This window comes from Nitrospira sp., assembly GCA_030692565.1.
In the GTDB taxonomy this organism is placed as follows: Bacteria; Nitrospirota; Nitrospiria; order Nitrospirales; family Nitrospiraceae; genus Nitrospira_D.
Genome location: JAUYAO010000052.1, coordinates 1 through 91,880, shown reverse-complemented (window position 1 = coordinate 91,880; position 91,880 = coordinate 1). Strand labels below are relative to the sequence as shown.

At 57.3% G+C, this 91,880-nt stretch carries 106 protein-coding genes and 2 pseudogenes; 15 read left to right on the top strand and 93 right to left on the bottom strand.

Annotation, left to right across the window (positions count from 1 at the left end):
• Window positions 1-136: 136 nt before the first annotated feature.
• From Q8N04_14075 to Q8N04_13935, 29 genes are all read right to left on the bottom strand, one after another.
• Entirely contained in the window at window positions 137-1,171 is a 1,035-nt protein-coding gene (locus Q8N04_14075) for a sterol desaturase family protein (GenBank protein ID MDP3091804.1), read from the bottom strand.
• Window positions 1,172-1,355: 184 nt separating this feature from the next.
• Window positions 1,356-1,484, bottom strand: a complete 129-nt coding sequence (locus Q8N04_14070; protein MDP3091803.1) for a hypothetical protein — start codon at window positions 1,482-1,484, stop codon at window positions 1,356-1,358.
• A 122-nt stretch (window positions 1,485-1,606) separates the two neighbouring features.
• Window positions 1,607-2,641, bottom strand: coding sequence for a hypothetical protein (locus Q8N04_14065; GenBank protein ID MDP3091802.1), 1,035 nt, complete (start codon window positions 2,639-2,641; stop codon window positions 1,607-1,609).
• A gap of 96 nt (window positions 2,642-2,737) precedes the next feature.
• The gene (locus Q8N04_14060) at window positions 2,738-2,866 is read right to left on the bottom strand and encodes a hypothetical protein (protein MDP3091801.1); all 129 of its coding nucleotides are present in this window, start codon (window positions 2,864-2,866) and stop codon (window positions 2,738-2,740) included.
• A gap of 6 nt (window positions 2,867-2,872) precedes the next feature.
• Window positions 2,873-3,331: a PqqD family protein gene (locus Q8N04_14055; protein MDP3091800.1), complete on the bottom strand. Its 459-nt coding sequence runs from the start codon at window positions 3,329-3,331 to the stop codon at window positions 2,873-2,875.
• 41 nt (window positions 3,332-3,372) lie between these two features.
• Complete coding sequence (locus tag Q8N04_14050; GenBank protein MDP3091799.1) at window positions 3,373-4,272, bottom strand: hypothetical protein; 900 nt, start codon at window positions 4,270-4,272, stop codon at window positions 3,373-3,375.
• Window positions 4,196-5,188, bottom strand: a complete 993-nt coding sequence (locus Q8N04_14045) for a hypothetical protein (GenBank protein ID MDP3091798.1) — start codon at window positions 5,186-5,188, stop codon at window positions 4,196-4,198. The genes Q8N04_14050 and Q8N04_14045 overlap by 77 nt, the downstream gene beginning before the upstream one ends.
• A gap of 259 nt (window positions 5,189-5,447) precedes the next feature.
• Window positions 5,448-7,259: an ABC transporter ATP-binding protein gene (locus Q8N04_14040; GenBank protein MDP3091797.1), complete on the bottom strand. Its 1,812-nt coding sequence runs from the start codon at window positions 7,257-7,259 to the stop codon at window positions 5,448-5,450.
• A gap of 26 nt (window positions 7,260-7,285) precedes the next feature.
• The gene (locus Q8N04_14035) at window positions 7,286-7,759 is read right to left on the bottom strand and encodes a lasso peptide biosynthesis B2 protein (protein ID MDP3091796.1); all 474 of its coding nucleotides are present in this window, start codon (window positions 7,757-7,759) and stop codon (window positions 7,286-7,288) included.
• A 133-nt stretch (window positions 7,760-7,892) separates the two neighbouring features.
• Window positions 7,893-9,116, bottom strand: a complete 1,224-nt coding sequence (locus Q8N04_14030) for a nucleotidyltransferase family protein (GenBank protein ID MDP3091795.1) — start codon at window positions 9,114-9,116, stop codon at window positions 7,893-7,895.
• A complete protein-coding gene (locus Q8N04_14025; GenBank protein ID MDP3091794.1) occupies window positions 9,113-10,150 on the bottom strand; it encodes a hypothetical protein in 1,038 nt (345 codons plus the stop codon). Before Q8N04_14025 ends, Q8N04_14030 begins: the two co-directional genes overlap by 4 nt.
• Before the next feature lie 221 nt (window positions 10,151-10,371).
• Window positions 10,372-10,704, bottom strand: a complete 333-nt coding sequence (locus Q8N04_14020) for a PqqD family protein (protein ID MDP3091793.1) — start codon at window positions 10,702-10,704, stop codon at window positions 10,372-10,374.
• 461 nt (window positions 10,705-11,165) lie between these two features.
• Complete coding sequence (locus Q8N04_14015; protein ID MDP3091792.1) at window positions 11,166-11,459, bottom strand: PqqD family protein; 294 nt, start codon at window positions 11,457-11,459, stop codon at window positions 11,166-11,168.
• 505 nt (window positions 11,460-11,964) lie between these two features.
• Complete coding sequence (locus Q8N04_14010) at window positions 11,965-12,288, bottom strand: PilZ domain-containing protein (GenBank protein MDP3091791.1); 324 nt, start codon at window positions 12,286-12,288, stop codon at window positions 11,965-11,967.
• 43 nt (window positions 12,289-12,331) lie between these two features.
• Window positions 12,332-13,780 (bottom strand): amidophosphoribosyltransferase, encoded by a 1,449-nt coding sequence (purF, locus tag Q8N04_14005; protein ID MDP3091790.1) that lies wholly within the window; start codon window positions 13,778-13,780, stop codon window positions 12,332-12,334.
• Window positions 13,781-13,796: 16 nt separating this feature from the next.
• Complete coding sequence (gene purL / locus Q8N04_14000) at window positions 13,797-16,028, bottom strand: phosphoribosylformylglycinamidine synthase subunit PurL (GenBank protein ID MDP3091789.1); 2,232 nt, start codon at window positions 16,026-16,028, stop codon at window positions 13,797-13,799.
• 21 nt (window positions 16,029-16,049) lie between these two features.
• Window positions 16,050-16,403 (bottom strand): DUF86 domain-containing protein, encoded by a 354-nt coding sequence (locus tag Q8N04_13995; protein ID MDP3091788.1) that lies wholly within the window; start codon window positions 16,401-16,403, stop codon window positions 16,050-16,052.
• Entirely contained in the window at window positions 16,400-16,687 is a 288-nt protein-coding gene (locus Q8N04_13990; protein ID MDP3091787.1) for a nucleotidyltransferase family protein, read from the bottom strand. Before Q8N04_13990 ends, Q8N04_13995 begins: the two co-directional genes overlap by 4 nt.
• The gene (locus Q8N04_13985; protein ID MDP3091786.1) at window positions 16,684-16,806 is read right to left on the bottom strand and encodes a hypothetical protein; all 123 of its coding nucleotides are present in this window, start codon (window positions 16,804-16,806) and stop codon (window positions 16,684-16,686) included. The genes Q8N04_13990 and Q8N04_13985 overlap by 4 nt, the downstream gene beginning before the upstream one ends.
• A gap of 64 nt (window positions 16,807-16,870) precedes the next feature.
• Window positions 16,871-17,569, bottom strand: coding sequence for a phosphoribosylformylglycinamidine synthase subunit PurQ (purQ, locus tag Q8N04_13980; GenBank protein ID MDP3091785.1), 699 nt, complete (start codon window positions 17,567-17,569; stop codon window positions 16,871-16,873).
• A 120-nt stretch (window positions 17,570-17,689) separates the two neighbouring features.
• Window positions 17,690-17,929 (bottom strand): phosphoribosylformylglycinamidine synthase subunit PurS, encoded by a 240-nt coding sequence (gene purS / locus Q8N04_13975; protein MDP3091784.1) that lies wholly within the window; start codon window positions 17,927-17,929, stop codon window positions 17,690-17,692.
• 165 nt (window positions 17,930-18,094) lie between these two features.
• Window positions 18,095-18,301, bottom strand: coding sequence for a hypothetical protein (locus tag Q8N04_13970; protein MDP3091783.1), 207 nt, complete (start codon window positions 18,299-18,301; stop codon window positions 18,095-18,097).
• Window positions 18,302-18,466: 165 nt separating this feature from the next.
• Window positions 18,467-19,171 carry a phosphoribosylaminoimidazolesuccinocarboxamide synthase gene (locus tag Q8N04_13965; protein MDP3091782.1) on the bottom strand — a complete coding sequence of 235 codons (705 nt, stop codon included), beginning with the start codon at window positions 19,169-19,171 and terminating at the stop codon, window positions 18,467-18,469.
• 23 nt (window positions 19,172-19,194) lie between these two features.
• Window positions 19,195-19,989, bottom strand: coding sequence for a chlorite dismutase family protein (locus Q8N04_13960; GenBank protein MDP3091781.1), 795 nt, complete (start codon window positions 19,987-19,989; stop codon window positions 19,195-19,197).
• Window positions 19,986-21,326: an adenylosuccinate lyase gene (gene purB / locus Q8N04_13955; protein ID MDP3091780.1), complete on the bottom strand. Its 1,341-nt coding sequence runs from the start codon at window positions 21,324-21,326 to the stop codon at window positions 19,986-19,988. Before purB ends, Q8N04_13960 begins: the two co-directional genes overlap by 4 nt.
• Window positions 21,327-21,477: 151 nt before the next feature.
• Window positions 21,478-21,927: a transcription antitermination factor NusB gene (gene nusB / locus Q8N04_13950; GenBank protein ID MDP3091779.1), complete on the bottom strand. Its 450-nt coding sequence runs from the start codon at window positions 21,925-21,927 to the stop codon at window positions 21,478-21,480.
• Window positions 21,928-21,929: 2 nt separating this feature from the next.
• The gene (gene ribH / locus Q8N04_13945) at window positions 21,930-22,460 is read right to left on the bottom strand and encodes a 6,7-dimethyl-8-ribityllumazine synthase (GenBank protein ID MDP3091778.1); all 531 of its coding nucleotides are present in this window, start codon (window positions 22,458-22,460) and stop codon (window positions 21,930-21,932) included.
• Between the two features lie 131 nt (window positions 22,461-22,591).
• Complete coding sequence (locus tag Q8N04_13940) at window positions 22,592-23,800, bottom strand: bifunctional 3,4-dihydroxy-2-butanone-4-phosphate synthase/GTP cyclohydrolase II (GenBank protein MDP3091777.1); 1,209 nt, start codon at window positions 23,798-23,800, stop codon at window positions 22,592-22,594.
• Window positions 23,801-23,902: 102 nt separating this feature from the next.
• The gene (locus tag Q8N04_13935; protein MDP3091776.1) at window positions 23,903-25,108 is read right to left on the bottom strand and encodes an MFS transporter; all 1,206 of its coding nucleotides are present in this window, start codon (window positions 25,106-25,108) and stop codon (window positions 23,903-23,905) included.
• A 123-nt stretch (window positions 25,109-25,231) separates the two neighbouring features.
• On the opposite strand from Q8N04_13935, the gene Q8N04_13930 reads away from it, so the two are divergent.
• The 3 genes from Q8N04_13930 to groL all read left to right on the top strand — a co-directional run bounded on the left by Q8N04_13930 (window position 25,232) and on the right by groL (window position 28,499).
• On the top strand, window positions 25,232-26,236 hold the full coding sequence (locus Q8N04_13930) for an RNA polymerase factor sigma-32 (GenBank protein ID MDP3091775.1): 1,005 nt from the start codon (window positions 25,232-25,234) through the stop codon (window positions 26,234-26,236).
• A gap of 282 nt (window positions 26,237-26,518) precedes the next feature.
• Window positions 26,519-26,818, top strand: coding sequence for a co-chaperone GroES (locus Q8N04_13925; GenBank protein MDP3091774.1), 300 nt, complete (start codon window positions 26,519-26,521; stop codon window positions 26,816-26,818).
• Window positions 26,819-26,858: 40 nt separating this feature from the next.
• Window positions 26,859-28,499 carry a chaperonin GroEL gene (groL, locus tag Q8N04_13920; protein MDP3091773.1) on the top strand — a complete coding sequence of 547 codons (1,641 nt, stop codon included), beginning with the start codon at window positions 26,859-26,861 and terminating at the stop codon, window positions 28,497-28,499.
• An 84-nt stretch (window positions 28,500-28,583) separates the two neighbouring features.
• Here the strand turns inward: groL and Q8N04_13915 are convergent, their stop codons facing one another.
• Window positions 28,584-30,335, bottom strand: coding sequence for a hypothetical protein (locus tag Q8N04_13915; GenBank protein MDP3091772.1), 1,752 nt, complete (start codon window positions 30,333-30,335; stop codon window positions 28,584-28,586).
• Window positions 30,336-30,553: 218 nt separating this feature from the next.
• Between Q8N04_13915 and Q8N04_13910 the strand changes: the two genes are divergently transcribed.
• Together Q8N04_13910 and Q8N04_13905 are read left to right on the top strand one after the other, a co-directional pair.
• On the top strand, window positions 30,554-32,815 hold the full coding sequence (locus Q8N04_13910) for a hypothetical protein (GenBank protein ID MDP3091771.1): 2,262 nt from the start codon (window positions 30,554-30,556) through the stop codon (window positions 32,813-32,815).
• Window positions 32,816-32,912: 97 nt separating this feature from the next.
• The gene (locus Q8N04_13905) at window positions 32,913-34,034 is read left to right on the top strand and encodes a Fic family protein (protein ID MDP3091770.1); all 1,122 of its coding nucleotides are present in this window, start codon (window positions 32,913-32,915) and stop codon (window positions 34,032-34,034) included.
• A gap of 440 nt (window positions 34,035-34,474) precedes the next feature.
• Here Q8N04_13905 and Q8N04_13900 read toward each other — a convergent pair.
• From Q8N04_13900 to Q8N04_13890, 3 genes and pseudogenes are all read right to left on the bottom strand, one after another.
• A pseudogene (locus Q8N04_13900) lies at window positions 34,475-34,645 on the bottom strand (integrase core domain-containing protein).
• Window positions 34,646-34,707: 62 nt separating this feature from the next.
• Window positions 34,708-35,840, bottom strand: a protein-coding gene (locus Q8N04_13895; protein ID MDP3091769.1) for an IS3 family transposase whose coding sequence is annotated in 2 segments (ribosomal slippage) — window positions 34,708-35,579 and window positions 35,579-35,840 — 1,134 coding nt in all. Because the reading frame shifts where the segments join, the coding sequence is not laid out codon by codon here.
• Between the two features lie 93 nt (window positions 35,841-35,933).
• Window positions 35,934-36,194: pseudogene (locus Q8N04_13890) on the bottom strand (transposase).
• A gap of 46 nt (window positions 36,195-36,240) precedes the next feature.
• Here Q8N04_13890 and Q8N04_13885 point away from each other — a divergent pair.
• Together Q8N04_13885 and Q8N04_13880 are read left to right on the top strand one after the other, a co-directional pair.
• Window positions 36,241-36,714 carry a hypothetical protein gene (locus Q8N04_13885; GenBank protein MDP3091768.1) on the top strand — a complete coding sequence of 158 codons (474 nt, stop codon included), beginning with the start codon at window positions 36,241-36,243 and terminating at the stop codon, window positions 36,712-36,714.
• Window positions 36,715-37,273: 559 nt separating this feature from the next.
• The gene (locus tag Q8N04_13880; protein ID MDP3091767.1) at window positions 37,274-39,115 is read left to right on the top strand and encodes a glycosyltransferase; all 1,842 of its coding nucleotides are present in this window, start codon (window positions 37,274-37,276) and stop codon (window positions 39,113-39,115) included.
• Window positions 39,116-39,413: 298 nt separating this feature from the next.
• On the opposite strand, the gene Q8N04_13875 is transcribed toward Q8N04_13880, so the two are convergent.
• The gene (locus tag Q8N04_13875) at window positions 39,414-40,241 is read right to left on the bottom strand and encodes a hypothetical protein (GenBank protein MDP3091766.1); all 828 of its coding nucleotides are present in this window, start codon (window positions 40,239-40,241) and stop codon (window positions 39,414-39,416) included.
• Window positions 40,242-40,643: 402 nt separating this feature from the next.
• On the opposite strand from Q8N04_13875, the gene Q8N04_13870 reads away from it, so the two are divergent.
• The 5 genes from Q8N04_13870 (at window position 40,644) to Q8N04_13850 (ending at window position 45,040) form a co-directional block, all read left to right on the top strand.
• Window positions 40,644-41,750 carry an FAD-dependent oxidoreductase gene (locus Q8N04_13870; protein ID MDP3091765.1) on the top strand — a complete coding sequence of 369 codons (1,107 nt, stop codon included), beginning with the start codon at window positions 40,644-40,646 and terminating at the stop codon, window positions 41,748-41,750.
• A gap of 223 nt (window positions 41,751-41,973) precedes the next feature.
• A complete protein-coding gene (gene tmpT / locus Q8N04_13865; protein MDP3091764.1) occupies window positions 41,974-42,609 on the top strand; it encodes a thiopurine S-methyltransferase in 636 nt (211 codons plus the stop codon).
• 12 nt (window positions 42,610-42,621) lie between these two features.
• On the top strand, window positions 42,622-43,695 hold the full coding sequence (locus Q8N04_13860) for an alkene reductase (GenBank protein MDP3091763.1): 1,074 nt from the start codon (window positions 42,622-42,624) through the stop codon (window positions 43,693-43,695).
• A 67-nt stretch (window positions 43,696-43,762) separates the two neighbouring features.
• Window positions 43,763-44,419 carry a glycerophosphodiester phosphodiesterase gene (locus Q8N04_13855; GenBank protein ID MDP3091762.1) on the top strand — a complete coding sequence of 219 codons (657 nt, stop codon included), beginning with the start codon at window positions 43,763-43,765 and terminating at the stop codon, window positions 44,417-44,419.
• A 198-nt stretch (window positions 44,420-44,617) separates the two neighbouring features.
• Window positions 44,618-45,040 (top strand): hypothetical protein, encoded by a 423-nt coding sequence (locus Q8N04_13850; GenBank protein ID MDP3091761.1) that lies wholly within the window; start codon window positions 44,618-44,620, stop codon window positions 45,038-45,040.
• Window positions 45,041-45,056: 16 nt separating this feature from the next.
• On the opposite strand, the gene Q8N04_13845 is transcribed toward Q8N04_13850, so the two are convergent.
• Entirely contained in the window at window positions 45,057-45,464 is a 408-nt protein-coding gene (locus Q8N04_13845; GenBank protein ID MDP3091760.1) for a hypothetical protein, read from the bottom strand.
• A gap of 160 nt (window positions 45,465-45,624) precedes the next feature.
• On the opposite strand from Q8N04_13845, the gene Q8N04_13840 reads away from it, so the two are divergent.
• Window positions 45,625-46,683: a hypothetical protein gene (locus tag Q8N04_13840; protein ID MDP3091759.1), complete on the top strand. Its 1,059-nt coding sequence runs from the start codon at window positions 45,625-45,627 to the stop codon at window positions 46,681-46,683.
• 52 nt (window positions 46,684-46,735) lie between these two features.
• Here the strand turns inward: Q8N04_13840 and Q8N04_13835 are convergent, their stop codons facing one another.
• A complete protein-coding gene (locus tag Q8N04_13835) occupies window positions 46,736-47,368 on the bottom strand; it encodes a hypothetical protein (GenBank protein MDP3091758.1) in 633 nt (210 codons plus the stop codon).
• A 147-nt stretch (window positions 47,369-47,515) separates the two neighbouring features.
• On the opposite strand from Q8N04_13835, the gene Q8N04_13830 reads away from it, so the two are divergent.
• Complete coding sequence (locus tag Q8N04_13830; protein MDP3091757.1) at window positions 47,516-48,148, top strand: HTH domain-containing protein; 633 nt, start codon at window positions 47,516-47,518, stop codon at window positions 48,146-48,148.
• A 125-nt stretch (window positions 48,149-48,273) separates the two neighbouring features.
• Here Q8N04_13830 and Q8N04_13825 read toward each other — a convergent pair whose 3' ends face one another.
• The 11 genes from Q8N04_13825 to Q8N04_13775 form a co-directional block, all read right to left on the bottom strand.
• Window positions 48,274-49,047: a CBS domain-containing protein gene (locus tag Q8N04_13825; GenBank protein ID MDP3091756.1), complete on the bottom strand. Its 774-nt coding sequence runs from the start codon at window positions 49,045-49,047 to the stop codon at window positions 48,274-48,276.
• 66 nt (window positions 49,048-49,113) lie between these two features.
• Window positions 49,114-50,676 carry a ferredoxin--nitrite reductase gene (locus tag Q8N04_13820; protein ID MDP3091755.1) on the bottom strand — a complete coding sequence of 521 codons (1,563 nt, stop codon included), beginning with the start codon at window positions 50,674-50,676 and terminating at the stop codon, window positions 49,114-49,116.
• A gap of 17 nt (window positions 50,677-50,693) precedes the next feature.
• Window positions 50,694-50,915 carry a hypothetical protein gene (locus Q8N04_13815; GenBank protein ID MDP3091754.1) on the bottom strand — a complete coding sequence of 74 codons (222 nt, stop codon included), beginning with the start codon at window positions 50,913-50,915 and terminating at the stop codon, window positions 50,694-50,696.
• 135 nt (window positions 50,916-51,050) lie between these two features.
• Entirely contained in the window at window positions 51,051-51,491 is a 441-nt protein-coding gene (gene cynS / locus Q8N04_13810) for a cyanase (GenBank protein ID MDP3091753.1), read from the bottom strand.
• A gap of 48 nt (window positions 51,492-51,539) precedes the next feature.
• Window positions 51,540-52,370, bottom strand: coding sequence for a formate/nitrite transporter family protein (locus tag Q8N04_13805; GenBank protein MDP3091752.1), 831 nt, complete (start codon window positions 52,368-52,370; stop codon window positions 51,540-51,542).
• 327 nt (window positions 52,371-52,697) lie between these two features.
• Window positions 52,698-54,107, bottom strand: a complete 1,410-nt coding sequence (gene glnA, locus Q8N04_13800) for a type I glutamate--ammonia ligase (protein MDP3091751.1) — start codon at window positions 54,105-54,107, stop codon at window positions 52,698-52,700.
• A 53-nt stretch (window positions 54,108-54,160) separates the two neighbouring features.
• Window positions 54,161-56,845 (bottom strand): [protein-PII] uridylyltransferase, encoded by a 2,685-nt coding sequence (gene glnD, locus Q8N04_13795; protein ID MDP3091750.1) that lies wholly within the window; start codon window positions 56,843-56,845, stop codon window positions 54,161-54,163.
• Window positions 56,842-57,180: a P-II family nitrogen regulator gene (locus tag Q8N04_13790; protein MDP3091749.1), complete on the bottom strand. Its 339-nt coding sequence runs from the start codon at window positions 57,178-57,180 to the stop codon at window positions 56,842-56,844. The genes glnD and Q8N04_13790 overlap by 4 nt, the downstream gene beginning before the upstream one ends.
• A 10-nt stretch (window positions 57,181-57,190) precedes the next feature.
• Window positions 57,191-58,510 (bottom strand): ammonium transporter, encoded by a 1,320-nt coding sequence (locus Q8N04_13785; GenBank protein ID MDP3091748.1) that lies wholly within the window; start codon window positions 58,508-58,510, stop codon window positions 57,191-57,193.
• Between the two features lie 102 nt (window positions 58,511-58,612).
• On the bottom strand, window positions 58,613-59,413 hold the full coding sequence (locus Q8N04_13780) for a hypothetical protein (protein ID MDP3091747.1): 801 nt from the start codon (window positions 59,411-59,413) through the stop codon (window positions 58,613-58,615).
• Between the two features lie 278 nt (window positions 59,414-59,691).
• Window positions 59,692-61,458 carry an NAD+ synthase gene (locus Q8N04_13775; GenBank protein ID MDP3091746.1) on the bottom strand — a complete coding sequence of 589 codons (1,767 nt, stop codon included), beginning with the start codon at window positions 61,456-61,458 and terminating at the stop codon, window positions 59,692-59,694.
• Between the two features lie 432 nt (window positions 61,459-61,890).
• On the opposite strand from Q8N04_13775, the gene Q8N04_13770 reads away from it, so the two are divergent.
• Window positions 61,891-62,697 carry a hypothetical protein gene (locus Q8N04_13770; GenBank protein MDP3091745.1) on the top strand — a complete coding sequence of 269 codons (807 nt, stop codon included), beginning with the start codon at window positions 61,891-61,893 and terminating at the stop codon, window positions 62,695-62,697.
• Between the two features lie 200 nt (window positions 62,698-62,897).
• Here Q8N04_13770 and Q8N04_13765 read toward each other — a convergent pair whose 3' ends face one another.
• From Q8N04_13765 to tuf, 46 genes are all read right to left on the bottom strand, one after another.
• A complete protein-coding gene (locus Q8N04_13765; protein MDP3091744.1) occupies window positions 62,898-64,160 on the bottom strand; it encodes a GAF and ANTAR domain-containing protein in 1,263 nt (420 codons plus the stop codon).
• 49 nt (window positions 64,161-64,209) lie between these two features.
• A complete protein-coding gene (gene aroB, locus Q8N04_13760) occupies window positions 64,210-65,325 on the bottom strand; it encodes a 3-dehydroquinate synthase (GenBank protein ID MDP3091743.1) in 1,116 nt (371 codons plus the stop codon).
• 275 nt (window positions 65,326-65,600) lie between these two features.
• Window positions 65,601-67,601, bottom strand: coding sequence for a type IV pilus secretin PilQ (gene pilQ, locus Q8N04_13755; protein MDP3091742.1), 2,001 nt, complete (start codon window positions 67,599-67,601; stop codon window positions 65,601-65,603).
• Complete coding sequence (locus Q8N04_13750; GenBank protein ID MDP3091741.1) at window positions 67,598-68,227, bottom strand: pilus assembly protein PilP; 630 nt, start codon at window positions 68,225-68,227, stop codon at window positions 67,598-67,600. Before Q8N04_13750 ends, pilQ begins: the two co-directional genes overlap by 4 nt.
• Before the next feature lie 14 nt (window positions 68,228-68,241).
• Window positions 68,242-68,883: a type 4a pilus biogenesis protein PilO gene (gene pilO, locus Q8N04_13745; GenBank protein MDP3091740.1), complete on the bottom strand. Its 642-nt coding sequence runs from the start codon at window positions 68,881-68,883 to the stop codon at window positions 68,242-68,244.
• A 2-nt stretch (window positions 68,884-68,885) separates the two neighbouring features.
• Window positions 68,886-69,437, bottom strand: coding sequence for a PilN domain-containing protein (locus Q8N04_13740; GenBank protein ID MDP3091739.1), 552 nt, complete (start codon window positions 69,435-69,437; stop codon window positions 68,886-68,888).
• Window positions 69,434-70,519 (bottom strand): type IV pilus assembly protein PilM, encoded by a 1,086-nt coding sequence (gene pilM / locus Q8N04_13735; GenBank protein MDP3091738.1) that lies wholly within the window; start codon window positions 70,517-70,519, stop codon window positions 69,434-69,436. Before pilM ends, Q8N04_13740 begins: the two co-directional genes overlap by 4 nt.
• Before the next feature lie 38 nt (window positions 70,520-70,557).
• Window positions 70,558-70,770 (bottom strand): MerR family transcriptional regulator, encoded by a 213-nt coding sequence (locus Q8N04_13730; GenBank protein MDP3091737.1) that lies wholly within the window; start codon window positions 70,768-70,770, stop codon window positions 70,558-70,560.
• Between the two features lie 128 nt (window positions 70,771-70,898).
• Entirely contained in the window at window positions 70,899-71,765 is an 867-nt protein-coding gene (gene rapZ, locus Q8N04_13725; protein ID MDP3091736.1) for an RNase adapter RapZ, read from the bottom strand.
• 122 nt (window positions 71,766-71,887) lie between these two features.
• Window positions 71,888-72,451, bottom strand: coding sequence for a ribosome-associated translation inhibitor RaiA (raiA, locus tag Q8N04_13720; GenBank protein MDP3091735.1), 564 nt, complete (start codon window positions 72,449-72,451; stop codon window positions 71,888-71,890).
• 54 nt (window positions 72,452-72,505) lie between these two features.
• Window positions 72,506-74,014, bottom strand: a complete 1,509-nt coding sequence (gene rpoN / locus Q8N04_13715) for an RNA polymerase factor sigma-54 (GenBank protein MDP3091734.1) — start codon at window positions 74,012-74,014, stop codon at window positions 72,506-72,508.
• A gap of 18 nt (window positions 74,015-74,032) precedes the next feature.
• Complete coding sequence (gene lptB, locus Q8N04_13710; protein MDP3091733.1) at window positions 74,033-74,815, bottom strand: LPS export ABC transporter ATP-binding protein; 783 nt, start codon at window positions 74,813-74,815, stop codon at window positions 74,033-74,035.
• Entirely contained in the window at window positions 74,812-75,408 is a 597-nt protein-coding gene (locus Q8N04_13705; protein ID MDP3091732.1) for an LptA/OstA family protein, read from the bottom strand. Before Q8N04_13705 ends, lptB begins: the two co-directional genes overlap by 4 nt.
• A complete protein-coding gene (gene lptC, locus Q8N04_13700) occupies window positions 75,383-75,955 on the bottom strand; it encodes an LPS export ABC transporter periplasmic protein LptC (GenBank protein ID MDP3091731.1) in 573 nt (190 codons plus the stop codon). Before lptC ends, Q8N04_13705 begins: the two co-directional genes overlap by 26 nt.
• Before the next feature lie 160 nt (window positions 75,956-76,115).
• Window positions 76,116-76,547 carry a 50S ribosomal protein L17 gene (rplQ, locus tag Q8N04_13695; GenBank protein MDP3091730.1) on the bottom strand — a complete coding sequence of 144 codons (432 nt, stop codon included), beginning with the start codon at window positions 76,545-76,547 and terminating at the stop codon, window positions 76,116-76,118.
• Between the two features lie 21 nt (window positions 76,548-76,568).
• Complete coding sequence (locus Q8N04_13690) at window positions 76,569-77,558, bottom strand: DNA-directed RNA polymerase subunit alpha (GenBank protein MDP3091729.1); 990 nt, start codon at window positions 77,556-77,558, stop codon at window positions 76,569-76,571.
• 98 nt (window positions 77,559-77,656) lie between these two features.
• Window positions 77,657-78,328: a 30S ribosomal protein S4 gene (gene rpsD, locus Q8N04_13685; protein ID MDP3091728.1), complete on the bottom strand. Its 672-nt coding sequence runs from the start codon at window positions 78,326-78,328 to the stop codon at window positions 77,657-77,659.
• Window positions 78,329-78,361: 33 nt separating this feature from the next.
• Window positions 78,362-78,745, bottom strand: coding sequence for a 30S ribosomal protein S11 (gene rpsK / locus Q8N04_13680; protein MDP3091727.1), 384 nt, complete (start codon window positions 78,743-78,745; stop codon window positions 78,362-78,364).
• Window positions 78,746-78,784: 39 nt separating this feature from the next.
• The gene (gene rpsM, locus Q8N04_13675; GenBank protein ID MDP3091726.1) at window positions 78,785-79,165 is read right to left on the bottom strand and encodes a 30S ribosomal protein S13; all 381 of its coding nucleotides are present in this window, start codon (window positions 79,163-79,165) and stop codon (window positions 78,785-78,787) included.
• 53 nt (window positions 79,166-79,218) lie between these two features.
• Window positions 79,219-79,332 (bottom strand): 50S ribosomal protein L36, encoded by a 114-nt coding sequence (gene rpmJ, locus Q8N04_13670; GenBank protein ID MDP3091725.1) that lies wholly within the window; start codon window positions 79,330-79,332, stop codon window positions 79,219-79,221.
• An 18-nt stretch (window positions 79,333-79,350) separates the two neighbouring features.
• Entirely contained in the window at window positions 79,351-79,569 is a 219-nt protein-coding gene (gene infA, locus Q8N04_13665) for a translation initiation factor IF-1 (protein MDP3091724.1), read from the bottom strand.
• Between the two features lie 29 nt (window positions 79,570-79,598).
• Window positions 79,599-80,363, bottom strand: coding sequence for a type I methionyl aminopeptidase (gene map / locus Q8N04_13660; GenBank protein ID MDP3091723.1), 765 nt, complete (start codon window positions 80,361-80,363; stop codon window positions 79,599-79,601).
• Window positions 80,360-81,016, bottom strand: coding sequence for an adenylate kinase (locus Q8N04_13655; GenBank protein ID MDP3091722.1), 657 nt, complete (start codon window positions 81,014-81,016; stop codon window positions 80,360-80,362). The genes map and Q8N04_13655 overlap by 4 nt, the downstream gene beginning before the upstream one ends.
• Before the next feature lie 6 nt (window positions 81,017-81,022).
• Window positions 81,023-82,342: a preprotein translocase subunit SecY gene (gene secY / locus Q8N04_13650; protein ID MDP3091721.1), complete on the bottom strand. Its 1,320-nt coding sequence runs from the start codon at window positions 82,340-82,342 to the stop codon at window positions 81,023-81,025.
• Window positions 82,335-82,784 (bottom strand): 50S ribosomal protein L15, encoded by a 450-nt coding sequence (gene rplO, locus Q8N04_13645; GenBank protein MDP3091720.1) that lies wholly within the window; start codon window positions 82,782-82,784, stop codon window positions 82,335-82,337. Before rplO ends, secY begins: the two co-directional genes overlap by 8 nt.
• Entirely contained in the window at window positions 82,781-82,999 is a 219-nt protein-coding gene (rpmD, locus tag Q8N04_13640) for a 50S ribosomal protein L30 (GenBank protein ID MDP3091719.1), read from the bottom strand. The genes rplO and rpmD overlap by 4 nt, the downstream gene beginning before the upstream one ends.
• Complete coding sequence (rpsE, locus tag Q8N04_13635; protein ID MDP3091718.1) at window positions 82,999-83,508, bottom strand: 30S ribosomal protein S5; 510 nt, start codon at window positions 83,506-83,508, stop codon at window positions 82,999-83,001. Before rpsE ends, rpmD begins: the two co-directional genes overlap by 1 nt.
• Window positions 83,509-83,567: 59 nt before the next feature.
• Window positions 83,568-83,933 carry a 50S ribosomal protein L18 gene (rplR, locus tag Q8N04_13630; GenBank protein MDP3091717.1) on the bottom strand — a complete coding sequence of 122 codons (366 nt, stop codon included), beginning with the start codon at window positions 83,931-83,933 and terminating at the stop codon, window positions 83,568-83,570.
• An 8-nt stretch (window positions 83,934-83,941) separates the two neighbouring features.
• Window positions 83,942-84,541, bottom strand: a complete 600-nt coding sequence (gene rplF, locus Q8N04_13625) for a 50S ribosomal protein L6 (protein MDP3091716.1) — start codon at window positions 84,539-84,541, stop codon at window positions 83,942-83,944.
• Entirely contained in the window at window positions 84,504-84,899 is a 396-nt protein-coding gene (gene rpsH, locus Q8N04_13620) for a 30S ribosomal protein S8 (GenBank protein ID MDP3091715.1), read from the bottom strand. The genes rplF and rpsH overlap by 38 nt, the downstream gene beginning before the upstream one ends.
• A 46-nt stretch (window positions 84,900-84,945) precedes the next feature.
• Window positions 84,946-85,131: a type Z 30S ribosomal protein S14 gene (locus Q8N04_13615; protein ID MDP3091714.1), complete on the bottom strand. Its 186-nt coding sequence runs from the start codon at window positions 85,129-85,131 to the stop codon at window positions 84,946-84,948.
• Window positions 85,132-85,173: 42 nt separating this feature from the next.
• Window positions 85,174-85,827: a 50S ribosomal protein L5 gene (gene rplE / locus Q8N04_13610; GenBank protein MDP3091713.1), complete on the bottom strand. Its 654-nt coding sequence runs from the start codon at window positions 85,825-85,827 to the stop codon at window positions 85,174-85,176.
• A gap of 15 nt (window positions 85,828-85,842) precedes the next feature.
• Window positions 85,843-86,172: a 50S ribosomal protein L24 gene (gene rplX, locus Q8N04_13605; protein ID MDP3091712.1), complete on the bottom strand. Its 330-nt coding sequence runs from the start codon at window positions 86,170-86,172 to the stop codon at window positions 85,843-85,845.
• A 21-nt stretch (window positions 86,173-86,193) separates the two neighbouring features.
• Window positions 86,194-86,562, bottom strand: a complete 369-nt coding sequence (gene rplN, locus Q8N04_13600) for a 50S ribosomal protein L14 (GenBank protein MDP3091711.1) — start codon at window positions 86,560-86,562, stop codon at window positions 86,194-86,196.
• A 42-nt stretch (window positions 86,563-86,604) separates the two neighbouring features.
• Window positions 86,605-86,868, bottom strand: a complete 264-nt coding sequence (rpsQ, locus tag Q8N04_13595) for a 30S ribosomal protein S17 (protein ID MDP3091710.1) — start codon at window positions 86,866-86,868, stop codon at window positions 86,605-86,607.
• 12 nt (window positions 86,869-86,880) lie between these two features.
• On the bottom strand, window positions 86,881-87,090 hold the full coding sequence (gene rpmC, locus Q8N04_13590) for a 50S ribosomal protein L29 (GenBank protein MDP3091709.1): 210 nt from the start codon (window positions 87,088-87,090) through the stop codon (window positions 86,881-86,883).
• 33 nt (window positions 87,091-87,123) lie between these two features.
• Window positions 87,124-87,537 (bottom strand): 50S ribosomal protein L16, encoded by a 414-nt coding sequence (gene rplP, locus Q8N04_13585; protein ID MDP3091708.1) that lies wholly within the window; start codon window positions 87,535-87,537, stop codon window positions 87,124-87,126.
• A 12-nt stretch (window positions 87,538-87,549) separates the two neighbouring features.
• Window positions 87,550-88,221 carry a 30S ribosomal protein S3 gene (gene rpsC / locus Q8N04_13580; GenBank protein ID MDP3091707.1) on the bottom strand — a complete coding sequence of 224 codons (672 nt, stop codon included), beginning with the start codon at window positions 88,219-88,221 and terminating at the stop codon, window positions 87,550-87,552.
• A gap of 42 nt (window positions 88,222-88,263) precedes the next feature.
• Window positions 88,264-88,626, bottom strand: a complete 363-nt coding sequence (gene rplV / locus Q8N04_13575; GenBank protein MDP3091706.1) for a 50S ribosomal protein L22 — start codon at window positions 88,624-88,626, stop codon at window positions 88,264-88,266.
• 50 nt (window positions 88,627-88,676) lie between these two features.
• Window positions 88,677-88,964, bottom strand: coding sequence for a 30S ribosomal protein S19 (gene rpsS, locus Q8N04_13570; protein ID MDP3091705.1), 288 nt, complete (start codon window positions 88,962-88,964; stop codon window positions 88,677-88,679).
• Entirely contained in the window at window positions 88,957-89,799 is an 843-nt protein-coding gene (gene rplB / locus Q8N04_13565; GenBank protein MDP3091704.1) for a 50S ribosomal protein L2, read from the bottom strand. The genes rpsS and rplB overlap by 8 nt, the downstream gene beginning before the upstream one ends.
• A 24-nt stretch (window positions 89,800-89,823) precedes the next feature.
• Window positions 89,824-90,117: a 50S ribosomal protein L23 gene (locus Q8N04_13560; GenBank protein MDP3091703.1), complete on the bottom strand. Its 294-nt coding sequence runs from the start codon at window positions 90,115-90,117 to the stop codon at window positions 89,824-89,826.
• Window positions 90,114-90,737, bottom strand: coding sequence for a 50S ribosomal protein L4 (gene rplD / locus Q8N04_13555; GenBank protein ID MDP3091702.1), 624 nt, complete (start codon window positions 90,735-90,737; stop codon window positions 90,114-90,116). Before rplD ends, Q8N04_13560 begins: the two co-directional genes overlap by 4 nt.
• A 3-nt stretch (window positions 90,738-90,740) precedes the next feature.
• The gene (gene rplC / locus Q8N04_13550) at window positions 90,741-91,361 is read right to left on the bottom strand and encodes a 50S ribosomal protein L3 (GenBank protein MDP3091701.1); all 621 of its coding nucleotides are present in this window, start codon (window positions 91,359-91,361) and stop codon (window positions 90,741-90,743) included.
• Between the two features lie 29 nt (window positions 91,362-91,390).
• Entirely contained in the window at window positions 91,391-91,702 is a 312-nt protein-coding gene (gene rpsJ / locus Q8N04_13545) for a 30S ribosomal protein S10 (GenBank protein MDP3091700.1), read from the bottom strand.
• 36 nt (window positions 91,703-91,738) lie between these two features.
• Window positions 91,739-91,880, bottom strand: a 142-nt coding sequence (tuf, locus tag Q8N04_13540; protein ID MDP3091699.1) for an elongation factor Tu, incomplete at its 5' end; no start/stop codon positions are given.

Below are 91,880 nucleotides of genomic sequence, written 5' to 3'. Positions count from 1 at the left end.
TCCCCCCAAACCGATCACAATTCCACTCATTGGCACACGTATCGGCCACACCCTTCGGCGGCGGACCGAATCGCTGCTGGTCCTGCCGTGAATCTACGTCTTGTCACGCATGGTCAGCCATTACTCGGACAGGCTCCTAGGCCCTCCTCTCGAGCAAGCGAGTCAGAGTGTGAACGGATCTTGCGAACGGGCTCACATACAAGCTCCGAACAGTCTCAAACTCACGAGGCGCGGCATCGAGCAGCCCGACCTGCAGAACCTCAGGGTGCCCAGGATGATAGTGGGTGCCGAACAAGCCATCCCAGATCGACAGCTTGACACCGAAATTCTTATTCCAATGGCGAGGATCGACGCTGTGATGGATCTGATGGTGCGATGGACTCATGAAAAGCCGATTGAACACCGGACCATAGGAGAACCAGATATGCGAATGGCGCAAATGAGTACCCAACAGAGCCAGCACAAAACCAACGATACTCACACCGAAAACCATCGTGATCTGCTGATCACGACCAAGAATGTTCTCATAGAAGACCGCGGAAAGCCCGACTGCCGGGGCCTGCAACATTGCGAAACCGATGATCTCCACGGGATGAATCCGATACGCTGCCGCAGGGGTCAGCACCTCGACCGAATGATGTACCCGATGAAAAGCCCACAGCACCGGCACCTTATGGAACAGCACATGGGCACAATAGTTGATCAAGTCGTGCAGCAGGAGAAAACCAGCGGCCGCAATGACGATCGCAGTCGGAGAAAGCGAACTGGGTGGCTCCCATCCCAGATGCCCGACCAATACCCATGTGATCACTTTTGCTCCCAGCAGCCCGATCCCTGTCATGATGGGGACATAGATCAGAAACGTCAGCACGATATCGATGGCCGCGAACCGGAAATCCAGCAGAGTCGACCGATGACGATACAACCGAGCGGGAAAGGCAAACTCTCGAAATGACACGTCCGCCAAGCGGCCTGCTCGTTTCGCCAATACATAGATCGCCCAGGCGAGGGCCAGGCTGGAAAGCAGATACGGCCAAGCCAATCCGTTTGAGAGATTGATAAAGACCCGAGGGATCTGTCCGACGGCTGCCTGAAAACTCGACCAAGAAAGGAAAGACGCAAAAAGGTACTCCCCAACCCGTTCGACAAACCAGATGAACGTCTCAATCATGATGGCCCCCGACTTCCACACCTGTGACAGAGGGATGCCAGAATCGATCCACGGTGCTCCTCTGTCCGTCCCTCATCCTTTTCACCCTCACACATCGCCCGGTCGAGATGGGTTGGCTGGCTTGATTCAACCGGCCAACCCATCCACACTGCGCGTCTTCTGCCTATGGCACCATAGGGCAAGACTAGTCGGCGCAGGCGGCATCCGCCGCCTTCTGGCACTGCTCCTTGTACTTGACCCCCGTCACATCGCGCAGCAATTCATGCGCGACCAACACGGGTTCTGAGTACGATTCCTTCTTCCGTTGTTCCATGCTTCTTCACCCCCTTTCGTTCTTTAGAGTCCCTCATGACCAGGTGCGTCACGAGAGCGTATCCACAGTTTTCTTGCGCAGCACAATTCCCAGACTTACCGCTAAGCCCCCGCGCCGGCCGACTACGCCGCAGATCGGGCTTCAAGCAGCGGACGGATCAACGTGGGCAGATCAAGGATGTCCCGGCCAAAGTGGAGCCGATAGCAATCGACCTGCTGAACCAGCTTCGACAACGCCTGAAACTCACGGCGGGCCACGGCTTGGTCGTAGACCAGGAGGCCTTGCGGCATCAGGGCTTCTAGCGCGCGGCTCTTGGGCAGCGGTTCCAGACAACTATGCGGCATATCAACTACGTGCGGGAACATGATCATGGCCGGCGTGCAGGAGCGGCCGATGGACTCGGCATAGAGGTCTTCAGGCTGAAAGTGTTTCTTCTGAACCCCTTGTTTCAACAGGCCGGGGGGCGCATTGCGCAACTCAGGGAAAAACTCGATCGTCCGGTCCGTCACATCGATCTTCATGGGAAAGGCCAGCAGTTCCATCTGCGTGCCCCGATCGCGCAGCAAGGGATAGTCGTCCGACAGGTAGCGGAACCCCGAACGCAGGAGCGAGAGAAACGACGTGGTTTTCCCCTGGCCGCTATAGCCAGGAATCAAGATGCCTTGCCCCTCATACTCGAGCGCCGTCGCATGCACGGTATAGAGGCCGTTGCGCTTCAGCAGCTCAGCGAGCGCGAAATGGAGAAAGCTCGTCCGTACATCGGGATGCAGCGCATCGGGCCTGATGAAGTAGCCCTCCACCAGATTCCGGACGCCGTCGATCACCAGCACACCCTGATCATGAAAGTCGGCAATGAGCCGGTTCCCGTCCTGCACGATCTCGCATTGCCACAACGCACGCACCGCATCCCCCAAGGAAGGCCGCTCCCCTGAAAACAACACCTTCGAGTCCGCTGACATCGTCACCGGCACCTCAGCTCGACTGGCCACCTCGTCAAACTGGATCGTCAGCACCGGCGCTCCCTGCGCCACGTCCGTCTGGAAATGCCGGAGGAAGGTGAGTGTCGGCTCGACAAATGCGGGAACGGACGTCCGAAACCGGAGGTCGAGGCCATGACAATTGAAGAGATAGTCGCCTGTCGTGATCGTTGCGCTCATTGCATCCCTCATCTGGTTAGCTTCCGCCCTCTCTCTCGATTGCCACAAGCTGGCCGGCCTTTTCAGGCCGGTCAGCCCATGGGCAGACCAACGACCTTAGTTTCCCACTACGTCTACAACCTTGTCGCTCGTCTTCTCCTTGTACTTCTGACCCGTCACATCGCGCAGCAATTCATGCGCGATCAACACGGGCTCTGAGTACGATTCCTTCTTCTGTTGTTCCATTGTTCTTCACCCCCTTTCTATTGTTAAAAGTCCCTCGTGACTCAGATGGGTCACGAGGGCGAATAGATCATCGGCGATCCGCTCCGGCGGAGCGTCGAACCGCCCGCACAGCGCCACGTGGATCGCCTGAAGGGATAGACTTCCGTTGCAGGCCTCCCAGATCGCACTGCCAACCCGATTCAAGGTGTAGTAGCGGCCGGTCCCCAAGTGGAGCAACACCGTTTCGCCGTCCAGCGTCGTTCCCTGGACATCCTGATTGGGGCGCGGCACCGCCGACAGGAGGTCCTGACGGGTATCTTGCCGGCCGCGTTCAATCTGCTGCTGCTCTCCTTCTGACAGGACGGCACGAGCCGCTTCGGCCAGCTGCGCGGTCGTCGCGCTACCCGCCGGCGATGCTTGTCCGGGCTCGGACTTCACGGTCATATCCGGTCTCAAATCGGCGGTGATAAACGGTTGTCTCCCCATGATGACGCTCCCTTCGTTGTGACTCGACGTGTCCGCACACCTTACGCCCGTCCGGCACAGAGCAAATCGGCCAAGGCATCGCCGATCCGCTGACCCGTATAGTTTTCGAAAAAGGTAAACCCCGGGCTGGTATTGACTTCGAAACAGTAGTAGGCGCCATCCGGCGTCCGGCGAAGATCGATCCCGCTCAGGCTCAATCCCAGCCCCTTGGCGAGATTGAGACAGCGGGCTTGAACGCTCGACTCCAATTCGACCGCTCGCATGGTGCGCTGCTTGTCCTCGCGCTCGGCATAGCGGTAATCCGCCCCGTCCGACAATACCTCCGTCGCGAACAGCCGGTCTCCGACCGTGTGGACACGTAAGTCTGCGCCGGGAATGGTTTCCTGTAGTTGGACCGGGCAGGTCCGGATCTGTTCCAGACGAGGAAAATCAGCAGGCGTGAGCGGCCGCACGATCGATCGCTCCGCGCTGATGGATTTGTAGATGACGCGCCCCTGACAGTCGTCATAGAAGCGGCGCGCTTCCTCCGGCACCATCGTGACCAGCGTCTTCGGGACCAGGAAGCCATACTGCTCGATCAACCGCTGCTGATAGGGCTTCGACATGTTCGTGTGTCCGGGCTGGCGCCGGTTGACGACCAGGACCGGAAGACTTTCGGCGAATTCCCACAGCGTCGTCGCCACCATCCGCTCGCGCGGCGTCGAGGCTGAACGGGCGCCGACTCCGCGGAGATACACGGCTTCGATGCTTGCCGCATCAATGACCCGCTGGCCAAGCCGAATGCGTCCCACCACCCGGCCGCCGTCGGTAGACCAGGAGACATCCCAATCCTGTCCGTCCGACTCCGGATGGACAAGCATGAGGTCAGCGTTCCGGACTGCAAGTCGGGCACACACGTTCGCGAGCACCGGATCGGCCATCGGCCCCATGAGAAGAATCATGATGCGAAAGACTCCTGAGTTCGGAGAGATGTTTGAGCAGATGTTCTACGATCTGCTGCTGGGCATCCTGCGGACAGCGCCAGAAATTCGGCGCACTGCTGATATCGAGACACGCGATTCCCCCGTCATGGGTGATCACAATCTGGCACTCGGCGAAGCTGAGCCCCAACGCGCGCACGAGACGAAGACACTGCGCGGCATGAGCCGACCGCACCTCCATCGGCTGCGGCACGGCCTCAGTGGGACGAAGCACCGTGGCGACCACTTCCTCTCCAGCCACATAGACTGTCGCCTGTTGCCCCGGTGGAATCGCTTGGAGTGATACCGCCTGCTGCTCCATGACCCGGCGGATCTGCTCGCCCCCATCGTGCGAATGGAGAAACCGCCCCGGCTCAACCGACCCCAGCGGCTTGAGATAGGCCGACTCGCCCCAGGTCATAAATTGTTGCAGCGCATCGGCCTGACTTGACGTGCAGCGGGAAGCCGGAAGGAGAAATCCATGATCCTGAGCGAGCTGCGCCAGCAATGGGCTCCCCGAAAGGAGCGTGGGCCTCCCGCCGGGCATCGGTCGGTTGACCACGGAACAGGGCATGGCATTCAGGAAGGCCAACCAGGCCGCCGTGGCTTCCTTCGTCACATATTGGCCATCAGCGTCCGAGAGCCCTTCAAGATCCAAACGGAGAGGGAAAGGGAGACGAGCGAAAATCCCGGTCAAATCATCGAGAGGAATCGTCCGGCCGTCGATCTCCAGGAATCCTGGAACGACCGCTTCTCCGGCCACGACCGGCCAATCGAGCAGGATCTTATCCAGAAGTTGCACGGGCTCCACCCAGAAGACATCTCCACCCGTCCGTTGGGCCTCCCGATGGGCCAACGTCGCCCAGGGATCGGTCGAATCGGCAAGAATGAGAATCACGAAGGGTGACTCCTCTCCGGCGCCTAAGATTGTAGAATTGCTGTTTCGGATACAGTACGGCGCGCCACGTCTTCGAGAAGAGTAGCCCCGGCCTGACGTTCTGCCTAGATCACTAGAAGCGGGGGCCTCCCCCTACGTAAGTCCGTCCGTAGCACTACATACGCCGGAACATTTGGCCGGGAGGGTAAACCGCAGGCACGACACAACAAGCCACGCTATTCAAGCCTGCCAAAGGAAAGGAGCGATCAAGGGGGAGAGACTATTGGTAGTGTTGCGCTTGCGTGAGGAATAACGAGGCATAGAGGCCTTGGCGGCTCATCAAATCATCATGCGTTCCCTGTTCCACGATCTGGCCTCGATCCACCACGAAAATCCGGTCAGCCATTTTCACCGTGGACAACCGATGACTGATTAAAATCGCCGTCCGTCCTTGTGCGAGTTCGTGGAACCGTTCGAACAGCTCCGCCTCCGCCTTCGCGTCCATGGCACTGGTCGGTTCGTCGAGAATCAGGATCTGGGAATTGCGGAGAATGGCCCTCGCCAGCGCCACCTTCTGCCATTCCCCGATACTCAGCTCATGCCCCCCGTCGAATAACTTACCCAACAAGGACTCGTAGCCCTTCGGCAAACGCTCGATGGCCTCATGGACCCCGGCCTGCCTGGCGGCCTGCACGACCACCGGAAGTGCAACCTCCGACGCATTGGCCCCCAACGTGATGTTGTCTTTGGCGGAAAACTGAAACTTCACAAAGTCCTGGAAAATCCCGCTGACCGCCCCGCGGACATCGGCGATGGCGTAGTCACGCAGGTCCGTCCCGTCGATCGTAATACGACCGCTCGTGGGATCGTAGAGACGACACAACAGCTTCACCAGCGTGGTCTTCCCTGCGCCGTTGGCTCCGACGAATGCCACATGCTCGCCGGGCTTGATCGTAAAGGTGAAGTCGCGGACGGCCACCCGTTCTTCGTGGGGATATTGAAACGAGACCTGCTCGAACGTAATCCCCTGCCCGAGCGAGGCAGGAAACGGTCGAGGCTTGACCGCTTCGGGCAATTTCGAGCGAATCGCCAGGAATTCGTTCAGCGTCGTCAGAAAGAGATTGCTCTCATACAAATTCGACACACTCCAGCCCAGCCCTTCGAGAAACCCCGAGGCCCGCTGAATAGCCTGAAAAAACATGACCAGATCGCCCACAGTCAGAAGCCCGTGAAACGTTCGCACCGCCACGAAACTGTAGACCCCGAACACTCCGGCCACCCCCACAATCTGCGCAGCCAACCCGGCAAACGCCCACCGGCGCTCTAAGGCGATCCGCTCCCGGCGCAGCACCGTTCGCGCATCGCGGAACCATTCCCGCAACCGGGGGCCCAGGTCGAACAGACGCACCTCTTTGGCCGCGGTGGCCTGGGTGAGCAGCATGTTGACGTACCAGGCCTTCCGTTCCAGTGGCGTGCGCTCGCGCTCCCAGGCAAACAGCCGGTTGGACTGTTGCAGGCGGACAAAGAAATACGGAATCGCCGTCAGGGCCAGGACCGGAATGACCGCCCAATGCAACCACCAGAGAATGCCCGCCATCGCCAACAGCGAGATGCCATCCTGGAAACATTGCAAGAGCGCGTTGAGAATCGCGGTGGGACGATACGGCGCTTCCTGCTGCGCGCGATGCAGCGTATCTTGGTACCGCGCGTTCTCGTAATACTCGAGGTCGACCTCGACGGACTTCGCCTGCAGCAGCGCATGCATATGATCGGTGACGACTTGGGCATGGATCCTGGAGATCAGGGAGGCGACAACCGTAAGGATGGCGCTGATCACTGCGGCACCTGCCAGGCCCGCGAGAATCGTCGTAATTGGGGCCAGCGAGGCATCCTGCGCGGGAGCCTTGAGCCCCTCCGTCACCGCATCGATCAACAGTTTGGTCAGATACAGCACGGCCAAGGGAAGCAGCCCCTGGATCACCCGTACGACAATACTGCCAACTGCGAGACTCGGACTGCTCTGCCAGACAAACGAGAGGGCATACCGCAGTGTCTGGAGAAAGGGACGTATGCGGAGCAAAAGACTATTCATGGAAATCGGTTGCGTATGGACTCATATCAGACCGCCGCCGTCGTCCCATTCCGGGGGCACACTGGCGGCGCCTGCCCACGGTTGACCGGTTGATCGGAAGGGAATGAATAGGTGACGGTAAAACGCTGCCAATGCTGGCCGGGCTCGTGAAACGGCTGACGATCGAGCGTCAACCAGGCATGGCCATCGAGTCCGGACCCGTCCTTTCTGACCCCGCAATGAAACGACACCGAATACCCTGATCGTGTGGCGAACCAATACAACGCCAACGACCGGGGAAAACAATTCCCCTTCGCATTGTAGGGGAAGAGTTGGAGCCAGCGGTCCACATAGTAGACGAGGTCCTCGAACCGCGACGAATCCGGCGTCCCGGAGAGAGCGCCAGGGGCCAGCCGCTTCAGCACAGCCGGAAGGTTCTCGCCGCGCAGTCGGAGACGAATTCGGGACACGATCACCGCCACCTGCAGCAGCATCCAATATTTTCTTACGACTCGCTTCATCGCGGGCTCACTGGAAGAAATCGCCCGGCCCATTCCAGCCATCGCCGCCGCCCCGGACCTGCCGGAGAGGTCGCCCAGCCTTCGCCGAACGTGGAGGAGTGACGGCCCGACCTGAATCGGCTCGACGAAACCATCAGCCTCCGTGCTCCACCCACCGATTGATCGCGCCTCGAATTGAAGAGGGAACCAGATTCCTTAACGCTCGCTGGCACGGCCGAACGAGATGAGCCAATCGCGCGAGCCCCCTGCCACGGGAAAACCAGCGTGGCGGATTCTCTACTATTGAAGAGCCGTCCCGGCACAGCACCAGGCCGAATCGACACCGTTCCCACCAGGTATCTTTCAACGTCAAGTAGAACGCCACGGCCTGCTCCTCAGTGACGCCCTCTCGTGGACTCGCCAAGAGACTAGCCGGCATGCGCTCGGACAACATCCGGACATCGGCATCGGTCGAATAGCGGGCAAGAATAGAGTCCGGGACGGGCGCATCCAGCACACGATGAGCCAATGCCAATCCCATGTGCATCAATCGCTGGCAATGCCAGGCCGTTGCATTCGCAAAGATCCGCTCCCAATCAAGGTCCGGGTGTGAGCGGAGCACTTCGGCGACATCGCACACCCACTTGAGCTGCTCCCAGGCATGCTTCGATCCATGCACGCAGAGAAGAATCAGAAGCTCCTCCGGCGCCAACCCTTGAACAGTCGACTTCCCCAGCATCACCGGCGACCGATGCGCCCAGAACTCCGGACGATCCAGTTGAAAGGCAAAATGCTGATGTGCCATCACCCACTGAAGATCGACCCGAAACAGGCTGCGCTTCTTGATAAACACATGATAAGGCCCCTCTTCGTGCTCCGCTTCCGCAGGGTCTGTCGACGGATCTTTCCGTTCATAACCCTGGGCGATCAACACGGCTTGCGCGGCCCCGATCGCAGATTCAGGAATCAGGAGATCGAGATCGCTGAAATCGCGGAGCGTCAGATCGCCATAAGCAGACACCGCTAACGTCGCGCCTTTGATCGGAACAACCGGCACGCTGCGCGCGGCAAATGCGTCACACAGACCTCCCAGCTCCTGGGCGAGCGATCGATTCAGCATGGCACAGGCTTGCGTCTTTTGACGCAGCTTCGTCAACGTATCGGCCGGCACAAGAGCCGGACAGAGGGTCGACAGATTCCGGTGGAGCAACGGAAGCACACCGTGAGAGGCGGCGAGGTCCAGCAGTAGTCCCCAATCAAGAGGCTCCTGGACCCGCGAGCAGATGCACGCGCGCAGTTCCTCGGTGACGCATGTTCGGGCGCACCAGATCAGCAGCTCTCCTTCAGGCGACCAGGGAAACTGTCGCGGTTCCTTCATCGCCCCTTCTCCAGCAACGGAGTAATCAGGTTCGGCAAGTCCAGAATATCGCGGCCGAAATGCAGCCGGTAACAATCGACCTGCTGCACAAGTTTCGCCAGCACCTTGAATTCACGCCTGGCGACCTCTTGATCGTACACCAGCAGGGCTTGCGGCAAGAGCGCTTCCAATGCCCGGCTCTTAGGAAGCAACTCGAGGTGGCTTTGCGGCGCATCCACCACATGGGGAAAGAGCACCAGGGCCGGCTGGCAGCGCTCCCCGACCGCCGTGGGATAGAGATCTTCGGCATAGAAGAATCGTTTGGGCACACCCGGATGGAGTACCTGCTCTGAGGCCGCTCTGAGTTCCGGGAAAAACTGCACCGTGGCGTCCGTCACGTTGATCTTGATCGGAAACGGCAACACCTCCACGTGGGTCCCCGAATCCTGGAGGAGCGGATGGTCGTCCGACAGATAGCGATAGCCCGACCGAAGCAAGGAGATAAACGAGGTGGTCTTCCCCCGTCCGCTGTTACCGGGAATCAAGATGGCTCGCCCGTTGTGTTCCAAGGCCGTCGCATGAATCGTATAGAGCCCGCGCCGCCGCAGCAGTTCGATGAGCGCCAGGTGAAACAGATATTCAATGAGATTCGCGGGCAGGCGATCGGGATTGATCAGATACCCCTCAGCCCGGCTCTGCGCGCCGTCGATCACCAGGACCCCGATGCCATGAAACTCCGCGATCAGAAGCCCCTGATCTAGCAGCACATCATAGGGCAATCCGGTGGCCCGCCGATCTCCGATGGCCTCGCCCGTCCCGGAGGCCAGTTGGCGAGCCGAGGCAGAAATAGTCAGAGGCACGTCGACGCGACACTTCACCGAGTGAAACCGAATAGTCAGTGGCGCAGCGGCTTCGATTGAGTCGCGCCGAAAATGCCTGAGCATCTCATGCACCGGGGCAGCTAGGACCGGCGCTTCCGTCGCATATCTCACCGACATGCCATAGAGAGAAAAGAACGACTCGACCATCGTCATCTCAGCCACATCGTGATTCATCCGATCCTCCGCAACATTCTTTCCAACCCACACTCCATACTATCCAAGGGAAAGGACTGGCCGATCCTCGCGAATCGGCCAGCCCATTAGACCGCTACGCCACTTCTTGGCACTGCTTACCACATCTGTAGCCGGATTGACCCGCCGTGATGTCGCGCAGCAACTCGTGCTTCACAACCATCGGCTGGACGTACTGCTCTTTCTTCTGTTCCATGTGTTCTTCACCTCCTTTCCTGTTGAAGTAGCCCTTCCTGGATCAATTCATTGACCAGGGCGACGAGATCGTCGAGGGCTCGCTCGGGCGCGACATCAAACCGGTCACACAAGACCGTATGGATGTCGCGCAAGCTGGTATGGCCGGTGCAATGCTCCCAGATGACACTGCCTAATTGATTCAAGGTGTAGTAGCGCCCGCTGCTCAGATCGAGGAGGACGGTTTCTCCATCCATCGTTGTGCCCTGCACGTCCGGGTTCGGCCGCAGCACGGTGTGATCCAGTTGCGCCCGGTCGATCGTAGCCGCTCCCGTTGTCTGTGCATTCGCGTGGTCGGCCATAGCCCCTCCTTCTCGGTCATCGATGGTTGCGCCGGTCGTGTGGGTTACCCTCAGCGCCTGTTTCAAGAAAGGTAGCCTGAGACCGGCCATCTGCCTAGACCCCCAAAGGCCTGGGAGCCTCCCCTACCTTGGTAGGTACACGGCGGCACCCGCCGGAACGAGTGGATTTCCGGCTGTATCAAATCCGGCGTGCAATAGCCTGACAGGTCTCGTGAATCTAGGGGAAAGCTGGAACCAGGGGGGCTACGAGGGGCGAATTCATCCGGCACAACAACACGGGCAGGCTGCAAAAAGAAAGGCTGGCCGGTCCATGCGAACCGGCCAGTCCCTCAGACCGCTACTCGAGGCACTTCCCGACGCAGCCGTTGATGCCCGACTGGCCCGCCGTGATGTCGCGCAGCAACTCGTGCTTCACGACCACCGGCTGGACATACTGCTCTTTCTTCTGTTCCATGTGTTCTTCACCTCCTTTCTTGTTGAAGTAACCCTTCTCGAATTAGTTCATTGGCCAAGGCCACCAGATCGTTGAGGGCTCGCTCTGGCGCCACCTCAAACCGGTCACACAAGACGCCATGAATCTCACGGACGGTCTGAATACCCGTGCAGTGCTCCCAGATCACACTGCCCAATCGATTCAAGGTGTAATATCGGCCGCTGCTCAGATCCAGCAAGACCGTCTCCCCATCCATCGTCGTACCCTGGACATCGGGACTTGAGCGCAAAACGGTTTTGTCCAACTGGGTCGGATCAAGCACGGGAACTCCTTCAGAAGATGGCGATGGTAGAGGAATCTCCGGCATGGACCACTCCTTCACTGCTTCCAAGCGATGCGGGCCCGTGATTCATACACCCGTCGCTCTTGATCGGACGCTCTCCATTCTCGACATGGGTTGGGAATAGAACCGTCGGATCGAAACGGACGGCTACTGGAGGAAACCGGCGGGCTGGACTGACGCCTGACAACCATCGAAAGAATGCCTCTTCGAAACCGGAAGCGGGACAGGACAATCCCCAACGGGACAGCCGAATAAAGAGGAGTGGAGAGTATACTCTAATGACAGCACATCACACCCCCCCCCCCTAAAGAGGGATTGGACGCCCCAACAGGCCGGTCAGTTTTGAACGAGGCTATTCCGCCACGGCTGCCAGAAAGCGGCATCATCACCCTGATTCGGACAGAAGCATGGGATGGGGAACGGCAGACACCGACAAGGAGGACTTTAGGGGGTGGCAACTGAATAGGGTGATGGCTAAAATCTTCTATGGGGAAGAGGAGGAAGCGTCGCTCTGATTCAGCATCTCTTCAAGTTGAACTTTGGCATTGCCTTCGAACCGAACAAATTCAACGCCGAACCGATGATCCCGTTGCCAGCGAACCGTTGCGATGGCGATGTCGATGGGACTCCGTGCACCGGACAGATGAATATGCACACGGAAATGGGCACCGATTTGGGCATGCAGATCTGAATCGATCTCGCCGCCGGTAATGGTGAGATTCGTCATCGTCCCGCTTCCGTTGCCCCCCTCGCCGCTCAAGCTAACAGGGTAGTTCACTTCGATCCTCGGCCGACCGCGTTCATGCATATCGAAACACCCTCCCGCGAGGCACAGGTGATAAAATGACCGCCTACATCAACTTCCGTGGGTCGGCCGTTGGCTCAAATAGCCCAAGCTGCATCTCTTCTGCACGGGTAAAGGCGATCGGATACTGTTCGGTGAAGCAGGCATTACAATATTGCGAAGGCACACCCGGCGCCGATTGCAACATGCCATCCAAACTCAGATAGGCCAGCGAATCCGCAGTAATGTATTTGCGGATTTCTTCGGTCGAATGATTCGATGCGATCAGTTCCTTTTTAGTCGGCGTATCGATGCCGTAGAAACAGGGCGAGATGATCGGCGGGGAGCTGATCCGCATATGGACCTCTTTCGCGCCGGCATTCCGCAACATCTTGACGATCTTCCGGCTCGTCGTCCCGCGTACCAGCGAATCATCGACCACCACCACCCGTTTGCCCATCAGTACCTCAGGAACCGCGTTCAACTTCACTTTGACGCCGAAGTGGCGGATGGATTGTTCCGGTTCGATAAAGGTCCGGCCGACATAGTGATTACGAATCAACCCCGTCTCGAAGGGGATCCCCCCGCCTTCGCTATAACCGAGCGCGGCCGGCACGCCGGAATCCGGCACGGGAATCACGATGTCCGCTTCCACCCAAGATTCCTTGGCCAATCGACGACCTAATGCCTTCCGCGTCGAATAGACCGCATTCGCACCATAAATTCGGCTATCCGGCCTGGCGAAATAGACATACTCGAATACACACATCGCCGGATCGACTTTAGGAAACGGCCGGTGACTGTCGATCCCTTGATCGCTCAACACCACGAGCTCGCCGGGCTCGATCTCGCGAATGTATTCGGCATCCAAGAGATCGAACGCGCAGGTCTCCGACGCCACCACCCAACTCCCCCGCACACGCCCCAAGCACAGCGGACGCAGGCCATGGGGATCGCGCACCGCAATCAACCCGTTATCCGTCATCAAGACCAGCGAGAACGCGCCCCGCACCTGATTCAACGCGTCCATGACGCGCGCCAGGAACGTGCTGGCCCGGGAATGGGCGATCAGATGGATGATGACTTCGGTATCGGACGTGGATTGAAAGATCGCACCGTAGGCTTCGAGTTCGTTGCGCAAGACCTGGGAGTTGATCAGATTGCCGTTGTGCGCCAGGGCCAGATTCCCGAAGGCGAAATTGACGTTGAAGGGCTGGACGTTTTTGAGATCGTTTCCGCCGGCCGTGGAATACCGATTGTGGCCGATGGCCATCCGTCCCGGCAGCTTCTCCAGCGTCGTCTTATTGTAGATATCCGCGACCAGCCCCATCCCCTTCTGGATGTAAAACTGTTCGCCGTCGCCGGACACGATGCCCGAGGCTTCCTGTCCACGATGTTGCAAAGCATAGAGTCCTAGATAGGTCAGATTCGCGGCTTCTTCGTGGCCGAAGATGCCGAACACGGCACATTCGTCGTGAAACTTGTCCGGCGAGATAATCGGAAGTTCTTTGTGCATAGTCGTACGAACCAGCTTATTCCTGGCTCAATCTCCGTTCCAGCGAAAGGCCCCAGCGATCGGCAATGGTCGCGACCGGGAGATCAATCGTCTTCGTCGTCGACCGTTCGTCTCCAACGTAAATGACCAGCGCCGCGCCCCCCACGGCTCCGACGACGGCAGCGGGAACGCCCAACCGCTGCGCCTGCTCCAGAATCGCCTGCCGTTGAGCCGGTTGTGCCGATACGATAATCCGTGACTGGCTTTCACCAAACAACATTGAATCGATCCTCTGGCGGCCAGGCGTTAATCGTACCACAGCCCCGCGCGTCTGATCCGGCCCGGACATGCAGCATTCGGCCAGCGCCACGGCGAGTCCTCCATCGGAGCAATCGTGGGCGGACTGAACGAGCCCGGAACGAATCAGCTGCAGCACGCAACTCTGCACCGCCTGCTCCGTCTCCAGATTCAGATACGGCGGAGAGCCCTGCTCGCGCGAATGCTGGACTTTCAGATATTCCGACCCGCCCAGATCCTCCCGCGTCGTCCCGAGCAGAATGATATCGTCGCCTTCGTTCCGGAACCATTGCGTCATCGTCTGATCGGCGGATTCGATGAGCCCTACCATCCCCAGCATCGGCGTGGGATAGATCGAGAGGCCGTTGGTCTCGTTGTAGAAGCTGACATTGCCGCTCACGATCGGAATCTTGAAATGCTCGCAGGCATCCTTCATGCCCTCGATCGCCATCACGAACTGCCACATGATGTCGGGGCGTTCGGGGTTGCCGAAATTCAGGCAGTCCGTCAGCCCGATCGGCTCCGCGCCGGAACAGGCGAGATTCCGCGAGGCTTCTGCCACCGCCAGCCGCGCCCCTTCATAGGGATTGAGCAGACAGTACCGGCTGTTGCAGTCCACCGTCATCGCCACCGCTTTGTTCGTGCCCTTAATACGCACGACCGCCGCATCCGAGCCGGGCCGCACCATCGTATTCGTCCGCACCATGTGGTCGTACTGCTCGTATACCCAGCGCTTGCTCGCGATCGTCGGGGACTCCAACAACGCCAGCAAAGCCGCATTCGCATCCTTCACATCGGGCAACGCGTCGTAATTCAAATTCGTGAGCATGTCCTGATAGCCGGGCGGCGAAAAGGGGCGTTCATAGCGCGGCCCGTCATCGGCCAGCGATTTCGCCGGAATCTCCGCGACGACTTTGCCTTGATCGAGTACGCGCAGAATACCGCTGCCTGTGACCTTCCCGACCACCGCCACATCCAGATCCCACTTCTTGCAGATCCGGATGCACTCCTCTTCCTTGCCGGCCTTCGCCACCATCAACATGCGCTCTTGCGACTCGGACAACATGAGTTCATAGGGCGTCATGCCCGGCTCACGGCGCGGGACATGGGTCAGATCGAGATCGATCCCGTTCCCGGCCCGCGACGCCATTTCGCAAGACGAACTCGTCAGCCCGGCCGCACCCATGTCCTGAATGCCGACCAGAAGATCGCCCGCCATCAGTTCGAGACAGGCTTCCAGCAACAGCTTTTCCTGGAACGGGTCACCCACTTGCACCGTCGGCCGCTTCTTTTCCGATTGGTCATCGAAGGAATCGGACGCCATCGTCGCGCCATGGATCCCGTCACGCCCCGTCTTCGAACCAAAATAGATCACCGGATTACCGACACCGGCCGCGGTCCCGAGGAAAATCTTGTCCTTCTGCGCGACACCGAGGCAGAACGCATTCACCAGCGGATTGAGCGAATAGATGTCGTTGAAGACGACTTCGCCGCCGACAGTCGGCACGCCCATGCAATTGCCATAACCGGCGATCCCCGCCACGACACCTTTCACAATATGGCGGTTCTTTGCCGTATCCAACCCGCCGAAGCGCAACGAATCCAGCAAGGCAATCGGGCGCGCCCCCATCGTAAACACATCGCGCAGAATTCCGCCCACCCCCGTCGCCGCGCCCTGATAGGGCTCGATGAACGACGGATGGTTGTGCGACTCCATCTTGAACACGACGCAGAGACCGTCGCCGATATCCACCACGCCGGCGTTTTCGCCGGGGCCCTGGATAACACGCGGCCCCGTCGTAGGCAGCTTCTTCAAATGCACCCGCGACGACTTATAGGAGCAATGCTCCGACCACATAACGGAAAACATCCCAAGCTCCGTCAGATTCGGCTCCCGGCCGAGGATCTCGACGATCTTTTTGAACTCGTCGTCCGTCAGATTATGCTGCGCGATCAATTCTTTGGTAATCACGAATGCTCAGACTTCATGACACTACGCTTTCTTCTTCGACCGTTTCCTCTTTGTCAGCATGACTGACACCTGGCCCTTCAACACTGGCAGACGCTGTGCGACCACTTTCCAGACAATGTCGAGATCAACGCCGAAATACTCATGAATCAGCACATTGCGCATCCCGGTCACGCTTCGCCAGGGAACTTGCGGATGCGCCGTCCGTAATTCAGCGGGAAGATTTCGAGCCGCCTCGCCGATGATTTCAAGATTGCGGATGACCGAATCCTGAATCATCGTATCTTCCAGAAACTCCTCCCGACCGCCCTTCGTGTACCGCTCGATTTTGGCAATCGCTTCGCGGATATGTTTCAGATGGGCGGACACATCCTTCATAGAGGCTTCGCCGTCCTCAGTATGGTTTTCCGCAAATACGGGCTCAGCCCGTTTTCAGTCACCACATCCACGTCGCACCCCAGTAAATCCTGGAGATCAAGCTTAAAGTCGACAAGATCGAGGAGATCGCGATCATTCTGAAGCGTGATTAGCAGGTCAAGGTCGCTGCTTCGACTGGCACGACCAGCTGCATGGGAGCCAAATACACGCACCCGCGAGACTCCGTGCAACCGGGCAATCCGACGGATATCGGAAACTTTCCCCTTCAAAGCCCGCGCGGTCATACCTTCACCCCGATACGAATCAGACTCGGATCCAGGCCGGGAATCTCGACGATCTTTTTGAACTCGTCGTCCGTTAGATTATGCTGCGCGATCAGTTCTTTGGTAATAACAAGCGCCATCGACCCGTTCCTCTATTGGCAATCCACTCGTCAGACTTACGGCCAGTACTTCGCGACCACAGACTTAGACTTTGATCTTCATCGCCTTGAGCAGCGATTGAAATATCAGCTTCCCGTCCTGATTCCCCAATATCTCTTCCGCACAGCGCTCCGGATGCGGCATCATGCCCAGCACATTGCCCTCGGGATTGATGATGCCGGCGATATTGTCGAGCGATCCGTTGGGATTCGCCTCCGGCGTCACCTTCCCTTCCGGAGTGCAATAGCGCAAGACGATCTGGGCATTGGCCTGCATCGCCGCCAGCGTGACCGGATCGGTATAGTAATTGCCGTCCGCATGGGCGACGGGAATCTTCAACACCTGCCCAGACTCGCAGGCCTCCGTAAAGGCCGTGGCCGCGTTCTCCACCTTCACATGCACATCTTTGCAGATAAAGTGGAGCGACTTGTTCCGGAGCATCGCCCCGGGCAATAGACCGGCCTCCAGCAGAATCTGGAACCCGTTGCAGATGCCGATGACCGCCCCGCCGTCCTTGGCGAACGCCTTCACGGCGCCCATCACCGGCGAGAATCTCGCAATCGCGCCGGTGCGGAGATAGTCGCCATAGGAAAATCCGCCCGGGAGAATCACCGCATCGATCCCTGCGAGCGACGTTTCCTTGTGCCAGATCATCCGCACCGATTGCCCCAGCACATCCTGAAACACGTGCTGGCAATCGTGATCGCAATTTGAACCAGGGAATACAATAACACCTACATTCATAGCCATACCCCCGTGACGCGTAACGCGTGACACGTGACGGGCACAGCGTCGAGAGAGGAATTGCCCCGGTCTTTCGCTATAACTGTTTTCATCAACTTGTCACCCGTCACTCGTAACGTGTCACTGCAACTCATACCGATATTCTTCGATGATGGTGTTGGCCAGCAGCTTTTCGCACATCTGCTTCACCTGCGCGTCGGCTTTGGCCTTGTCCGTTTCCTGTACGTCCACTTCCATATACTTGCCCACCCGCACATTCGCCGCATTCTTGAACCCGAGCGAGTCCAGCGCATGCTCGATCGCCTTCCCCTGCGGATCCAGAATCCCCTGCTTCAACGTCACATGAATCTTCGCTTTCATTCCATCCCTCTCTTCTTCCCTTCCTCACTTCTCATCGCTCGAGCATTCGGTCAGGGGCGCTGTTTGACTGCGCGCATTGACCGAGCACCTTCCATTGCTCCCCTTAAAATGGATCCCGCGTGCGCGGTCAGCGAGCAAAAACAGCGCCCCTGACCGAATCCTTCTTCACGCCCCTGTATCCGGCGGCTTCGACAACTCCGTCAAATGCCGCTTTGCCCACGTGATCCCCGCCATCAGCCCCACACCCAACAGCGCAAGCGCCACAAAACCCAGGCGATGCAGCGTCGTCTCGGTCAAGATCGCGAAGGCGACAATGCACGTCGTCCCGATTCCCAAGGAAATAATGGGGCCGTTATCACGAACAAACATCACGAAGCGTCTCACTGGTCTTCCTTCCCTTCTGCCCTCACTCCACCCTTCGTGAAGGAAGGATATGTTAGCCGCAGGTAGGGTGATTGGTCTTTACTGCGCGCATGGAGCGACCACAGCTTCATCGTGGGGGCTCCGCGAGCACAAGACCAACACCCTACCTGCGGCCTATCCACACACCCGTTTCAACACTTCCTGATACGCCTCTTCAATCTTGCCCATGTCTTTCCGGAACCGGTCCTTGTCCATCGAATCGCCGGTCGTCATATCCCAGAAACGGCAGGTATCGGGAGAAATCTCATCGGCCAGAACCAGCTTATTGTGAAACACGCCGAACTCCAGCTTGAAATCCACGAGCTGCATCTTCCGTTCGGCGAAGAACGGCTTCAGCACCGCGTTGATCTTGTGGCCCAAGTCCCGCAGATCCTTCAGCAACGCCGGCGTCGCGATATTCATCAGCCGCAAATGATCGTCGTTCACGAGCGGATCGCCGAGGGCATCGTCCTTATAATAGAACTCCACGATGGCCGGCTGAATCGGATCCCCTTCCTTCAGCCCCAGGCGCTTAGCCAGGCTTCCGGCGATGACATTCCGCACCACCACTTCCACCGGGACAATCGTCACCTTCTTCGTGAGCATTTCCCGATCGCTGAGCCGCTTCACAAAGTGGGTGCGGATGCCTTCCGCCTCGAGCAGCGTAAACAACCGCTCCGACACCTTATTGTTGATGATGCCCTTGTCGACGATCGTGCCGCGCTTCTGCGCGTTGAACGCCGTCGCGTCATCCTTGAAGTAATGCACGACTTCGTCGGCCCGCTCGGCGGTGAAAATCTTCTTGGCTTTGCCTTCGTAGAGCAATGTTCCTGTCGTCATAAGATTCCCTCGCTCTTCACGCGCTATTGCGCCAATACTTCAATCAACTGGTCCAGCGACCGCACCGTGCCCACCAGCGTCGGATTGCCCATGCGGCGATTGTGCTTGGCTTCTTTGACCTTATTCAACGCAAGGATCAAGGAATGAAACTCTTCCGGCTTGGCTGTCTCAAAATAGGTGATGAAATCGAAGTCATCAAGACCGGTGGAATGATAGAGCTTCCGCTTTATCGTCTTCTGATACGGCAACGCCGCTTCGGTGTGTTCCTGCATCATCGCGGCGCGCTTCTCTTGAGGAAACGACCACCACTCCGTGTCTTTGCGGATCGGCAGCACCATGACATAGGGCCCCGATTCGCTCGAGCCCTTGAGATCCGATTTTAACTGTTCAGAAAATCCTGGCACATAATTGGGCTTCTTCGTGAGGCCATTGAGCAGCACTACGCTGGTGAGATACCGGCCAAAGGCGCTGTTCTGCAGGTCCACCAGAAACTGCTGGGCATCCTTTAAATCCGTGCCGTGCACCCGCAACATAAAGTCGGCATGGTCCGACAGGCCGCGCATCAAATAGGTATCGATCGCCAATTTCTCCCGATGCTGCTCCACGACCCCTTTGAAGGACGTGAGGTTGGCGATCCGTGTGGCCTGATCCAGCTTCCCCCAATCGGTCTCGATGCGAAACGCGGCAAAGGTGCCATACACCCCGGGTTCGCTCAACAACTTGTCCCGGTCGGCCGCCGCCGACGCCGGAGACGCGATCACGCAACCGAGCAGGAACATCACGCAGGCCAATCCCGCTCCACACAGGCGATTCATCATCGACGTCTCCTTCCGCTTTGCTTTCCTGCCGCAGATCCCGCCTTGCGACCGAACACCCGGCGATAGATCTGATCGAGATGGCGCAGATAGTATTTCGGATTGAAACAGGCGGCAATCTCGCTCTTCCTCAAGTGCTGCGAGATGAAAGGATCCTTCCCGACCAGTTCCTGCAGCCCGCCGGCCCCTTTCCAGGAGGCCATGGCATTCCGCTGCACCGCTTCGTACGACTCCTTGCGCTGCGCGCCTTTTTCAACGAGCGTGAGCAAGAGCCGCTGCGAATAGACCAAGCCGCCGGTCAAATCGAGATTCCGCTGCATATTGGCGGGATAGACCATGAGATCCTTGACGAGATCCGTCACCTTCGACAGCATGTAATCCATGAGGATCGTGCTGTCGGGCATGATGACCCGCTCCACCGACGAATGGCTGATGTCCCGCTCATGCCAGAGCGCCACATTCTCCATCGCCGCCAGACTGTTCGCCCGCACGATCCGGGCGAGCCCGCAGAGATTCTCCGAAACGATCGGGTTGCGCTTGTGCGGCATCGCCGAGGAGCCCTTTTGTCCCTCGGAAAAGAATTCTTCCGCTTCAAGCACTTCAGTCCGCTGCAGGTGGCGAATTTCCGTGGCGATTTTTTCGATGCTGGCCGCCAGCAGCGCCAGCGCCGTGGCATAGGAGGCATGACGGTCGCGCTGCACCACCTGATTCGACACCGGATCCGGCCGCAGGCCCATCCTGGCGCAGACAAACTCTTCGACCTCGGGCCCCTGATGCGCGAAGGTGCCCATCGCCCCGGACAGCTTGCCGACGGCAATTTCCTGGCGCACCGCCTGGAGGCGCGCCCGATGCCGGCACATTTCCTCGTACCAGATGGCGAGTTTGAACCCGAAAGAGATCGGCTCGCCGTGAATGCCGTGCGAGCGGCCGACCATCACCGTCATTTTGTGGCGCATCGCCTGGCGCTTGAGGATGTCGATCAATCCATCGAGACCCTCAAGAATAATGTCGAGCGCTTCAGTCATCTGCACGGCAAGCGACGTGTCGACGATGTCCGACGACGTGAGGCCCATGTGCAGAAACCGGTGTTCCGGCCCGACCGTGTCCGTCAGGGATTCGAGAAAGGCGATGATGTCGTGCTTGGTGACTTTCTCGATCTGGGCGATCCGGGCGACATTGATCTTCGCCTTCTTACGGATCTTCGCGGACGTGCCGCGCGGCGCCTGCCCGGCCTTCTCAAACGCGGCGCAGGCCTGCAGCTCCACTTCCAACCAGATTTCATACTTGTGCTTGAGATCCCAGATGGCTTTCATCTTGGGTCTGGTATACCGTTCAATCACGACGACGCCTCCTGCCGGCTGCTGAAAAAGCCCCCCGCCTTTGTTCTCGGTCGTGCGTCTCCCTCAACGTACCTTCCAGGTACGCCTCGGAACCCGCACTCCCTGCGGCCTCGCCGAAGGCCTTTTTGACCAGCCGCATCATACGAATACGCTAGCGCTTCCATATCGCCCGCTCGGGAGTCGCCCGTTTTTCGACCAGCCGCGCCTCCGTCGCCAGCACCTTATCCAGCACACCGTTCACAAACTTCGACGCTTCCTCGTCGCCGAAACTCTTCGCCAGCTCGATCGCCTCATCCATCGTCACGTTCGCCGGCACGTCATCCATCCACATCAATTCATAGAGACCCGCGCGCAGGATGTTCCGGTCCACGATCGGCATGCGGCTCACTTTCCAATTCGTCGCATACTTCGTCAGCAGAGCATCGAGATCTTTTTTCTTCTCCAGCACGCCTGCCACCAGTCGCTCGGCAAACGCTTTGGTCTCTTCGTCCGCGGTGAGCGGCTTCCAGAACTCGTCGAGCCACAGGCCCGGCTTGCCGTGAATGTCGTACTGAAACAAAATCTGGAGCGCCCGTTCGCGCGCTTCGTGGCGTGATCCCATAACTAGGTGCTTTTCTTTCGTACGGTCCGCTTGGGACGGGGCGCGGCGGCCGTAGACGCCGGCGCCAAGACTTTCAGTTGCTTCATCACACTGGCCATTTCAATCGCCGACTTCGCCGCCTCGCCGCCCCGGTTGAACTTCGCCGTATCGGCGCGTTCGATCGCCTGCGCCACCGTCTCGGTCGTCAGTACGCCGAAGATGATCGGCACACCGGTCTCCAGCGACGCCTGTCCGATCCCCCGGCTGGCTTCGTTGCAGATGTAGTCGAAGTGCGGCGTGTCGCCGCGAATCACCGCGCCGAGACAAATGACCGCGTCGAACCGCCCGGACGTGGCCAGCGTCTTCGCCACGAGCGGAATCTCGAACGCGCCCGGCACTCGGGCCACGTCGATGTCCGACTCCTTCACGCCGTGCTTCGTCAGACCGTCGAGACAGGACGAGAGCAACTTACTCGTAACAAACTTATTGAACTTCGCGACGACCACACCGAACCGCATCCCCGTCGCATCATGCGAACCTTTGCGAAGCTTCATACTTCTTACTCTTCCACTCCCCCATTTCGAGCGGTGGCCGGCTTGCCCTTCTATTGCGCGCATTGAGCGACCACAACCTTATCGTGGGCGCTCAGCGAGCACGAAGGGCTGGCTGGCTACCACTCTTCCCTTCACACCTTCTTTAAAAGGTGTCCCATCTTATTCTTCTTCGTGCGGAGATACCGCACATTCGCCTCGCGGGGGGCGATTTCGATCGAGACCCGCTCCACGACTTTCAATCCATAACCTTCGATCCCGACGATCTTGCGCGGGTTGTTGGTGATCAGCTTGATCTGATGCAGGCCGAGATTGACGAGAATCTGCGCGCCGACGCCGTAGTCGCGCAGGTCGGCCTTAAAGCCCAGCCTGAAATTCGCCTCGACCGTATCGCTGCCTTCGTCCTGAAACCCGTAGGCCTTAAGCTTATTCAACAAGCCGATGCCCCGGCCCTCTTGATTCAGGTAGAGCAACACCCCGCGGCCTTCGGCTTCGATGATCTGCATCGCGCGATGGAGCTGATCCCGGCAATCGCACCGGAGCGATCCCAGGGCATCGGCGGTGAGACAGCCGGAATGCACGCGGACAAGGGTCGGGGCCCCCCCGTTCACTTTGCCCTTCACCAGCGCAATATGCGTCACATTGTCGACTTCGTTTTCAAACGCGACGGCTTCAAAGTCGCCGAAGATCGTCGGCATGCGGGCGGTGGCCGCCCGCTTCACAAACGTCTCGCGCTGCATCCGGTATTCGATCAACGCCTTGATCGTCACCATCTTGAGCTTGTGCCGCTTGGCAAACCTGGCCAGTTCCGGCACGCGGGCCATGGTGCCGTCCTCATTCATGATCTCGCAGATGACGCCGGCCGGCTGCAGCCCGGCGAGACGCGCCAGGTCGACAGACCCTTCCGTCTGCCCCGCCCGTTTCAGCACCCCGCCTTTTTGCGCCTTGAGCGGGAAAATATGTCCGGGCCGGGCCAGATCGGCCGGCTTGGCTTTCGGATCGAGCGCCACCTGAATCGTAGTCGATCGATCAGCCGCGGAGATCCCGGTGGTAATGCCTTTGCGGGCATCCACGGAGACGGTAAACGCTGTGCCGAAGGTCGCCGTGTTCTCAATGGCCTGGGGCGGAAGCTGCAATTCTTCGCAACGTTCCGGAGTCAACGCCAGGCAGATGAGGCCCCGCGCATGCTTGGCCATGAAATTGATGGCCTGGGGCGTCACTTTATCTGCGGCAATGACCAAATCGCCTTCATTCTCGCGGTCTTCGTCATCGACCAGAATGATGCACTTGCCCTTACGAATGTCTTTGATTGCGTCTTGAATACTATTGAATGGATTAGCCATGGTCAGAAAAGTTAACTGATTAATTTTAGGTTGAAAATCGTCCTAACAGGAGGCCCACAGATAACCCTGTTTTGCCCCCACCTGTCAACGGGAAAAACAACCTTACGGAGCCCCCTCACCATCCGCCACCGTACCGCCCCGTAGCCGGAGAAACACCATCCCCCAAGCGCAGACCCCAAGCCCGGCAAAAAACCACAGTCCTGCGTCGTAACTCCCGGTCACCACTTTCAAACCTGAGAGCACCACAGGAAAGGCAAAGCCGCCGACACTCCCGATGGCGCCGATGAGGCCGGAGGCCATGCCGATCTGTCGGGGAAACTCTTCCGCCACCATTTGAAAAACGACCCCGTTGCCCACTCCCATCGCCCCGCTCGCCAACACAATCATCGCAATGCCCATCACCTGGGAAGGACTGGTCACCGCCACAATCGATCCGACGATAAGCGGCAGCACAAGATACAACACCCGCATGCCGCCGCGCCGGTCTGCTGCATAACCTCCGAAGGGACGAATCACGCTCCCGACGAACCCGCAGAGCGCCGCGACCGACCCGGCAGCCACCGCATCGAAGCCATAGGTTTCATACAGCAGCATCGGGAGCACACTGCAGAGTCCGACGAACCCACCGAACGTGATCGCATAGAGAAAACAGAGCCAGTACGCCGACCGCTGGCGCAACAGCGTGGCCGCATGATGCCACCACTCGACATCGCGCCGGCGCCGGTCGCCCTGCCGGCTCTCCCGCACGAGCAGGATGAACAGCACACAGGTCACCGCGACGATAGCGGCCATGACGCCGAAGACTTGCTGCCAACCAAGCGACTCCGCCCATCGAGGCGCGAGAAACAAAATGAGCACCGTGCCGACATTCCCCGATGCCGCAAGCCCCAATACGAGCCCCTGGGACGACGGCGGATAGGCTTGTCCGGCCAACGGCAAGGCCACGGCAAAACTCGCCCCGCCCAACCCCAAGCACAAAGCCAGGCCCCACAATCCGATCGACGCCGGATCCGCCAGCCAGCCCCAGAGCAAAACCGCGAGCTCTCCGATCAGGATAGCGACAGCCGTATTCTTCGCCCCAAACCAATCGCAGCTCCACCCTCCCAGGACGCGCAACAAAGCCCCGCCCAGCAGCGGCAACGCCACCAGCATCGACAGATCGGTCCCGGTGAGTCCGAGCGCACGAGCCATCGGCAGACTCAGCGCCCCGATCAGGAGCCAGACCATGAAACTCACGGTGAGGTGCAGCCAAGCCCCCAGCAATGTGGGCCAATGACCGCCGCGCACCAACCGCCAGATATCAGCCACGCACAGTCCTCCGGTTGAACGGGTCACTATAGGGGAGCCCCTTTCTCCGGCGCAACCGCTCGTAACGCGTCACATCCCCACCGCCTTTGTCCGGTCCTGTGGTTCTGTTATAGTCAGCGTCCCATGAGTGGTCGCAACCCATCAGATGACGAGTCCGAGAGCGCGCTGGAACCGGAAATTCTCGATCCGTCCGACGACGAGGTGATCGAGACTGAAGCGGCTCCCGTCGTGTTGGATGTCCCGCAGGTCGACGGGCGCATGCCGGCCGATGCCCAGGCCGTCGCCCCCGTAACCGGCCTCCAGCAATATCTGGCGGAAATCCGACGCTATCCCTACCTCTCCAAAGAAGAAGAATTGCTCTTGTTCCATGAATACCACGCGCAAGGCAGCCGCGAGGCCGCCGTGAAACTCATCATGGCCAACCTGCGCGTGTCGGTCGCCATCGCCTCTGAGTATCTCCATACCGGCGCCGACCATATGGACCTGATTCAGGAAGGCAATGTCGGCCTGATGCAAGCGATCAAGAAATTCGACCCGACGAAAAACGTCCGCTTCTACGCCTATGCCGCCTGGTGGTCGCGCGCCTACATTCTCCGCTACCTCTTGAACAACTTTCGGCTGGTCAAGATCGGCACCACCCAGGATCAGCGGAAGCTCTTCTACAACCTCAAGAAGGAGAAGGCCAAGCTCGCTCGGGAGGGCTTCGCCCCCGACACCAAGTTGCTGGCCGACCGGCTGAACGTCCGCGAACGCGATGTTATCGAGATGGACCAGCGGTTGGGGAATTGGGAACTGTCTCTGGACCAGCCGATCGGGGAAGAACAGGACGGCACCCTGCTCGATGTCCTCCCCTCCCAGCAATCCGGCGTGGACGACGTCATTGCCGACAATGAACTCCGTACCTTGTTCCGGAAGAAGTTGGCCGAATTCGCCAAGACGCTGGACGAACGGGAAGAAGACATTCTGCGGAACCGGCTCCTATCGGAAACACCGCTCACACTCGATGACCTAGGAGAGAAATACGGCGTAACAAAGGAACGCACCAGACAGCTGGAGGCCCGTATCATCAAGCGATTGCGCGAATACATCAAGAAAGACGTCAAGGACTTTGACCGCCTGAAGATCTAGCCGGACAACACCCATTAGCACCCTCTAGCATTCTCGCATTTTCCCACTAGAATTCATGAATCTCAATGGGTTATGATTTCCTCAGTCCAGCCGCTGGGATTGTAAAAGAATTTCTTTTCCCGCCCCCTTGACTTGGACCAGCCCCAGGCTATCTCTCGTACTGCACGGTGGCAGTCGCTCTGTTTTTTTGAGGAGCGTGAGAGTCCAGCCGACGAATGTGGCTCTGCATCAAATCGTTGTAACGTTCACCACAGTTTATTCATCGCACGAGGAGGGTTTGTTATGAGCACAGCAGCGAAAGAGAAGAAGAACCTCGCCAAGGGTTTTCAACCTTTGGGTGACCGGGTGTTCGTCACCTACACCGAGGAACTGGAGCGGACCGCCGGCGGGATTTATGTGCCGGATTCAGCGAAGGAAAAGCCGCAACGGGGCATCGTTCAGGCCATCGGCAAGAAGGTCGAGAACGTGAAGGTCGGCGAACAGGTCCTCTTCGATAAGTACTCAGGCAGCAAGCTCCGCATCGAGGACGAAGAGTGCTTGATCCTCAAGGAAGAAGACATCCTCGGCATCTTCACCAGCTAATCGACAACCACGACGACGATTGACATAACGGAGGAACCTCATGGCAAAGCAACTGTTGTATAGCGAGCAAGCTCGCGCATGTATTCTGAAAGGCGTTAACCAGCTCGCGGACGCCGTCAAGGCGACCCTCGGCCCCAAGGGCCGGAACGCGATTCTCGACAAGAAGTTCGGCGCCCCGACCATCACCAAGGACGGCGTCACCGTCGCCAAGGAAATCGAACTCAAGAACCCCTACGAAAACATGGGCGCCCAGCTCGTGCGCGAAGTCGCCAGCAAGACTAGCGACACCGCCGGCGACGGCACCACCACGGCCACCGTGTTGGCCCAAGCCATCTATCGTGAAGGCGTGAAGAACATCACCGCCGGCGCGAACCCGATGGAAATTCAACGAGGCATCAACAAGGCCGTTGAAGTGGTGATCGGCGAGTTGAAAAAGCTCAGCAAGCCCTGCCAGAACAAGACCGAGATCTCCCAGGTGGGCACGATCTCAGCCAACAACGACAAGACCATCGGCGACCTCATCGCGGAAGCGATGGAGAAGGTCGGCAAGGATGGCGTGATCACGGTCGAAGAAGCCAAGTCGATGACCACCTCGCTGGACGTCGTCGAAGGCATGCAGTTCGATCGCGGCTACATCTCCCCTTACTTCGTGACCAACGCCGAGCGGATGGAATGCTCCGTCGAAGAGCCGCTCATCCTCATCAATGAAAAGAAAATCAGCAGCATGAAGGACCTCCTCCCGGTCCTCGAGCAGGTTGCCAAGATGGGCAAGCCGCTCGTGATCATCGCGGAAGAAGTCGAAGGCGAAGCGCTCGCGACCCTCGTGGTCAACAAGCTCCGCGGCACCCTCAACGTGGCGGCCATCAAGGCCCCGGGCTTCGGCGATCGCCGCAAGGCCATGCTGGAGGACATTGCTATTCTGACCGGCGGCCAGGTGATCTCGGAAGACATCGGCCTCAAGCTGGAAAACGTGAAGCTCACCGACCTCGGCCGCGCCAAGCGCGTCACGATCGACAAGGATAACACCACGATCGTGGAAGGCTTCGGCGATCCGAAGAAGATCGAAGGCCGCGTGAAGCAGATCAAGGCCCAGATCGAAGAGACGACCTCCGACTACGATCGCGAGAAGCTCCAGGAGCGCCTTGCCAAGATCGTCGGCGGCGTGGCCGTCATCAACGTCGGCGCCGCGACCGAGACCGAAATGAAGGAAAAGAAAGCCCGCGTCGAGGACGCCCTCCACGCGACCAAGGCAGCCGTCGAAGAAGGCATCGTGCCCGGCGGTGGAACAGCCTATCTCCGTTGCATCGACGCGCTGGGTTCGCTCAAGTTGATCCCCGAGCAGCAGGTGGGTGTGAACATCATCCGCCGCGCCCTCGAAGAGCCGATTCGTCAAATCGTGGTGAACGCCGGAATGGAAGGCTCCGTCGTTGTCGAGAAAGTGCGCAACGACAAGAACCCCAGCGCCGGGTACAACGCGGCAACGGAAGAGTATGTGGACATGATCAAGGCCGGCATCATCGACCCGACCAAGGTGTCGCGCTGCGCATTGCAGAACGCGGCCTCCGTGGCGGGCTTGATGCTCACCACCGAAGTCATGATCACCGACATCCCCGAAGAGAAGAAGGAAGCTGCAGGCGGTGGCCACGGCGGCCACAACCACGGCATGGAAGGGATGTACTAAGATTTAGCTGATCACGCCCCGCGTGCAGCAACAGAAGGCCCCGGCGGTGATCCCGCCGGGGCCTTCGTGTTTTCAGCGCAGGAACTATCGGGAGGCTGTGACCAGTCGCATCGTTGCCTTGAGGACGGGCGAGGTCTTGGAGTCGTAGTAGAAAGCGCGGAAGAATTGATTGACGAGTCCCGTGTGGCGTTGGTGGTCGGCATTGAATTGAGCGACGCCTTTGACCCGGTCGTCCGTGTCATAGCCCCCGCGGATGGCGCAGCGTTCCAGCTCCTCCGCTGAATCGGGCAACGCATGAGTCTGGAAATCCTGGACCATTTGCAGTTTGTGCTCCACATCGCGGAGAAAGACATAGGCGGCGGCCAGGTCATCCCGCTCCCGGGGCGAGATGAGCTTGTAACGGACGAACCGGTTCAGCGCGCCGAGCGTGCTCCGGTCCAACAACCCCGTCACTTTCTTCCCCGCGATCACCTGCACCGTCTGCACAAAAAACTCGATCTCCCTGATACCGCCGATGCCGAGCTTCACGTTGCGCCGTTCGTGGCCGCGATCGACCATTTTCACATCGATCATATCCTTCACGCCCCGCACATCCTGCACAATGGCCAACGCGCCGGGGAGATCGATCTTCTCTTTAGGCAATCCAAAAATAAACGGCTTCACCATCTTCAAAAACGCCAGCCCGACGTCCATAGAGCCGGCCACCGGCCAGGCCTTCAGCAGCGCCAGCCGTTCCCACACCACGCCCCTGGTAGAGTAATACTTCTTGTAGTCGTCGAGCGACCGGGCCAATTGTCCCACCGATCCTTCGGCCCGCAGGCGCAGGTCCACGCGAAAGACGTAGCCTTCACGCGTTTGCTCGACCAGGGCCTTCGTCAGTTCGCGCGAGAGGATCTCGAAATATTCCTCACTGGAGATGCCGACGGCGCCGGGTTTCACCGCCTGCTTGCCGCGCGGCGCCTTCGTCTCCCCGTCATGGGACGCGTAGACATAGATCAAATCGACATCCGAGCTGTAGTTCAGCTCATGGCCGCCGAGCTTTCCCATGCCCATCACGGCAAACCCCGTCTCCACCCACCGCCCCTGCTTCGTCCTGTGCATCGGCACGCCGTACTGCCGCCGCAGGTCGGCATCGACGATCTCGTAGGCCGCATGGATCAACAGACTCGCCAGATCCGAGAGCAAGGCCGTCGTCTCCGGCACGGGCGACAGCCGCAACAGATCGCGCACGCCGATGCGCAGCATCTCCCGCCGGCGGAACCGGCGCAGCGCCTCCAGCTTCATCTCCTTCACCGTCAGATGCGCCAGGCTCTTATGCAGCGCCGCTTCCAGCTCCTTCCGGGCAGGCGGCTTCGACAACACCGCCTCTTCCGACAGCCAATAGACCAGCATGGGGTCGCGAATGACGGTAAACGCCAGCGCATCGCTGTTACCGAAGATCGTGCAAAGCAGATCGAGCATGCGCGGCGAACTGCGCAGATAGTCGAGAAAGGAGGAGCGGGTGACTTCGCCGAACAACCGTTCCCAATGGTTCAACGCTTGGTCAGGGTCGGCGGTTCTCGAAATGGAATCCAGCAGGATCGGAAGGATCTCGGCCAGCTGACGCCGATGGTGGGGCTCGCCCGCCATCGCCTGAAGATTCCGGTCGGCCTGCTCGATATCGTGCAGGTGATAGGCGGACAGAATCGCCTCGATTTGCTTGGAATCCCGCTCCGTCGCCAGCAGCACCGGACGAGGATCGGGCTTACCGGAAATTGACAGAACGTCTCCTCGATCAGACTTGGGAGGGGTCGTCCCTGGAGACAACCGTCGATGTGGCTTCTTATTAGTACCCAAGTAAATCCCCTACAGGCACTGCGACTGTTCCGAACGAAGCGAGAACGACGCTCGGTGACGGGCGCGTCTCGGCGCGCCGGGGCAGGGCGGGTGGAAAGAGCGGCATTTTCAACATCCTGACATTCATGGGGCGGCATTATACTGACCCAAGCATCTCCACACAATGAAAGCGTTCCGGTATACTGCGGCAACTGACAGCTAATGAGGATTCGATTGCCATGCCCCTCGATGAACAGCTCAAACAAGCGGTGAGTGCCCTCTGCTCCGACGTCGAGCCTGATATCCTTCAGGATTTTCTGAGCCGCATGGATCGGGAATACTTCCGCCGATTCGAACCGGCCATCATCGCCGGGCACGTTCGCCTCGCCGCGCAACTGACCCCCGATCATCCCTGCGAAGTCACCATTGCAGAGCGGACGGATCAGCATTTCGATCTGACGCTCGTGGCCTACGATTACTTTTCCGCCTTTGCCAACATCTGCGGCCTGCTCTCCGCCTTCGGGCTGAACATCGAAGAAGGCCAGATCTACACCTTTGCCGAGAGCGCGGCCCCAGCCACGACCCGCAGCAGTTATGCGGGCGGCCCGCGCATCCGCCCCAAAGGACGGCCGGGCTTGAGCCGGAAAAAGATCGTGGATGTCTTTCGCGTCGAACCGGGACGCGGCATTCCCTTCGGGCCGGAAGATCACCAGCGCCTCATCGGCGAACTGACCGCCCTCCTGAAGCGACTCGATGCCGGCGAATTCGACGAAGCGCGCCAGGTCGTGAATCGCCAGCTGGTCGAGCAGCTCGGCAAGCGGCGCAGTACGTTCGCCGGTCTGCTCCACACCGTCCACATTACGTTCGATAACAGCCAGTCCCCCACCGACACGGTGATGGACATTCAATCGGACGACACGCCCGCGTTTCTGTATGCCTTCGCCAACGCGCTCGCCATGCGCAACATCTATATCGACAAAGCGCAGTTCGCGATCGAAGACGGCAAGCTGCACGATCGTTTTTACGTTCGCAATCGCCACGGGCAGAAGCTGACCGACCCGGCCGATCAACAACACTTGCGCCTGACCGCCGTTCTCATCAAGCAATTCACCCACGCCCTCACCTGGGCGCCGGACCCGGCCAAAGCCCTTGAAGCCTTCGATCAATTCCTCGACCTCACCGTGCAAGACACCAAGGGCAAGGCCCAGCAGCAGGCCCTCGCCTTCCTAGGCGATAAGAAGACCTTCCCCCTCCTCGCCCGGCTGCTCGGCACCAGCGACTTTTTGTGGGAAGACTTCCTCCGCCGCCAGCACGGCAATCTCCTGCCGCTGCTGCAACATTACCGCGACGCCCCGCTCATCAAGCCGCAAGCCGCGCTGCGGAAGGAACTCGACAAGCTCGTGGACAAGGCCAAGACCGACGAGGCCCGCAAAGAAGCCTTGAACCGGTTCAAGGATCAGGAGCTGTTTCGGATCGACATGAAACACATGGTCGAATCCTCCGGCCTGGCTGATTTCTCCCTGGCCCTGACCGAACTGGCCGAAGTCATCGTGAGCCGCAGCCTGCGCGATTGCCAGGCCAAGCTGGAGAAACAGTACGGCGCGCCGAAACTGGCGAACAAGAAACCCTGCCCCTTTACCATCCTGGGCCAGGGGAAATTCGGCGGCCGCGAACTGGGCTACGCCTCCGACATCGAAGTCCTCTTCGTCTACGGCGGAACCGGACGCACCAGCGGCAAGCAGGGCATCGAAAACAGCGAATACTTCGAACGGCTCGCGCAGGAACTCTTGCAGTGGATCGAGGCCAAAGTGGAAGGCATCTTCCACCTCGACATCCGCCTGCGCCCCCACGGCGGCAAAGGCTCCCTGACCAACCCGCTCGAAGAAATCATCAGCTACTACAGCCCGACCGGCTTAGCCGCGCCGTTTGAACGCCAGTCTATGATCAAGCTCCGCACCGTCGCCGGCGACACCGCCCTCGGCAAACAGGTCGAAGCCCACCGGGATCACTACGTCTACGGCGGCGAGCCCTGGGATCTCCCCACGGCGCTGGATCTGCGCCGGGCGCAATTGAAGCAGCTCGTCGAGCCGGGCACGGTGAACGTGAAACACAGCGCCGGCGGCCTCGTCGATATCGAATACGCCGTGCAATATCTGCAAGTGATGCACGGGCATGAGCAGCGGATCTTGCGGACGCCCAACACGATGCAGGCCTTAGCGGGATTGGTGGAATGTGGGTTAGTCACCAGGCAGGACGGCGAGCAATTGCGCAAAGCCTATCTCTTCATCCGCATGCTCATCGACGGCCTCCGCATGGTCCGCGGCAATGCGAAGGACTTGGTGCTCCCCCCGGCAGACTCGGAAGAATTCATCTTCCTAGCCCGCCGCGTCGGCTACACCACCGACGACTGGCAAGCGGGAGCCAGACATTTGCAAACGGACATTGAGCAGCATATGAAGCTGACCAAAGAGTTTTTCGAACGGACATTCGGACGTCTATAGCCCCATCAAGAGCCCCGTCGCCCCATGAGTTACAGGAAGTCCTTTTATAACTCATCAGAGTGGTATATTATGAGCCATACAAACACTGGTATCGCTCATGACTTGGAATTGGCAACAAGACGGATGGCCAGCCTTCACCTACGAGAGGGAGGCATTGGCTCCTCACGAAACTCGATTTCTGCATGAAGCGGGCATCGTACATGGTGCCGTCAAGCATCTGACGGGAGAGAACAAAACCCGTCTGATGATCGATCTCATCAGCACGGAAGCAGTGACGACATCGGAAATCGAAGGAGCGATGCTCAATCGGGATTCCGTCCAGTCGTCGCTGCGTCGAAACTTCGGGCTCGAAACGGACAACCGCAAAATTCCCGCTGCCGAGCAAGGCATTGCGGCCATGATGACCGATCTGTATCGGCACTACGACAGCCCCTTATCCGAGAAACAATTGTTCACCTGGCACGGGATGCTGGCACAGGGTCGGAAGGATCTGAGATGCATCGGCGCCTACAGAACAGGTGCGGACCCCATGCAGGTCGTCTCGGGCCCCATCGGAAAACCAAAAGTCCATTTTGAAGCACCTCTGGCGAAAACCATGAAAGCGGAGATGAATCAGTTCTTCGCCTGGTTCAACCACACGTCGCCAAGCGGATCACAGCCTCTCCCCGCTCTGACACGGGCCGGGATTGCGCACCTCCACTTTGTCTCAGTCCATCCATTCGAAGACGGCAACGGGCGGATTGGACGGGCCCTGTCGGAAAAGTCGTTATCCCAATGTCTCGGCCAGCCGACATTGATCGCCCTCTCGCACACGATCTGCAAGAACCGCTCAGCGTACTACAAGGCCCTCGAAGCCAATAACAAGCATCTGAAGATCACCGACTGGCTGGTCTATTTCGCCCAGACAGTATTGGAGGCACAACGCTACACGCAGCGATTCATCGACTTTCTCATTGAGAAGACCAAGCTGTACGACCGCCTACGAGGCCAACTCAATCCCCGACAAGAGAAAGTGCTCGCACGCATGTTTCGAGAAGGGCTGGAAGGGTTTACAGGCGGTCTGAGCGCGGAGAACTACCTGAAGATCACCAACACCTCCAGAGCCACCGCCACCAGAGACATGCAAGATCTTGTGGAGAAGGGCGTGTTCCACAAAACCGGCGAACTGAAACACACACGGTACTGGCTAAGCATGCTCAAAGAGTCGAGCGAACACTGATGAGGCAATACATGGCGCGTGCAACACGAAGGACTTGGTGCTCCCCCCGCCCGACTCAGAAGAACTCATCTTCCTAGCCCGCCGCGTCGGCTACACGACAGACGACGGGCAAGCAGGAGCGAGATATTTGCAAACAGATATTGAGCAGCATATGAAGCAGACGAAGGAATTCTTTGAGAGGACATTTGGGACGTTATGAGAAAAGCTTTCGTTCTTAGAAAGTAGCTTGTCCCATTATCATCCCTCTTTAAAGGCAATATACGGCCAAAGATCAGTGGGAAGAAGAAGCGATTGGGCGGTTCAGAGACTTCTTGAGCCGAGAGAGGGGAGTTACGTTTGCAATCTCGGGGCGAGATGTAGTTGTCGACTCAACGACCAATGAGAACTTTGACTACCAGTTAACATCTAGTTCGGGCAACCAGATCGCGTAAGCTCCCCTGTCAAGGAGACAGTTTCACAGGAGAACTTCTGACTTCAAGTTGAGCCCGATACGTGGCGGGCGGCAGGCCTGCCAACGCGTCATGGGGCCGCTCTTCGTTGTAACTCTGCAACCAGTCCGCACTGATCTCGCGCACCTGCTCCAACGACTCAAACACATAGGCACTCAACACAGAAGTGGCCCCATTCGTTTGAACAGTAGCCAGAGTTTCTTAAGTGGAGTCTCTGCTGACTCTCACGCTGCCAGTTTACCCGTCGGCAGCATCACGGCATAGGCCTCATCCGGTGTGTGCCGGTCCAGGCTCGAATGGGGTCTCGCTCGATTGTACCAATCCAAGTATTGCATGATCGACTGCCTGGCTTCCGTGACGGAGTCGTAAGCATGTACATACACCCGCTCGTATTTCACCGATTTCCACAGGCGCTCGACGAATACATTGTCTCTCCAGGCTCCGCGCCCGTCCATGCTGAAGTGACAGCCCCGATCCTTGACCGCCTGCACGAATGTCTGTGCCGTAAACTGGCTACCTTGATCGGTATTCACAATCTCTGGTGTGCCATGGCGCGTGAACGCCTCGTGCAGCACATCGACCGCATGACAGGCCTCCAACGTGATCGCGACTCTTGAAGCTAAGACCTTGCGGCTGGCCCAATCCATGACGGCGGTCAGGTCCACAAACCCTTTGGTCATGGGGATATACGTCGTGTCGAGCGCCCACACCTGGTTGGCGCGGTTGATGGGGAGCCCCCGCAACAGGTAGGGATACACGTCATGGCCGGGGTGTTTCGTGCTGGTGCCTGGCTTCCGGTAGCGCGCCGCTATGCCCATGCGCTTCATCAACGTGCCCACATGTTTCCGGCCCACGTCGCCCCCCTCCCGATTCAGTTGGTCGCGCAGCAGACGCGCGCCCATGAACGGGTGCTCCAGGTGCAACTCGTCAAGGCGACGCATCAATACCAGATCGTCCGCGCTCACAGACTTGGGCACATAGTAGACGCTCCCCCGGCTAATCCCAGCCAGCTGGGCCTGACGACTGATCGGCAATGCATGCGTGGCGTCTATCATCGCTTTGCGCTCAGCAAACCCACCTTGATGAGCGCCCCTTCTAAAAAATCATTCTCCAGCGTGAGCTGCCCAATCTTGGCATGCACAGCCTTCAGATCAACCGGCGGGGCCGTCGACGCGGCGCCTCCGCCAAAGATCTCAGCCGCTCGCTCGCTGAGTTGCCGCTTCCACTCCGTCATCTGGTTGGGATGCACCTCAAACCGCTGGGCCAGTTCGGCCAACGTCTTGTCGCCGCCCATCGCGGCCAACGCCACTTTGGCTTTCAACACGGCTGAGTGCGTCCGTCTCGTTCGTTTTGCCATCGTCTGCTCCATTTCTTCGCCCTGCCAGGGCAGCAACGGTAGCAGATTCTCCACCTAACGGCTTGTTCAAATTTCCGGGGCCACTTCTTAGAGCTTTTTTGTGATGACATCTTTCAGTGCCGTATTCTCCAGCGACAGATCCGCATACATCCGTTTGAGGCGGCCGTTCTCGTGCTCCAGTTCCTTCAACCGCTTCACGTCGGAGGCCTCCAGCCCGCCGTATTTGGCTTTCCACTTATAGTAGGTCGCGGAACTGATGCCATACGTCCGCCAGATCTCATTGACCGGGCGCCCGGCATCGGCCTCCTTCAGGATGCTGATAATTTGGCTTTCGGTGAACTTCGACTGGCGCATGGGAACCTCCTGGCTAGGGTGATGATTGTGCCAGAACGTTCTCCGTTTGACTGTCTCAATTTACGGGGAGCTTACGACACCGGATGAAGTGAAAGAGTACTTGCTCCTGTTTTGGGAACAACCTTATGACCAGAACCTGGCCTCCATGTTTGATTTGTTATTGGATGAATTAGCGGAACTTTCCCCTCATGACGCATGTGAACTGTTCGAAAAAATGATAGAACGGCTCAAAGAGCTCGGTGAAAGTGATAACGAGTCGCTGCGTCGTTCCTGGATTCACATAACAGGTGAACTCCTTCGTTGTTTCGCTCAGTTCCCGGCCAAACTAGTTCGAACCGTAAGCATACTGGTGGATATCTGGAAGAACGGAGGGTTCGTTCACGAACTCGTTAAATTCCTCGAATCCTATCGGCTTGTCGAAGCTCCGGAAAAGGATTTGGTTAAAACAGAACTCATCAGGCTCTATCGAGAGATCAAAGATCTTAAGCCTGAATTTCCGGAGATTGACTGGTCTCAATAGAGGCAGCGGTCAAATCAAAGGGGCAAAGGAAGAGATGTCAGCAACTGGCAATCCGATGGGTCACCGAATTCAGGGTCAGGCATGAGTATTGACTTATGTAAGCCACTCGACCTCGATGAACATCCCCTGTTACGAGAAACGGATCGGGAGTCTTTCCTGATTGCTCAGCGTTATGAACAACTCACCACCAACCCGGCCTCCAGACACTCGACAGCCTGCCTCTTGTGCTCCAGCTCACACGCCTGACATTCATCTTCCCTCCTCACGTGGCACAGCGGCCACTGGCCTATAACCCAAAGCGGCGGCGGTCTGGCTTGCTCGCTTCTTCAATGGCCGACATCCTTCCTGCTGGATGCAATCCTTTCGTCAGACCCAACACAGGTCTCATCGGTCACGCATTTCATCACCTTCGCCATCGACGCTCATCCCCTAGAAACGCAGCCTGAGCCCATTTGCGGCTCCCCTCCATTTCACGCACCCATTGACAAGACTTCGCACGAGTCCGCACACTGACCTCCTATCAACTCTCAGCCTGAAACATCTACCTCCTTGAGCGGCCATGATTAGTGTAATCGTCCCGGTGTTCAATGCCGCATGGTCGCTGCCTCGAATGATTGAGGCGCTCCAATCGCAAGATTTTCCATCCAGCGAATACGAGATCTTCCTGGTTGACAACGGATCCACGGATGACTCAGCTGCAGTCATCAAACGGTATCCCGGGGTGCGTCTCCTCCATGAACCTCAGCGAGGTTCGTATGCAGCCCGCAACCGCGCGGCGTTGGAGGCCAAGGGGGATATCCTTGCCTTTACCGATGCAGATCGAGAGGTTGGCAAAGGATGGTTGCGCGCAATCTCTGACTCCTTTGCTGCGAGCGATGCCGCGGTGGTATTGGGACGCTCGAGACCGCCCATCGATGCAGGATTGATCAGTTTGCTCGCAGATTATGAAAATGAGAAGGCTTCGTATGTCTGTCGGCTCGGGAGTTCACGCCAACAATACGCTTACACCGGCAATATGGCCGTCCGACGCCGAGTATGGAAACAGTACGGGCCATTCGTCGGCTTGCAGCGAGGCGCGGATGTCGTCTTCGTTCGCCGAGTCGTTGACAGTGAGCCCTACGGGTGCGTTCGCTATTGCGAGGACATGCTTGATCGCCACTTGGAAGTGCGGACGAGTTTGGACTACTTTCGCAAGATGGCCATGTACGGATCGAGTTTGCAGATGTACCGTCAGGTCATCCCTGCACAGCCCCTAGCCCATGACGATCATGTCCGGATCATCCTGGCTTGCGCACACAAGAATCACTACAGCCCCTGGAAGACGATGCGGCTTGGCTTCGGCTTGCTTTTTGGTTTGGCCGCCTACAAAGCCGGTTCACTGCTCCCTCGAATGGATCCCGGTGTCCCTCAACGCGTCGGCGAGCCCCCCCGTCCACTGCAGGTGGAAAGCGTGCCGACTAGCCTGTCCATCGTCGTCGAATGGGAGAACGTGGTGCTGGCCGGCGATGAAAGAGGGGCAGGCGCCTTACAGCGTCTTGATCGAGAAGTCCGCGCATACAGGGGAGCCAGACGGGTCGAGGTGCTTGTGGTCTACAGCCCGGACGAAGTCGATCCCGGACCATTGGAATCGTTGGTGCGGGAATCGTTTCCCCAAGGAAATGCCCGCCTGCTGGCCGCTAACACGGGCGATTACTATGCATTGAAGAATGCGGGAGCCGAAGCTGCAACGGGAGACATTGTTGTGTTCTCCGACAGCGACACGCACGTCGAGCAAGGGTGGTTGCGTCACCTCGTCGAGCCGTTTTCGAATCCTTCAATCGCCGCGGTGGCAGGCAGTTCGTACATCGAACCTTCGACGCTTCTAGGCAAGGCGTTCGGGGCCTTCTGGTTTTTTCCCGCCCGTACGGTGCAGACGAGGCTTGAACCGGCCAAGGGCATCTTCGCGAACAATTTCGCGGTACGACGGGAGATCTTCTCCCGGCTTCCGTTCAGGCCTATTCCCGGCACTAATCGCGGCGCCTGTGTGCGCTGGCGCGAACGGATGTCGGAAGCGAATCTGATTGTGGTCCATAATCCTTTGGCTCGAACGGCACATCCACCGCCGAACGGAGGCGCGCACTTCTTCGTACGTGCACTGACCCACGGCCGGGATGCCATCTTACTCGCCCACGATCAGGGGCGGACATTAGAGAGTAGTGCCTTTGGAACTCTGCTGCGGCTGACCCTCAACTTGGCGCGTACCACACTGAACACCTGGACGAGGCGTGTCGATCTCGGGCTGAGAGTCTGGGAAATGGTTCCCGTGCTGTTGATCGGCTACGTGTATTATGGCACCTATTTCGTAGGAGAACTGCTGACGTTTCTTCTGCCGGAATGGATGAGCCGGCGGTTTAGAATCTAATTGGTCACCACATGACGCACAGGCCAAAGATGGGGTCGTTGCTTGACCTGCACCTCTGCATGGGGCTGAGGCTCAGAGCGGACGTCGCCGGAGGAGCGGAGACCCGTCGAGGGACCACTGAGATGGGAAGCGAAGATTGATCGTCGAAAACATGGGTCGGGAGGCTTTTCTGATTGCTCAGCGTGATGAACTCACCCCCAATCTGGCCTCCTGGCACTGACAGCCGTCCTCTTGCACCTCAACTCGCACGCCTGACATTCACCCCCTCACACTGCACCGCGACCACTAGCCCCTTCCATCAGCCTTTCTTTTCCCACACTGCCTGGCGAGCGCTCGCTACCAACCACCAGCCGACCCCGGCCATACCCGCGAACAACGCCAGCCATAGCCAGGTACCGGTGAGCTCCCAGTGGACGCGCTTCACCGTTGCGTCTACCCAGAGCAGCCCAACGATCGGTAACAGTCCCCACGCGGCCACCGTCAACCCAAGCGTGTGTTGCTCATTTCGCGTCGTTCCGTCCAGCAACAACCAGGCCCCCAACGCCGGGGTCAGGAACGTCACGCTGTAGAGATGGGCGTGGAAGGCATCCAACTTCCACGGCCAGAACCACGAGGCGGCCTCCGGCGCAACCAGTAGTGACAGGCCATAGACGCCGAGCGTGACGATCATCGTCCATAGCGCGACTCTCAGCGCGCCGCGAGGGGGAGCGCCTGGTTGAGGCCGTGGCCACGTGCGGTAGCACCGCAGATGGACGCCGGCATTGACGCACACGCTGATGTAAAGGATGAACCATATCCACGCTTCGGGGCGGTGCAGATCGAAGCGATCCAGATGTACGAATGAAAAGGCCGTCACCACCAGGGTGAAGATGAAGATCATCGGCGTCACGACACGCGCCGGTGACCAGCGGCCGGACCTGGCCTGCAGGAAGGCGGCGACGAGCGCTGCCGTGTACAGCCCTCCCAGATAGCGCAGGTTAAATGGTGCAAGCTGCCACGGCCAGAACGGCGCCATGACGGGCGGATACAACAGGAGGCCGAGGCCTGCCCACACCAGTATCACCACCTCAAGCCAGGTCACTCCGAGCAGCACGCTGCTGATGCGTGGATTCGTGTCGCTGTTCATCCGTTATACCTCGCGCTTCGAAATAGAACTCCAGGAGCACTCTTGCTGCGAATGATTTGGCCGCCGAAGATTACGCCTTCCCCCCTGAGAAAGCACCCCGCTTTCCGAGGGCCAACGGTCACAGCGTATACATGGGTCAGACAAAGAAAGTGTGGCAGTCTGCTTTCGTTAAATCCCCCCTGGCCGCCCTCATCCTTACAGGATGCTATCCGTTCATCAGAACCTATCTTGCCCCTAGCAACTCCCGCACTTCATCGCCTTCGCCATTGACACTCACGCCCCAGAAACGTAGCTTGAGCCCACCTCGCCTTCTCTACAACAAAGAGGGTGTCACGAATCTGATACCGCTAGTGAGTGCCCTTCCAGATGTCCGAATCTGCCCGCAGGGATGAAGAGAAGCTGATGAAGCACGAGATCCGAACGTCGGTTGCCATTGTCGGAGGCGGGCTGGCGGGCTTATATGCCGCACGGCTGGTTCATGCGCTTGACATCGGCTTCCACCTGTTCGAGGCCCGTGATCGGCTTGGCGGTCGCATTCTCTCCGCCAACGAAATGGGTCACTCTTCGAACGATGGTTTCGACCTCGGCCCTTCATGGTTCTGGCCGGAGATGCAGCGAGGCATGGCGGCTCTCGTTAAAGAGTTGGATCTTGCGACCTTTCCCCAACAGAGCGATGGCGATGTAGTCGTTGAAAGGACGTCTCGTGAGGAGCCGAGACGCTATCGGGGAATGCCACAAGAGCCTCGATCAATGCGTGTTGCCGGCGGCACCGGGGCATTGATTGCAGCCCTTTCCGATAGGCTCCCCCAAGAAGCCTTACGGCTCGGCATGCGGGTGACCAAGACCACGCTCGCAAGCTCCTCTGTCCTCTTAACGATTGTTACCCCCGACGGGGCCGAACAGGAAGTCGCAGCGGAGCAAGTGATCTTCGCACTTCCCCCTCGCCTGCTCGCGTCATCGGTCTCGTTCACGCCGGACATCGAATCAGCCACAGTCACTCATTGGCGCGACACGGCGACATGGATGGCGCCGCACGCGAAGCTGTTCGCGCTCTACCAACAGCCCTTTTGGCGCGAAGCCGGTCTGTCTGGAACGGCGCAAAGCCAGGTAGGCCCGCTTGTCGAAATCCATGATGCCACCACTGCCTCGGGCATGCCGGCCCTTTTTGGATTTATTGGGGTAGGCGCGGATCAGCGAGCCGCTATGGGAGAAGACGCTCTGACGCATGCGTGCATTGAACAGCTCACTCGACTCTTTGGACCGGAAGCCGGCCGTCCCCGCGCCACGCTCATCAAAGACTGGGCCGCAGATCCTTTCACGGCGACGGCAGACGACCGATCACCGAGCGCGCATCCCGAACCCACGCAAACGCCCTGGGTGACTGGTATCTGGAAAGGCCGGATCTTTCTTGCCGGCAGCGAAACTAGCGCCACGGCGCCCGGCTACCTGGCCGGAGCCATTGCCGCAGCCGAACAGGCTGTAACGGAACTACACAGTCGCAGGAAATAGTTGGGTGCAGGCTTGAGGGGAAACGAAGGGGTTGGGAGTCTTTCTGATTACTCAATGCGATGGACTCACCACCCACCGGGCCTCCTGACATTCGAGAACCTGCCTCAGCGCCTCAGCCCATACCCCTGGCTTTCACTCTCCCCTTTGCCTTGCCTCTCTCTGTCTCTGCCCTTTAGGATGGGCTCTGGAACTAACCTGACCTCGCATCCACTGAGGAATTCGTATGGAAGCAAGTTTTTGGCATAACCGATGGCAAACAAATCAGACCGGATGGCACGAGAGCGCTATCAATCCTCTGCTGACCGCCCACTTTCCGTCCCTGAACGTGCCTCCGGGCGGGCGTGTCTTTGTGCCGCTCTGCGGGAAGTCGCTCGATCTCGGCTGGCTGCTCTCTCGCGGCTATGCGGTCGCCGGGGCGGAACTCAGCGAGTTAGCCGTGACCCAACTCTTTGCAGAGCTTGGCATGCAACCGAGCATCTCGGACATCGGCAAGCTCAGGCTCTTTCACGGAGAGAAGATCGACATCTTCGTGGACGATATCTTCGACCTGTCTCGCGAGATCCTCGGCCCCGTCGACGCGGTCTATGACAGGGCCGCGCTGGTCGCGCTGCCGGAGACCATGCGGCCCCGGTACACGACGCATCTCAAGGCCATCACCGGGGTGGCCCCTCAACTCGTCATCGGCTATGAGTACGACCAAACAGTCGTGGCAGGGCCTCCGTTTTCCGTCACATCGGACGAGCTCCGTCGCCATTACAGCGGCGACTATACCCTCAAGCTGTTGGCCCGTCTTGAAGTCCCCGGCGGACTCAAGGGCAAATGCCCGGCAACGGAACATATCTGGCGGTTAACCAAGTAGGAGCAGATCGCAATGACCACGTTGTTTATGCCGTTGCAGGCGGGGGATATTTTCTTGCCCAACCGCATCGTCATGTCCCCTCTCACCAGGGCAAGAGCCGGGACGACACATATTCCCAACGACATGATGGTGGACTATTACTCCCAACGGGCCTCCAGCGGACTCATCATGACGGAATGCACCATGGTCGATGCCCATGCCTGCGCCTTCATCGGTGAAGGCGGCATCTACAGCCCCGCGCACGTGGCCGGATGGAAACGGGTGACCGACGCCGTGCATGCCAAGGGCGGCCGCATCTTCATGCAGATCTGGCATCCCGGCCGCGCCGCGCACTCATTGTTGAACGAGGGCGAGCAGCCGGTTTCCAGCAGCGCCAAGGCGATCCGCAATGAGATGACCCATACCCCTCAGGGTGATAAGCCCTACGAAATCCCTCGCGCGCTCCGCACCGACGAAATCCCTCGATACGTTGAGATGTTCCGACTCGCTTCCCAGAACGCCAAACAGGCCGGCTTTGACGGCGTACAAATCCACGGCGCCCACGGCTATTTGATCGACAACTTTCTGCGCGACGGCGTCAACATACGCACGGATACCTATGGAGGCTCTATCCCCAACCGCGCTCGATTGCTGCTGGAGGTGACCGATGCGGCCATCAACGTCTGGGGCGCCGGACGAGTCGCCGTACGGATCTCCCCCCTGGTCCCGTTCAATGACATGGTCGACAGCCGGCCCGAAGCCCTGGCGACCTATGTGGCGCAGGAGTTGAGCCGGCGAAGGATATCGTTCCTGGAAATCCGGCACGAGGACCACGCGCTGCCTGATGAGCAGGCCATTCTGGCGGTCGCCCGCCGGCATTTCCAGGGTGCACTGATGAGCAACGGAAGCTACACACGCGAGAGCGGGGAATTGACGGTGGCACGCGGAGCGGCCGATGCGATTGTGTACGGGCGTCCGTACATCGCCAATCCGGACCTGGTCGAACGTTTCGGTAAACAGTCTCCGCTAAATGCAGTCAACTACGATCGGCTATATGGAGGCGGGCCAGACGGCTACAGCGACTATCCTGCCATGGCTGCGCGCTGATACCTATCATTGAGCCGAATACGGCGCCTATTCGGCTCGCCTTGAGAAGGGGGAACGCGGAGACATTATGCTGTGCTTGTGCCACCGGGGCTATCACACACTCGCTCCTGAAAATACACTCGATGCCTTTGAGGCAGCCGTCGAGTTAGGAGTCGACGGTCTCGAAACCGATGTTCAACTGTCGGGAGACGGGATACCTGTCATGTTTCACGACCGGCTCTCTCCGGATGGGCGGCTTGTAGAAGACCTGCCCAGGAAAGAGTTAAGCAGACTGGTTGGATACGTTGTTCCCACGTTGGCTGAAACGTTGCTGCTGCTCGGGAAGTCGCCTCGGCGATTTCTTTGGAATTTCGAACTCAAACACCCGAACGTCGCAGCTCCGGCTATGGCCGCCATCACCCCGTATCTTCACTCGGCCAATATTTTAATCAGTTCGTTTTGGCATGGCCTGATCGGCAGCCTTAGTGCCCCGGATCTGCGCTGCGCGATCATTCTTGCTCACGCTCCCCTCCCGTTCGACTCCCGGCCATCATGGATCCCTGCCCCTAACAATGTTGACACGCTTGTCTGGTGCTTCGACCGAGCGACCCCCGAGGGCCTCTCCCAGGCGAGGCAACTTGGTTTTCGAAATTTTGTGTATGACGCGGTCACGGCGGCAGATCACGCGCAGCTGGCAGAGTGGGGAGCGGATGGAGTCATCACGGATTATCCCGCATTCAGATAAACTGCACCCGCTGTAGCACTTCCGCATGGCCAAGAGACCACACCCCAGCGACACCTTTCTCCAAGTCTTTCTGTGGCTCATGAAGATGGTCGCCCACCGGATGAGGTACATCCTGGCAACTCTCCCAATTGGTCCGTCGCAACAACACGCTCCGTGCTATAGTCGCAATAGATGATTCTGTCTGCCCAGGGAGTGACCATGCTGACACGATTCTGCGCCCTTCTGTTGTGCTGTGGGATTCTGGCCGCTTGTAATCGGAGCGATGAATCAGGGTCGAAGTCGGCGGCGGATTGGGCAAAGGCCGGCGAGACGGACGGCTATGTTTATTTTGCCGATCACGCCAGCATTAAGCAGGCAGATGAAATAGTGACGATGTCAGATCTCTTCGACTACAAGGTCGCGCGAACGGAAGGCGGTGGGGCCCCTGCCCTTTCCAAGAAAACCGATCGCGGATATGACTGCCAGAATCAGAAGAGCCAGCCGCTCAAGACGACCTGGTATTCCGGCCAGATGGGAACCGGCAGCGTGGTGCGGTCCAGCGGAGATAGCGACCAATTGACGCCGGTCATGGCAGGCTCGCCGACCGCTGCCCTCATCAAGATCGCCTGCCGCGCCCACTGATCTTGGCCCTGCAAACCTAGGCGGCTTTCGCCCCTTGCATCATGAGGTAATGCACGCCGGCGTGCAGGGCCCTTCGCCATTCGGCTTCGACTTCAGGGGTGCACTCAGAGTCGAATTCCTTGACCGTCTTGACCAGGCTCGTGATCCACAACTCATAGAGCCGCGCGGTCACATTCATTCGTCTGGGGCTGTGCGACTCGGCGAGACGATCCAAACAGGCCGTCCCTACCGGCTTCCCCTCCAGATGCATCAGGAGCATCGACACCCCTTCACGCAGCAAGGCCTTCTGCTTGGCAAAGTTCGTCCTGGCGAACATCGGGCGGATCGCCGGATCGCTGGCGAGGAATATTTCATAGAACCGGTCGAAGAATGCAGGATGCACGCAGCAGCGACCATAACTGGCAACGACGTCTGAAATAGGCATGGCACTCCCTCGCGGTTTTGGCTCTCTCCTCTTCTATCGGCACGCTCCCAGAAGACTTGAGAACCCTCGCCACATTCTCCTTCTAAATAGCCTCCGGTCCTGTTCCGCCTTATAATTCAGTTCGAACGAACCCACTGCACCACACTCGCATGAGGACGTCATGAAACTCCCGCGCAAACAGGCCGTCGTGGTCCGTGATGCCATCGAACAATGGAAGCAGGACGGGGTGATTCAGGAAGCGCAGGCCGCGGCCCTGGCCGCCACGATCGAGGTGCAATATTTCGATTGGCGGAAGCTGGCGAAGTATTCCTTCTGGATCGCTCTGTTCTCGATCGTCTCATCGGTGAGTGCGGCGCTCTCCGATCGCTGGCTGATGGATCTCCTTGAACGGCTGTTCGACACGCCCCCGATCGCCCGATGCGTCCTGCTCGCCACTGCCGCGGCCGCGCTCTATCGATGGGGACTTGCCAGACGCAAACAGGCGCCGGACAAGGTCTATCGCAACGAAGCAATTTTCTTCCTCGGGGTGCTTGCCACCGCCGGAGCGATTTCTCAGATGGGGATTGCACTCGACACAGGCAGCGGGCACTTCTCTCTCATGCTGTTGTTATCGTTTCTGGTCTATGCGGCGCTCGGCATCGCGCTGGAAGCAAATTTGATCTGGGTATTCGCCCTGGCGTCGCTGGGCAGCTGGATGGGCACTGAAACCGGCTACAGGTCGGGCTGGGGCGCGTATTATCTCGGGATGAATTATCCGCTGCGCTTCGTCCTCTTCGGAGGACTGCTGACCGCCTTCGCGCTCTCGCTGGAAACGCACTCGATCGGACAACGCTTCTTCCGTAGCACGCTGCTGATGGGACTGCTCTACCTCTTCATCGCGCTCTGGATCATGTCAATCTTCGGGAACTATGGAGATATGCATGCCTGGGAGCGGGTGAAACAGATCGAACTGTTCCATTGGTCGATCCTGTTCGGCGCGGCATCCGGCTGGGCCATCTATCACGGTCTCCGACATGACAACGACATTACGAAGGGGTTCGGACTGACGTTTCTCGGCATCAACCTGTACACGCGCTTCTTCGAACTGTTCTGGAACAATCTGCACAAAGCCGTCTTCTTCGCCATCCTGGCGCTGAGCTTCTGGTACATCGGCAACAAAGCAGAAACGATCTGGAATCTGGGCAAAGAGGACAAGGCAGGCAGGGCGACGAACGGATGAGAGAGACAGGCCCTCTCACAGGGAGAAAAGGCCTGTCCCCTACCGGCCTCCGCTAGAACTTTGCGGGAAACTGCTGGGCCAAGGCACCGGTCAACGCGTCGGCCACGACGTAGATATGCTTCTTCATGCCGGTCCAGGTCTCACCTTCCTGGGCATACTCGCCGGCTTTCAACTGCTGAAACTGCTGAATGTGATGCGCCGCATGGGCTGTCAGGAAGCCCATCACGGCATCTTTCGGCAGATACGGATTGGCACCGCTCAAGAATGTGGAGATCTCACCAGCATTGGCCGTGAGCGTCTTGATCGCCGCCTCCTGCTGCGCGGCATTGCCCGCTACAGTCCCGTCCAGATCTTCACGAATGGCGCCGTAATGTCCAGCTAACAGGGTGAACAGCTTGTCCGACGCCGGCTGCCCATAAAACGGCTCAATAGATTGGGCGATCTGCTGGGCATTCGCCACCACGGCCTTTTCGGCACTCTCGCGGGCCGCGGTATTCTTGTCGATCGTGGCGACGGCTACGTTGCGGATACCGAGGATATGGCCGAGCCAGAGATCGCGCAACGCCGCCTTGGTATCGGCAACCTTAGCTGGTGTCGCAGTGACTGCGGGAGTCTGAGGCGTCGTGCAGGCGACCGACATGAGGATGAGTCCGAGGACTGACAAGGAACGAAACGAGCGAACCATACGAAACCTCCTGGCTGGAAACCCCTGAATGCATGACCGGACCCGAGACTAACGGACCAAAAGACAGTTTGTCAATATATATATTATATAAGTATCTCAATGCCAATTCGACTGACTTTCTGTATACTTCGCCAGGAGGTTTGCACGATGCGCGCACAAGGTTCCCGGCGAGACCAGCTCCTACGCTTGCTCCTGGAAAAGAAAACCGGTCGCACGATCGATGAGCTCGCGCGCGGACTCCGCGTGTCGCGCAATGCCGTTCGCCAGCACCTCACCTCGCTCGTCGCAGAAGGCCTCGTCACGAAAGGGTCGGTCCAAGCGACCGGCGGCAGACCGGAGCAGTTGTACATGCTCAGCGCGGAAGGCCATGAAGGCTTCCCCCGCAAGTACTCCTGGTTTTCTGAGTTGCTGTTGGATTCACTGAAGGCTGAAAAGGGAGAGGCCGCGCTCATCGCGCGGTTTGAAAAACTCGGAGCGCAGGTCGGCACGCAACTCCAGCACGCGCACCCCCTGCCGGGATCCGCCTCAGAACGGATTACCCGCCTGGCAACGGCCATGCACGAACTCGGCTATGAAGCGGCATCGACGGCCGCAACCGGCCGGCAACTACCGATGATCGAGGCGTCCAATTGCGTCTTTCATCACCTGGCCACGCGCTTCCCCGAGGTCTGCCATTTTGATCTAGCCCTGCTTTCGACCTTCGTCGGGCGCCCGGTCGAACATAACGAATGTATCGTCCGTGGCGGCCATGTCTGCCGATTCACTTTCAAACCCGCTTGATCGATGAGAATCTCTTCTCGCGCCATCGCGTCGTGCGGGAAGACGGTAACCTGGCCGGTTATCGCTAGGGGCAGGAGAGAAAGAAACGGCTCCTGGCGCTCTCGCTCGAGCGCCAGGAATCCTGACTACGCTGTTTCCTGATCGCTAAACGCGCGGACCAGATCCGACACGGATAGCACACCGATGACGCTGCCGTCGGCCGTCACCGGCAAATGCCGGATCCCCTGCTTCTTCATCAAGGCCATCGCCTCAGACAGAGGCTCATCTTCCTCGATCGTGACGAACGACTTGCTCATGCAGGCCGACACGGTGGTCGTATTCGGATCCAGTCCTTTCGCGACGACTTTCCGGCTAAGATCGCCGTCTGTGATGATCCCGATATAGCGAGACCCGTCATCCACCATCAATGAGCCTACTTTATGCTTCAGCAGCAGCTTCCCGGCCTCCTTCACCGTCGCCGCGCGATGGATACTCCGCACATCGTGCGACATATAGGCCTCCACCGTGGCGCGCAATCGCTTCTTCCCGTTACGGCTGCTTTCCCGCGTGGCCTGCACCCGGCGGCGCAACTCCAGATCGGCCAGGCAACTGGCGAGCACTTGGCGGCGCTGCTGAAGCGTTTCCCGTTCCACATCGTGCATGCCGCTCTCCTGGGCTTCTTCCGGGAGCATGATCGACTCCCCGCTCTTCGCATAGAAGTAGGCTTCGGCTTCTTCCGAAGCGGCGCCGAAAACCTGCCCGATCAGATCCTCGGCGGCCTCGTCGAAATCTTCCAAAGACGCGTTCCCCCGCTTGCGCGAGAGAAACGGCTGGAACTTGACCAACATCTGTTTGACGCGTGCAATATACCGGTCGAGAATATCGCTGCGTGTGAGCCCCGTGCGAACTCGTTTTGCCATGTGATCCCTCCTGCGTTGTACGCACGAGGATATCCCATGCGCAGCGCAGCCTCAAGCCTCCGTTCCCTACGCCGCAGGCGAAATATTTGTTTCCTTTCCCACCAGCACTTTCCTGGCTCCGCCGCCGCGGACGCGGTGCATCTTCTCCCGTGTGTGGTAGGGCAGCAGGCCTTCGAGCACTGCCGGAAGTTTGTCGCAGGGCACGTCTTCCATAATCTTGACTGCCAGCTTCGGGTCGGGCCCCGACCGGCCGCCGACGTAAATATCCACCGCCTCGACGACCTTCCCGTCGACTTTGGCCTTTTTCCCCAACAACCCCACATCGGCAACCAGGTGATTGCCGCAACTCGCGGGGCAGCCGGACCAATGCATGGTGATCGGCTTGAGCGAGTTGCCCAGCCGCCCCTCAAGCGCCTTGGCCACCGCGACCGCCCGCCCCTTGCTTTCAATCACCGCCAGATTGCAGTAGTCGCTGCCGACGCAGCTGACCAGGCCTTTATAGAGGGCCGACGGGTTATAGGCGAATTGCTTTAAGAGCGGTTCGTCCGCCAGATCCCCGACGGTCCGATCGCTGATATTGGGAATGATCAGCGCTTGACTGGGAGTAATGCGGATTTCCCCGTTCCCATACTTCTCCGACAAATTCAGGATCTTCACGAGATCCGCCGCTTTCACCCGCCCGACGAGTACTTTGAGCCCGGCGTAGTTCATTCCCTGTTGCCGTTGACGGAAGATCCCGACATGGTCTTGTTCTCCCGTTTTCCGGGCATCTATTCCGGCCGACGCGAGCCGTTTGCCTAGACGGGCTTCAACTTCGGCGCGAAATCGGACCTCGCCCCAATCGTCGATCAAGAACGCGAGACGGGCTTGCGTGCGACTCTCCCGCGGCCCATGGTCACGATAGATTTCCAGAATCGCGCGGCACACATCCAACGCCTCGGCCGGATTGACGAACACATCCAGGGGCGTGGCGATTCGATACCCGCCCGATCCCAGCTTGCCCCCCACGAGCACGTTGAATCCCGCGCACCGGTCATGCCCCAAATCATAGTGCGCCGGCACAAGCGCCAGATCTTGCGTCTCCATATGCACGCAGTTATGCGGGCAGCCGGTCACCGCCACATTCAGCTTGCGCGGCAGATTGGAGTAGGCCGGATTGCCGAGAATCGCTTCGTTGATCGCCCGCACCAGCGCCGTGGTCTCAACGACCTCATCCGGGTTGAGGCCGGCGATGGCGCAGGTCATGACGTTCCGGACATTGTCCATGCCGGTTTGCATGGAGGTCAGTCCGACCCCGTCCATCCAGGCAAAGACCGCCGGCACATCTTCGATCTTGATGCTCCGAAGTTGGACTTGTTGCCTGGTGGTCAGATCCAAAACTCCGTTGCCATAGGTCGAAGCAATCTCGGCCAGCGCCCGCAGTTGATACGACGACGTATGCCCGCCGGGAATCCGCACCCGTACCATGAACAATCCCGGCGTAGGATTGCGCAGAAAGAGGCCATACCACTTGAGCCGCTGGACATCGGCCTCAGGAATCGATTCCCACCCGGTCGTCGCATAGTGGGCAATCATCTCCCGCACCGCCAATCCGTCACGCTCAGCCTTGATCGCCTCGATCTTGTTCATCCCGTCCTCCTCACGGTCTAGTTGATTAACTCTACCCGATATCCGGTGACATCCCGTACTAATCGTACGATTCCCGCCCGGCTCCACCGATCGACGGTGAGAAAGATCTGCGCAAGACAGTCTCCCCCCAGCACGCCGGCGATATCGTCGAGCGTCACCGCTCGGCGGGCGCGCAGCAGGTCTCCGAGGGTCTTCTCCAATCCCATGTGTTCCCGATCACCGGCTCGTTCCATGTCCATCGTCGCCTCCTTTCCCCCCTTGAAACACAATGGCGCCAGCCTCCGGCAGGCCCCGCTCAAGAGCCCCGGAAGCTGGCGCCATTGCCAGCCGAACGGCGCCGACAACATCGTCGGCGCCAGCGTTCCTCGATCCTGCTAGAACGTCTTATACTCGAGCCACTTGCCGTTCAGGGTAATCTTGCAGCGGGCCTCACCCTGGCTTCCCGTCACCTTTTCCATTTCCATCGTGTAATCGATCGCGCTCATAATGCCGTCGCCGAACATTTCATTGGCCTGCTCGCGCAATGAATCTCCATAGACCCCGATGATTTCCAACAGCCGGTACTTGAATGGGTCCGTCGCATTCGGGAAATCAGCCCGGACGGGAAATTTGCTGAGTGCCGCCGTCAGCTCGGCATCCAGCCCGATCAAGTCGCCGACCTTCTTGGCTTCATCGGCCGTCAACTTATGATTACCATTCAACGCGGCGGCGACAAATGTGGGGTTCTTCCCGACCACTTTTGCGACTTCGGCAATGGTCACTTTCTTGGCGACCCGCTTCTCCTTGATGGCCTTCCGAATTTCATCTTTCGACATCGTCATCGTCTCCTTGTAAGAGTATGGATAGGTGAACGGTTCCTCTCGCTACGATCCTGCCGGCACCGACACGGCCGGTACCGGGACGGTGACTGATTCCGCTGCTTCGACACGATAGGGACTCACGAGCCAATAGAGTCCGCCGACGAACATCCCACCGCCGACAATATTGCCCAGCACCACAAAGAGTTGGTTGTACCAAAACCCCGCCCAGCTCACGGCGGCCTCGTGCGGCATGAAGAGCGCCATACCCAGGAACGATTGATTGGCGATGCTGTGTTCAAACCCGATCCCAATGAAGGCAAACAGACACCAGAAAATCAGCATGATCTTCGCCGCGTCATTGGTCGTCCGCCCCGCCGTCCAGACCGCCAGACAGATGAGCCAGTTGCACAAGATGCCGCGCACGAACAACTCCCACGGCCCCAAGGACATCTTCACCCCGGCCACTTTTTGAATCATGTCGGCCGTCGGCCCCTTGGCAAAGACGCCGGACTCCACCACGAGCCAGGCCAGCGCCAACGATCCGATCAGGTTCCCGAACCAGGACCAGAAGTTGAGCTGGAAAACTTGGCCCCACGTCACGCTGCGCGAGAGCCCGCCGATCGCTCCAATCATATTGTTGCCGGTGAACAGTTCCGACCCGGCGAAAATCACCAGCGTCAGGGCGATACCGAACGAGGCGCCCATCACCAGCTTGACCACCGGCGATCCAGCCGCCGCGAGCGGCGCGCCCAGACTGAAGATCAGGGCAATGCCGAATCCCAGATAGATGCCGGCCATGGCCGACAACACAAGGTACCCACCCAATGATGTATCAAGAAACCCCACCTTCTTCTTTGCCACCCCTGCGATCCGTTCATGATCCGCGTGATGCATAGTCCCCTCCAGGTTAGGTCGTCCGATGATTGTCCAGAAACACAAAAGGCGTCCTTCTCCCTCAGGGGAAAAGGACGCCTTTGTCCATCTCACGACAGGTCTGCCACGACCTGCCTCTACGCGCAAGGCTTCGACGAAGAAGCCTCACTGGCTCAGAAAATCAAAAGGCGCCCGCCATCCCTTTCAGAATGACGGACGCCTTTGTCCGTTGCCTTATGTCGAGAGCCTCGACCGGGGCGCCTTTGCCACGATCAGCTCATACAATGATTTCTAACACGGCTTGCAGTCCACCGTCAACCCATACTTTCGAATAGGCCCGGCCACGTCCTAGATGTCGTAGTACAAGAAGAACTCGTACGGATGCGGCCGCAACCGCATCGTATCGACTTCCTTCGTACGCTTGTACCCGATCCAGGCCTCGATCAAATCCTCCGTAAAGACCCCGCCCTTGAGCAGGAATTGGTGATCCTTTTCGAGGTTGTTCAGCGCCTCGTCGAGGCTGCCCGGCATGGTCTTGATCTTGGCGGCTTCCTTCGCTTCGAGATCGTAGAGATCCTTCTCTGCCGGTTCGCCCGGATTGATCTTGTTCTCGATGCCGTCCAATCCCGCCATCAACATGGCTGCGAACGCGAGATACGGGTTGGCACCGGGATCCGGGAAGCGCACTTCGATCCGCTTCGCTTTGGGGCTCGGCGAATACATCGGAATGCGGATACCCGCCGACCGGTTCCGGCTGGAATAGGCCAGCAGCACCGGCGCTTCGAATCCCGGCGTCAACCGCTTATAGGAGTTGGTCGTCGGGTTGGTAATCGCCGCCAGGGCCGGCGCATGCTTGAGAATGCCGCCGATGTAATGGAGACACATCTGGGACACGCCCGCATATTCCTTGCCCGCGAAGAGGGGCTTGCCGTCTTTCCAGATGCTCTGGTGCGTATGCATGCCCGATCCGTTATCGCCGAAAATCGGCTTCGGCATGAAGGTCGCAGTCTTGCCGTGACGGCGCGCGACGTTCTTGACGATGTACTTGTACATCATCATTTTGTCGGCCGTCCGGACCAGCGAGTCGAACCGGATGTCGATTTCCGCCTGACCGGCCGTGGCCACTTCATGGTGATGCTTCTCGATGGAAATGCCGGCCTTCTCCATCTCCAGTACCATTTCGGTCCGGATATCCTGCTGCGTGTCGGTCGGCGCCACCGGAAAGTAGCCTTCCTTGGAACGGATCTTTCCGCCCAGGTTGACACCCTCCTGGCCCATGTTCCAGACACCCTCTTCGGAATCGATGAAGTAGTAGCCGCTGTGATTCGTCTGATCGTAGCGGGCCTGATCGAAGATAAAGAATTCGGCTTCCGGGCCCCAGTAGGAGGTGTCGCCGATCTTGGTGCTCTGGAGATACTTCTCCGCCTTCTGGGCGATGAAGCGGGGATCGCGATTGTAGGTCTCGCGGGTGATCGGATCGACGACGTTGCCGATCAAGCTCAGCGTCGGCACGGCGCAAAACGGATCCATAGTCGCCGTCGAAGGATCGGGCACCACCAGCATGTCGCTGTTGTTGATGGCCCTCCATCCACGGATCGATGAGCCGTCCAGACCGGACCCGTCCTTGAAGAGGTCTTCCGTCAACTCCCCGAGCGGAATCGTAAAATGCTGCCAGGTTCCGATCAAATCGACGAACTTCAAGTCCACCACCTGGACCTTGTTCTTCTTCGCAAACTCTAACACCTCACGGACGTTCATCCCCTCCTCCTTTCAGGCTCCTCACAACAACCTGCGTGAGACCTTTTCGACGGTTATGCTGCCTTCACACCCACAAACTCTTCGATTTCCTTCCAAACCCCATGACGCACCCGCTCGATCTGCTCCGCCTGCTCCACCTTTTTCCCTTGCGCATCGGTCACGTAAAACACGTCCGCGACCTGATCGAGGCGAGTCGAAATACGCGCCGCGTGCACGGACAATCCCTGGCGGAAGATGGCGTTGGTGATGACGTAGAGCAAGCCCTGCCGGTCGTCCGCAAACACATCGACGATGGTGTATCGCTCCGACGTTTCATTGTCGATCCGCACTTCCGTAGCCTGACGCGCCGGCCCGATCGACCGCGATGCCGACATGCGCGTCCCCCGCTGCACGACGGCTTCGATCCCTTCCCTCCCCCGCAAGACGGACTCGATCATGGCCGCGATGGACTCACGCCGCTCAGCCGGAGGCGCTTCGTTGTAATCCGGGTCGGTGACCTGAAAGGTATCGACCACCACGCCGTCCTGCCGGGTCAGAATCTGCGCGTCCAGAATCTGCAATCCATTCGCCGCCATCACCCCGGCCAGCTTGGAGAACACGCCCGGGATCACGTCGTTGAAAGTCACAACCGCATATTCGCAGGTTCCCAGCGCTTCGTTGAACTCCGAATCGACCAGGACCTCTCCGGGACTCAACTGTCTGATCGTCGACAAATGCGCGGCAATGCGTCTCGGCGAGGTTCCGTAGGCATACCGCAATGGAAACTGACGCAACTGCGCTTCCACCCAGGACGGGGAAATATCCGCCTGTCCGCGGAACACCGGCTGCTGCATTATCTCGGCCACAATACTCTTGAGGCGCTCCGGCGCATCGGCGGCCTCCCGCTCTCCCGATACTTCCTGCATCGTGCGCACATACAGCTCGATCAGCAGTGATTCCTTCCATTTCGTCAACACACCCGGTCCTACCGCCGCAATGTCGGCCGCCGTGAGCGCCAGAAGCTTGCGCAGCACCTCGGGCGTTCCCGCTTCGCGGGCGAACGGCAACACAACTTTCTCGTCGTTGGGATCCCGTCGAAAGGCGGTATGGGCCATCATGAGATGCCGATGCACGAGAAAGGACACGGTCCGGCGCTCCGTATCGTCCAGACCCAATCGCGCGGCCATCTCTTCGGCGATCCGCCGGCCGACTTCGCTATGATCCTCTTCCTGGCCTTTCCCGAGATCATGGAGAAACACCGCGAGATGGAGCAGATCCTTGCGCTTGATCTCCCGATACACTTCACCCAACATGCCCTGATCCTGCGCGAACGATTCCACTTTCGCGACCGCCAACAGACTATGCTCGTCAACGGTGTATTTGTGGTACTGGTTGAACTGCATCAGCCCCCGCACGGATGAGCAGACGGGAATCAACTTTTCCAGCAAATGCGCGCGATGCATCGCTTCCAGCGTGGCAGCCGTGCCAGGTCCAGCGAGAATACTCAGGAAGATCCGGCTGACTTCCGGCGTCCGGAACCCTTCGTCCGTGAGCCCTTCCATATGGCGATGGATATCCTCGACCAACGCCGGCTCGATCGCGACCCGCTTCGAACGGGCGAGATCAAACAACCGCATCAGCAAGGCCGGGCTTTCAATCACCCGCGGCCGCAATTCGACCGGCACGGTCAAGGTCTCGCCGCTGAGGACAAAGTACTGCTCCAGCTTGGCCGACGGCAGCCATCCGGTGAGGCGCGCCCAGATCGAGCGCGGCTTGCACCGCCGGACAAACCGGACCGTCGCTTCGTGCAGCCCCATGGTATGGCGATAGTACTGCTGCATGAACTGCTCGACGGCCAGGAGATGCGGACGGTCCTCGAATCCGAACCGCGCCGCCAGCCACACCTGCTCATCGAAGGAGAGGATTTCTTGCGCTATGCCCGCATGAATGTGCAACAACCCGCGCACGCGCAGTAAAAACTCCCGGGCTTCACTTACGACGGCATGATCCTGCCGCGAAAGGAACCCCCGATCCGACAGTTCACGAATCGTCGGCGCCTGGTACCGGGCGATCCCGGCCCATTGCAACAGATGCAGATCGCGCAAGCCGCCCTGGCTTTTCTTTACATTCGGCTCGAGCAGATAGACCGTTTCGCCGAATTTTTCGTACTCCCGGCGTCGCTCGGCCAGCTTCTGGTCCAGATATTTGTCGACCCCGACCGTGGACACTTTGCGCGAATAGAGCGCATGGAATTCCTGAAACAGCTGAGAGTGTCCGGTGAGGAACCGGGCTTCCATCATCGAGGTGCGCACGGTCGCATCGCTCAGCCCCAGGCTGATGCAGTCCGCGATGGTACGCACGCTGTGACCGACTTGAAAGCCGATATCCCAAAGAGGATGGAGCACCTGCCGCACGAAATCCGGGACGATCTTCTGCGCCTCAGGACGGAACAGCACCATCAAATCGATATCCGAATAGGGTGAGAGCTCACGCCGGCCATAGCCGCCAATCGCAACCAAACAGCACTGCTGAAAGGCGGCGGTCATCATCGCCTCGCCACCCTGGCGTGCAGCATTACGATACCGGCCGACGATTAATCCGTCCGCCAGATCGGTCTGGGCCACCACCAACTCCGCCCCGGACGCTCCGTCCATCAAGCGTCGCGCAATGGCCTGCCGCTGCTCGGCCAGCATGGCGCCGACAGCCGCGCCATCGAGGTCGGTTTGCGCAAAGACCCGCTGATCGGACGAAAGACTCACAACGCGGTGTCCCCCGTTTCCCCCGTTCGAATCCGGACGGCCATACCAAGATCGCGCACGAAAATCTTCCCGTCTCCGATGCTGCCGGTCTTGGCCGTTCTGGCAATCGTATCGAGCACCCGCTGCACCTGGCTGTCCGGCACAGCCACTTCGACTTTTACTTTCGGCACAAACTCAATTGTATATTCCTGTCCGCGGTAGGTCTCCTTGTGGCCCTTCTGACGGCCGAACCCTTTGACTTCCGTCACGGTCATCCCCTGTATGCCGATCTCCAGCAGGGCATCCTTGACCTCGTCCAACTTGAAAGGCTTGATGATGGCTTCGATCAATTTCATGCTCGATCTCCTATGAGTAGGCGCGCTCGTTGTGTTGGCTCAGATCCAATCCTGTCGCCTCTTCTTCCGGCTCGATGCGCAGTTTCGTCATGCCATCGACCAGCTTGAGCAAGAGAAACGTCACGACCGCGGAAAAGACCGCAACCACGATCACCGTCAGCACCTGCACTCCGAAAAAGGCAGCGTTGCCGTACAACAGCCCGTCGGCTCCCCCGGCGTTGATCGCCTTACTGGCGAACAGCCCTGTCGCGAGAATGCCCAGCACTCCGCCGACCCCGTGAATCCCCACGACGTCAAGCGAGTCATCATAGCCGAATCGACCCTTCCAGACAATTGCGAAGTAGCAGGCCAGTCCGGCCGCCGCACCGATCAACATAGCCGGAAACGGCCCGATATACCCGGATGCGGGTGTGACGGTCGCCAGTCCGGCGACGGCACCACTCGCCACCCCGAGCACCGTCGGCTTGCCTCGATGCACCCACTCCGCGATACACCAGACGAGCGCCCCCATCGAGGCCGCTGTGTGGGTCGCCACGATGGCCGAAATCGCGACCCCGTTGGCGCCCAGCGCACTGCCGCCGTTAAAACCGAACCACCCGAACCAGAGCAATCCCGTTCCTAGCAAGGTCATGGGAAGATTGTGCGGGGCCATATAGTCGGTGCCATAGCCGCGGCGTTTACCCAGGACGAGCGCGCAGACCAGCGCCGCCGCGCCTGAGCTAATGTGCACGACCGCGCCGCCGGCAAAGTCCAAGGCTCCCAGCTTCGCCAACCAGCCGCCCCCCCAGATCCAATGAGCGAGCGGCGCATAGACGAACAGCGACCACAGCGCCGAAAAGAGGACCATCGCGCTGAACCGCTTCCGCTCGGCAAACGCCCCCGCGATGAGCGCCGGCGTAATGGCGGCAAACATCATCTGAAAAAACATGAAGGCTTGATGCGGGATTGTCGGCCCATATGTTGGATGAGGCTCCACCCCGACGCTGGTCAAGCCGGCCCAATCCAGCCCGCCGATCACGCCCCCTTTGTCCGGTCCAAAGGCCAGACTGTACCCGATAAGAATCCATAACAGGCTCACCACGCTCAGGATGATGAAACTCTGCATGATCGTGCCCAGCACATTCTTGCTCCGTACCAGCCCCCCGTAAAACAGCGCCAACCCAGGGACCAGCATGACCAGCACCAACGCCGACGACATGAGCACCCAGGCCGTGTCTCCCGAATCGACCTTCAATGCCGTGGCCTGCGCGCTCGCCTCTGGCATCCCGACCAGCGATGCACAGAGCATCCCCAGCCCGGCTCCCAGTACGACCGCAAAACGTGTGAACATGGTCACGATCTGCCTCCTTCGCATCGGATTGTCACAAACCCAGGGAGTGAGACGAGAAGGATCTGCCCCCTCACCCCACTCCCGCTCCCCAGCCTTCAGACACTAGAACGTCTTGGTAAACTTCAGCTTGTAGAAATCTTCGTTGTTCCCCATGTCTTTTCCCGCGGTAAACCGGAAAGCCATCCCGCCCGCCAGCTTCATTTCCACATACGGTCCAATCCAGCGATAGTAATCCTGCTGATAGCCGGGCAGCGATCCTCCTCCTAAGCCTGTCGCGGATGCGCGTGTTGAGAGCAGCTGTTCATAGTGTACGCCCAGTGAGAACATGCTGTTCGCCCGATAGCCCACGTTCGCCCAATAATGCAAGAAGTCCCACGAACCGCGCCCCCCCACTCCGCGTGCCGCAGTCAGCAAGCAATTGGGATCATTTGAGCCGACCTGGGTACAATTTGACGCGCCAGGCTGTCCGGCTTTCCCGCCCTCTTCCCGAATGGCTTTGTAATACCCCATGTAAAACTCGCCCTCAAAACGATCGTCGACATAATTCATGGTCAGACTCGGCACGATACCCTCGAATGCCGTCGTCCGTTCGTTTGTGGCGCCATCGCCGTTCGAAAAGAATCCCCCGCGGGAGGACAACAACTGTCCATGAACAAATCCGATCATGGGTGTAATAGAAAGACGCTTGTCCAGAAAAGTCAGGTTCAAACCCATGTCCGTTTCCAGCCACGGGTTGTTATTGTGGACGCCGATTCCAGAAATGGCCGTCCAATAGGTCACACTGAATGCCAGCGCCACATTGTCGGTCAGACCATAAGTCCCATAGATCGCCGGATTGAAACCGAAGAAACTGTCGGCCTGCATGGCCATCGTCACTGACACCGGATGCTTCGTGGTATCCATCAAATCATCCGTCATACCGGCCTGAGACACTCCTGGAGAAAGGACAAGCCCACTGATCCCCAACAGAGTTCCAACGACCCACCCACGCACACCTCGATACCCTACCTTTTGCATGGCGCCTCCAAATGAATAAAAGACCTGCCTCCTTATCGCTCCCAAAGCGAGAGCGACAAAATGACGAACTCTGGCGCCATTGCCAGTGAAAATGACCAACCACTTCGTCGGTCGATGCGGCACAGGCGAAGGAGCCCCGCGAAGGCTCCCCGCAACACACACGGTTATCGATACCCGTTGGTGATCGGCATACGCCGATCCTTCCCGAATGCCCGGTGTGAAATCTTGATCCCGATCGGCGCCTGACGCCGTTTGTATTCGCTGCGATCCACTAGACCGATAACCTTGGCCGCCACGGCCCGGTCGAATCCCATCGCCACGATTTCTTCCAGCGACCGGTCCTCTTCCACATAGGCCTTGAGGATCGGATCCAGTACCGGATAGGGCGGCAGACTGTCTTCGTCTTTCTGGTTCGGGCGCAATTCCGCCGTCGGCGGACGGTCGAGGACACGTTTGGGAATCACAGGGGTCTTCCCGACCGCATTGCGCAAATGCGAGAGGTCATAGACCATGGTCTTCGGCACGTCCTTGATCACGGCAAACCCGCCGGCCATATCCCCGTAGAGGGTCGCGTAGCCCACGCTCATTTCACTCTTATTGCCGGTGGTCAGCACGAGATGGCCGAACTTATTCGAAAAGGCCATGAGCAGATTGCCCCGGATGCGCGCTTGAAGATTCTCCTCGGTCGTATCGACCGGCCGTCCCTCAAACGACGAGGCAAGCGACTGCCGATAGGCGTCGAACGTCGGGGTAATCGCAATCGTGTCATAGGCGATGTGCAGCCGCCGGGCCAACTCCGCCACATCGTCACCGCTGTCCTGCGACGTATAGGGCGAGGGCATGAACAGGCCGAGCACGTTGTCCGCGCCCAGCGCATCGACCGCGATCACGGCGGTGATTGCCGAGTCGATTCCCCCGCTCAATCCGATGACGACTTTCTTGAATCCGTTTTTCCGGACATAGTCCCGCACCCCGAGCACCAGCGCGGCATACACCTCGTCCAATTCCTCCCGCAAAGGCTCGAGCCCCGGAAGGACGCGCGCACGCTTCGGAGCGGCGGGGAGCTTCACAGTCATCCGCTCGACGGCGCCCGCCAGCTTGGCAGTCAGCGCCTTCGTCCGCCGCTGCGCCATTCGGTGCCGCAGCACGGCATCGGCATTCAAATCAGCCAGGAGAAAATCTTCCTGGAAGGCTTTGGCCCGCGCGATGACTGCGCCGGTCTGATCGAGCACCAGGCTGTTGCCGTCAAACACCAGCTCGTCCTGCCCGCCCACGGTATTGGTGTAGGTCACGATCACGCCGTTCTCCCGGGCGCGCGTCGCCAGCATCTGCTCGCGAATCCGGCTCTTCCCGATCTGAAAGGGAGACGCGTTGATGTTGATGATGACATCGGTGCCGGCAGCGGCTTGCAGACGTGTCGGGCCGTCCGGAAACCAGATGTCTTCACAGACATTGAGCCCGACAGTGACCCCGCGAAGTGCGATCACCGGCAAGGTTCGGCCGGGGTGAAAATAGCGGCTCTCGTCGAAGACTCCATAGTTCGGAAGGATCCACTTGCTGTATCGGCACAGCACGCCCCGCTCGCCGATGAGTGCCGCCGAGTTGGTCAATTCATGCTGCCCCGCCGCGACCACCGATTGCCGGGACTTCCCGTTGCCCGCCTGTCCCTGGCCGACATGGCCGACCACCGCGAGCACGCCCTTACATTCCTTCGCAAGCTCATCCAGCGCCCGCAGATTGTCCGCCACGAACCGTGGCTTGAGCAGCAAATCTTCCGGTGGATACCCCGTCACCGCCAGTTCCGGGAAAGCCACCACATCCGCCTTAGCCTTCCGGGCCTCCTTGATCCAGCGCTTGATCGCACGGGTATTCCCGGCAATATCGCCGACCGTGGGGTTCATCTGGGCCATGGCGATTCGAAGAATGCGCATGAACTACCCGTTTCCAAGAGAATGCTCAAAACAGTCGCCCGCAAGGCCGCAGCGACGTGAAGCACCGAGGCATACCAGTCCGGTACGTCGAGGTTCCGAACTAGTGAGAACGAAGCCGGCGGCTGTGTTCAGCATTCACAACAAAAAAAACGCCCTCAGGCTTTTCTTCCCGTAACCGGGTGAAAACGCCGGAGGACGTCATTGTCCGACCAATGCGATCAAAGCAACCGGAGACTCCATTGTCTCCGAAATAATAGATTGGTTTATAGCAATGCCGCCGCATTCCTGTCAATGGAGGAAACCGCATTTCTAACGGAGAGGTTGCCTGAAGACCTGAAGATTCGCTCAAGAACCTATGTTAGACTGCGTCTCATGATCCGGCATTCAACCAGACCCGCACTGAGCTGCAGCATACTAGTTGGATCTCTGCTTTTGGCCGGGTGCGGAGCCTTTTCCGATCAGACACTGGTAACCGACAGCGCAGACGGCGCGGTCTACCTCCAGCAGCTCTCCAATCGGGGCACGACCATGCGCTACAGCGGCCCCCTCAAAGCATTCAAAGCCAGTCACCCGATCGACCTGCCCCTCGATACATTAGCCAAGACGTTTGCCGGACTCTCCATCGGCATTTACCCATCGGACGATCACAGCACCTATGGGGAAGTGAAACCCACCCGGGTCTTCTCACCACAGCAGGTCGCTTTTCTAGCCCCGGCCGTTGCTACAGCGCTCAAACGGGCGCAACCGGACCACCGAGTCAAGTTTCAGGTCGGGGGCGGCAACGATGTGACCGATGGAACACTCTACATCGACGGCCCGGTGTTGCATCTTGCCATCAGCCATTATCATTCACTGGCGGATCGGCGTGACGAACAACTCTCGATTTACGCCCTCTCGTTCGAGCCTCGCGACTTCCAAGTCCCCTCGGCCACGCCGCAAACCTGGATGGAAATCGAGCCGGATCGGCCTAGAGTCGCACTCGCGTATGGACTGCTGGCAAAACTCCCGTCAGCCGTACCGCTCACCCCGACTTCCCCTACCCCGGCCATAGCCCTTCCCGTGCCGGCAAGTGGTTCCGTCCCGCAGACAGCCGAGTCCGCTCCGGCCATCAGGGCCGTCGTGGATAAACAGGCACAGGAGCTGGAAGGCTTGCGTGCAGAGTTGGAGGCGCTCAAGAAGCAGCTAGCGGAACAGGATACCAAACCCAAGCCCAAGTCAAAACCGAAAGCCTCACCCTAGCCACTCCTCCACAAACTCAGGCTGGCACAATTCCAACAACCTCAACCCGATCGGAACGTGAGATGTGGATGATCAAGAGTCTATGTAGTGGGACAGTCGCAAAATAGAAAGCTACGGAAGGACGGACCATCGATCAACATCTCAACCGTCCGTTACCTGAATCCGCTGCACCAGACCGGATTCGATAACTCCGAACCTGGTCAGACCTTTCGTTTCTCGGCGCGCTCGTCGATATCCCCGGCAAGCAGGATTGCTTCAGCAATCTCTCTCATGGATTTCCGCAAGTCCATACTTTGCCGTTGAATGAGCTTGAAGGATTCCTCCTCCGACAGCCTCTTGGATCGCATGAGATACCCCTTCGCACGATCTAACAACTTCCGGACGGCCAGGGCCTCTTGCATCTCGAACGATTTTTCCAACAACGTCGTATGCTCGATGGAAATTGCCGCCTGATTGGCGATCGCCTGCATGAGCCGCACTTCTTCCGACGTAAAAGTATGGGGAACCGACGTGTAACTATTGATTACGCCCACACACTTCTCCCGCATCATCATCGGCACAGACAGCAGCGAACAAAACCCCTCCTTCGCCGCTAAGTCAGAATACATATAGTCCCGCTCTTTCGTCACATCCGGAACGATGATTGATCGTCGCTCCTGGACAGCTCGACCGCTGATGCTTTGTCCGACCTTGAGATTGGGTTTTCGCCGATACGATTCGCTCAAGCTTTGCGTGGCAGCAATCCGCAGCTCTCCGCTGGCTTCGTCCAGCAGCATGATCGAACAGATTTTCGAGCCCAACATCTGCGCGGTCATGGTCACAATCAGCTGAAGAACATCGTCCGTTATCCGGTTGGACGCAACCGTCTCTGAGACTTGCGACAACGTTTCCAACTGCAGCGCCTTCCGGCGCATCTGATCATAGAGGCGGGCATTCTCAATTGCGCCTCCGACCTGATTGGCAATAGTGGTGAGGAGCGCGAGTTCATCTTCTCGATAGCGACGAGAGCGCTTATGCTGCACATTGATGACGCCGCTCACCTCTTTCTTGGCGAGAATCGGCACGGAGACAAAAGCCTGATACCGATCCTCGGGAAGGTTATTGAAAAACTTGAACCGAGGATCCTCACTGGCATTATTGGGAACGACCACACGCGTCCGCTCACGGGCCACCCAGCCGGTGATGCCTTCGCCCAGACCGATCGTAATGCGCCCGATCAGGCGAGGATGAGGATTTTTCGAGGCCCGAAGAATCAATTCATCCCGGCCGTCAGACAGCAGATACAGAAGACAGGCGTCCGCTTTCGTTACCTCGACCACAACATCGACAATATGCCGGAGCACGGCCTCAAGATCGAGCGTGTTACTGATCGACTCGCTAATCCGGTGCAGCACATCCACCTCGCGAGTCTTTTCTCGCAACGCTTGCTCTAATTGCGCGGATGAAAGCTTTTTTGATGCCATTTTTATAGATCCCGAGCGAGGATGTCCCTCATTGCACGTGTTTCCCTATTCACTTTGATCGCCCTCTGGCCCCTGCAGGAACAGTGTGAAACCACTCAGCAAACGTGGCTCGCTCAAGCGGCGCAATCCGAACTCGTCCGATCGCGGACGGCCACACACCCACCACTTTCCCCTGCGAGACCTTCTTGTCGTGCTGCATCGCCGCCCACACCTTCCCCATAGAAGGACTTGTCAGACGATCAGACAAACCGGCAGAACGGACGACCGACCTGATTCGCTCAACCGTCTTAGAGTCGCAATACCCCTGGTGCCTGGCTAAATCCGCCTCAAGCACAAGCCCAATGCCAACAGCCTCCCCATGAATCAACGACTGATAGCCGCCTAAGGCCTCTAGGGCATGTCCGATCGTATGTCCGTAATTCAAAATCCTTCGACGATCCGACTCCTGCTCATCCTCTGCCACCACCTGGGCCTTGATCTCACAGGAACGTTTCACAATCTGCATGACAGCCTGAGGCTCAAGTTGCAGAATAGCCGCCATTGTTCGTTCGAGATACGCAAAAAACCTCTTGTCGGCAATGATACCGTATTTGATCACTTCGGCCAGACCTGCAATCCACTCCCGCTTCGGAAGCGTACGCAAAAGCGCGGTATCAATCCAGACGGCCTTGGGCTGGTGAAATGCTCCGATGAGATTCTTTCCCAACCGATGATCGACTCCGGTCTTTCCTCCGACGCTCGAATCGACCTGCGCGACCAATGTGGTCGGAACCTGGACGAACGGAATCCCTCGCTGGTAAATCGCTGCAGCAAATCCCGTCACATCCCCTACAACCCCTCCCCCAACCGCCATCAACAACGACTTTCGCTCAAAGCGCTCCTTCGCCAGCACATCCAGAATCTTCCCAACAGTCGCGAGCGTCTTATTTTTTTCCCCTGGCGGCAATACGATTGGGACCGGGTGGAGCCCGGCCTGCTCACATTGCTCCAGCACGGCGCCAAGATAGTGCCTGGCAACATGCCGATCCGTCACAATGCCGACACGTTCGGTTGTGGCAATGGACTGAAGACGCATGGCAAGCTCGTCGATCAAGCCCGGCTTGATGACAATGTCGTAGCTTCGCGCTTTTAGCGACACCGACACTCGTTGTTCTGCTCTGCCCATTTTTCAACACTCTCCAGAAATCGCCTCAGTCTATGAAACGAGGCTTCAGGATCTGCACACTACTGGCTATTCGCCACTAGCTCATGTTGCTTGCATGAAAAACCGCGCGGATCGTAGCATAGGTTCGGACGAACTAAAAGGTGATCGCCTCACCGGTCGCGCGGCCATCTCCCCAGCCACTGCACTGCGGAGCCGACTCCTCCAAAAATGATCGGCCCGTACTCATTGCCACCTGCAACAAGTACGGGCCGATCCAACGCCGTTCTGCTGTTTGACTATGTCGTACGAATGATCGTCGGCGTCATGAAAATCAACAATTCCTGCTTCGACACGCTCTCCGATTTATTCTTAAAGAGCCATCCCAGGACAGGAATTCGTGACAGGTACGGAACTCCCTGCACGTTATTATTCTGGGTATCCACAAACACACCGCCGATCACCATCGTCTCGCCATCGCGAACAATAACCTGAGTCGTCGCTTCACGACGATCGATACTCGGACCCGCAGGATTGCTTCGCGCACCGACCGCATTGCGAGTAGCGCGAACCTTCATAAGGATCTGCTTTCCGACTTCCTTCGGATCGCGCGACGTAATTTGCGGAGTCACATTCAGCTCAAGATTCGCATCCACAAATGTCGTCTGCGTTCCCTGGAGCGACGTGGTTTGGAACGGAATTGATTCACCCTGTGAAATCTTCGCTTCACGCTTATCCAGCGTCGTAATTTTCGGAGCCGCAATCACTTTGCTTAACCCCAGCAACTCTCCAGCAGACAGCCGTAAATCCAAGGCAAAGCCGGGTGCCAGCTTACCAAACTGATATCCGATCGCCGGAACCGCCGGAAGTCCACCAACCTGCGCAGGGAGATTGACGATAAAGTCTCTTGGAATTGTGGTTGCGCCAGTCCCTCCAGTAGGAGCAAATGCGCCAGTTGCATTTCCAAGAAAGTTAAATGAGTTGGGCCCAAAATCACCGTTCTGAATGCCCCATTGAATGCCCATACCGCGTGCATAGACCGTATCGGCCTGAACAATGCGCGCTTCAATCTGAACCTGTGGCACTTGAAGATCCAACCCATCCACTAATTGCTTCATCACCGCAAGCTTGGTCTCGGTATCCCGGACGATCAACGCATTGCTTCCAGCACTGATATTCATGACTCCACGAGGGCTTAAATACTGCCGCAATGCTGTTTGCAGTTCCTGTGCTTGAATGTTCCTGATGTAGAACACGCGATCTACCAGTTCTTCAGCTTTGGTCTTCGCTTCCTTCGCGCGGGCCTCTTCATCCTGCTGCTTGGCAATGTTCGTCAGCGTATCAACCCACACGATTGTTCCCTGACGAATCATGCCCAACCCATTCATCTTGAGCAGCATATCCAGGGCTTGATCCCATGGCACGCTGACAAGCTTCATCGTCACCTTGGCCTTAACCCCCTCGCCCACCACGATATTAAACCCACTGACCTCAGCGATGAGACGAAGGATATTGGTGATATCGGCCTGCTGAAAATCTAACGAGATCCGGCGTCCAGCAAAGCGTGTCTGACCGGCAACAAGATCATCTCCTCTTGAATCGCTCTCCGGAGCTGAGCTCTCCGTGGCCATTTGAATGGTTCGGACCTTGAACTTCCCTTGCGCAGGCCCCATAACCTGCCCCTTCTTTGCGCGGGTCTCCCTCGGCACCGCCTGTCCAGAATCTGCAAACTCGCTCCCGCCTATTCCTACAGGATCGGGGATGTTTCCTTCAGGAGACGATGGCACGTTCACCGGAACAACATTCGCCGCCACCGCTCTCGGCTTTAACGAGACCAGAATGTCATGTCCAACAGGAGTGACCGAAAATGAGGGACGACCAAGAAGCTCGAGAACAAGACGAACCTTATCAGCATGATATCCAACTCTGACTTTTCTAAGAAGCTGATGCTGCCCCGAGACCAGGGGAGATTTGAGCGCCGACGACACAGAGATGAGATCAACAACCAGCCGATTCTCGTCCAATAATCGAGCGGACGAGAACAATTTCCCATCGCCCTTCACAAGGACGGTAACCTCGTCCCCTTCCGGACGGACTTCAATCTTAGTGACCATTTGGGCTGGAGCATCGATCGCATCGGACGCAATGGTTGCCTGGTCATGCGCCCTCTGCTCAAGGCCAACCGCCTGAGTAAGCAATGGCTCAGCTTGAACAGTCTGAGCGCTCAACAGGGCACCCACCATCCCCAGCCACCATGCCCGGCGAAACGAAGTACCTGCCACTGCCGCTAATGTTTTCATTCTGCGCCCTCTTTCGGGTGAAGAAGCTTTACGTATTCTCGCTCCTGTTTTTTCCCATAGACATCGGTAAACCGCTCTTGCACGATGATTCCTCGCTCCGTAATAGCACTCACAACGCCATTGTTCTGCCCGAGGCGTGTCCCCCGTCTGACGGCATACCCATACCCCTCAGGAGTCTGGACCATCGCCGTGTACCCGTATGCGCCCCACACAATGGCGATTAAATTCAGCTCCGTCAAATTGACTCGTTGGAGCGGAGGAAGGCTGACATCCATCTTTCCTGGTTGGAGTTGCTGCACGACCGGCGCAAACGGATCTCGACGGCCTGATGGATCATATCCAAATCCGCTCCCAGTATCAGGAAGAGTGGACGGAGATGAGAGCGAGGCCTCACCTTCAACCGAAGGATTGGCCATCAAGGTCGGAGCGATGGTTTGCCGTTGGATTTCAGGAGCGGGAGGCAGCTTAATCGAATCCTGCCGTAGCGGGCTGATTTGATTCGATGGGGTCAAAGTCCCGGCGCCAACTTCCGCGCCTGCGACGAACAGCAATACGCCAGCAAGGAAGATGGTGCCCGCTGGAATTCTTGGCACACGCGCTATCCGCTCCACACTAGACAGTTGCATAGCTCCTCAATCCCCTATTTGCCAACCGGAGCTGGCTTCCCAACATTTGGCACCGGAATCGCGGCAGCCTGCTTCTCCGGAGGAGCCGCATATGCCACAAGATCAAATTGCGCCTGGGACACGATTCGTCCCTGCTCCATCTTTGGCGCCCCCATCTTGAGACCTGAGACTGTAATAATTCTCGGCAGCCGATTAATACGATCAAAAAACAGTGCCGTTGTATGGTAGGCCCCGGTAGCTTCGACGGCGACAGGCATCTTCACAAACAGTTTCGACGCATCTTCTGCCTGAGCTCCCGGCCGCCACAACCTAATATCGAGCCCCAGGCGGACACCAAGATCGGACACTTGCTTCAACAGCATGACCGCTTCTTCTTCCGGAGGAAGTCGTTCCTTCTTTTTTGCCAGTTCGATCTCAAGCTGTTTATTGGCAGCGAGCAGTTCGTCGAGGTGCTTCGCCTTGATCGTGAGGGTCTGAATTTCTCCGTCCAACCGTGCGTTGTCCGCTTGAAGCATGTCAATCGCCGCGGCTTTTGGTTCTGCAATATAGAAGTAGAACCCCGCCATCAGCACCCCCACAAGCAAACCCAGCAGGGCCAGCTTCTGCGGAGCAGGGATACTGCGCAGCGTCTCTAGATTGATAGAAGGCAACGCCATGCTCAACCTTTCAGGCGAAATGCCAGTTTAAACTGGTAGATATTGATCTTATTCTCTACTGCGGCCTTACTTTCTTGGAGATTGATATTTGCGAAAAAATCAGTCCGGCGCAGATTGTTGACGAACTCGACAACATCATCATTCGTCAAGGCCTTCCCTTCTACTTCTACACTTTCAGCAGATAGCTTCAAATTGGTGAGCCAGACTTTCAAAGGCTCAATGCTTTGGCTCACAAAATCCAAGACTTTGACCGGCCCGACCCGCGCCGACTCAAGCTGATCAATCACCCGATTCTTATCCTCTAGCAACTTCTTCTTCTGCTCAAAGTCCTGTACCTGCTTCACCTGTTCTTTGAGCTGAACAACTTGCTTCTCTTTAGCTAGCTTCTCTTCCTGCCGAGCCTCAATGGCCTCATCAAGAGAAGAAGAGTACCACCAACAACCTGCGATCGTGACCAAGAGCACGCCAACACCCAGTAAGGCCTGCGCCCGAACATCATACTGAGGCTTGGCCGTGCGCCCTTTAGGGCCAGGAAGTAGATTGATACGAATCATCGGTCCCCCACTGATCTCAAGGCCAGTCCTACCGCAACAGAAGCCAGCGGCGCCATTTCAGCCAGGGCATCCTGATCGAAGTCACTTCCCGATGTATCAATTTCACTAAACGGATTGGCAACTTCAACCGGCGTTTGCATGCGATCGCTTAATTGCTGCACGAGCCCGCTGACGCGTGCGACCCCGCCACACACTAAAACACGATCCAGCCCCACATTTGAGGCAGAGGTCTTGAAGTAATCAACCGTTCTGGCAATTTCTGAGGCCACTTCTCCATTGACGCTATCAATCACACTGTCAATAGAACCCGAGGCGGCCTTCCCGCTTCGCTCGCCTTTTTTGGTCTCTTCAGCTTCCTCGTAGGACAGGCCCATTTCCCTCTGAATCGCTTCCGTGTAGCGATTGCCGCCCAACGGGATATCCCGGGTAAACAAGGAGACGCCACCGCGGATAATGTTGACGTTCATCACACTGGCTCCCAGATTCACCAGAGCCGTCGTTTCATCTTGCGCCAGGGGATAGTTAATCGCGTGCATATTTTCGATGGCAAAGGCATCAACGTCCATGACCATTGGCATCAATCCGGCACCCTTGACCAACTCGGTCAACTCATTAATCTTGTCCTTCTTTGCCGCCACGAGAATAACCGACATCTCCCCGGACCCCTCGCCTGAGGCATCAGCCGGAAGCACATGGAAATCGATATTCACTTCATTGATATCGAACGGAATATATTGTTCCGCCGCTAATTTCACTTGCCCTTCCAGTTCCTCATCGGGCATCGGAGGCAAGCTGATTTTTTTCACAATGACGGCGTGACCTGATATGGACACCGCGACCTGCTTGTTCTTGACATTCGATTCTTCGAACAACTCACGAATTGCCGAGACCACTCGCCCTTCGTCCATGACCGTTCCATCTACGATCACTTCCGGCTCCAACGGCTTCATGCCGAACTTCTGGAGATAGTACCGGCCCTTACTTTCCCTCAACTGCACCAACTTAATTGCGCTCGACCCAATGTCGAGCCCAACCAGCTGACGCTTGGGAGTCAGTAACGAGACAATGTCGGTCTCAAACATGTTTTTAAATGTGCTTAGCATATCCCTCACCCGCTACTCTACAGGACAAACTTTCGAGCGCGAATCATTTTCAGAATTTCCGCCACATTCTCCTGCGTATATAGCCGCCAGTTTCGCCAGTCTCGAGGAGGGCCAGAAATCAACCCTTCGCGCTCCCATCGAAACAACGTGGCTTTCGATATATCGAACAAGTCACACACCTGATTCGTCTTATACCCTGATATCTTGCGAATCGCGTTTCGTTTCTTCACGTGAAATGTGCTTGAGGGAAGCTAGGTTCTGCAGGTACAGGGTAAGTATAGTCAATATGCTCGACCTGTCAAGCAACACAACCGAACTGACAGGAAGCAGCGTGGACTGCAGCGCCTGAGAATCCTCCTTAGGACTTCTGCAGATCTCGATGCTTGAGGATCACTTCATGACCGATTGCACCAAGGCTCTCCCGGAGCCGACCTGCAATCGCGACCGATCGATGACGCCCGCCGGTGCACCCAATCGCAATGGTGAGATAGCTGCGCTGTTCACGCTCATAGAGAGGGATCAAGAACTTCAGCATGCTCTCCAGCTGCACCAGGAGGTCAATGGCGTCTGGATCGGACAACACAAATGCACGAACACGGGGATCATCCCCTGGAAGGGGCTTGAGGTCGGGAACAAAAAACGGATTCTTCAAAAACCGAACGTCAAACAGCAAATCAATATCGTAGGGAACGCCAAATTTGTATCCAAACGTCAGCAAGGTTACCGTCAAGCGCCGAGTGGCAGGACCTCGGGAAAACTCCTTCGTCAATACGTCCCGGAGTTCGTGCACGGTCAGATCAGACGTATCGATAATCCGATCAGCATGGCGACGCAACTCAGCAACCCGTTCTTTCTCAAACCGAACCCCTTCTAGGACCGGCAAATGTGGCAGGAGCGGATGCGGGCGACGCGACTCGGAAAATCGCCTGACAAGCACTTCATCTCGGGCTTCCAAAAAGAGCAGCCGAATCGCGTACCCGAGGGCTCTCACCCGCTCAAGCGTCCCGACCAAATCAGCAAAGAAGACTCGCTCACGAACATCGACGCCCAGCGCGACGTTCGATATCTCCCCCCCTTGCTGATTGCACAACTCTACAAACGTCGGGATTAACGCAGGCGGGAGGTTATCGATACAAAAATAGCCGGCATCCTCGAACGCCTTCAGCGCGTGCGACTTACCGGATCCGGAGAGGCCACTGACAATGACGAGATTAAGCTGCGCCATACGACTTAATTGGGGACAACTAGCTTGACCATGGAAGAGAAACTCACAGTCACCGAGGCAATAAAACCAGACGGCCTTTCGCCGAATTTTGAACTAGATCCTGCCCACCTCAAGCCAGACACTCATTCCCTTGTCTCTGGGAAGGAATGTCCTCGACGACCTTCAGCAAAAGGCTCAAAGACCAATACCCGCCCGCCGGTGCTCCGTTGAAGCACATGGAGATTCCCGGTCTCAATATGTGCAAACAACAGAAAGGCCTCACTGTGATCACCGAACCGATCATGTGCCTCCGCGAGGGACAGGACCGGCACAGCCCGACGCTCCACCTTGAAGGCTGGCTCCGCTTGCCACTCGGCCGCCAGCGCGCGCACCGACCGGACTCGGGTAGCCTTTGCAGGCTTATGACTGACCAATCGCTCCTTCAGCTTTCTGAGCTGGCCATCGATACGGTCCACCAAGGCATCAATCGTCGCGTACATTTCTCGCGTCGAAGTTTTCGCTTGCACACGTTTCCCGTGGACCACACAGACAGCTTCTGCCTTATGCTGCAGCTTCTCAACACTCAAGACCACTTGAACAATCCCGACTTTCAATTCGTACCGATCCAGCCGATCGAATCGTGTCTCAAGATACCGACGAAGTGCGGGCGTCACATCCATGTGGCGGCCAGTGATTCGTAGCTTCATGCGAAGTGTCTCCTTACGTGAACCGATTTCTGCGCCATGCCCAGCGGGCGCAGACTAAAAATGGCGTTTTCGCTGGCTTGCAGAAGGGATGTTATCCTCGGCGCGATACTTCGCCACCGTACGACGCGCGATCAGGACCTGCTGGAGTTTCAAACGCGCCGCAATCTCCTCATCCTTCAGCGGGCGCTGCACATCCTCCTCGGCAATCATTTTCCGAATCATTTCGCGGACCGACACCGACGACATCATGTCAGAGGGCTGATCAGCGCGTTGAAGTCCTGCGTTGAAGAAGAACTTTAATTCGAGCATCCCTTGCGGGCAGTACATATACTTGTTGGCGGTGACTCGACTAATCGTCGATTCATGCATTCCGATGTCTTCCGCCACCTGCTTGAGGACCAAGGGCTTCAGATGTTCAATCCCTTGCTCAAAAAACTGCTCCTGAAACTTCACAATACTCGTCACGACCTTGACGATCGTTTTATTCCGTTGATCGATACTCCGAATCACCCACTGGGCGGCTCTGAGCTTTTCATCGAGGTAAGACTTAGTTTCAGCCGTCCCGCCATCACCAGCCGTCATGAGTTGCTTGTAATACGGACTGATCCGCATACGCGGCAATCCGTCGTCGTTCAGTAAGACCACCCACTCCCCTTCGTTCTTGACGACGAAGACGTCGGGCACAATCACGTAATTCTGCGTGTTCGTGAACGGACGACCAGGTTTCGGCTCCAGATCCCCGATCAGCTTCGTCGCCTCGAAGACTTCCTCAACGGTGACATTCAAGGCTTTGGCAATCTTGGCATACTGTTTCTTTTCAAGGTCCTTGAGATGATGCAGAATAATACCTTCAACGACGGCTCCCTTGAGCGCACCAGGCCTTGCACCGAGCGACCCCATCGGATTCTTGCCCAGATGGCCAAGTTGAAGCAGTAGACACTCCGGCAGATCACGTGCCCCGACGCCGGTTGGATCAAAGGTCTGAATGTCCTTGAGGACCGACTCGGCCTCCGCCTCCGCAAATTCGCTCCCGCTGACAACTTCGGCCAGAGTTATTCTCAAATAGCCATCGTCATCCAAATTTCCGATGAGCAGGCGTCCAATGGCTTTCTCTCGTTCTGAAAGACCCGAGAGCGAGAGCTGCCAAAGCAAATGCTCTTCCAGTGATGTGGCTTTGGCCACCGTTTGCTCGTAAGAGGGAAACTCATCCTGAGACGAGGAGGGATATTCCGAGTCCCCGGCTCGACGATCCGAGCCAAAGTACTCTTCCCATCCAGAGGCTGAAAACTCTTCTGGCGAGCCTCGCTCCTCAGGAGTTCCCGCCTCCTCCGCGTTATCTTGTGTGGCCGTTGCAGAGGGGTCTTCCGTTTTTCCTTCTGCCGCCGCCGCTTCAGCTTCCTCAACTTCAGCCTGCACTTCATCAAGAAGAGGATTTTCGAGCAGATGCTGGGTCAGACTTTGCTGCAATTCAAGACGAGACAGCTGCAACAGCTTAATCGCCTGCTGCAACTGCGGCGTCATGATTAGCTTCTGGCTAAGCCTCAAATCGAGACGAAGTTTCATAACTGGATATTCAACCCTCTACAGCTTGAATCGCTCTCCAAGATACACAGCCCGAGCGGTTTCACTCTTGACAATGGCCTCCGGAGAACCGGATTCCAGGATCAATCCTTCATTAATAATATAGGCACGATCGGTAATGGATAACGTCTCTTGAACATTATGATCGGTGATGAGAATCCCAATGCCCTTGTCTTTCAGTCGAAGAATAATCTGCTGAATGTCGGCCACCGCGATCGGATCAATCCCGGCGAACGGTTCATCCAGGAGCATGAAGGAGGGGCTTGTCGCTAAGGCCCTGGTGATTTCCAATCGACGACGCTCTCCTCCTGACAGCGCATACGCCATACTGCCACGAATGTGGAGGAGATCAAGGTCCTTGAGCAACTCATCAACCCGTGCCATCCGCTCACCACGAGGATAGCCTAGGATTTCCAAAATCGCCAAGACATTCTTCTCTACGGAAAGGCGACGAAAGACCGACGACTCTTGCGGGAGATACCCGATCCCCCGCCTGGCCCGTTGATACATCGGCAAATCCGTGATGGACTCGCCGTTAAACGTTATCTCCCCCTCGTCCGGCTGGCAGAGACCCACCACCATATCGAAGATCGTGGTCTTTCCCGCGCCGTTCGGACCAAGCAGCCCGACCACTTCGCCAGCACGCACTTCGATTGCCACGCCCTTGACGACTTTTCGCCCGCGAAAACTCTTCTCCAACCCTCGAGCCCGCAAGCACGATGTGTGCGGACCGGTCACGAAGTCCGACGTCCCCAGCAATTCCGATTCGGTTCCCTGCGTCATTTCATTCCGCCACGTTCGCCGTCGATGAGGAGATGCGAACCCCCTTCAACGACACTTCGATCTTCATCCAGGTAAATCACGATCTTCTCACCGCTGACTCGCGTCCCCTTCTCCCAAGCCACCGGATCCCCGGTCAAGGTCACAACCCGTCGACTATTGTCGAACACCGCCTTATTGGAGGTCGCATTTCCGGTCTCTTTTTCGATGCGCACATGGCCAGTCGCCTCAATCTGCTTGACGGACCGACCTGAAGCCCCTGGCATCACATCGGCACCCTTGCCTATTGGTTTGGCTGTAGAAGAGGGATCACTCTTCTTGATTTCTCCAGGCTCCCCTTTCTTGGCATCCGCAGACTGAGGGGAGAACGACACCACCATCTTGTCCGAATAGACCATCAACGTCCCTTGCGTCAGAATAACCGACCCTTCAAAGACGGCCTGACTATCCTGATTACGCACCGTCATTTTTTTTGCGGTAATAGTTGTCGGAGCCTGAGCGGGAGCTGACCCAGCAGGGACAGCCGCACCCACAGGTGTCACAGATTCGGCTATGACCGGGGCCAAGAGACTAAGAACCAGAAACGAGATCCACATGAACATCATCAAGTACCTCAAACTCTTCAGACTCTGTCCGTCCCAGTAATCCTTTGCCGGTAATTTCCAATCCATTGCCGACAATGCGGACGGGATCACCGGTCTGAATGATCTTTGTGGCATCGGTCCATGCCAGGTGATTGGTATAGATCGTATATCCGCTTCCCGTCGCGATGATCAGCGGTTCCGTTCGATTCGCCAAGACGAAGTTTTTCGTGGCCGTATCGAGCGCGCCTTCGTCCCCCAGAACGGTCACCTCTTTCCCGGCTTGTCCATAGAGCGTCACTTCAACGTCGCTCAGGACTGCGCGCTTTTCCAACTCGAATAGGCGCGCCTGCTTGGCCTGCACCCGCCACTGCACCACATCTCCCTTGGTCTGTGTGAAGGTAAAATCAGAGATTTTCGCATCTGCGCTTTCAATGGCACCTGGCGCAACAGGCTGATTTGTGGGAGCGGAGTCTGCGTTCACAAACAGCAGATAAATCAGGAATGCTGCCAGTGCTCCACTTACAGTAAGGAGGCTTCGTCTGGCTACTACATCCCACATGCATCACACCGGCTACCAGATAGACTAGGCAAAACTCTGGCACGATAGTAGCACTGAGGATCAAGCAAGTAAACGCCCGCTGTTGACAAAAAAGAGAAAGAGCTCCCCACGTATGACACGTGAGGAGCTCTTTCTACTCAACACACAACTGCAGGTAGCGCTAGGCAGAGGCTTCCGGAGAAACGGCGGGAGTTGTCGTCGCTGGAAGGGCGGCCGCCTTGGATGAGGCCTTCTCCACCATCGTCACCAACTCGATCGCCACCATTTCCGCCCCGTCGCCGATGCGGCGGCGAGTCTTCACCATACGGGTGTACCCACCCTGCCGATCCTTGAATCGTCCCGCAACATCGCTGAACAGTTTTGAAACCACATCTTTGCTCCGGATAAACGCGAGGGCCCGGCGACGAGCCGGCAAGGTTCCTTCCTTCCCCAGCGTAATCATCCGATCGGTAAACCCGCGAATCTCTTTTGCCTTCGCCTCGGTCGTCTCAATACGCTCATGCTCCAAGAGCGAGGTCACGAGGCTCCGGAACAGGGCCCATCGATGCTTCGTCTGCCGACCAAGTTGACGGCCTTTTTTTCTGTGTCGCACGGCATTCCCCTTCGCTGAAAATTACTCTGACTGCGAACTCCCGTTGCTGGAGGATCCGGCTTCAACCCGTCCTCCCAGCGTGAGGCCCATCTCCAACAATATTTCCTTGATCTCATTCAACGACTTCTTGCCGAAATTCTTCGTCTTGAGCATTTCGTTTTCCGTCTTCTGAACCAGATCACGAATGGTCTTGATGTTGGCATTCTTCAAGCAATTCGCCGCCCGAACGGAGAGCTCGAGTTCATTCACGCTCCGCGAGAGATTCTTATTCTCTTCAAGCTCCGACTCGTCATATCCCGCCTCGCGCTTACCTTCGCCGCGCTCTTCCGGGTTGATGAAGATATCGAGGTGATCGCGCAAAATATTCGCCGCCGTCGACAAGGCATCACGTGGACTGATGGTCGCATCTGTCCAGATCTCCATCGTCAGCTTGTCATAGTCGGTCATGCGACCAACGCGCGCGTTTTCCACATGGAAGTTCACACGCTTAATGGGCGAGAACACGGAATCGATCGCGATGACACCGATCGGCAATCCTTCTTCCTTATTGCGCTCGGCCGGAACATATCCACGACCATGCTTCACCGTCATTTCAATATCCAACGTGGCATCTTTATCCAGCGTCGCAATATGAAGATCCGGCGTGAGAATGGTCACATCGGCATCGTGGATAATATCGGACCCCTTGGCTTCGCCTGGTCCCTTCTTCCTCAAACGAATCGTCTTCGGCTTATCGGTATGAAGAGCCAAGCGCAGGCTCTTGATGTTCAAGATAATGGAAGTCACGTCTTCCGTGACACCGGGTATCGTTGAAAACTCGTGCAGGACGCCTTCAATCTTCACCGTCGTCACGGCGGCTCCGGTCAACGACGACAACAATACACGGCGAAGTGAATTTCCAATCGTGGTACCGAATCCCCGCTCAAACGCCTCGGTGGTGAATCGACCGAACACTGGGGAATTCGCATCCTTATCGACTTCAACCCGCATCGGGATCTGAAAGTCTTTCATCGCTTTAATCATGACTCCCCCTTCACAACCATCGAGTGACCAGCATACCGAATAGGGAGGATGCAGAAACGTAGACGGCTCCCTACCGGCCCAATGTGCTATCGAGAATACAATTCGACGACCATCTGCTCGTTGACTGGCAGCGTGATCTGTTCCTTTGTCGGCAAGGCACGAACGACTCCCTTGAGCGTGCCCTTATCAAGCTCCAACCAATCCGGAATTCCGCGCCCATCGACACCTTCCAGTGACGTTTGGATGGAGAGCAAATTTCGGCTTCGTTCACGCACCTGAATCACATCCCCTGTCTTGACCGTAGCTCCGGCAACATTGATTTTCTTGCCGTTCATGGTCAGGTGACCGTGACTCACAATCTGGCGGGCCTGCTTGCGAGACGCGCCAAACCCGAGACGGTAGGCCACATTGTCCAACCGGCATTCCAACAGTCGCAACAGAGCATCGCCGGTGACGCCAGATTGCCGCTCCGCTTTTTCAAACAGACCGCGGAATTGGCACTCTTGCAATCCGTAGATTCTCCGCAATTTTTGTTTCTCGCGCAATTGCAGGCTATAGTCAGAATTCCTGGGGCGCCCCTGCCCATGTTGACCTGGAGGATAACTCCGTCGCTCAATGGCACACTTTTCGGTCATGCACCGAGTGCCCTTCAAAAAGAGCTTCTCGCCTTCGCGTCGACAGAGACGGCAAACTGGACCCCGATACTTAGCCACTGCATTACCTCCGGTTACAGGACGCCTGAATTCTGGCGCCAACATTGCTGCAGACTCGAACCTTGATACTCCCCGCGGCTACACCCGTCTCCGCTTCGGTGGACGGCAGCCGTTATGGGGAATCGGCGTGACATCGCGAATCAGATTGATGCGCAGGCCAGCGGCCTGGAGCGAGCGAATGGCTGATTCACGACCAGCCCCAGGCCCGTTCACATACACATCAATTTGACGCATGCCACTCTCCATGGCTTTACGGGCGGCCGCTTCGCCGGCACGCTGTGCCGCGAACGGGGTACTCTTACGAGAGCCCTTAAACCCCTGATTGCCAGAGCTGGCCCAGACGACCGTATTGCCGCCCATGTCAGTAATCGTGACAATCGTATTATTGAAGGATGCCTGGACATGCGCCACACCGGCCTGAACAATCCGGCGTTCCTTCTTCTTGCCCTTCTTCACACTCATAGACACTCCTTCACTTCAGAGCACGAGCGATGCGCTCGATCATCTGGCTGTCGGTTTCGGTTTGCTTGTCACACCAGCACGTCGGCCCTTCCGCGTTCTGGCATTGGTCTTCGTGCGCTGGCCACGCACCGGCAACCCTTTTCGATGGCGCAGACCTCGATAGGTCCCGGTGTCGATCAATCGCTTGATGTTCAGGGACGTCTCCTTCCGAAGGTCCCCCTCGACGCGGTGATCGCGATCAATAATTTCTCTGAGCTTGACGATCTTGTCTTCGCTCAGATCCTTGATCCGAATCGCCCCCTCCACACCGGCCTTCCGCAGAATTTCTCGTGCGGCGGCTCGCCCAATCCCGTAGATGTACGTGAGGCCGATATCGGTCCGCTTGTCTCTTGGCAAATCGATGCCTGCGATGCGTGCCATGATCTCTCCTCTTTCCTATTCCCTAGACGAGCACAGACCTACTCTGCCCGGCGTTATCCCTGACGTTGCTTGTGCCTGGGGTTCTCACACAAAATTCGCACGACGCCCCGGCGACGAACGACCATACACTTGGCACAAATCGGCTTGACTGATGACTTTACTTTCATGACGCGTCAGCGCTCCTACTACTTGAAACGGTAAGTGATTCGGCCTCTCGTCAAATCGTATGGAGACATCTCCACCGTGACTTTGTCGCCCGGAAGAATTCGGATAAAGTGCATCCTCATTTTTCCAGAAATATGAGCTAGTAGAATATGTCCATTATCAAGTTTCACACGAAACATGGCATTGGGTAATGTCTCTGCTACCGTTCCCTGTATTTCGATAATGTCTTCTTTTCCCACGTACTCCCATTCCTCTATCTGTACTACAATTATGCGGCGTCTAGCACTCTCTGACTGAGCACCCGCGCCGGCCCCGCCGGCTGAATTGCTATTGTATGCTCAAAGTGGGCTGAAAGGCTACCGTCTGCCGTCACCGCCGTCCACCGATCCTCAAGCACACGCACCGCACTGCCACCCATGTTGACCATCGGCTCGATCGCCAGAACCATCCCGTACTGTAGACGCGGCCCCTGACCAGCCTTCCCGTAGTTGGGCACTTGAGGTTCTTCATGAAGTTGACGGCCGATACCATGGCCGACGAACTCCGTTACGACTGAATATCCAGCGGCTTCAACATGGCGCTGTACCGCATAAGAAATGTCGGTAAGCCGATTACCGACAACAGCCTTTTGGATACCAAGATCAAGAGCTTCTTGCGTCACCTGAATCAATCGAGCAACAGACTCACTGGTTTCGCCGACCGCCACAGTGACTGCAGAGTCACCATAAAACCCGCCGACAACCGCCCCCAAGTCTAGACCGATGATATCGCCGTCCTTCAGTTTCCGTTTTGAAGGAATTCCATGAACAACCTGTTCATTGACTGAAGCGCAGAGAGTCTTCGGGTAGCTGCGGTATCCCTTGAATGCCGGGATAGCCCCACGGTCACGTATGGCTTGCTCTGCGATACGGTCAAGATCCTCCGTGGTCACGCCAGGCCTCACGGCCTTCCTGACAACTTCTAGCGCTTCAGCAACTACTCGCGACGCCTGAGCCATCACATTAATTTCCGCAGGCGTCTTCAGAATGATCATACTTTCTTAAACGGAGTCAGCACTTTCGTTAAATTCTGATACACCGTCTCGACCGCGCTGGCTCCATCAAGATGCGTCAAGAGACCCTTCGAATCGTAGTACGCAATCAATGGCGAGGTTTGCTCTTCGTAGACCCGCAACCGCGTCTCAATCGCATCCCGCTTATCATCGCTGCGTTGCACGAGCGCTTCCCCACACCGATCACAGCTATCACTCTTCTTCGGGGGCGCAAAATCCATGTGAAAAGTGGCCTGGCATTTTGGGCAACTCCGCCTACCACTGAGGCGACGCACGACATCTTCACGTGACACTTGAAAGTTGATCACTCGATCGAGACGAATATTACGCTGTGAAAGAACATGACCTAATTCTTCAGCCTGCGGCACAGTCCGTGGAAAACCATCAAGCACGAAACCGTTGGCGCAGCTTGGATCGCTCAGCTTGTCACGCACCAATCCGATGACGACAGAATCAGGGACTAACTTACCCTGATCCATGTAACTCTTGGCATCTTTCCCAAGAGCAGTCTGGGCCCTGACAGCTTCTCGCAGCAAATCACCGGTCGAGATCTTGGCCATTCCATATTGGGCAGCAACCTTTTCAGCCTGCGTGCCCTTCCCTACTCCAGGGGCCCCAAGAAAGACCAGCCGCATCGCCGATTACCCATTCCTGCCGCGCAATGGAGCCATCCCTTTGCCGAGAAAACCCTCATAATTACGCATCAGCATATGGGACTCGATCTGTTGGGCCGTATCCAGCCCTACTCCGATCACGATCAAGAGTGACGTACCCCCAAAATAGAACGGGACGTTCATCTTATAGATCAAAAACTCAGGGATAACGCACACAATGGCGAGATAGATAGCCCCCGCGAATGTGATCTTCGTCAGTACATTGTAGATGTAATCAGACGTCCTCTGCCCAGGTCGAATGCCGGGCACAAATCCCCCATACTTCTTCATGTTGTCAGCCATATCAACAGGATTTAGAACCACGGCTGTGTAAAAGAAACAGAAGAAGAGGATGAGCCCGACGTACATGAGCGTATAGAGCAAGGATCCTGGCGCAAGCTGTGAGCCAATCGCCTTCACCCAAGGAGTTTCGAAGAAGCCGGCAATCGTTGCCGGAAATGCGATAATCGACGAGGCAAAGATCGGAGGGATGACGCCAGCCGTATTGATCTTCAACGGAATATGCGTGCTCTGCCCACCAAAGACACGGCGCCCCACGACGCGCTTCGCATACTGAACAGGAATCTTGCGCCGGCCACTCTCAAGAAACACAATCGCAGCCACCACAGAGACCATCAACACAGCAAGGGCAACCAACAAGATAATATTGAGCTGCCCGACCTTGTAGAGATCGAAGGTCTGAGCCACCGCCGCTGGAAGACGGGCTACGATTCCCGAGAAAATGATGAGTGAAATTCCATTGCCGATCCCACGCTCGGTAATTTGCTCGCCGAGCCACATGAGAAAACCGGTACCGGCCGTGAGCGTAATGACCGTCATCAGACGAAATGCCCATCCTCCGTTCAACACGAAGGCGCCTTGATTCATTTGCTCAAGACCGATCGCAATACCAAACCCCTGAATCAGCGCGATTACGATCGTGCCAAAGCGGGTGTACTGGATAATTTTCTTGCGACCACGCTCTCCCTCTTTCGCAAGCTTGGAGAGATGCGGGACCACCACGGTGAGCAATTGAAGAATGATGGAGGCGCTGATGTAGGGCATAATGCCCAATGCGAAAATCGTCAGCCTGGAAAGTGAGCCGCCTGAGAAGATGTCCAGAAATCCGAGCAGCGCGCCACCCTGCTTCGCCAAGAAATCAGAGAGTGCGTCGCCATTGATCCCAGGAGTAGGAATGTGAGCGCCCACTCGATAGACAACGAGCATCCCAAGCGTAAACAGGACACGGGTCCTCAGCTCAGGAATCTTAAAGATATTCTGGAAGCTGGTAAAAAGTCGCTCAAGCACCGCCGATAACCTCGACTCGACCACCGGCAGCTTGGATCTTGGCCTTGGCGGATTCGCTGAATTTATGCGCCTGAATGACCAACGGCTTGGTCAGCTCTCCGTTCCCCAAAATCTTAATCTGCAAGCGCTTGCGCTTGACCAACCCCGCATCAACCAACGCCTGCGGCGTCACAGTTGAAGGACCAGTCCAGGTTTCAAAGCTCTTGAGATTCAGAACGTTATATTCGGTCCTAAATGGGTTCGTAAACCCAAACTTCGGCAAACGACGGACCAATGGCATCTGACCGCCTTCAAAACCAGGTCTCTTGCCTCCGCCGGAACGCGCCTTAATACCCTTATGTCCCTTTGTAGCGGTCTTTCCATGTCCAGATCCTGGCCCACGGCCGATTCTCTTCCGCTTTTTCTTCGCACCCCGTGCCGGGGATAGATCGTGCAAATTCATGGTTTCCCCACCTCAAGCAGATAACCCACCTTTTTAATCAAACCACGAACCTGTGGGGTATCAGGATGAACCGCTGTTTGTCGAATGTGGCGCAGGCCAAGCCCCCGCAACACAAGCCGATGCGTCTGGGGCGTCCCAATCGGGCTCCGCCGCAGAGTCACCCGCACGGCCGGGACAGTAGACTTTGCCGCCTTGTCAGTTCTTGCAGTAGCCATTATGCACTCGCCCTTTCAAGTCGCTCCCCGGCAGCTGCTCGTCGAAGCCTGAGCACTTCCTCAGGATTACGCAGCTGACTGAGGCCCGCCAACGTGGCTCGCACAGTATTGAATGGATTGCCGCGGCCGAGCGTCTTGGCAATGATATTGTGCACACCAACCGCTTCAACGACGGCTCGCACAGCACCACCGGCAATAATACCGGTCCCGTCGACGGCTGGCTTCAAAAGGACATGCTCCGCACCAAACAACCCATGCACATCATGAGGGATCGTCCCTCCCTTAAGCGAGACATGCACGAGATTCTTCTTCGCCTGTTCGACAGCTTTGGAAATCGCCACCGGCACTTCTGCCGCCTTACCTTTTCCAATACCGACCCAGCCATGGCCGTCCCCGACCACTACCAGAGCGCAGAAATTAAATCGCTTGCCGCCTTTCACAACCTTGGCCACTCGGTTGATGAAAACGACCTTGTCCTTCAGGTTCAATTCGTCTGGATTAACTCGCACGCAATCCCTCTCTTCTTCCTTCCCGCCCGAAACAGGCAGGACTCACAGGAGTGAGCGTTCTAAAACTGAAGTCCACCCTCACGCGACGCTTCAGCGAGGGCTTTAATGCGACCATGATACATACGTCCACCGCGATCAAACACAACGGTCAACACATTGGCCGCCTTCGCCCGATCAGCCAACAGCTTTCCGACCGCCTTTGCGGCCTCCATGCTGCCGGTAGACTTCAACGTCTTCCTCAGGTCTTTATCAAGCGACGAGGCGGCAACCAAAGTTGAGCCGTTCAAATCGTTGATCACCTGTGCATAGATATGCGAGCGGCTTCGAAACACATTGAGCCGTGGACGCTCGGTGGTCCCAATTACACGCTTGCGAACGCGCTGTCTTCTTTGCTCGAGTTGTCTTGATTTTTCTGCTGTATTCATCGTCGCCCCTATTTCCCCGTCTTTCCTTCTTTCTTACGCAAGACCTCGCCCATAAAACGGACACCCTTTTGCTTGTACACATCGGGGGGCTTGATCGCACGCAAGTTTGCCGCTACCTGACCGACCAATCGCTTATCGAAACCTTTGACATTGATGAGGGTCTGCTTGTCGACTTTGACTTCGATCCCGGCTGGAATTTGAAAGAGTACGGGATTGATATAGCCAACATTGAAGCTCATCGTCCGGCCCTGGAGCGCCACCTTGTAACCGACCCCTGTGATCTCCAGTGAGCGCTCATAACCTTTTGAGACTCCCAGAACCATATTGCTCAATTCGGCACGAGCCAAACCATGGAGAGCCCGAACATTACGGTCTTCACTCAAGCGATTGACGAGCAGCTGGCCATTCTCAACCACAGCGCCAAGCCCCTGCTCAAGCGGCCAATCCATTTTCCCAAGTGGACCCTTGATCGAGACCTTGAGTCCCACTACTTTCACTTCTACTCCCGCAGGAATAGCAATCGGCATTTTCCCAATCCGCGACATGTTCTCTTCCTTGTCCTTTACGCTGCTACCAGACTGAGCACAATACTTCACCGCCCAGGCCATTCTTCCGCGATTCCTGGTCGGTCATGATTCCCTTAGAAGTCGACAGGATCGCCATGCCGATTCCATTTCGGACTTTGGCGATATCCTTGCTGCCAACGTACACGCGACGACCCGGCTTGCTGATCCGCTGTAAGCCTGTGATCATTGGCTGCCCCTCGTTGACATAGCGCATCTGCACCGTAAACACCGGATGCCCATCCTGAACGGCATCAGCAATGTCATGGACATAGCCCTCTTGCTTGAGCAGCTCAAGAATGGCCCGCTTGAGCTTGGAGGCTGGGACAGACACTGTATCGTGACGGCGCTGCGAACCGTTTCTGAGTCGAACAAGAAGATCACTAATTGGATCAGTCAACATGCTATTCCCTTTTCTTTCCAGTCCTAATGTCTCAGAGCTGCCGCTACTACCAACTAGACTTGCGCACGCCAGGGATATCCCCGCGGAGGCTCAAGAGGCGGAAACAAATTCTGCACATATGAAAGCGAGTTAAAAAGCCACGCACCCTACCACACAACGGGCACCGATTGTACGACCGGCACGAAAACTTTGGCTTTTTTGCCGCTTTATTCCGTAGCGCTAAACGTGACACATGAACTCCTTCTGCTCAGTTACGTGCGTAAGCCAGAAACCTCTATGCCCGGAACGGCATCCCGAGATGTTTCAGCAAGGCCTTTCCTTCGTCATTCGTCTGTGCTGTCGTGACTATCGTGATATCCATACCATGAATGGAGGCCACTTCGTCATACTTGATTTCCGGGAATATCAACTGCTCTTTGACCCCCAAGGTATAGTTGCCGCGACCATCGAATGCCTTCGGCGAAACACCACGGAAATCGCGAATACGGGGCAATGCCAGAGTGACGAGCCGATCGAAAAATTCATACATGCGACGGCTTCGCAATGTGACCTTCGCGCCGATCGGGAGTCCCTGCCTGAGCTTGAATCCGGCGATCGCCTTCTTCGCTCTGGTAACGACGGGCTTCTGGCCCGTAATCGTACCCAATTCGGTGACCGCGCTCTCAAGCAACTTCACGTTCTGAATGGCTTCTCCCATTCCGACGTTGAGCACGATGCGCTCAAGCTTGGGAACCTGCATCACATTCTTATACCCAAACTCTTTCATGAGTGCCGGGATCACCTTCTCCTGATAGGCATCACGGAGTCGCGGCTTAAAACTCGACTCATGACTATTCTCGTCTAACTGCTTAGGCGCAGCCTCCGCGTCCTTCTTTGAGGACTTTCGCTCGGAGGGTTTACCTGCCTTACCTTTTTCAACCTTCGCCATTCCGTGCTCCTCAGACTACTCGAAAGTCTCGTTCGATTTCTTACTGAACCGTGCCCGTCGACCATCCTCAAGCCTACGAATCCCCACACGGGTCGGCTTTTGCGTCACGGGACAAACATACATGACATTGGAGATCGCCAACGGAGCTTCCCGCTCAAGGATTCCGCCCTGCTTGACCTTTTGGCTCGGCTTAGTATGGCGCTTGATGATATTCAGCTTCTCCACAATCACCTTACCGGCCGTCAAGTCCACAGAGAGGACCTTCCCAGACTTTCCGCGCTCACGCCCCGTGATCACGACCACCGTATCGCCTTTTCGAATTCTGCTTTTCCGAAGTGCTTGCACGACAACCCCCACCACGTGTCCCTACAGCACTTCAGGTGCCAGGGAGATGATCTTCATAAATTTCTTCCAACGCAATTCACGTGCGACCGGACCGAAAATGCGCGTCCCGATCGGTTCCCCTTCTTTGTTGATCAACACACAGGCATTGCGATCAAACTTGATGTAGGAACCGTCCTCACGTCGAACTTCCTTGGTGGTCCGGACAATCACCGCACGACTGACATCGCCTTTTTTGACGCTGGCATGCGGGATAGCCTCCTTCACCGCGACGACCACGATGTCACCCAAGGACGCATACCGACGACGCGTCCCTCCGAAGACATGAAAGCACATCGCCTGCTTCGCACCGGAGTTATCCGCCACATCCATATAGCTATAGTTCTGAATCATGCTAGCGCTCTTTCCTTACCTTAGAGTCACAACCACATCAAACTATTCTGCTCGGCCCTTCTGAATCACTTCAACCACTCGCCAATGCTTGTCTTTGCTGATCGGTCGCGTCTCAACCATGCGCACACGGTCGCCGATCTTACAAACATTCTGCTCGTCATGCGCCTTAAACTTCGAGATTCTCCGCAGGACCTTGCGATACAGCGGGTGCGTCACTGAGCGTTCAACGGAGACCACCACGGTCTTGTTCATCTTATTGCTCAACACACGGCCGACCCACTCACGCTTCTTGACTGCATCAGACATAATCTGAACCCCTTACCCTTTCGTCTCAGCCTGAGAGACTTCCTGCAAAACGGTCTTTACTCGAGCGATCTCACGCTTGGTCTTCCTGATCTGCATCGGATTTTCCAGCCTTCCGGTGCCAAGCTGAAAGCGCAAGTTAAACAACTCCTGCACCAACTGCTTTTCTTTTTCGACCAACTCCGGGGCCGTCAACTGCCGCAACTCTTTCAGATCCAACGCCATGTCACCTACTCCTCGAACCGCTATGAGACCTAATTAAAATTCACCACGGGCAACACACTTGGTGGCAACCGGCAACTTGTGCGATGCGAGCCGAAACGCTTCCTTCGCCACATCCAACGGAACGCCATCCATTTCGTACAAAATGCGACCAGGCTTCACCACGGCTACCCAATACTCAGGGTTTCCTTTACCTTTACCCATGCGAGTTTCCGCCGGCTTCTTGGTAATCGGCTTATCCGGGAAAATTCTCGTCCACACCTGCCCGCCGCGCTTGACAAAGCGGGTAATGGCAATACGTGCGGCTTCAATCTGCCGGCTGGTCACCCATCCAGGCTCGAGTGCCTTGAGGCCAAATTCACCCAGAGTAATCTGACCGCCGCGATAGGCCTTCCCACGCATACGGCCCTTCTGCATTTTTCTAAACTTGACTTTCTTTGGCGCTAACACAATGCGTTCTCCTTACCCGAGCCGCCGTTCGAGGAATGAATCTGACTTGACCGGTTGAGCTGGCAGCAACTCTCCCTTGAAGAGCCACGTTTTCACACCGATCTGTCCCATCGTTGTATGCGCTTCAGCGAAGCCATAATCGATATTGGCGCGAAGCGTATGAAGCGGCACCCGACCTTCGCGGTACCATTCAGTGCGAGCGATTTCTGCCCCACCAAGACGCCCAGCCACCATAATCTTAATTCCTTGCGCCCCAAGCCGAAGAGCAGATTGCACACTGCGCTTCATGGCCCGTCGGAAGGCTACACGCTTTTCAAGCTGGGTGGCGACATTCTCACTGACCAGCTGAGCATCGAGTTCAGGCTTCTTAATTTCCTTCACGGTGATATAGACCTGTCCACCGTACTGCTTCTCAAGATCCGCCTTCAGCTTATCGACCTCGGCACCCTTTCGCCCGATAATGATGCCAGGACGAGCCGTATGAATAATGACACGAGTCTGGTCGCCAGAACGCTCAATCTCAACCTTGGAAACACCGGCGTGAAAGAGTCTTGCCTTCACGACCTTTCGAATCTTGATATCCTGGTGAAGAAGCTTGGCATAGTCCTTCCCCGCATACCACCGAGAATTCCAGGTGATGTTGTAGCCTAGCCGGTACCCGATTGGATGTGTTTTCTGACCCATAAAATCTTGCCTCAGTCTGCTCTAGCTAGATTGTGATCGTTGTTACGCTGACTTCTTCGACTCGCCGACCGATGGCGCGGCGACAACCACAGTAATATGACTCGTGCGCTTATGAATGGAATTTGCGCGACCTTGGGAACGAGCCCGAAAACGCTTTAGCGTGGGACCGCCGTTGACAAAGGCCTTCGAAATCACCATCGATTCGCTATCGCCCATTTCCTTCTGTTCGGCATTCGCCACCGCTGAGCGGAGAATCTTCTCCACGACACGAGCCGCCTGGCGGGGAGTAAGCTTTAACATGGCGAGCGCCTGAGGAACCTGCTGACCGCGAATCATGTCAATGACCGGCCGAGCCTTCCGAGGAGCCACCCGAACAAATCTGAGAATCGCACGTGCTTCAGTCATGTCCTTATCCTTTACCCAATCGCTGAGCGGGCGCCAATCTGACCGACAGACTACTTGAGCGCAACAGCCTTTTCAGTCTTCGCCTGACCGTGGCCCTTGAAAAACCGAGTCGGAGCAAACTCACCGAGTTTGTGCCCCACCATATTTTCCGTCACAAAGACAGGGATAAACTTCTTCCCATTGTGCACGGCGAGCGTGTGCCCAATCATGTCGGGAATCACGGTCGAACGACGCGACCAGGTCTTAATAATCTTCCGATCTTTCGTCTCATTCATATGCTCAACTTTCTTCAGCAAATGATCATCGACGAAAGCGCCCTTACTGATTGATCTAGCCATTGCGTACCCCTGACTTACGTCTCGCGATAATGAACTTGTCCGTCTTCTTGTTCTGTCTCGTCTTGTAACCCTTGGTCGGCTGCCCCCAGGGAGAGACCGGATGAGGATTACCCTGACCAGACTTACCTTCTCCTCCACCATGTGGATGGTCGACCGGGTTCATGACGACGCCACGGACGTGGGGACGCTTCCCCTTCCATCGAGTCCGGCCGGCCTTACCCACGCTCACGTTTTCGTGATCGACGTTCCCGACCTGACCAACCGTCGCCATGCACGACGACAAGACCTTGCGCATCTCGCCGGACTTCAAACGAATCTGGACATAGTCCCCATCTCGCCCCATGACCTGAGCAGATCCACCAGCACTCCGAATAAGCTGGCCGCCCTTACCAACCTTTAATTCGATATTATGGATGGTCGTTCCCAACGGCATACTTGAGAGCGGAAGCGCATTCCCTGGGCGAACCTCAGAGTTGACCCCAGACTGCACCGTCAAGCCAACAACCAAGCCAACTGGGGCGAGAATATACCGCTTCTCACCGTCGACATAGGCCAGCAAAGCGATACGCGCAGATCGATTCGGATCGTACTCAATCGAGACCACCTTGGCAGGAATCCCAACCTTATCGCGCTTAAAATCGATCTTGCGATAGAGCCGCTTGTGTCCACCCCCACGGAAACGCACGGTCGTCCGGCCATCCGTATTGCGTCCACCGCTCCGGTGATGGAAAGCCGTCAGAGACTTTTCAGGCTTCTTCTTTGTCAAGTCTTCAGTCGTGACGGCGGTCATTCCGCGACGCCCTGCAGACGTTGGCTTATATGTTTTCAATCCCATGCGAAGTCCTACCTTCCCTCAACCCTAAGCGCTCTCATACATTTCAAGCTTTTCGCCTTTTTTCAACGTGACGAATGCCTTCTTCCAATCAGATCGCTTGCCAGAGAAACGGCCAAGGCGCTTGACCTTCCCCAACACATTCATCACATTGACTCGCTCAACTTTCACCTTCAGCAAAGTCTCCACGGCCTGCTTAATCTGCACCCGATTCGCATCGGGATGAACGATAAATCCAACCGTATTCGTCGTCTCACGAATCGACGTCAACTTCTCCGTCAGTAACGGCTGCACCAGCACTGCATGCATATCCAGCTTCATGACCACACCTCTGTCACACGGGCAAGCTCTCGCTCATGAATCACCACCACGCCAGCCCGAACGACGTCATAGACATTCAGCTGATCCGCGCTGACCACTTTAACGGAAGACAGATTACGAGCCGCCTGGAGCATTGCGACTTGTGTATCCGCCGCCACCAACAAAGCCGTCTCTCCCAATCCAAATTGGTCCAGCGCCTTCGCCAACAACTTTGTCTTCGGCTGCTCAAGCGCGAAATCCGAAACCACAATGACTTTTCCATCGATCAATTTAGCCGACAATGCGCTTTGCAACGCAGCCCGGTACTTCTTTTTCGGCATCGTATAGGCGTAGCTTCGGGGCTTCGGTCCAAACACGCTCCCGCCATGACGCCACACAGGCGACCGAACCGAACCAGCCCGAGCCCGGCCCGTGTGCTTCTGCTTCCATGGCTTCTTGCCGGAACCACTGACTTCTCCGCGACGCAGCGTTGAGGCCGTCCCCTGGCGCTCACAAGCCCGCTGCATGACGACAGCTTCGTGAACCAAAGACGCGCGCGGCTCACACCCGAACACCGCCTGCGGCAAGTCAACCGTCCCAACTTTCTTACTGTGCAAATCTACGACATCGACCGTGGGCATGTCCTAACCCTTCTTCGACTTTCTGACGACAATAAGACCATTCGTCGCACCGGGAATAGCACCGCGAACGAAAAGCAAATTTTCTTCAGGCCTTGAATCCACAACTTTCAGCCTTTGGACCGTGACACGCTCAGCCCCCATGTGTCCCGGAAGAGTCTTTCCCTTCCAGACGCGTGATGGGTACGAACTGGCACCCATGGAACCGGGATGACGATGAAACATCGAACCATGAGACTCAGGACCACCGGCATAATTATGGCGCTTTACAACTCCCTGAAACCCCTTACCTTTCGAGATGCCCACGACATCAACCCAGTCACCCTTCTTAAACATGCCGACCGTGACGGATTCTCCGACCGTAACATCTCCAACCTTCTCAAACTCACGAAGCACTCGGCTGGCTGGCGCTTGCTGTTTTTTCAAGTGCCCCAACTCTGCCCTGGACAGCTTTCGCTCCTTCACTTCTCCGTACGAGAGCTGAACCGCCTCGTAGCCATCGCGTTCTTTGGTCTTGATCGTGACGACGCGGCATGGGCCCGCCTCAATCACCGTGACAGGCGTCAGACGGGTCTCGTCAAACACCTGCGTCATCCCTAATTTCTTCCCAAGCAACCCGTTTGTCATCTCGTTCAACCCTTCAATCAAACCCGATGTCACAACTTGATTTCGACGTCCACTCCAGCAGCAAGATTCAGCTTCATAAGTGAATCCATCGTCTCAGGAGTAGGCTGCATGATATCGAGAAGCCGTTTATGTGTCCGCATCTCAAACTGCTCGCGGGACTTCTTGTCAACGTGTGTCGATCGCTGCACGGTAAATTTCTCGATCTTGGTCGGCAAAGGAATAGGACCGACAACTTTCGCCCCGCTCCGCCTGACCGTCTCGACGATTTCCGCCACTGATTGATCGAGCACACGGTAGTCAAATCCGCGTAACCGGATCCTGATTCTTTGATCAACCTTCACGCTCAACTCCCCATTCTATCGGCTAAAAAAACTGATCTACGCCAGAATCTCGGTGACCACGCCGGAGCCGACCGTCTTGCCGCCCTCGCGCACCGCAAAGCGGAGCCCCTGCTCCATGGCGATCGGGCTGATCAATTCACCCGTCACACTCACGTTATCCCCCGGCATGACCATTTCC

Bases quoted from the DNA above. Each gene is read 5' to 3' on its own strand.
- Q8N04_14075 (MDP3091804.1), bottom strand. From the start codon at position 1,171: ATGATTGAGACGTTCATCTGGTTTGTCGAACGGGTTGGGGAGTACCTT.
- Q8N04_14070 (MDP3091803.1), bottom strand. From the start codon at position 1,484: ATGGAACAACGGAAGAAGGAATCGTACTCAGAACCCGTGTTGGTCGCG.
- Q8N04_14065 (MDP3091802.1), bottom strand. From the start codon at position 2,641: ATGAGCGCAACGATCACGACAGGCGACTATCTCTTCAATTGTCATGGC.
- Q8N04_14060 (MDP3091801.1), bottom strand. From the start codon at position 2,866: ATGGAACAACAGAAGAAGGAATCGTACTCAGAGCCCGTGTTGATCGCG.
- Q8N04_14055 (MDP3091800.1), bottom strand. From the start codon at position 3,331: ATGGGGAGACAACCGTTTATCACCGCCGATTTGAGACCGGATATGACC.
- Q8N04_14050 (MDP3091799.1), bottom strand. From the start codon at position 4,272: ATGATTCTTCTCATGGGGCCGATGGCCGATCCGGTGCTCGCGAACGTG.
- Q8N04_14040 (MDP3091797.1), bottom strand. From the start codon at position 7,259: ATGAATAGTCTTTTGCTCCGCATACGTCCCTTTCTCCAGACACTGCGG.
- Q8N04_14035 (MDP3091796.1), bottom strand. From the start codon at position 7,759: ATGAAGCGAGTCGTAAGAAAATATTGGATGCTGCTGCAGGTGGCGGTG.
- Q8N04_14030 (MDP3091795.1), bottom strand. From the start codon at position 9,116: ATGAAGGAACCGCGACAGTTTCCCTGGTCGCCTGAAGGAGAGCTGCTG.
- Q8N04_14025 (MDP3091794.1), bottom strand. From the start codon at position 10,150: ATGAATCACGATGTGGCTGAGATGACGATGGTCGAGTCGTTCTTTTCT.
- Q8N04_14020 (MDP3091793.1), bottom strand. From the start codon at position 10,704: ATGGCCGACCACGCGAATGCACAGACAACGGGAGCGGCTACGATCGAC.
- Q8N04_14010 (MDP3091791.1), bottom strand. From the start codon at position 12,288: ATGCATGAACGCGGTCGGCCGAGGATCGAAGTGAACTACCCTGTTAGC.
- purF (MDP3091790.1), bottom strand. From the start codon at position 13,780: ATGCACAAAGAACTTCCGATTATCTCGCCGGACAAGTTTCACGACGAA.
- Q8N04_13995 (MDP3091788.1), bottom strand. From the start codon at position 16,403: ATGAAGGATGTGTCCGCCCATCTGAAACATATCCGCGAAGCGATTGCC.
- Q8N04_13990 (MDP3091787.1), bottom strand. From the start codon at position 16,687: ATGACCGCGCGGGCTTTGAAGGGGAAAGTTTCCGATATCCGTCGGATT.
- Q8N04_13985 (MDP3091786.1), bottom strand. From the start codon at position 16,806: ATGGCGCTTGTTATTACCAAAGAACTGATCGCGCAGCATAATCTAACG.
- purQ (MDP3091785.1), bottom strand. From the start codon at position 17,569: ATGAATGTAGGTGTTATTGTATTCCCTGGTTCAAATTGCGATCACGAT.
- purS (MDP3091784.1), bottom strand. From the start codon at position 17,929: ATGAAAGCGAAGATTCATGTGACGTTGAAGCAGGGGATTCTGGATCCG.
- Q8N04_13965 (MDP3091782.1), bottom strand. From the start codon at position 19,171: ATGACGACAGGAACATTGCTCTACGAAGGCAAAGCCAAGAAGATTTTC.
- Q8N04_13960 (MDP3091781.1), bottom strand. From the start codon at position 19,989: ATGATGAATCGCCTGTGTGGAGCGGGATTGGCCTGCGTGATGTTCCTG.
- nusB (MDP3091779.1), bottom strand. From the start codon at position 21,927: ATGGGATCACGCCACGAAGCGCGCGAACGGGCGCTCCAGATTTTGTTT.
- ribH (MDP3091778.1), bottom strand. From the start codon at position 22,460: ATGAAGCTTCGCAAAGGTTCGCATGATGCGACGGGGATGCGGTTCGGT.
- Q8N04_13940 (MDP3091777.1), bottom strand. From the start codon at position 23,800: ATGGCTAATCCATTCAATAGTATTCAAGACGCAATCAAAGACATTCGT.
- Q8N04_13930 (MDP3091775.1), top strand. From the start codon at position 25,232: ATGAGTGGTCGCAACCCATCAGATGACGAGTCCGAGAGCGCGCTGGAA.
- Q8N04_13925 (MDP3091774.1), top strand. From the start codon at position 26,519: ATGAGCACAGCAGCGAAAGAGAAGAAGAACCTCGCCAAGGGTTTTCAA.
- groL (MDP3091773.1), top strand. From the start codon at position 26,859: ATGGCAAAGCAACTGTTGTATAGCGAGCAAGCTCGCGCATGTATTCTG.
- Q8N04_13910 (MDP3091771.1), top strand. From the start codon at position 30,554: ATGCCCCTCGATGAACAGCTCAAACAAGCGGTGAGTGCCCTCTGCTCC.
- Q8N04_13905 (MDP3091770.1), top strand. From the start codon at position 32,913: ATGACTTGGAATTGGCAACAAGACGGATGGCCAGCCTTCACCTACGAG.
- Q8N04_13880 (MDP3091767.1), top strand. From the start codon at position 37,274: ATGATTAGTGTAATCGTCCCGGTGTTCAATGCCGCATGGTCGCTGCCT.
- Q8N04_13875 (MDP3091766.1), bottom strand. From the start codon at position 40,241: ATGAACAGCGACACGAATCCACGCATCAGCAGCGTGCTGCTCGGAGTG.
- Q8N04_13870 (MDP3091765.1), top strand. From the start codon at position 40,644: ATGAAGCACGAGATCCGAACGTCGGTTGCCATTGTCGGAGGCGGGCTG.
- tmpT (MDP3091764.1), top strand. From the start codon at position 41,974: ATGGAAGCAAGTTTTTGGCATAACCGATGGCAAACAAATCAGACCGGA.
- Q8N04_13860 (MDP3091763.1), top strand. From the start codon at position 42,622: ATGACCACGTTGTTTATGCCGTTGCAGGCGGGGGATATTTTCTTGCCC.
- Q8N04_13855 (MDP3091762.1), top strand. From the start codon at position 43,763: ATGCTGTGCTTGTGCCACCGGGGCTATCACACACTCGCTCCTGAAAAT.
- Q8N04_13850 (MDP3091761.1), top strand. From the start codon at position 44,618: ATGCTGACACGATTCTGCGCCCTTCTGTTGTGCTGTGGGATTCTGGCC.
- Q8N04_13845 (MDP3091760.1), bottom strand. From the start codon at position 45,464: ATGCCTATTTCAGACGTCGTTGCCAGTTATGGTCGCTGCTGCGTGCAT.
- Q8N04_13840 (MDP3091759.1), top strand. From the start codon at position 45,625: ATGAAACTCCCGCGCAAACAGGCCGTCGTGGTCCGTGATGCCATCGAA.
- Q8N04_13835 (MDP3091758.1), bottom strand. From the start codon at position 47,368: ATGGTTCGCTCGTTTCGTTCCTTGTCAGTCCTCGGACTCATCCTCATG.
- Q8N04_13830 (MDP3091757.1), top strand. From the start codon at position 47,516: ATGCGCGCACAAGGTTCCCGGCGAGACCAGCTCCTACGCTTGCTCCTG.
- Q8N04_13825 (MDP3091756.1), bottom strand. From the start codon at position 49,047: ATGGCAAAACGAGTTCGCACGGGGCTCACACGCAGCGATATTCTCGAC.
- Q8N04_13820 (MDP3091755.1), bottom strand. From the start codon at position 50,676: ATGAACAAGATCGAGGCGATCAAGGCTGAGCGTGACGGATTGGCGGTG.
- Q8N04_13815 (MDP3091754.1), bottom strand. From the start codon at position 50,915: ATGGACATGGAACGAGCCGGTGATCGGGAACACATGGGATTGGAGAAG.
- cynS (MDP3091753.1), bottom strand. From the start codon at position 51,491: ATGTCGAAAGATGAAATTCGGAAGGCCATCAAGGAGAAGCGGGTCGCC.
- Q8N04_13805 (MDP3091752.1), bottom strand. From the start codon at position 52,370: ATGCATCACGCGGATCATGAACGGATCGCAGGGGTGGCAAAGAAGAAG.
- glnA (MDP3091751.1), bottom strand. From the start codon at position 54,107: ATGAACGTCCGTGAGGTGTTAGAGTTTGCGAAGAAGAACAAGGTCCAG.
- Q8N04_13790 (MDP3091749.1), bottom strand. From the start codon at position 57,180: ATGAAATTGATCGAAGCCATCATCAAGCCTTTCAAGTTGGACGAGGTC.
- Q8N04_13785 (MDP3091748.1), bottom strand. From the start codon at position 58,510: ATGTTCACACGTTTTGCGGTCGTACTGGGAGCCGGGCTGGGGATGCTC.
- Q8N04_13780 (MDP3091747.1), bottom strand. From the start codon at position 59,413: ATGGATACCACGAAGCATCCGGTGTCAGTGACGATGGCCATGCAGGCC.
- Q8N04_13775 (MDP3091746.1), bottom strand. From the start codon at position 61,458: ATGCGCATTCTTCGAATCGCCATGGCCCAGATGAACCCCACGGTCGGC.
- Q8N04_13765 (MDP3091744.1), bottom strand. From the start codon at position 64,160: ATGGCATCAAAAAAGCTTTCATCCGCGCAATTAGAGCAAGCGTTGCGA.
- aroB (MDP3091743.1), bottom strand. From the start codon at position 65,325: ATGGGCAGAGCAGAACAACGAGTGTCGGTGTCGCTAAAAGCGCGAAGC.
- pilQ (MDP3091742.1), bottom strand. From the start codon at position 67,601: ATGAAAACATTAGCGGCAGTGGCAGGTACTTCGTTTCGCCGGGCATGG.
- Q8N04_13750 (MDP3091741.1), bottom strand. From the start codon at position 68,227: ATGCAACTGTCTAGTGTGGAGCGGATAGCGCGTGTGCCAAGAATTCCA.
- pilO (MDP3091740.1), bottom strand. From the start codon at position 68,883: ATGGCGTTGCCTTCTATCAATCTAGAGACGCTGCGCAGTATCCCTGCT.
- Q8N04_13740 (MDP3091739.1), bottom strand. From the start codon at position 69,437: ATGATTCGTATCAATCTACTTCCTGGCCCTAAAGGGCGCACGGCCAAG.
- pilM (MDP3091738.1), bottom strand. From the start codon at position 70,519: ATGTTTGAGACCGACATTGTCTCGTTACTGACTCCCAAGCGTCAGCTG.
- rapZ (MDP3091736.1), bottom strand. From the start codon at position 71,765: ATGGCGCAGCTTAATCTCGTCATTGTCAGTGGCCTCTCCGGATCCGGT.
- raiA (MDP3091735.1), bottom strand. From the start codon at position 72,451: ATGAAGCTACGAATCACTGGCCGCCACATGGATGTGACGCCCGCACTT.
- rpoN (MDP3091734.1), bottom strand. From the start codon at position 74,014: ATGAAACTTCGTCTCGATTTGAGGCTTAGCCAGAAGCTAATCATGACG.
- lptB (MDP3091733.1), bottom strand. From the start codon at position 74,815: ATGACGCAGGGAACCGAATCGGAATTGCTGGGGACGTCGGACTTCGTG.
- Q8N04_13705 (MDP3091732.1), bottom strand. From the start codon at position 75,408: ATGTGGATCTCGTTTCTGGTTCTTAGTCTCTTGGCCCCGGTCATAGCC.
- lptC (MDP3091731.1), bottom strand. From the start codon at position 75,955: ATGTGGGATGTAGTAGCCAGACGAAGCCTCCTTACTGTAAGTGGAGCA.
- Q8N04_13690 (MDP3091729.1), bottom strand. From the start codon at position 77,558: ATGAAAGACTTTCAGATCCCGATGCGGGTTGAAGTCGATAAGGATGCG.
- rpsD (MDP3091728.1), bottom strand. From the start codon at position 78,328: ATGTTGGCGCCAGAATTCAGGCGTCCTGTAACCGGAGGTAATGCAGTG.
- rpsK (MDP3091727.1), bottom strand. From the start codon at position 78,745: ATGAGTGTGAAGAAGGGCAAGAAGAAGGAACGCCGGATTGTTCAGGCC.
- rpsM (MDP3091726.1), bottom strand. From the start codon at position 79,165: ATGGCACGCATCGCAGGCATCGATTTGCCAAGAGACAAGCGGACCGAT.
- rpmJ (MDP3091725.1), bottom strand. From the start codon at position 79,332: ATGAAAGTAAAGTCATCAGTCAAGCCGATTTGTGCCAAGTGTATGGTC.
- map (MDP3091723.1), bottom strand. From the start codon at position 80,363: ATGATCATTCTGAAGACGCCTGCGGAAATTAATGTGATGGCTCAGGCG.
- Q8N04_13655 (MDP3091722.1), bottom strand. From the start codon at position 81,016: ATGCGGCTGGTCTTTCTTGGGGCCCCTGGAGTAGGGAAGGGCACGCAG.
- rplO (MDP3091720.1), bottom strand. From the start codon at position 82,784: ATGAATTTGCACGATCTATCCCCGGCACGGGGTGCGAAGAAAAAGCGG.
- rpmD (MDP3091719.1), bottom strand. From the start codon at position 82,999: ATGGCTACTGCAAGAACTGACAAGGCGGCAAAGTCTACTGTCCCGGCC.
- rplR (MDP3091717.1), bottom strand. From the start codon at position 83,933: ATGAATACAGCAGAAAAATCAAGACAACTCGAGCAAAGAAGACAGCGC.
- rplF (MDP3091716.1), bottom strand. From the start codon at position 84,541: ATGGCCTGGGCGGTGAAGTATTGTGCTCAGTCTGGTAGCAGCGTAAAG.
- rpsH (MDP3091715.1), bottom strand. From the start codon at position 84,899: ATGTTGACTGATCCAATTAGTGATCTTCTTGTTCGACTCAGAAACGGT.
- rplE (MDP3091713.1), bottom strand. From the start codon at position 85,827: ATGGCGAAGGTTGAAAAAGGTAAGGCAGGTAAACCCTCCGAGCGAAAG.
- rplN (MDP3091711.1), bottom strand. From the start codon at position 86,562: ATGATTCAGAACTATAGCTATATGGATGTGGCGGATAACTCCGGTGCG.
- rpsQ (MDP3091710.1), bottom strand. From the start codon at position 86,868: ATGTCTGATGCAGTCAAGAAGCGTGAGTGGGTCGGCCGTGTGTTGAGC.
- rpmC (MDP3091709.1), bottom strand. From the start codon at position 87,090: ATGGCGTTGGATCTGAAAGAGTTGCGGCAGTTGACGGCCCCGGAGTTG.
- rpsC (MDP3091707.1), bottom strand. From the start codon at position 88,221: ATGGGTCAGAAAACACATCCAATCGGGTACCGGCTAGGCTACAACATC.
- rplV (MDP3091706.1), bottom strand. From the start codon at position 88,626: ATGACTGAAGCACGTGCGATTCTCAGATTTGTTCGGGTGGCTCCTCGG.
- rpsS (MDP3091705.1), bottom strand. From the start codon at position 88,964: ATGGCTAGATCAATCAGTAAGGGCGCTTTCGTCGATGATCATTTGCTG.
- rplB (MDP3091704.1), bottom strand. From the start codon at position 89,799: ATGGGATTGAAAACATATAAGCCAACGTCTGCAGGGCGTCGCGGAATG.
- Q8N04_13560 (MDP3091703.1), bottom strand. From the start codon at position 90,117: ATGAAGCTGGATATGCATGCAGTGCTGGTGCAGCCGTTACTGACGGAG.
- rplD (MDP3091702.1), bottom strand. From the start codon at position 90,737: ATGCCCACGGTCGATGTCGTAGATTTGCACAGTAAGAAAGTTGGGACG.
- rplC (MDP3091701.1), bottom strand. From the start codon at position 91,361: ATGACAAACGGGTTGCTTGGGAAGAAATTAGGGATGACGCAGGTGTTT.